The organism is Parapedobacter sp. 2B3, assembly GCF_041925275.1.
In the GTDB taxonomy this organism is placed as follows: domain Bacteria; phylum Bacteroidota; class Bacteroidia; order Sphingobacteriales; family Sphingobacteriaceae; genus Parapedobacter; species Parapedobacter pyrenivorans_A.
The window spans coordinates 461,371-576,439 of record NZ_JBHEUZ010000001.1 but is presented as its reverse complement, the minus strand read 5'-3'; the positions used below and the strand labels follow the sequence as shown (position 1 = coordinate 576,439).

Here is a 115,069-nt window from a genome sequence, read left to right as displayed (position 1 = left end):
ATTAAAGCTAATTTTATGGCGCCTCTAAAAGCAATCGCCTTGTTCGAATACTAGACCTTGCGGTCGAATACGAGTATGCCAGCCTTTTCCCAATAGTGTATGTGATCCGAAATGAGACCTATCATCGGTAAGCTTAATAAATAGCTTTTCACGAACAGTTCCACGTAGAGTTCTAACTTGATTGGTAGCAAAGAGCGGTAAAAAGTCAATTTTTTTGCTGCAATGGTAGCGTTCCGGATGGCGAGGTCAGAATTATTGCTTTTTACATTTCCGGTTTCCCGTAATGCCCTCACCATTCCGTCGGTTACCTTTGGGTAATCAAAATTTGTAATTCTCAATCCGATGTTTTACCTTGCAGGTTATAACGACCACTATAAATCAATAGGCCTAATTAAAACAAACGGAAAACAGAAAGAAACAGCTGTCATCATTAAACCCATTATTATGCGTACGCGTATCCTTTATCTTTTTCTCGTCTTCGGGTTACTGCTGCCTGCGGCTTACCAATACGTGGTCCGCTAGCTGAAATAGTATCATGGCACACAGCAATATGACAATTAAATCTTTAATTTTTAGTGCGTTATCCTTGGTCATGTCGTTCTCTTATGGGCAGACAGGCAATTTTCAAAATGCACAAGCAATAGCACAGGAGCAAATAACTTTTTATGATGCGGAGGGTTATACTATATTTCAACAGGATTTTCAGTATAATTTTGATGAAAAGGGAATAGGTAAGGTCAAGAAAAAATTATCAATACCAAAGGAGTTACAACCGACAGAAGACCATGATTTTTCCGGCGCCAAAATTTTTACAACTATCGACACGAAAGGTGAAAGTAAAACCCAGTCTGTTTATTATGTATTACAAACCGAACAAGGTAAGATAAAGGTTATTGGTTTTTCTACCCTTTGCGACAGAGCTAAAGCCATTGAACAAGATTATTTCAATGCGATACTAGCTAACACGCTTCCAAAAGAGATTTTTACGCCAATGGAAGTTGACAACGTGAAATTTTCAGGTAGAGAAATAGCATTGGGACCTGCTTGTCATTGGATGGGTGTCCGTAATTTACAATGCCCAAACATGGGACAAATGAACTGGTCTGAATTTAGCAATTTTGAGAGAGCTAAACAAATGACTGAGGGTCAAAAAGCGTTGAACTCCAGTTTGAAAATGGGAGACGTGCTTGAGGACACAGAAATAGCTATCATATTTGAAGGACAGCCTACAATAGCCTTAAAAAGAAAACTGAAAATTAAAATTCCTAAACTAATAATGGGTGGTAGTAATATCCTTATAATTTACTACGTGACAACGGAAGTAAAAGGAAGATATATTTCATGTGTTTTGAGCCATTATACGGACGACATTGGTGCGAATGATTTACCGCCATTGTTGAAAGAAGTAATGCAATTAAAAGAATAAATTGCTGCTACACCCTAGCGACCATCAAAAACCGGTCATAAACCTCTTAGCAAGCCCATCCGCTCACCCTTCATCCTCTTTCGCATCAAACCGATACTTCTTACCATTGTAATGCACGTGGATATATAAGTCGGTATTATGATCATATAACCGGGTAAAGTCGTCCAACCCTCGAGAGGGATAAGGCAGCCGTTTGTTTATGAAATCCAGGTCTACCAAGTGATGGCACACCTCATCCAAAACACCATCCAATTGCAGGCTCTTTTCGATGGTGGGGTGGATTTTCGCCATATGTTTGACATACAGCTCTTGCCTCAGCGCCTGCAGGTCCACGACTTTCGTTTTCTTCCTCTTTTCATGCTCTTTTTGCAAAATAGAAATAATTAACACGCAAAGTATGAACAGCGAGGTATTCAAACAGCCGCTAATAAATACCTTCAATCCTGTTTTCTACGATGGCAGGATGGGCTTTGTTTGATTCAGGCCGATACCGAACTCCGGATCAAAAAATTGTAGGGAAAGGCGACGGATTGATCATACACTTATAAACAGCTTTTCATCAAAACCGTTGAAAGGTTCGTGGATGTAGCCATATGGATTACAGATTATTTCTGTTGAGCCGATCGCGTAACGAGTGGGCGTATGGATATGTCCGTGTATCCAATACATAGGTTGATACCGCAAGATCAATGTTTCGAGGTCGGATGCATATGCGGAGCTTATTGGATCGTTTTGATGCCCATAAGGAATAGATCGGGGGCTGGGGGCGTGATGCGTTACGACGATATTATTCTGATCCATAGAGTTCTCCAGACTCTGTGTCAGCCAAGCCCTGGCTCGTTGGTGCATTTGAAACGTATCAACACTCCGTAGTTTGGAATAGGAGGGATCTTTCCGTATGCACCGGTAGTCATTCATTTTTTCTTGGCACATAGCGCCGTACGTCCTCGGATCCCCAAATAATGAGAAATCGGTCCATAGTGTGGTTCCATGAAAGCGGATGTTATTGATATCGATAAACTCATTTTCCAGTACGTGGATGTTTGAATCCCCCGCTTCCTTCTTAATCTTAAACAAAGTTTTTGGATAGGAACCCCGGTAGTATTCGTGATTCCCTAACACATAAATTATTGGTATCGATAACTGGCATGACTTTATCCAAGATATTCCCTTGGTGCCAACGTCTGTGTCGCCCGCCAGTATCAAAATATCGGCCGCCCCGAAGTTTATATCCGTAAAACCGAATTCCCGATGTAGGTCGCTTATTACCTGGATACGCATACCTGAAATTTAAAAACGCTTGATTTTTTCACCGAGTCCAAGATAACGATTTACGAATTATGTTTCCCCAATCGCTCCAAAATCTTCAAATCCCGGGTATCCATCTTTGAAAAGGCAAACCATTTTTTGCCAAGATCCTTGAGCGAAGCACCTATGTGGTATACGGTGGATTCATCCAAAATAAGAAACCTATCATGGGACGCTTCGAATTTCCGGACTGCTATACGCGCATACTGTGCGTTACCGAAACACCCTTTTTCCGCTTTGTGAATAGGCTGAGTACAGTGTCATCCACATAATTATCTATCAATATGATGGAAGTCGAAGCCTTGCGGATGATGTCAGCATTTGCCATCTGTTTCTAACTGTTTTCTTTCCAGTGTATCCAAACGCCGGAAGATACCGGCATTTTCATGCAGAAACCTGCGCATGGCAACGAAGCTATCAATGATTTGAATACTGATTTTTACAGCCATTTTGCTTTTGAGAACAGTGGAGAGCATGGCAACTCTCTGTTCAGAAAATGCATAGGGCAACCGATAAGAAAATCTTAAGTTCGAGAGGTGGTCGCAATTTGCGACCACCTCATCCGCTAAATCTCGGTCAATCATTACCTGAACACCCCTAATCGTGAATATTTTGCTTTGGATGACTTCGGGCTCCAGTACTCCGACGTCAGTCTTATCCATAGGTTATTGGTTTTACGGTTATATGTTTGCTAACTGGCGCTTCCGTGCATTTGCATATCTCAATTGATTGTCGTATTTTTGCGTTCATAAAGTGTCGTATTTTTGTAATTGAAAGTAACTGTAAAACAATGGGAAACAGGCGTTCTATAACCGACCGGATTCTGGCTCGGATTTCCCGAAAGAGAACCAAGGTACTGCTTCGGGAAGACTTCCGGGATTTAGGAGGGTATGACCAGGTGGGAAGGGCGCTCAGGCAGCTGATGGCGCAGGGTAAGATTGTGAAGATCGGCTATGGGCTCTATGCGAAAGCCCGGGTGTCGGCATTGACAGGGGATATCCTTCCCGTAAGCCCGATACCGGTACTAGCCAAAGAGGCACTCGATCGGTTGGGAGAGGAAGTTGTTCCCACCCGGGCTGAGCTCGACTATGAATCAGGCCGCTCCACCCAGGTGCCCACCGGGCGGTTGATCGGCGTAACCGGCCGGGTCAACCGAAAGATCGGTTTTAGAGATGTATCCATCCGATATGAGCGCACAGCCCGATAAGGATGTATTTGAAGAGATTGCCGTCATCAAAGGAATCCGTCCGGCATTCATTGAAAAGGATTGGTATGTTACCCAGGTTATCCATCGGCTCACATCGGTTGCGTACCGCGATTTCCAACTGATATTTTCCGGCGGCACGGCACTTTCCAAAGCCCATCGGCTGCTCCAGCGATTCAGCGAAGACGTTGACTATCGGGTGGTATCGGCAAGCCTCGCGGCTGAAAAGCCGTCACGCCAACGTAGGCTGCTTTCCGGTTTCAAGGCGACGGTTATCGAATGTCTGGACGGGTTTTTAAAAGTGGACTTGGATAAAGTGACAGCCCGGAACGGGAATCGGTTTTTCGGGATAGAGCTCGCTTATCCAACACTTTTCGACAAGCAGGACGCGCTGAGACCCCACCTCAAAGTAGAGTTTACCATCGCGGACCTGGTACTGCCGGCTGTATACCTTCCCGTAGGTTCGTTGTTCCATGAAGTTGCGGATTGGAGCCCCGAGGTGGGCAATATCGCTTGTCTCGACCCCGTTGAAAATGCCTGTGACAAGCTCAGCGCCATGGTATGGCGGATCCCCATCAGAGTGCGTGGCGAAAACGATGAGAATCCCGATATCGTACGTCACATCCATGATTTAGCCATCTTAAGCGATCGCACCAGTGCGCACCCGTCATTCGAACCGCTGTTGCTCAAGACACTCGATGCGGACGATGCCCGTTCCAATATCATTAGCGGCCTTCCGATCCAAGAAAAGTTTAGCCGGATGCTGGATATTTTGGAGAACGATCAGGAGTATCGGTCGGAGTACGACCGTTTTGTCGGTGGTATGTCTTACGCACCGGACGGTGCGACACTTTCCTACGCGGAAGCATTGGAGAAAATACGCGGACTCATCGCCTCGATAAATCGGAATAGTTAATAGGGGGGCGACAGTGGGTATTTCACCGCCCTAAGCACAATGGCTTCTTGGATTTTACTCTAGGTTTCCGGTTTCCCGTAATGCCCTCACCATTCCTACGGTTACCTTTGGGTAATCAAAATTTGTTATTCTCAATCCGATGTTTTACCTTGCATGTTATAACGACCATTATAAGCCAATAGGCCTAAGAAAAACAAGTAATAAATCAATAATATCGTATAATCAATAACCGAATTCACTAACCGCTAACCGTTAATAAAGAAACCAACACCAACCATCATGCGTACGCGTATCCTTTACCTTTTTCTCGTCTTCGGGCTATTGCTGCCTGCGGCTTCGGATGTGCAGGGTAGGGCAGCCGCTTATACGGTCGCCGAGCAGAAGGATGTCACGGTATACATCACCAAAACAGGGGAGAAGTACCACAAGGCAGGGTGCCGGTATCTGAGTAAAAGCCAGATCAAGACGACAAAGAAAGAGGCTGTTAAGAACGGTTATGGGGCGTGTAAGGTGTGTAAGCCTTAGTAGGTACGAGCTGTGAGAGTTCGAGTCTCTCCCTGAGTACATCAAGAAAACCCCGGCTCGCCGCTGCGCGGGATATTGTATCTGTCACGGATGTGCTGGACGAAGTTGAAAACGGTTTTCTGGTTGACGTGTGGAAAATCTCGATGGTGTTCCTTCAGCCAGTCGTGCAGCTGCGCGGCCGGGGTCTCCGGATACAGCGACAGCTTCTCACGGACGAACCCCTCATAGGGATCCAGCACCTTCCCCCGTGTGCGGCCTCCCTCCAGCTCTTCGGTGAACGTACGCTCATCCATGGATAGATAACGCTTCACCGTACGCCAGTTCAGCCCGAAGTGCTCCGATATCCACCTGGTGGAATGCCCTTCCCGGGACAGCTGGTGGATCAGATGGTACAACATAGTTTTTTGCAGATAATGATTCATGATAACCTTCGCTTTTTTTCGCAAAGGTGCTTTATTCACCCGGGGCATGCCCCGGGTGAATAACACCGAAGCAGCCTGCAATCATTCTGCACTGTTTGTTGCCGAAGTTGTGTAGGTATTGTTGCCGATTATTGTGTACTCTTATTTGCCAAAAGTTGTGTATTCTTATTTACCGATTACAACAGGCTTGTTTTGGGCCGAATCTAAAGTGACAGGGACGGTTCATACTGTACCATGTTACGTGTATCAAATAGGACGTGGCCTAAAGTCGCTGCAGGGAATGGAAAGACCTGATAAATCACTAATGGAGTGGGTAGGAAATTTAGATGAACGGTGTCATCCTAGATCCAAAATTCCTTTAAATTACTATTTTATCACACAATCTCTGAACCGAGAACCCCAAAGAACGCCTAAAAAGTAAAATAATCCTTGTTTGTTTGGTAGTATTTTTACTACCTTTGTCTCTCTGATGGTACAAGGAGTGGCGCAAATTATTGAGGCTAAATATTTGTCCACACTTAAATTTGATTCCTTATGAAATCGAGCGAGTTCCATCGGTTTCTGCGGAAGAATGGCTGGATTCATATCCGTACCAGTGGTAGTCATTACATTTATGGGAGGACTTATCCCGTTCCGTATCATGGTAACAAGGAAATGGGAGAAGGTCTCCGTAGAAAAATCATTAAGGATTTGGGGCTGAAATAATCCCCATATCCTTATTCGTGACACATCGTATTTTTATAATATGAAAACACTGAAAATTATCATTGAGCGGAGTGCTGATATGTTTAGTGCTTATGCGGAGAATGTTCCGGGCATTTATGGGGGTGGGGATACTGTGGAAGAAGCAAAGCAATCCATATTGGATAGCATCGCATTATTGAAAGAATATAACACCCCAGATAATATCCCCTCACTTCTTAAAGGGGATTACAGTATCGTTTATCATTTTGATGCTGAAAGCTTTTTAAATTATTATAAGGGTATATTTACTAATGCCGCTTTAGAGAAAATAACGGGTATCAATCAGCGTCAGTTGCAGCATTATTCTACTGGTTTGAAAAAACCTCGACAACCACAGTTAAGAAAAATTGAAGATGGTCTTCATAAGCTGGCGGTGGAATTGCAATCCGTAGAGCTGGTTTAGCTGGAGGAAATTACAGAGTGGATAGAAGAGCCTAGTGGCGGACAAACCGCTGTCTGTCCAAAATGTGGTATTGATTCCGTTTTAGGTGAGGAATTGCCCATTAATGACAAAGCGTTCTTGGGCGAAATGAACATCTTTTGGTTCGGATGAACAAATGGAAACGGATATGACGTTAGCTAACCTGCACACTCGCTTAAAAGAAAAAGGCATTCCGGCTGATCGATATTACCTTCATGGGCTTTATGGTTCGACAGATGATAATGACAAAATTGCGCTAACCATGTATGCAGGGCGATACACCGTCCAATACGAGACATACTTCAGGGAGCGTGGCGAAAAGCATTCGGTGCGTATATTTGCGACTGAAAATGATGCCTGTGAATATGTGTACGACAAACTGATGGAGGAACAGGCTTTTTTCCGTATCCAACAAATCGAAGGCCTCTCAGGAATGACCGTTAACGAACGGCTTTGGGCAAGCGGACTAATGGACGAATTCGACGAGGCGATAAAAACGGACAAACCCACCGCAAAGAAAATATTAAGATGGCTGAAAGTGGACGAGGCCTCAATTGAAAAGATTGTAAAATAGCAAATCAAGACCCCGATATTTGGATAGCGAAGTCACTCACCCCGCAGCTTCTTTCTGATCAAACCGATATTTCTTACCGAATATGAGGAGACGGGCGCCACGTATTCCTATATCAGTGACTATGACGTTCTAGTCGTACTCTCCGATGGTGATAAGGAAAAAGAGCACGATGTTGCGAGCAACTACGGCACCAAAAACTCCAAATCACCTTTCATTTCGTTTACAGACCACGTCGATTTGGATACCAAAGTAATTCTACGCTTTCTATATATCCAGCGATTTTATAATCTTGATAACATCTTCCTTTTTGATGGACGCTTCCTCAGATTTGTCGAAGATGGTAATGAGATAAATATCGGTGCCATCTTCCGACTCTTTCACCAAGTAGGTGATTACCCTAAACCCACCGCTTTTTCCAGTTCCTTTCGATGCGTCGGCTATCCGCACCTTGTAGATGTTGGCACCATAGCTGTTCCCAATCTGCGGGTTTTCAAGCAAATCGCCTTCCAGGGCAGCAAGGCTTTCGCCAAGTGTCTTGTATTTTTTCAGCAGCCGTTTTGCTTTTTTGTAAAAATAGGGGGTTAGGTGTATTTTATTGTTCTTCACGTAACAGGTCAGCCATGGTGTAGGATTTGGTTTTTCCCGCACGTATCTGCTTTACCTCGCTTAAACCTTGTTCTATTTCCTTCAACAGCACTTCTTTCTTGGCATCTGATGACTCCCGTTTCACGGAAATAATCTCGCCGCCAAGTTCCTTCACAAACTCGGTGATGCGGGATTTGGCGTTTTGCGGAACTTTGATGGTTAATAAAGCCATAATACAAAGTTATGGAATATTATCGTAACAACCAATGGATTTACGCATTCGGATCATACGCCGGGTTTCGCTGGAAACGGATAAGCTTGTTGAATACAGCGGACAAGGTTTACTTCTCTTATCATCGTGTTTATTTTTAGCCACCATTTGCAAAATTGAAAGCGATGTTGTAATTTGCAGCATCACGACCGTTATACGCTAAAAAGGCCCAAGCTGAGACAAACAGAAATACAATAATAAAATTCGTCTCGATAACCTTCTCTGAGAATGGCATAGGTTGTTTATTTGGTAATGATATTTCTCGCAAAAAAACCACCTATTTTCAATTGATCCGTATGAATAAAAACAAAAAAAGTTGGTATTACGATGATGTAATAATACTCGCATTAGTATTTATAGTGTTAATGATAGTGTATGCGGTAGGTGTATCGGTATTTATTGCGAAAGCTGATGATAAAGCGATAGGAGCGTTTGAGGTAGTTACTGGGATTAGCGGCTTAGTATTGTCTTTAGGAACAGTTTTTTATGTTATTCAAGCTTATAAGGCTCAGAGAGAACAAATAAGAATCCAAAATATTCAAATCGAATTCCAACAAAGGGAAATAGAGCAAAACAACAAAGATGTTCAGTTTAATAGGTCGGTAGATATAATATACAGGCAAGTATCACTCTCAAAAGATAAACTTAAAGCTACCAAAGAAGATTTTATAAAATATTGCTCGAACATCATTTCTGTCAATCGCTTATTTAAGTCATATGATGCGATATTAAGGTTTTTGGTACTGCTGGATTATGAGAATGAATTTTATAAAAAATTGCTTTCTAACATGCTATTAGAAGATAATGAGAAGGAATATCTGTTTAAAATCCACACTTCAAACTTGAGCTACGAGTATAAGCAGATAGTTAATAGAACGATTTCTATTATTAGGAAATATCCTAACATTTATGAACTATATGAAGAGTATCTTTATAAGGAGTACGACCAAAGACTTATGCAAAATACGCTAGTGTCTGACTACCATATGGAAGAAAATGATGAAAAGAAGAAAGAGATAATAATAAGGGAATATGGAGATGAAATGAAATCCGTTTTGCATAATTTCAAGCTTCTTATGGAGGCTGCTAAAAATATAGACACAACATTTCATAAATTTAATGTGTGGATTAAGTGAATTGACGACAGCTGCTAAACCGGAGCCGCCCAGGTTGACCAGTGGATAAATTGATAAATATCGCACTTGAAGATCAAATGGACGAGCAAAATAATTGATTGAATATTTTATTTTTATAATGAGGGTAATTACCCTCTATTTTTTATTTATAAATCATTATTGCCTATATTTGACGGGTAAATTCTTTTTTATATGAAGAATATCGATGTCGATAAGTTATTAAAGGAACTGTTTGATGAAGATGCGTCTTTTGATATCCGGGGGCTTTTTGAAGAAAAAATATCAGAATACGGCATTACCAAGACCAAGGCGCTGAAGCTCCTTAATATTGATAAAGACGTATTTGAAGATATCATGGAAGGGTCGGCTAAGCAGCCAAACCTTATCCACGTCGTTAAGATCGCCGAATTTTTGGATGTCGATGTGGACGAGTTTATCAAAATGGTGCTGCGGAATCAGAACCCCGAAAATATCGGAGCCATTGACAGGGCCAGAAAGCTGAAATTCTTAATGAAGAATTTCGATGTGAAGGCATTGACGAAGATTGGTTTTTTTGACAACGACGACGATGTGAGCCAACTTGTCAATAAAGCACTGGCTTACTTTGGCTACGAATCAATTCGCGAGTTTGAAGAGCACTCAACAGAACCACTGTATAGCCGGTCCAAGCGCCAGTTTTCAGACAAGATGAAAGATTTTTGGGTTCGGTCGGCTTATCGGACTTTCGAGTTGGTCAGCAACCCCAACGCTTACAATCGCGAGCGTTTAAAGGATACCATTGCCAATATGAAACCCTACAGCCAGGATGTAAATAATGGATTGTACACCGTTTGTAGAGCACTTTATAACATCGGCGTAACGGTTATCTTTCAGGACTACCTCTCCACTACCCATGTACGCGGAGCCACATTTATCGTTAATGATAAGCCATGTATTGTGATTACCGATTACTTAAAGCGGTATCCCACGCTCTGGTTCACGCTGTTGCACGAGTTGCACCACGTATTGTTCGATTATGACACGGTAAAATCAAACACCTACCACCTGTCGGATGATGAGGATTTGTTCCTGATTGAGGAGAAAGCCAATGGTTTTGCACGGGATTATTTTATGCCGATAGAAAGCTTTCACTACATCAAGAATTATATTAAAAACCCTTATGTCGTGGAGCGGTTCGCCAAGGAAAATGAAATCCATGCCTCGTTGGTTTATTCTTTCTATTCCTGGTACCAAGACCATCTCTACGGCAAAAATTTCTTTGCCGCTTTTAAAGAACATTATCCCGATTGCAGGGCCGCCGTGAATAAACTCAATCCCGTGTCGTGGAATGAAGAGAACATCAAGGTCGCGAGCGACCGGATAAAAGCCGTATTTGAAATCGTATAACCTATCATTATGGAAGAAATTAATAAGAAAACCAAACAGGAACAGCAGCTTACCGATGCAGATGTCGAACGGCTGGAGTTATTGCGGCGTGCCCACGAAAAGAAAGGCAAGCAACTAACCATTTCTGATGAAACCGGAACGCTCAAGGAAATTGACGAGTTACGCGAACTTGTTGGTAAACAACTCGATAATCCCGAAGAGAAGTACAACATCTATTACAAGGGAATCCGCAAGCTACTGATGGACCACCTGCCGAAGGGTGAGGATTACAAGGAGATGCGCGGCATCATCTATGATGAAAAGAACATTTTCCTGAATCTGGGAAAACGTAAGTCCGACGGGGGTGGCGTACGCGGGTCGGATGGCCGGATGACGTTTCAACCGATAATGAATGAGATTCTTGAGATTGTGATAACGTGGGTCGGTGGTTCACAGAATCCATTTGAATTGTACAAGGCGTTTTATATGCTGAACGAGAAGCATGGCTATGGTCATGAAGAGTATGACGATAGCGTAAGGGGTGTAGCGAATGCGATGTTGAAATTGGCGGAGAATTAGTCTTCATAGGCAGGGGTACAAATATCTCATTCACATGGCTCGTAGGAATAGAAGTAAAAAAGAGACACTTGAAATCGCGTGGGACATTGCAATGAATTCGATGACCCGAAAGATTAATTTTAATAGTACTGAGTCCGTGGTCTTTATAGAAACGGCTAACCGCGAGTTTAGGGATATTGACCGAGAAGATTGGTGGCGGGAAGCCGAAAGGATTTTCTCAACTAGACCTTCAATTAGCTACCAAAACTTAGCGGAGGAAGCGGCAGCCCTAGTCATCAATAAAAAAATGAATGTTGATTATTTGACGGTGTATTTGGGTGGAGATACATAACTAAGTTTATTCCTGATCTGAATGAAAATAAAGAGCGCTATTATCATTTTAAATATAGCGGGGCTAATTGGTTCCCTAATTTGGCTAATGGTCGACAAAGGTTGGGAACCATTGGTAACTTCTATTGGTTTGATTGGAAGTTTAATAGCACAAATCTATAACCGTAGCGGAACGGGTGCCTCTATGACACAAAAAGGAGGCAAAGGCTCAAAGAATTACCAGTCAGGCGGAGATATCAACATAAATAGATAATGTAATATGCTAAACGATAAAATTCAGAAGCAAGAAGGTGGAGACAGTTCAACAAATCTTCAAGGACAGGTTGTTAACGTTTATCAAGGTATAAGCTACGCCGATGCAAAAGAGATTGCGTTAGATGTTTTTAGCTCGAATTTTATTCAGTTAAAGAATGAAGCTGCTGAAATTGCAAAACATCGGGCGGAAGAAATAACTGAAGCATTACTTGAAAAACTAATTGAAAGAGCGCCAGATGCAATACAAGAATTTAAGCAACCCGGGATGCAAGATTCCTTATTCACCGCTCAAAAAGAATATGCCAAATCTGGAGATAGGGAGCTGGGAGATTTATTGGTTGACATTTTAGTTGACAGGGCAAACTCTCCCAAGAGAAATATGATGCAGATTATTTTAGATGAAGCATTGAGAATCGCACCAAAATTGACAATTGAACAGCTTGATACCATCACTTTATCATTTCTTTTAACTCGTACCGTACGCCGTGACGTTAATAATCTTGAAAGATTCGGTTTATATATTACGAAATACATATTACCCTTCGTCGACAGTTTAACAGCAGAAAGAAGCGATTATAACTACATTGAATACTTAGGGTGTGGGCAAATACGAGCGGGTAATTATGGTCAATTGGAGAACAAATTTCTCCATACCTACAAGGCAGTTTTTCAAGAAGGATTTAGTAAAGAGGATTTTGAAATGGAAGTGGGTCAAATTGATAGTTTCCGAGATTTTATCATCTCTTGCTTCCATAATCCTACTCTTTTCCAGTTAAATGCGCTGAATGATAGTGTTTTAGAAGAGATAATGACGGCAGCCGGAGTTGATGAAGACATCAAAAAGAAGCTTCAGGGGATTTTTAATAAATCAACAATGAAACCTAGTCAGGTTAAAGAGTATATTGTCGGAATCGATAGTAATCTGAATAAGATTTTTGAGGTGTGGGAGAATACACCTATGATTAATCTAGAGTTGACGAGTGTCGGGATTGCAATCGCGCACTCAAACTATAGACGTAGAATAGGTGACGCAATGAATTTGTCGAAATGGATAAAATAAGAATAAGAAGAAACTGAACACGGTTATTGTGATACTCCTTATTGATATTCATTTCTTACCTTTATCCCATGAACCCCTTATCCCATTTACCCGAAGACAAGCAAAAAGAAATCTTAGCGGCTGTTGAAATCATTAAGGAGGAAGCCAGACCGGAGAAGATTATCCTGTTCGGTAGTCACGCTACTGGTAAATGGGTGGATTCGTCGTATGTGGAGGATGGAATCAAATTAAGTTACATCAGTGATTACGATCTTTTGATAGTGCTATCTGATGACAATAAGCAGGAGGAAGGACAGATAGTAAGCCATATTGAAAATCGGTGTAATGATTTCCATGGCATTGTTAGTCCAATTGCACACACCATCAGCTATATTAATCACGGGCTTTCTTTTGGACAATTCTTTTTCATGCGGATTATCGATGAGGGTATCCTGTTATATGATAGTGGCAATGTCGAGTTTGTCAAACCCAAAATTTTGACATCTGAAGAACAGAAAAAGAAAGCGCAAGACTATTTTGATTTATGGTTTCCGAATGGGGATGATTTTCTATTGGGGGCAAACTTTTATTTGAGTAGAAATAAATATCGTCTATGTGCGTTTTCGTTGCATCAGGCGGCTGAAAACTTTTATGCAACAGCATTATTGGTTTTTGAAGGATACAAGCCTAGTATGCATGGTCTTCAGAAAATGCGCAACTATTCTAAGCATTTGAGCGATGAATTGTACGGGCTGTTTCTAACACCGCCAGAAGATAACCACGAATATTACCTGTTTGATCTACTGAAAAGGGGATATATCGAAGCCCGTTATAAACCCAACTATAATATTACCCGTGAGGAATGCGAAGAATTGATTGCCAAGCTCACCCGGATGAAAGAAATCGTGGAGCGGATTTGTAGGGAGAAAATAGACTCTTTAAATTGATTGTTTTATGGAGCTCGCCAGCCAACGGGAATACCAAGCATTAGTCAACCAAATATCCGTTGCCTATGAAGAAGGTAGGCAACGCGCTATCCAGACGGTAAATACACAATTGGTACAGACCTATTGGGAGATTGGTCAATATATTGTGGAATTTGAACAGGCTGGGGAGGCTCGTGCTAAATACGGAAAGGCTTTAATCAACACCTTGGCTGTCGATTTGAGTAAATTACATGGTAGGGGGTTCAGTAGGAGCAACTTGATATATATGAGGTTGCTCTATCTCGAGTATCCAATAAGTGAGAAGCCTTCTCACTTATTGAGTTGGTCTCATTATGTGGAACTGTTAAAAATCGATGACAAACTTGAACGTAGTTTTTACGAGAAACAGGCAATCATTGAGAAATGGTCGATACCTGAATTAAAGCGACAGAAAAAATCCTCGCTATATCTCCGTCTGGCTGCTTCCAAAGATAAGGATGGTATCTTGCTGCTGGCCAAGCAGGGACAAGTCGTCAGTAAACCTGATGATATTGTCCGGGATCCCTACATCTTGGATTTCTTGAAGATACCCGAACCGCACCACTACACCGAATCGGAATTGGAAAGCCGCATTATTGAACACTTGCAGCATTTTCTATTGGAGTTGGGCAAAGGTTTTGCTTTCATTGGGCGACAGTATCGAATCACGTTGGGCAACCGTCATCATTATGTTGATTTGGTGTTTTACCATCGTATCCTGAAATGCTTTGTACTGATCGATTTGAAACGGGAAGAAGCTGGATATGAAGACGTAGGCCAGATGAATATGTACCTGGGGTATTTTGAGAATGAGGAAAATACCGAAGGCGACAATCCCCCTATCGGCATCGTGTTGGCCAAGGAGAAAGACGAATTGCTCATTCAATATGCCATGCACAACGTATCATCCCAATTGTTCGTTAGCAAATACCAACTATATCTGCCTAAGAAAGAGGAATTAAGAAGCATCATTGAAGCACAGCTTGACAGGGATTCAGGAGACTGAAATACTAAAGGGCTTTCTTTGGCAAGAAGTCTTGGGGTGAGAGCCCAAAATGATCGGCCAGTTTGTTGATATGGTTCAAGTTGTATTTGGACCTGTTTTTTGGATTTTCGATATTGGCTATAAAGGTTTGCTTCACATCGATTATCGTTCCGATATCTTCCTGCGTTAGGTTATTCTCTGTCCGAAGTTTATAGACAAAATCGACCACGTGTTGCTCAATCGGTGTTAAAATGCTTTCAGCCATAGCAACATCGAAATAAGATAAAAATATATTTGGAATTATAATACATGTATGATATATTTGCATTGAACATCCTCATTACTGGCCTGAGAAACCTAAAAAATGACAAGGATGTTAAGCCTAAAAGCATATACCGACAACGGCGTACGAGCGGCCTTTTTTATTCGCTGCTTGGGTGATTTCTCAGACCTCAGTAATGAGTTAAGGAGGCCTGCTCGTATTGCTGTTTTATTCATATTCAATATTTATCTCTCCAATGGCATTTTTACAAGTCTCACTGCCTATGAAATGCTCTACCCGCTAAAACCCAAAAATCCCATTTAGTTTTTTGATATGGCAGATACTCCGAACTGAACGATCGGATTTAATTAATCAATTGATTACCTAACCATATCAATTAACCAATGAAGCAAATAATACGCTTAATGGGACTGCTATGTCCCAAAAATAGCCATTATAACATACAACTGCCAATACTATTATTGGCCTTTAGTCCCTTTATCATGTGTTTGTATGCCCGCGCGCAGCAGCAGGAGACGTTTACCGTAGCAGGTAAGGTGATCTCCGCTGCCAGCGGCGTGGCAATCGAAGGCGCGACCATTACCAACAAACGTACGCGTATCCACGCATTCACCGACCGAAGCGGCGACTACCGTATCCCTGCTCGGCCGGATGATATCCTCGTTTATTCTTTTGTTGGCTATGTAACATCCGAGCAAGAAATAGGGGGGAGGGAAAAAATCATCGTCGCGTTGGATTCCGCAGAGAATACGCTGGAGGAAGTGGAGATCAATGCGGGGTATTATACAACCACACGGCGCACGAGTACCGGTAATATTTCGCGCGTTACCGCCGAAGAGATCGAGCGGCAGCCGGTAAATAGCCCTTTAGCGGCTATGGCAGGACGTTTGCCTGGCGTACAAGTTATTCAGGAAAGTGGTTACGCTGGGAGTTCCTACACCGTACAGGTACGCGGGCAAAACAGCCTGAGAGATGATGGTAATGACCCGCTGTATGTGGTGAACGGAGTCCCTTTTCCATCAGTCCCACTGACCCAACTGAATGGTGTAGTTCGCTTTTCGAGTCCGTTGAATAATATCAGCACTGCCGATATTGCCAGCATTGACGTATTGAAAGACGCTGACGCCACGGCGATCTACGGCAGCCGTGGAGCCAATGGGGTTATTCTGATCACTACTAAACAAGGTAAGCAACAGGCAGGTGCCATCAGCATTGTGGCAAATAGTGGATGGAGCACTGTACCTCGGAAAATAGAATTGCTCAGCCGAGAGCAATACTTGACTATGCGAAGAGAGGCCTTCGCTAATGACCAGGTAAATCCAACGATAAGCAACGCACCCGATCTCATGCTTTGGGACACCACGCGGTATACCGACTGGCAGGAAGTATTATTAGGAGGGACTGCTCATCAATCGAGTGTTTCAACTTCCCTGTCAGGCTCAGCTGCGTCCATCCGATATTATATTGGTTCATCCTATTTCAGAGAAACCTCCGTGATCCCTGGAGACCTTGCCTATAATAAGGGGTCTGCTAGTTCGTCATTAAGTTACCAAGGCCCTGACCGACGCTTTAATATACAGGCCGGATTTACATATAGTCTAAGCAACAATCAGCTTCCCCGTGAAAACATGGCGGTCATGGCTACAAGGCTGCCTCCCGTTGCGCCAGAACCTTACATAGGCAGTCAGCTGAACTGGGCTAATGGCACTTGGGACAATCCGTTTGTGTATCTGGAGCGTAGCCATGAGCTGAAAACCAGCAATATCTTGGCGAATGCTCTATTAGACTATGAACTGTTTCCTCGTTTATCTCTCAGACTAGCGGTGAGTTATTCCCATATGGGCACGGATGAAATACAGCTTAATCCGGCCAATACATATAACCCTTCCGCGGGTGTGCCGCCAAAGAACAGTTCATTTTTTGCCGATAATACAGAATATGGGATAAACGCAGAACCTCAGATACTTTACCACCATTCCATAGGTAAAGGAAACATGCAGTATCTGCTGGGCACCTCTTTTCAGGAAAACCGCCGGCAGGGACATCAACTAAATGCCATTGGCTTTTCTGCAAGTGCATTAATGGAACAATTAAGCAGTGCTGAGGAACTGACTGGTTCGACCAGCTACTCGCAGTATCGATATAATGCGGTTTTTGGACGGGTGGCCTATAACCTTAAAGACACCTATCTGCTCAACCTTACTTTCCGTAGGGATGGTAGCAGCAGGTTCGGACCTGGAAAACAATGGGGAAATTTCGGAGCTATTGGCGGTGCTTGGTTGTTTTCAGAAGAGCCCTATCTAAAAAACAGGCTACCCTTTCTTAGCTTAGGGAAGATCAGGGCTAGTTACGGAATTACCGGCAGCGACCAGATAGGTAATTACGGATATCTAGACACCTACCGTCCGGCATATTCTTATATGAATCCGGGCTTGGTTACTTCTAGGTTAGCCAACGCCGCGTACGGCTGGGAGGAAAATCGTAAAGCCGAGATCGCTTTGGAAACCGGATTTCTTCAAAACCGTTTACAATTCTCCATAAGTTATTTCCGGAACCGATCTTCCAATCAGCTCATTGAATATCAATTGCCGACGATGACTGGGTTCGCTTCCGTGCAATCCAACTTTGATGCTACTGTACAGAACACGGGGGCCGAACTGGAAATCCGCAGCCTGAACATCAAGATCGGTCAATTCAGCTGGTCCTCTTACGCGCAACTGACCCTACCACGAAACAAGCTAATCGCTTTTCCGAATATCGAAAATACCTCCTATACACAGCTTGTGGTTGGGCAGCCCATTCAATTCAGCAGGGGATACCTGCTAACAGGCGTAAATCCTGAAACAGGAGCATACCTCATCACAGACATTGATGAAAATGGCAGCATTTCAGCAACGGCCGATCGTGTGGTACTCAAACGGCCAATACAGCTGTTTGGCGGGATCGAAAATACGCTAAGCTTAGGTTCCATTTCCTTGAATTTCTTTCTTCAGGTTACTCGTAAAACAGGTTTTGAACCGTGGGCAAGTTTTGGGATGCCGGGAATATTGCGGAATCAGCCGGTGGAAGTCATGGCGCGCTGGCAACAACGGGGAGACCATGGCACAGTGGCAAAATTTTCAAGAGGAAGTACCACCGACTTCACCAGATATGCCAGCAGCAATGCCGTATTTAACAATAACGCATCCTTTATTGGCTTACGCAATGCCTCATTGGTTTGGCAGCTATCGGATAAATGGTTGAAACCGATCAAAATCCGGCAGGCCGCTATTCAGTTACAGGGCCAGAATCTCTCTAGATTCACGAAGTATATCGGGTTGGATCCCGAAGCGAGTACCTCACCTATTCTGAGGACTATTGTATTGGGCATCAATTTAACTATCTGAAAATGATGATAAAGACTAAAAATATAGCGACTATGCTGTTGATGGTATTTACTATGCCGTCCTGCACCGATTACCTACATATTGATCCCCCGAAAACAGAACTGGTCCGCGAATCGGTGTTTTCGGATGACGCTTCGGCCCTAACTGCGATGGAAGCAGTTTACGGCATGCTGCAAAGTGGACACTACTTGACGGATTATGGTCGGAATGCGGGCAATATTACCGGTGCCAGTGCTGATGAATTCAACTTCGTATATAATACAAACGGCTTCGTTGAAAACATGCTCGATCCGGCAGACGAGATCATTCAGCAGATTTGGACAACCTCATACCGTTCCATCTATTCCTGCAATGCCGTTTTGGAGGGGATCCAGGAAAATAGCCGGCTTTCTGAAGCAGTTAAACGGCAATTAGAGGGAGAATCGCTTTTCCTGAGAGCGCTGAATTACTTTTATCTGGTCAACCTATTCGGTGATGTGCCGCTGCTGATGGCGACAGCGTACCAGCAGAATGCCTTGGCTGACCGCGACCCCGAAGAAGTGGTTTACGATCAAATTATACTCGATCTGACGAAGGCTAAGGATTTGTTGCCAGTTGATTTCACGTCTGGAAATGGGCAGCGGACAAGGGCTACCACATGGGCCGCAAGCGCCTTGCTGGCCCGGGTATATGCCTATAACGAACTATGGGGACAAACCGAAGTGGAAGCAAGCCGGGTGATTGGTCAGAACGGGTTGTTTAAATGGGGAATGCTTGATGAATTGTTCCTGGCAAACAACGTCGAAGCCATATGGCAGATATATCCGTCTCTCGATCTGAAACAGGCTAACGAAGCACTCCTGACGTACAACAACACCTACTCTAGGGCTTTTACCACTGTAACACCCGATTTTCTACTCCAAATAGAAGTAGACGACCCGAGAAAAAAAGCATGGTTTGCCAGACGGGAGGACTATACTTATTCGGTCAAATACAAGGCCTTTATAAACAATGAATCGCCTTACAGTGAATATTCGACGATACTTCGGCTATCAGAACAATATCTATTGCGAGCGGAAGCTTGCGTTTGGTTAAACAACATTGCTGGAGGGCTGAACGATTTAAACAGTGTACGTGCACGTGCGGGAGTGCCCCAAAAAAACACCAATGATAAAGAAGAGCTGCTCCATGCTATAAGGGATGAGCGGAGGATAGAACTTTTTGGAGAATACGCACACCGGTGGTTCGACCTGAAACGCTGGGGCCTAGCCAATAAGGTGCTGGGCGCACTTAAACCAACCTGGACGCCTGAAGCCGCATTATATCCCATTCCTGAAAAAGAATTGCTAAAAAATCCAAACCTTACGCAAAATGAAGGCTATTAACACATTTTCGAAGCTTATAGGGATGATCTGTATCTCCCTGTTTGCAAATGCCCAGGATAAAGGACTCATGCCAGGCGACCCCGCTCCAGGGTTGAGTACATATGCCTGGCTTCTTGGTGATTCGGTTAGCCAATGTGAAAAAGGAACCATCCATGTGATTGAATTTTCGGCGACCTGGTGTAATCCGTGTATCAAAGCCATTCCTCATATGCAGCAATTAGCCCAGCGTTATCAAGATCGCGTACAATTTAAGTCACTCTTCACCTTTAACAACCGGCAGCCTGATGACCACGGCTTGCGGTATGCGGCGGATGTAAAACAGGTGTTCCATCATCGCCTGGATACCGTGGCTTTTGCTGTAGCGATTGATTCCACAGACAATGCGACAGCCAAGAAATGGGCCGTCACCGGTGTACCCCTAGTGTTCGTAGTGGATGCGAAAGGCCATATAACCTGGAAAGGCCATCCATTGCTTGGGCTGGATCAGGCCATTGAACAGGTGCTGTCCGGTTCATTTGACCCGCCACAAGCCACAAAGGAGGTTTTGGATATGCAGAGAACCATAGAGAATGTACGTGCCCTGCTGAAAAGAAACGAGCCTTTAGCGTTGAAAATGATCGACAGCCTGTTGACAGTATTTCCGGAAGATGGTGTCTTATACTTTATGAAGTACCAATATCTGCTCAAAAATGACGAGAAGGCAGCCAGAGAGTTGTTGCAATGGATGCTGGTTCATTCGCCAGCATATCAGAAATGGGATGATGTCGCTATGGAAGCGGCTTATCATGCTCAAAACCCGGATTATAGGTTGGCTCTGCAGGCCGCTTACCGCTACTTGGACGAGTCCCCAGCTTTTCTAAAAGCGGGACGATACCAGACGGTGTTAAATGTATACATACATAAAGTATTGAACTCGAGCAGTACTTGTGAAAAAGCAATTGCCCGGGACGAAGCGATGCAGGCTTGCCTCGGAGCAATTGCTTATTGTGAGGAAATAAATGAGCATTACTTTAAAACCAGGTATGAGCAGTTATATGAAAGGCTCCTATCAGGTAGTATGTAATGCTCAAACGGAACCTGACCGCGTCTTACTACAATGCGTGTTTGTACAAAGCCTGACAAGGCTCTGCCGCGTTCTGATCGGATTTGGCATCCTGGCCGTCATCACAAGTACATCGCTCGATAGCATTGGTTGGATCGGTCGTACATTCAAATTGCGTTAGATCCAGGGGATCCGGTACACATGTCTGGCAAGTACTGATCAATCCTTCATACCTCGTGGGTGAAACATGTGCAAGGGCTGCTTTTTTATTGTACGCAAACGTACCCACTGTAAACCCTATAGCCATGACTAACGTCATTGCGAGGGCGATAACTTTTGATCTCTTTTTCATAATGTGATCAATTTTGTTAAATGATTAATATAATGTTGCCTACTTCTTTTTAGACAGGTGTTCGGCTTCCTTTTTCCTGTGTCATTGCGCAATGATATCTTATTGAACGGGTACATCACCAGCTCCCTCCCTTGGAGGACAGCGATGTGCCCGTTTTTCGTAATGGTTAAGGCCCTTACTGTATGCCCCCTCCTGTCCGGCAGATAGAGGCTGTGGAGGTAGGCTTGCTTATCCAGGTCGTAGACGTCTAGCACCGTATGGCGATCGTACATGCCTTCGTCCTCGTTTCCAGCTAACAGCATACTTTTGACATATAGTTTGTTGTCGCTAACGGCAGCCAGTTGGTTGACCATTAATGACTCCTGTAACACGTATTGGCCGTCCGACCGGTTGTGGCCTATCTTTAGTTTGGCGCGAGTGATGGTGTCTATGGTATGGCCCGTATGTTGCACGTTCATCTGACTATCCAATACCAGGTACTCGTTGCGGTAGTGGTATACGAAGACGAACCGCCCATGTCGTTTGTCGTACACCAGTCTGCCATCGGTACTGAACATACCCTCGCCACCCTGCTCAATGAGTTGGCCGTCGCGATAGTTAATCGCGGTATCGGCTGATGTGTAATAGCCCAATGCATTTTTCATGCCCTGCATGCCGTAAAAGCCCACGATGCTTCCGCTCGTTGGTACGGCATGGACAAACCGCGAACCGTTTAAATAGGGTAGTGCCATCCGGTCACGGAGCAGCCCGCGGTAAACCCACCCACTATTACCGTCCGACAGATAAAAATAAGGAGGTTGCACGCTCGTAGTAACCGATATATACGTAAGTGGTGGCAGTGAAAGCGGAATATATGTGGAGTCCAAGAGGTCGTTGCGAATTTGGAGCAGCTGACCAATGGCGCTGGGATGGGCGAGGTAAAGATGGTCGTCATCTGTGCCGGCAAGGTAATAACTGTTACTGTTAAGTTCCATGATGGCCACTGCCTCATGCAGATTGATGGGCAATTTCCGCTCGAATCCGGCAAAGCGGTGACCAGGCTTCCGGTCAACCCGCAGGGCCAGGTATCCAACGGTGAAGAAAGGGATAAGTGCCACTGCGGTGATTGCGTATAGCTTCCCCAACACGGGTATGGGGGCAGCGGCTTCCTGTGCCAAAAGCACATAAGCCGAACTGCCTACAAATATCAGATTGAATGCCAAATGCCCCCACCAACCGCCTATTTCGCCAATCACGCCGCCGCAAGAGCAAGGTATGGATGGGCTGATAAACAGGATGGCGAGAATGTAAAAGGTGAAAAGGGTCATCAGTGCGAGAAACGCCAGCAAACTCCAGCGAAACAACCGTGCCGAATGGAGCATACCTACACTCATTGTGACTGAAATAATTAATTCTACGGTGGGTATAAACCACGCGATGAAGCCCGTGAGACCTTTCAACATCGGTGATTGGTCCAGCTGTACGATAAATTTCTGATACTCCAATAATTTGATGCCACCGGCATATAGGAAAAGCAGGATGCAAAGCAGTGAAATCATATCCAGCCAGAACGCTTTTGTTTGGAAAGCCTCCCAGATAGACACTGCTTTGCGGGCGAACCAGTAATATATCGTGATTGTGAGCGTCTTGATGATTGTATCAACTAGCCGGCGTGTTGCTTCCTTCATGAAAGCAAAGGTAGGGCAAGATTTCCCCTTCGATTGGGGGAAATCGGAACCTAAAGCCTTAGAAAAATCGGAATCGTCTATTGATGGTGAGTCTAAAGGTAGTTTATTCCTTTCCAAAGAGCAAGTCGTTCGTCTCGTGCGGCAAATACGTGTACAGCTTTTTGTATTGCTTGTTCAGGTCCTGAACACAAGTGAATCCCACCATGTAGGCAATCTGTGTATACGTGTAGCGTTTCGACTCCCTGTCGCCGACAATCAATTCGTGCGCTTTGCGCAACCGGAGGCCCATGATGAAGTCTTGCGGCGATCCATGGTAATATTTCCGGTGCACGCGCCTAAGATAGGAGTCGGACACACCGTGGTCTGCAGCCAGCTCCAGTATTTTCGGAACGACACCCTCCCGGATCAGTTTGATGGCTTTTGCCCGTACGGCATGCACCAGCGCAAGCGGCCGGTTGCTGTCTTTCCGGCTTTCGTGCAGCATATCTACGCAGCAATAGATCAATTCCGTAATGGTTTCGCGCAGGCGGTTATCCATGGTAAGCGGCCGGAGGTGGGGCAGGGCGGCAAGCCTGTCCCACGTGGCACGGCAGGGTTTATCAAAGGGTATCACGCGGCTGTGGTAGCACCGCGGGGCCCTGGCTGCCCACTGCCGGAGGAGGTTGGCCAAGGGGGTGAGTTGCGCCCGGGTGTGCTCGCGCATGAGCGTGCGGTCGTTGGTGCTCCAGAGCCGCACCACGGTTACGCCCCTGGCCACGGACACCGTGTATTCGGCTTCGGGTGCGTATACGAGCGCATATTGCCCGGTTTGCAGTGCGAGCCTGCGCCCATTCGGTTCGGCCACGGCGAGGGTTCCCGTTTCCACATAGCATCCATGCAGGTCAAAGTGGGAGCACGAGATGGGGAACCGGAGGTCTTCGCGTGCATGGATTTCCATGGAGGCGAAAAACGTATCTGCACCGTCGTGGAAGCAATGGGCCAGGTCGAAGGCATCACAGGTGTAGTACTGCTGCCCGTCGGCACACCGCAGCTCGGCCTGCGGCCGAAAGGGCGGCCTGGCTACCGGGGCGGCGGCCGGATAGGCCCGCCGGAACTGGTAAATGACCGGGTCATACATGCAGGCGGGATGGACGGTGCGCCGCGGCATTGCCGCGCGAGGGTGTGGCGCGGGGCGGCCGCAGGCGGAGGGTAAACAATCTATGCATGGGGGTACCTTGTAGTCGCTGCCCCGGCTGCCGGTAGGGCAGGGCAAATGCGGCGATGTTGAGCAGGATCATCAGGGCCGAGAAGGCGTAAAGGCCCATCACCAGGGCGATGCTTCCGTGCAGGCCTATGGTAAGCCAGCACCATGGCCGCCGCGTGCGGCGAAACCATATGGCAACGGGATAAAGCGCTTCGATGGCGATGACGGCCCAGCCGCCGACCACCCACAGCAGACGCAAGCCACCGAGCCGGTGCACCAAGGGTGCAAGCGGCCCTTCGAAGCCGGGCAGCGTAGCGGCTTTCCAAAGGGCTTCGCCCGTCCACCATGTGGGGCCGATGGCCTTGGCCACTCCCGCCGAGGTGTAGATGATGCAAAGCGATACCTGCACCATGCGCAGGGGCCAGCGCGTGTTGGGCCGCGGCGGGATGGTGGCGCAGTAAAACAAGGCCATGATGGCGACGTGGTCAAACCCGTAGGTAAACTGGCCCGGCTGGATGAAGGCCATGTGGTGCAGCACCAACAGCAGTGCGGCGGCTAAGCGCGGTGCATACCCCAGCAACAGCGGTAGGCAAAGCAGGGTATACGCCACCGGCAGCGTGGCCGCAAAGGGAGCCCCGATGGGCTGCCGGAGCCAGGGCGCGTTGTACAGCTGCGCATAGTCTGCCCATACGGCAACGAAGGCCGCCAGCAGTACGATGGCGGTGCCACGCCGGAGCAGTGAAAGCCACGGCGGTATACAGCCTGTTTGAGTGTATTGGTTCATGGTTTACGGATAGCGGTGGTGCACTGATCATAAGCGACGGCCAGCGTGGGCTTGGCGGCGCCATGGGGCGTACCCAACGGTACGTGCCGCACGGCGTACACAACGCAGCGGGTAGGGTAGGCCGTGGGAGGCAGCTCGTGGCGGGCCATCCGGTGGAGGGTGGCTTCCACTACGCGCTTCCGCGCCGGATTGCCCTTGCCCTCGCCTGCGCTTGGCAGCAGGTGCTGGCATTGGTTGAGGAACACCACGTAGCGGGTCTTTCCTCCGCCTGTACGTAGCACGGGTCCGTTCCAGCGGATCGTGTCGCCGGGCGTTTCGCGCAGCAACTGAACCATGAACATGCTGGCTACCTGAGGCGCAAAGAAGCCGTGGCCGGTACGGCTGCCGGAAAGCTGGCCGTACGTACGGATCGGAGCGCTACTGAGCAATTTGCCCAGCAGCGGGGCCTTTGCCGCTGGGAGGAGACCGTAGGCATTGTGCAGGGCCAGGCTGCTGCAATGTATGATGCACAACACTGGCGGCACGAGCCGCAGGATGGCCGCCATCATGGTTGTTCGGTGGGATCATCCGGATTGGCAATAAAGCAAATCTCGGTCTTGACGGCCCAATGGCCGGACACGTCCATGCTGTCCAAATGCAACGCCCGATCAGGATGGGCTTCTTCGGAAAGCGTGGTCAGCAGTTCTTCCTTACCGCATGAGGTGGCTAGCCAAGCGCCGGCAACGAGGGCCAGCGAAATGTAGATGATTGGTTTTCTTTTCATCGTGTAAGCATTTTGGTCAATGAATCTATTTACGGCAAATGTTCTTTTTTTAGCTTTTTATTTAAAAAAACCGGTGAAATCCGTCGATTTACAGTGAAATCCGGTATATTTTTGTGATATTCGCTATAAATGACAATTTGACGCTAAATCATGGAGACAACCTTTTCTGCCATTGTGATAGACGATAACCGCCGTGTGCACACGGATATCCTGGCCATGGTACGGGAGCACGCGCGCCTGCGCGACCTGGCCATCGTCCGTTGTTTTACTACGTGCAGTGCGGCGCTTCGATTCCTTGAGCGGCACGGGCCGGTTGATGTGGTGCTGTGCGACATCGAACTGCGCGACGAAAATGGACTGCACGAAGCGCACCGTTTTTTCCGGCACACGGCCTTTTTCCTGTTGATTACCGTTTACCCGGACTACAAGGCCGCGGCCATGGACAAAGGGGTGCATGGTTATATCGTTAAACCGGTCGATCCGCTCCAGGTGCGCAGTAAACTGGATGAGCTGGACCGCATCCGGCGGTCGGGGCGGATCATGGGCGATGCCGACCAAACGCTATTTATCAAGGACGTGGATGATCCGGTGCCGGTGAAGGTGCTGCTGCGGGATGTCCGTGCCATCACCGTAGATCCCCGCCGGCCCAATATCCTGCGCGTGGATACCGTGGGGCGGGTAATCAGCCACCGCAACAGCCTGTCGAAATACAAGAAGCGGTTCTTGGAGTGGGGTTTGTTCGTGCAGTTGGATCAAAGCGTACTGGTGGCCCAACGCTATGTAGACCGCTTAGAAAACGGCATGGTATGGTTGGATAGCGGATATGCCTATCCCGTGAGCCGTAGGTATGCCCGTGCACTTACGATTTTACGTGATTACCTGAGCCGTAGGGACGAGAGCCCGCCGATGGATGATGAGCAGATGGAGGCGTAAATACAAGGGAATGGTCCGGCGGCTGCGCAAGCGGCATCCGTTGCCGTTAGGGGTGCATGTCTTATGGCTCTCGGTTTTCGGTATCATGGTGTGGTACTATTACCGGCTGTTTGGACTGGTAAGCAGTTTCGAGGCGATGGTCTATTTCATCGGCTTGCAGGTGCTTTATTTATACCTGATGGTGTTCGTGCTGCTGCCGCTGGGATACCATGCCAAGCGGGTGTGGCTGTCGGTGGCTGTGCAGGTACTGATGTTTACCTTGGCCTTCCTGATCTTCGCGGCAGTGATGATTGCGGTGAGCATCGTCCGTGGCAAGCTGATGCTCAGCCTCGACTTCGGTGAACCATTTTTTGCTGATATCGTCAATTTCGGCGAGATGACATTTGTATACATGGCGTTGTCGCCGATCAATGCGTTGGCATTTTTCTATGTGGAGCGGTTTGTCGTCAAAAAGCACAAAAATCGGCGCCTTTGGCTATGGCACCACGATGCACACGACCGTATCGGCCAGTTGGCCCAGGCATGGCGGGCGTGTCAGCTAGATCCACATCTGCTGGGCAACCTGATGACCGTGCTGCGCGATGCCGCACGCTCCCAATCGCGGGAGAAATTGGTGAAGGCCACCACCTATGTGGGCAACCTCATGCGGTTCTATACGCAGCAGGCCGGTTCGTCCAGGCCGCTGCGGTTGCGGGAGGAGCTGCGGCAGGTGCGCCTGTTGCTGGCCATCCACCGGCTTGCCCATACGCGTGGCGGCGCAACCCGGTACATCAAGCTCGTCATCGAAAAGGATGTTCATGACGTAGCTGTACTGCCCATGACCGTATTGGTGCTGGTGGAAAACATCCTGCATCACGCCTCGTGCGTAGACCGTAGGCATCCGGCGGCGGTCGAGGTGTTCACTGTGCATGGGGGTGTGCGCATCGTTGCCTGCAATGCATGGGATGGGCATACGCGCCGACAGGCCCCCGGCCGTGGCAATGGCATCGCTGTTGCCAACATCCGCCAACGGCTGCGCACGGCACACCCCCGGGCCTCGTTGGAGACCGGCTGGCGCGAAGGCCGGTTCACCGCCGCGGTATTTATTCCAAATGATTTCGTACCTTCGGCTTAAACCATTATACACTATTCATCAGCCATTGACTGATTGCGGTGCGCGGCAATGGGGGTACAGCTGCCGTGCAAGGGTGACGTTCATGACGATGGTGCTTAATTGCATTTGACCTATGACACGACACTTATCGTTGTTTGTGCGGCTTTTCCGCCGTTTCCCCCTCGAAAAATTGGAGTACGCGCTCGACCTGTATATCCAGTCGACCGAGCAGCATCTACTAAAGCCGGCTGGCACCGCGCCCGAGACCGAGACCTTGGCAGCAGCCGAACAGGCAGCTGAAAGCCTGCCCGATGAACCCATCGAAAAAAAAATCTACGAAGAGTGCGAACTGATGACCGTCAAAGAGGCTATGGATTTCATTCCCGCCGGCCGCACCAAAATTTACGAATGGCGCATACAGGGCATACTGCACACCATCGAACGCAGTAGCCGCAGCAAGCGGCTCATCCGCGCCGAGGTGGAGCATATGCGAACATGGGCCCGAAACAAAGGGAAGCGGTAGCGGATTGCCCTTGCTTTGCGGTAAGTAACCGCGCGGTTGACATAGACTGCCAGACCTTTGCCGTATGGCAGCGGGTCGTTGCCGGGTAGCAAGGCCGTTGCGACATGTGGCATGCCACCGATGACACACAACATGGGGCTACGGTATCGCGGCATGGGCGCTGTGAAGTATATCGGATCGCTCATGATAGATAACAGGGGGCTCATGGTATGTATCATGGTACACATGACGCACTGCCGAGGCTACGTGACATATTCCGTGGTGCCTAGGATGTATTGTATGGGGCTACCGATATATGGGCATAATTCGCCTGGCATAGTGCATGAGGCTTACGATATACTACATCGGGCTTATCACGTATCGCATGGCGTACGTGGCATGCGCCATCGTGCTTATGGCGTACTGCATGGTACTAGTGATAGGTAGCATATCCTCCATCGCATATGTCATGGCACTTATGGTGTATTGCATGGTGCGCTTGATATATGGCATAGCTCCCCTGGCACATGTGACGGGGCTGGTGGTGCACTGCACCGGGTTCCTGACATAGGGCACGGGCCCCGGGGTATGTGGTATGCGGCCGATGGTGTACTGCACGGTGCGTATCACATACTGCATAACGCTATGTATATATGGCAAACGGTGGTAGGTTGTTCGCCGTTGTTCGCAAGAAATGGCCAAATACGGCCATTGTTGTTCGTTGTTGTTCGCCGTTGTTCGGAAATTTTCCTGCCCCCCTCAATCTCCCCAATTTGGTGAAGCAAAACAACGAATTGGCTATGGAGAGAAGTACAAATCCGGTAAGGGCGGGACCTTTTTACAGCGTGAATTGGTGAACGAACAAAAACAACAAAACAACAAAGAACAAAAAAATGAGACAAGAACGTATTTATACCGATTACCACCGTTGGTCTGACGACGCGCTGGCGGCATTGGCCGGTCGTACGGTGGAATTCATGACAGACAATGCTGCTTTTGCGGCGCCGCAGCCCGATCTGGCCACCTACACGGCTTTGGTGTCGGACTTCCGGCAGAAGCACGAGATTGCCCGCAACCGGGGCAGCCTCGTGGAAGTGACGGCCAAGAACAAGGCGCGAAAGGCCTTGCTGCGGGCCATGAAGCAATTAGCCTTCTACATCAACTTCACGGCCGACGGCGATGCACACCTATTGGCCGGCTCGGGCTTCGTGCTGACCGACCAGCCGCAGGCGCTGCGCAAACCCCATGCGCCGTTGATCGGTACGCTGGAAGACGGGGAGATCAGTGGCGAATTGAACTTCCGCTTCGAGGCGATAGCCAATGCCTGGGAGTACGAGTACCAGGTAGCATCGACCGTAGGTACCGATGGCCAGCCCGAATGGGGCGAGATTGCCCGCACCACCAACTCCCTGAAAAACCTGCTTGCGCCCGTGGTGCCGGGAACCCGGTATTATGCACGGGTGCGCGCCCGCAACGGAAAGGGCGAGAGCGACTGGAGCGCTACCTTCGCGCAGTTCGCACGGTAAAGGAAGCCAGCATAGCCATGAATACAACGGTTCAACTGACCGGTGCCCGCCGTAGCGGCGGGCCCGGCATGCTGGCGCTTTGCCTGCATCGTACATACCTGGATGGTGGGACAAACGGGTCAATCAGCATCGGTGGGCGTGTAATCTGCCATACAATCGAACTGCCGTGGCGCGATAATCGCCGCAACGTGAGCTGTATTCCGGAAGGGCGCTACCGCCTGGAATTGTACTGCTCGCGCAAATTCGGCGACTGCCTGGCGGTGAAAGGTGTGCCGCGCCGCCATGGGATCCTCATCCACCCGGCGAATGATGCGGCTACCGAGCTGTGGGGCTGCATTGCTCCGGTTACGAAAATCACCGGCGAAGGGAAAGGGATATATAGCCGCATCGCGCTGGAAAGACTGGAGCGTGAGGTGATGGGGGTATTGGAAGAAGGTGAAGAAGTTTGGTTGGAGGTTTCCGGTTGCCGCACGGCGTCTGCATACTGCGTACGCTAGGCCGTCTTTGCGGCAACACGCAAACGTGGGGGGTGTATGGATTGGGAGGGTTGGAGGTTTCCGGTTGCCGCACGGCGTCTGCATACTGCGTACGCTAGGCCGCTTGTGCGACAGTGAAAAATACGAAATGGGAGATATAGGAAAAGCAAATAGCAATGAAAACAAAACAATCAATTTACGACCGGGTCAAGGAAACGCTGGCGGTGGCCAGCCAATTGGTGATCGCCTCACCGGTGAAGCTGCCGCCCAAGTTGGTGATTGTAGCCAAATACGTAGCGCTGGCGCTCGGCGTGCTGGAAGCAGTGGAGGGTGCGGCAAAGGAGAGGGGAGGTGAGGATGATGAAGGCGAGTAACCTGCAACTAAGCATCGGTACGGGCGGCGGTACACTGCTGAGCGTGCTGGGCTCTATTGGCATGCACGACGTGCTGAAAACAGCCGTGCTGGCCGCCATCGGTGCGGCGGTAAGTTTTGCGGCGAGCTGGGCGCTGCAGAAAATGTGGGGACGAAAACGATAGCGTTCTCGAGGTGGTAGCGAACAAGCCACGGGGTACCCTGCTACTCCGTGGCTTGTTATTTGGAGGGGGTGTATCTGGCTTGAGGATCTTGATCTGGGGAGCGCCATCGGTGCCTCGCTTAATGGCAAGTCGATACTGCGGGGCCGTATTAAGCGATGATTTTAATTACATTGCCAGATGATTTCAGCTGTTCGGAGCGGTACTCCAATGGCGTAATACCCATGATATGTTTGAATTGCCTGTTGAAATAGGAGACATTTTTATATCCGCATTCGAAGCAGATACTGGCGATGTTCCAGTTTTCCTTGATAAGTAGTTCGGTAGCGTGCGTAACGCGCACATAGTTTACAAATTGCGAGAACGTTTTTTCGGTGCGGCGTTTGAAGTACCTGCAGAACGCAGCCTCGTTCATGCAGGCGATGGAGGCTGCAACCTTACTGTCGGGCTCATCTTTATAGTGGTCTACAATATAACGAATCACCTTTTCCAAACGATTGGCGTCTTCCTGATTGCTCTTGACACGGGGAGTCATACTGCCTATCGTCAGCAATTGTTCTTTATAGCTGGTAAGCCGATGAAGGATTTGAAGCAATAGGAGCAGTGCATCCATGCTCTTGCTTTGTGCGATTTGGTGAAATTGATCTGCCAGGGTGTGGTCATACGTGGGCAATTTAAGGCCCTGTTTACAGGAGATAAGTAGATCTCGGATTCCTATGAGCTCGGCTTTCCCGAAGAAATCGTTGCCCAGGAAGTCCTTTTTGAAGAATATGACGATGGCATGTGCGGTTTCGCCGGTATCTTTAAACGAGCGGTCATTTAGAAAACAGTGGGGTAAGCCCGGGCCGAATAAGTAAACCTCGCCGGCCGAAAAGTTAACGATTCGATTGTCTACGTAGAGCTTGCCGTAACTGTTGGGTATCATGATTAGTTCGTACGTATCGTGGAAATGAAATGGTGAATCGAAGTACGGTTGTAGGTATTCTCTTACCACGAAACTCATGTCTGCTGCACCACTTTGATGCTGAAATACACTCTTTTTGGGATGGTATAGCATGTCGTATGGTATTAATTGGTAGTACATAATTAGCAAAAAAGAATGGTAAGTCCAAATTTTCTGACGCATCATGTAAATAGTGTACCATACATTGCAAAACAAGTGCATGGCTATCCTCACATTGGCATCTATTTTAGCAATAACAAAGAGCGTAGGCTTACCAAATTTTCAACTCGTAGGATGATTTGTTGTAGGTATTTGAAATTCAAACAATTATGTATGTGAGGTTGGGGGTGCGAGCGAGCAATAAGTCTAAAAACAAATGTATTGATATGAAAAGAAGAAGAAGCGTGAAGTTACGTCATACGCTAATTTCAATTGCAGCATTGGCTTTTATAACGGCATGTCCGGCAACTGCACAGATAAACCACCATCCGGAAGAACGAATGATACATGTAGTCACCGAAGATACTCGCCTCGCTTTGCAAATTGATTATTCGCAAGGCTGCAAGGTGAGCGAACTGCAAGTCAATGGCAAAAACGTGATGGCATCATTAGGCGCATTTACCGCTGTACATCTGGCAGATCGGCAGTTTTCGTCACAGACGGGTGGCCAACCGATCGAGGTGACAGCACAGGGCAATGAAATCTGCTTAGAAGGTATTGCCCTTGGCGATATTTCAGAATCGTGGCGATTCAAAGTAGATGGAGATAAGGTCTACTGGACCATCAGTCGGACCTATGCCCGTGATGCCGTTTTGGAAAACATGGCGATGCCGGTTTGGCACTTTGCAGACATGAAGACTTGGAAAGGCGGTATCTTGGACAACGGCGGGATGGTGTGGAGCAAGTACCTGTCTTCGCCGCGCGATACGTACGGCGTACATACGGGCGGCGTGACGTTTTGGAATGAAGACCAGGCACATGGACTGAAGCTTACGGTACACGATGGCGATGGCAATCACATGGCGGCTACCTACTCGCAAAGCGAGGAAGGGACTTTTGCATGTACACATATGGTGACCCATGAGGAACTGGCCCAACGCTATCAGCTTAGTCGTTTCGTGCGGGGGAAGGACGATGTATTTGCTCCTTTTGAAGTGAAACGCGGGAAGACGCAGGTGACTTATGAATTGGCCTGTGTCGATTACCTGACTACCTACGACCGGGGAAGTTTGCCGGGGATTGATGCGGCAGCCGTGCGCGAATTGCTGAATACGACGGCGCGTTATGGTGTGGTAGACAACCGGATTGTAGGTGCCAACGGTTGGATTACCAACTGGAAATGCCTCCATGAACCTTTTTTTGCATTGATTGGGCTGGCATTGAATGATCCGAACTATACAGACAACCTCTCGGCTACGCTGGACCAAGAGCGTGACCTGGCCATGCTTGAAGATGGCCGCGTGCTTTCGCGATGGCATGACGCTGTAGGCGATGAGATACCGGGCACATATGATGCTAAAACCGGGTATTATGAAGCTATGTGGGGATATACGGTTGATTCACAGACGGGCTATGTAATAAACACGGCGGAGCAGTTCCAGCAAACCGCCGACATTACTTGGCTCCGTGCCCACAAAAGTTCATGCGAACGTGCACTCGATTGGCTGATCCGGCGCGATAGTAACGGTAACGGGATTTTTGAGATGGTAAACAGGAACGTTGCTGAACAACAGGCCAGCGATTGGATAGACATCGTGTGGGCAAGTTTTGAGAACGCATTTGTTAATGCGCAACTGTATGAGGCGCTGAATCAGTGGGCGGAATGCGAAGATGTGTTGGGCGATTCGGAAAAGTCAGATTATTACCGGGGTGTTGCTTTTCGGCTTAAGGAGGCATTTAACAGGCCGGTCGATTCGGGCGGTTTTTGGTCGCCCGATAAGAAACAGTACGTGTATTGGCGTGACGATGACGGCACGGTACGTGGCGACAATCTGGTGACCCCGGTTAATTTTGCTGCCATCGCGTTTGGCTTGTGCGACGATAGCGAGCGCGTTGCGTCCATCCTGGAGAACATTGAACGGCGTATGCGACAAGAAAATCTTTTCCACTGGCCGTTATGCTTCGATTCGTTCAAACGTGAAGAAGTGCATGACAATAACTGGCCATTCCCCACGTATGAAAACGGCGACATTTTCCCTACTTGGGGATACTTGGGAATCCGATCATATATTCAATTTGACAAAGAGCTTGCCGTGAAATACATCAAAAATATCTTGTCGCAATACCGGAAAGATGGACTTTCCTCACAGCGGTACAGCCGGACAACCCAGAAGGGGCTAGGAACAGACATCCTATCCGGAATAAGTACAACCATTGCCGCGCTATATAGCGATGTATACGGTGTGCGGCCGAAGTGGAATCGCATGGGTTTGGAGCCCAACATGGTGCCGGCACTAAACGGAACGCGGTTTTCCTACACGCTGCGGGATACCGTCTATGAATGCTTATTGCAGGTGGGTGACTATCAGTTGAAAACTGCTGACTTTCACGTGCGTAGTACCGATGCTTTTGGCGCTTCCGGATCTAACGGTGATTTGGCTTATTACCCGAAAAACAAGGATGACGTGAAGCTGGTGATTCAAGCTGAAACCGGTGCTTTTATCGACCTAACCGTTGATCAATGGAACAACCGCCATGTTAGCTGGTCGGTGGAAGGGGTAAAAAGCGGCCGGTGGAGCATCATTGGGTTTACCCCGGGCAGCCGGTATGAATTGAGCGTGAACGGAACGACTCATGAACTGGTCGTACCGCCAGACGGTAGCTTGGATTTTACGGGGAACTTTTCGCCGTCTGCTGTATTTGATTTGAGATTGAAATAGCAGTTGAGCCGATGGTTAAAACTAGCTGGCTTTCTTTATGATACAAAGATGTAGTTGGTGTAGAAAGCAGTACCCGGAACGATGTAAATAGCGTGCAATAGGATGCAAATGAAGTACTTCTTTTGCGCAGCGGGATGCGCTAATTTAGCAATATCAAAAGGAGACAAATGATAACGATCGACTTGGAAAAAAACAAGTCTTATTGATTAGAAATAGATGAATATGAATAAGCGGTTTGACAAACAGGTAGCCATCGTTACGGGAGCGGCTAATGGATTAGGGAAAGGGATTGCGCTTCGGTTGGCGGAAGAGGGATGCCAAGTGGTGCTGCTGGATATCAATAAGGAACAGTTAGCAAACACCGTCAGCGAGTTTAGCCATAGGGGTTTGTTGGTTGAAGGCCAGCAGCTTGATGTTTCGGATGAGCCCAGCGTAGTGGATGTGATAGATGCCGTAGCGGATAGGTACGGCAAGATTGATATTTTGGTACACTCAGCAGCGATTGTGGGTCCGACAAGTATTTCGACATCGGTTTACCCGACGCCGGATTTTGATAGACTTTACCAAGTTAATCTTCGAAGTGCATTTTTATTGGCAAAACATACGATACCAGTCATGGAAGCGGGTAAGTATGGCCGAATCCTCTTGCTCGCTTCGATGGCGGGCAAAGAAGGAAACCCGTATATGATTGGTTATTCAGCGATGAAGGCCGGCATCATCGGAATGGTCAAAGCATTGGGAAAGGAGTATGCTGAAAAAGGAATAACGATCAATGGGTTAGCTCCTGCAGTAATAAAAACACCTATGAACGATGATACAGACGCGCGGCAACTGGATTATATGATCGGTAAAATTCCGATGAAGCGGTTGGGAACGGTGGAGGAAGTAGCTGCGATAAGCGCTTGGATCGTATCGAAGGAAGCTAGCTTCACGACAGGTTTTACGTTTGACGTGTCGGGAGGGAGAGCGACATATTAGTATACCCAATTAATTCGCATATGTCAATGATTTCACAATCAACGTACAAAGACAAGGATAGCATCGTACTTGAGAACGGCGTAATCAGGGCCGAGTTTCTGCCTCATCCTGGAGGAAAGATGGTATCATTCCAGTCAAAGGAATCGGGCTTTGAATTTTTGGTTCAACGCCCTGGAGAAATCTACAAGGACCAACCGTTTGATGGCGATTACGTGGCGGGCGAATGCAGTGGTTTCGATGACATGTTTCCAACAATTGATGTATGCGAATATCAGGAAGAGCCCTGGAAGGGGGCTAAGATGGCGGACCACGGAGAGGTTTGGAGCTTGCCTTGGGAATCTGAACTGACGACTGATGCGGTAGAATTGAAAGTGGAGGGTGTACGATTTCCTTATGAGCTAACGAAGCGGATCTACTTTCTTGACGAGCGGACGTTGCGGTTTGACTATTCCCTGAAAAACCGAAGTGCATTTGATTTCGAATTTCTTTGGGCCGGGCATTTTATGTTCAACATGGATGTTGGAACCGAAGTGGTGGTTCCCAATGACTGTAAGCGGGCAGTATCTGTGTTTACGAACGCCAATAGACCATACGGCGAGATCTTGAACTGGCCGCTATTCGAGAATGCACAGGGCGACACTTATGCGGCTAACATAAGCCGACCGGCGACGGTGAAAGCATTTGAAAAATACTATTTCGAAAATAAACTTGAATCGGGCTGGTGTGAACTGGTTTATAAGGACCTGCCGCACAGGTTGCGTTTGGATTTTACGGCAGAGACGGTTCCGTACCTAGGCATCTTGATGAATGAAGGTGGGTGGGGCGGTTTGTATAATATCTTTATAGAACCCTGTACGGTTTGCTATGATCGACCGGATGTAGCCAAGCAGCGTGGACAGGTGAGCAAGGTGCCGCCTCACAGCACCTATTTGTGGGGACTAAACCTGCAAATTAAAAGATGAGAAAATTTAAAACAATATAGCTCAATTTAAATGAAAGGTAAGAAAGTATTAGTTACTGGTGCGGGTACGGGAATAGGAAGAGAGATTGCATTGGAATTTGCGCGGCGTGGAGCCGATGTGGTGGCGCATTATGCGCATAGCGGAGAGGGAGCCGAAAGCGCCGTACAGGAGATGGCTACTTTGGGAGTGAAAGCCAAGGCTATTGGGGCAGACCTGAGTGATATCACCAAGGCCATTCAACTGGTTAATGATTCCGTGGAATTTCTTGGGGGGTTGGACGTGTTGGTAAACAACGCCGGGATTACCTTGACGCTGGAATTTGAAAAAGTAACGCCACAACAATACGATAAGGTTTACGATGTGAACGTAAAAGCCCAGTTTTTTATCATACAAGCAGCGCTTTCTCACCTTCGGAAGAGCGAAGGAAGTATTTTGAACCTTTCTTCAGTTCATGGACTTCGAGGTAGTAAAGGACATGCGGTATATGCAGGTACAAAGGGTGCGATCATCGCGCACACCCGCGAATTGGCTATTGAGTTGGCAGCAAAAAAGATTCGCGTAAACGCGATTGCACCAGGGCTAATTCCGGTTCAAAACCATTATAAGGCATCGGGGGAGGAGTGTTTTGAAGGCTTTGACAAATTTATACCCGCCGGATTCGTCGGTACACCGCTGGATATCGCCAAAGCGGCTGTGTTCCTGTCGTCTGAAGAGGCCCGATATATTGTAGGGCAGACGATTGTGATCGATGGTGGAACGACTTCGTGGATGTCGTTCAGTAACGGTTTTGAAGAGATCGGATTGCGGTTGGGTAAGGGTTATGTTCCTGATTTGTAAATAAATAAAGTTAACATCATGTTGTTTAACGTAGTTATAACAGATAGCGGCTTCGCCAATCATGATCCGGAAAGGGAATTGCTGAAAGGACACGCGGAATTGAAGAAGATTGACTGGAAAGACGAAGAAGAACTGAGATTCAAGACACGAGACGCAGATGTGCTCCTTGTGCAGTGGGCATCTATCTCTCAGTATGTTATTGAGGGCTTGGAACGATGCAAGGCAATTATTAGGTACGGAATTGGGGTTGATAACATTGATTTGAAGGCTGCGAAGGAAAAGGGCATTCGGGTTTGTAATGTGCCTGACTATTGTATCAACGAGGTGGCCGACCACACGATTGCGCTTGCACTTGCCGCCTTACGTCAAATACCGGCAGTAGATACCAACGTAAGGCAGGGTGATTGGAGCATTGTGCTGCCGAAGGAGGTTGCACCTTTTGACGAAATGGTCTATGGTTTGGCGGGTTTTGGCCGTATCGCCCAAGCGGTAGCCAAGCGGGCACTGGGCTTGGGATTCGCAGTAAAAGCGTATGATCCTTTTGTTGCACCTGAAAGCATGAGACTGCTTCACGTCGAACCGGTTGATCGGGACACATTGATGCAGCAGTCGGATATATTGAGCTTACATCTGCCATTGAAGCCCGATACCGTCCATTTTTTGAATGGTCGCTCGATAGCGCGCATGAAACCAAATGCGCTCGTTGTGAATACATCGCGTGGAGGACTAATTGATACCGCTGCACTGACGGAAGCCATTTCGAAGAGGCAAATATGGGGAGCAGCGCTCGACGTTTTCGAGGAGGAGCCGCTGCCCCTTAGCCACAAATTGATGGAGATGCCGGAGGTTGTATTGTCTTCTCATGTGGCGTGGTATAGCCGGCGGAGTATTCCGTTGCTTCAACGGAAGGTTGCTGAAGAGGCGCTGAGAGCGATAAGCGGGGTGCCACCATTGCACAGTGTTATTCCGTTTTCTTAACTATTACATCGATGAGCGAGCTTTCACTTGGTTTGTTATTGGTTGTTGGTGCGGGACTTGGCACTGGTACCATCGCGTGGCCGTTGGCAAAAATCAAAACACTTCGTTTTGAGTATTTTCTCTTCACGTATATGCTGGTTGGCATTGTGCTGATTCCTTGGGTAATTATGCTATGCGGCGTACGAAGCGTCTCGGAGCTCATCAATGTGGTAGGTGTGCGTACACTGCTTATTGCCAACCTTTTGTCGGTTAGTTGGGGTGTTGCGAATGTAATTTATTTGGTTTGCGTAATCAGAATAGGGGCCGCTATAACTGGCGCCGTTCTCACCTCATTGGGAATGTCGGTTGGCGTAATTATGCCGCTACTAGTAAGGGGAGATGGCCGTTTTGCCGATGCGCCTACATTGTTCAGCAATCAAGGGGTTGTAATTTTGATTGGATTATTGGTTTTGCTGGTGGGTGTAGTGCTTACAAGCAGGGCGGGTTTGTACAGGGAGAAGCTGTTGCATCGTAAAACCAATTATAGCCGAAGCCATCAAATCGTCAGTGCTTTTCGGAAAAACATACTGCTGGTTGTATTGGCAGGTGTTCTTTCTGCAGGAATTTCATTGACATTCGTATACAGCCAAGATGCGATTCTCGGTGCCGTGCTGCAACAAGGCGCTTCTGAGACGGTTGGGAACTTCAGTGTGTGGGCGTTGGCGATGCTTGGTGGAGCGGTGGTAAACGTTGGTTACGGTGTGTACCTTATGGTTAAACGCAAATCGTTGAAATCCTTTTCCTTGAGTGGTATTGAAGTGTTGGTGGGCTATGTTGCCGGTGCGCAATTCATCCTATCCATTGTATTGATGGGTAAAGGGATGGTGTTGCTGGGCGCGTTGGGTGCTTCGGTTGGCTTTGCTATTCAGCAGTCTACACAGATTTTGGGGAATCAAATAGTGGGTTTCGTCAACGGTGAGTGGAAAGAGGTTCGCGGCTCACCAAGGAAAACTATGTATTGGTCTATTGCTGTAATCATCTTAGGGGTGATTCTACTGGCTGGCAGCAATTCGATGTATTGATTATTAATTTGTTATTGGTTGTTTTTTGAATTTCGTATACCCGACGATTCGGGTTTTTCATGCCAAATTATTAATTTTTTAGATTATGATAAAGTTGTTTTTTTATGCGGGTAAACTATACCCGGACAAAAGCGGTGTTCTAATGGCGTGCTTGTTGCTCGCTGGAGTATTCCTATTCGCTCCTCCGCTATTGGGGCATGCAAGTGCCACTATGGCAACCGATCGCTTGGGCAATGGGTTGGGGGAGGTGCCTGTGCAGGATACGACGGTTGTTAGCGGAAAGGTAACCGATACACTGGGCAACCCGATTGCCGGCGTTAGTGTAGCTGTGCAGGGAAGACCGAATTCGGGCACGCAGACGGGCGATAACGGGATGTACGCCATTAGTGGTTTAAGAGGAGACGTTATCGATTTTAGCTACGTGGGTTACGTAAAGCAGTCTGTCGAATTAGGCACTCAGACCACATTGGATGTGACATTGGAGGTAGATGGAACCGAATTGGATGAGGTAATTGTGGTTGGTTTTGGTACGCAAAAGAAAATCACATCGGTAGGTGCGCAGGCTTCGGTATCACCAAAGGAACTGAAAACTCCCGTTAGGAATTTGGCCACGGTTTTAGCGGGTCGAATTTCGGGTGTGATAGGGCTGCAGCGTACCGGTGAGAATGGTTTCGAAAATCACGGAATTTGGGTTCGGGGGATATCCAGCATTTCGGGCGGTAGCAGCCCGTTGGTATTGGTAGATGGCGTGGAACGGCCGCTGCAGGATGTGCCGCCAGAAGACATCGAAAGTTTTTCGATTTTAAAGGATGCTTCAGCTACAGCGGTATACGGTGTTCGCGGAGCTAATGGCGTCATTTTGGTAAATACCCGCAAAGGCTCGGTGGGCGATGTGAAAATCAACGCTTACTTTACCCAAGGCATATCGGACTTTACGAAAATACCGGACCTGGCAGATGGTATAACGTTTATGCGCATGACAAATGAAGCCAACCTAACGCGAGGTCGTGAGCCCCTATATACCGAAGAGGATATCCAAAAGACAATTGACGGCGTCGACACGGATCTATATCCCAATACCAATTGGTTTGATGAGATTCTCGACGACTACGGGAAAACAAGTCAATTCAATGTGAATATGAGGGGAGGTAGTGAACGGGCTAATTTCTACGTTTCCGGATCATTTATCAATGAGATTGCCCAGTTCAAAACCGACGAGCTTCAAAAGTATGATTCGAGGCTGGGATTGGACCGGTACAATTTTACGTCTAATCTGTCTTTGAAGGCTACACCTACCACGACGGTGGATATGGGAGTGCAAGGCTATATCATCGACGGGAATTACCCGGGAGTCAATTTCCCGCAATTGTTTGGCTTGGTAATGGAAGTGCCATCTGTCGTCTATCCTGCAAGGTATTCGGATGGTACGATCCCTTCCGAACGTACAGGCGATTCCAGGCCATTCAATCCGTATGCCGCCCTTACCCAGACCGGCTACCGAACGGTGACTCGAAGCCAGATGAATACCAATGTGAAGGCTACGCAGCGGTTGGATTTTCTTACGGAGGGATTGTCCGCGTACTCGCTGTTTGCTTTTGATACATTCAATGAGGTATTTGTTTTCCGTGAGAAATCACCGGATACGTACTTGGCAACCATGCGGGATAGCGATGGTAACCTGGTATTGGAACCTACGCGGATTGGGACACCTTACCTGGGTTTTGCCAGGCCCCAGAATCTCACCACACGGCGGTTTTATTCGGAGTCTGCCGTCAACTACCAACGCTCATTTGGCGACCATGAGGTGACGGGCATGATGCTCTATAATTGGAGCGATGCCATCAACAACTCGGCGTCCGATGTGATCGGCTCACTGCCTTCGCGTTTCATGGGGGTGGCGGGAAGGGCTACGTATGCATTTAAGCAACGCTACCTGTTTGAAGTAAACGCAGGCTACAACGGGTCAGAGAATTTTGCACCATCGCGGAGGTACGGTTTTTTCCCCTCCTTTGGTCTGGGGTGGGTGTTTTCGGAGGAAGCAATCTTTGCCGGCATAAAGGATGTGGTAAACGTGGGCAAAATCAGGTTTACCAGAGGACTTTCCGGGAATGCTGACATCGGCGGTAGGCGTTTTGCATACATCGGTACCGTTGGTTCGGGGCAGGGCGGATATGTTTTTGGCAAAGAATGGGGCAATACCTATACCGGTAAGGATATCGAGGAATACGCCGTTGACGTAAGTTGGGAAAAATCGATGAAAACCAATATCGGGATAGATTTGACCCTGTTGAAAAACAACCTGAATATACAAATGGACTTTTTTGATGAACGGCGTGAGGGTTCGTTTCTGAGACGTTCTTCGCTCCCTTCGTATATTGGCCTACGAAACAATCCATACGGTAACCTCGGAATTAGCAGTAACCGCGGGATAGATGGTTCGATTTCGTTCCGACGTGCACTTTCTGAAGACCTGCACATTAATCTGACCGGTACGGTTACCTATGCAAGGAGTGAAGTGATTGACGATGATATGCCTGCTTGGAACTACCCTTGGCGTGAGCGTAAAGGCCAGAAAATCGGGCAGCCGTTTGGACTTATCGCAGAGGGATTGTTTACTTCGGACCAGGAGATTGCCAACAGTGCCAGTCAAACGGGTGATGTGCGTGTAGGTGATATCAAATATAGGGACCTGAATGAAGACGGGGTGATCGATTTAAACGATGAGGCACCCATCGGGTACGGTGCTTTCCCGGAATTGGTTTACGGTGCGCGCCTCGGTGTTGCGTACAAAAGATTTGCTGTTAATGCATTCTTTCAAGGGGTTGGAAATGTAAGCATTTTTGCCAATGGAAACGGATTTGTGCCGTTCCAACAGGGCTCCACACGTGGCAACCTCCTTTCTGTCGTTGAAGACCGGTGGACGGTTGATGATCCCAACCCCAACGCATTCTTTCCCCGACTGACATTCGGAGATGAAAACATGAACTACCGGCGCAGTTCGTGGTGGGTGAAAAATGGTGCTTTTTTAAGGCTGAAGACACTGGATGTGACCTATAGTTTTGGAAAGTCGATTGCAAATCGGCTGAAGGTTGACGACGTCACATTGTTTTTCCAGGGATTCAACCTGTTAACCTTTTCCAAATTCAACCTATGGGATGTGGAAATGGGGGATGGAAGAGGTGCGGGTGTCCCGCAGTCTAAAGTTTATAGTCTAGGTTTGCATGTCGCATTTTAGTTTTTCGAAAGATGAAGTATTTGAAGTCAATAGTACCAGCATTGTTTTTTTTGGTGATTCTTGGTTCTTGCAAGAAGGATTTTCTAAGTCAAGTACCTAATGACCGGATTACCATAGATGAAGTTTTTCAACGTCGACTGGAGTCTGAACAATATTTGGCGAATGTATATGCCTATATAAAAGATGAGCATAACCAGTGGTCTGATAATCCATGGTTTGGAATGTCTGATGAAGGAGACGTGTCTTGGGCCCGGGATTATATGTTTACCTACGCGATAAATCTTGGTTCGTGGGATCCCAACGTTGCTTACGGGCAGACGTGGGAACATTACTATCGGGGTATCCGATCTGCGACCTATTTTATTGAGAATATTGGTGGTAATGCCGAAATTTTGGCGCTAGGACAGCAAGGATTAGATTTAATCGAACAGTATAAAGCCGAAGCGCAATTCTTGCGGGCATGGTTTTACTTTTGCCTGGTAAGACAATATGGCCCTGTCATTATTATTAATGAAATTATACCGCCAGATATGCCACTTTCCGAATTGCAGATACCTAGGAATACATATGACGATTGCATTCAGCATATTGTATCCGAGTTGGATGCCGCTGCTCGGGTTTTGCCGGTTCAACATGTTAGCGACCGGGATGCCGGTCGGGCTACTCGTGCAACTTGCATGGCTGTGAAGTCTCGTGTACTGCTGTACGCCGCTAGCCCGATGAATAACGGGAATACAGACTATGCGTCTTTCGTGAATCCAGATGGCACGCCATTATACGCGCAGCAATACGATGCTGAAAAATGGAAAGCAGCGGCGGATGCGGCGAAGGCGGTGATCGACTTAAATGCGTTTAGCCTATATAAGGTTTACGACAATACAGGTCAGCTTGATCCGTTGCTTTCTTACCGGGATGTATTTCTGGAACCATGGAACAATGAAATGATTTTTGTAAGGTCAGACTGGGTTAGCCTGGAATGGGAACGGTTTTGCACCCCTCGTTTCGGCGGTGGTTGGAGCGGTATGGCTGCCACGCAACAACAGGTCGATGCGTATTTTATGGCAAACGGAAAGGCAATCGATGACAATGGCTCGGGCTATACCGAGTCGGGTTTTACGAATACCGACGGAAAGTATACGAACGCAGGTACGTTTAGCATGTACGCCAATCGAGAACCACGGTTTTATGCATCCATTGTCTATAATGGGTCCGAATGGATAAATACCGAAGAAGGTGTACAGATAATTGGACTGCATCGAAACGGTAATTCCGGATCTCAAGGGTCAGTTGACTATTCGCGGACAGGCTATCTTGTAAAAAAGAATATTCACCCTAATGCAAACCCAAGATTGAATAAAGGCGTTCGAAGGCCTTATCCATTGATCCGTTTGGCTGAGATTTATTTGAACTACGCGGAAGCACTCAATGAATACTCACCTGGCCACGCAGATATCTTAAACTATATCAATCTAGTTAGGGAACGCGCAGGTATTCCGCAGTACGGTACGCCGGGGTTGCCGGCACCTGGGGGACAGGACGCGGTAAGGACGTTGATTAGAAAGGAACGACGGGTGGAGCTAGCATTCGAAACCCATCGATTCTTCGATGTGAGACGGTGGAAGATTGCTCAACAGACAGAAGGTGGAGATTTTTACGGGATGGATGTATTAAAGGGGGAGAGTATTTCCGATCCTGAGTTTTACAAAAGAACAGTATTCGAAAAAAGGGTGTCTCACCCAGAATATGCGCTATGGCCTATTTTGCAAGCCGAGATTGACAGGAACAATAGCATCGTTCAGAATCACGATTGGTAAATAGGTGCAGAATGGTTAATTTGAGATTTGTTATGAAGAAGTCGATTGTATTATTAGTTTTCCTAGCCAACTTATCCTTCGCTTGGGCGCAGGGGGACAGCCCTTTTTCAATAAACAGCACTGATTTTAATCGGTGGGGACCTCAGTTGGTGAACGATGATATCATGCCTACATCGGATGCCGTAGCCCGGTTTAAGGATGCGGTGGATGCACTATTCTCCGGTCGGCCGTTGACCAACCGGTTGGATGTGATGGAGCTGCAGTTGATTGAACAGGGCTGGGGTACCATGCATTACAATCAATCTTGCTTGGGGACACCGCTCAAGATTGGCGACAAGGTATTTAAAAAGGGCCTTGGTACGCATGCCAGCAGCCGGATAAAGGTCACTTTTCCGGAGCCGGTAGTCAAATTTTCGGCCGCAGTGGGTATTGATAATAACCACCAAACAGAGGGAAAGCTTGGCTCTGTTCAGTTCCTGCTCCGCCACGGCGAGCAGGAAGTGGGTCGGACATCGGTATTACGAGGTTCGGATGCAGCATTTGATCTTTCGGTTGGACTCCCTGATGGTACACAGGAGCTCACGCTGGTTGTAGACCCAACAGCAGATGGTCACGATTACGATCAGGCTAATTGGTGTAACCCAATAGCGATTGGGAAATCGGGTAAAATTTACGACTTGACGGCCACTACAGAACTGGCTGTTGCTCGTGAAAGCATACCTTTCTCATTCGAGTATAATGGAAAATCATCCCGCGAGTTCCTTTCTTCATGGGCGTTTGAAAAGCGGGTGTCGCATCCGTTGGAAACGGTTTATTCGTGGACAGATTCTGGAACAGGATTGAAGGTAGAGGCGGTGGTGAAGTGGTTCGAAAGTTTTGCCGCCGCCGATTGGGTGTTGAATTTTACGAATACAGGTAAAACAAATACCCCATTGATTGAACGTGTAAGTGTACTCGATCTATCGGTGAAAGCTGGAAATCGCGGAAGTGTTATCAATACGTTGAACGGAGACGAGTGCAACGAAAGATCTTGGGTGCCGCTATCATACCCGTTGGGTAAGGGAGAAACCCGTCACTTTACCCCCATTGGCGGACGTTCGTCCAATCATGTGTTCCCTTTCTGGAACCTGCAACACGTTGCGGCGAATGACCATGCTCCCAGCGAAGGTGTTTTCGTGGCGGTCGGTTGGTCGGGACAGTGGGGGGCCGACTTCAAAAACGAAGATGGGAAGGCGATTTCAATTGCTGCTGGTATGCAAACCATTTCGACCGTACTGCTTCCGGGAGAATCCATCCGGCAGCCTCGGGTATTAATCATGCCGTGGCATACCGATCGCCTTAGTGCACAAGTGTTGTTCCGTCGTTTGCTCATGTTTGAGTACACCCCTAAAATGGAAAATAAACTTCCGGTGCAGCAACTGATCAGCAACATGGGCTGGGGGCGCTATGCGGAAAGACAATACCCCGATTTCGGTAAATTTGAAACGCAATTGGCTTACGTAAAAAAGGTGAATGAAGTCGGTGGTAATGCACATTGGGTAGATGCGGTTTGGTTTCCCGGTAAATTTCCGGATGCCGTAGGAAATTGGAATCCAGACAAAGCTCGATATCCGAATGGTATCGAAGCCTTGTCAGACGCTATTCACGAACGAGACATGAAGTTTGTCCTCTGGTTCGAGCCAGAACGTGTGGGTAAGAATTCTGAGATAGCAACGAAGTACCCGCAATATGTGTTTGGTGGGCAGGATGGCGGACTTTTTAAACTACATGACCGCGATGCGAGGAAATTCCTTACCAATTATTTGGACGAGCGTATCAAAAAATTTGGTGTGGATGTGTACCGTCATGACTTCAATATCAATCCACTCCCATTTTGGCAGAAAAACGATGCAGCGGACCGAAAGGGGATAACCGAGATCAGGTACGTGGAGGGGCACTATGAAATGTGGAACGAATTGCGGAAAAATAACCCCGGTCTGTGGATTGACAATTGCGCGTCAGGCGGTCGGCGGATCGATCTTGAAACAACGGCGATATCGGTTCCCTTGTGGCGGTCGGATACGAATTGTTGGCCAGCAGATCCCAATTGGGACCAAGTGCAAACCATGGGGCTTGCACAATATATTCCGATGTTTTCTGCTGCTGCGTGGGAGCCTGATCCGTATACATTTCGTAGCAACGCAAACTTGGGCGCAATAGGCGAATTTGATTACTTGGCGGATAATTTTGACGCTACATTGGCTAAAGCTGCTTTTGACGAAGCCAAGGTTTACCAGAAGTTCTGGTATGGCGATTTTTATCCGCTTACACCGGCTAGGTTGGGAAGCGATAACCTCCACGCTTGGCAATTGCACCGTTCGGACTTGGGTGCCGGGGTGATCTATGTGTTCAGACAAGCAGATTGCCCCTTTACGGGTTTTGAGTTGTCGCCCAGGGCGATAGCACCCGACGCTAAGTATAGGCTTAATTTGAAGGAGGATTACAACACCAGCAAGACCGTGGTACTCGACGGCTCGGAATTGCTAGGTTACATCGTGGACATGCCGCAAAAGAAATCAACGATGATTGTTGAGTATCAGAAAATCAGCGATTGATGAATGGCGTAGGTTATTGCGAAGTCATTGTATCGCCGGGTTGTACGCTAGCGGAAAGTCCCGTGTGGGATAGTTGCAATCGTCGTGTGCTTTGGGTAGATATTCTTCAAGGCAACATCCATGAGTGGAGTGTGGAAACGAATAAGCATACTATCTTTCCCTTTGGTGTTAAAATCGGGGCAATAGCGTTGGATGCCGAAGGAGGGATAATTGCAGCTACGAAAAGCGGGTTTGCACGTCTCCGATTGGAAGATAGGGTGGTTGATTATGTGGCAGATCCAGAAAGATGCTTGCCGGATAATCGATTCAATGACGGGAAATGTGACGTGACGGGCCGGTTTTGGGCTGGCACGATGGACGAAATGACAGGTATACCCGGAGCAGGTAAACTCTACGCGCTCGAATTGGATGGCTCGGTGACTCTTAAGATTTCTGATGTTTCGTGTTCGAACGGGCTGGGTTGGAACTTAGCCAACGATACGTTTTATTTTATCGATACGCCTACGCGCGAAGTGGTAGCTTATGACTTTGTAGCAAACGATGGTAACATCACAAACAGACGTACGGTAATTGAAGTGCCCGAAGAAGACGGTTTTCCGGACGGGATGGCCGTAGACACGCAAGGTATGTTGTGGATAGCGTGTTGGGGTGGGGGAAAAGTTGCTTGCTGGAATCCGAATACGAGCAGAAAGTTGGGCGAAATACGCCTCCCGGTCTCATTGGTGACCTCCTGTGCTTTTGGCGGCGAAAACCTCAGCGACTTGTTTGTGACAACGGCACGGCTGGGATTGACTCCCGACGAACTTAAAGAGCAGCCACTGGCTGGAGCATTGTTCCGGATTAGTGGAATTGGCATTGAATGATTGGCGTAGTGTGTATATGAAAAGGTTATTCTTTTTTTTATCAATATTATTGATTGGCTGTACAGGTGGGGAGCGGAATGATGGCCCGCGAAGACTGGAAATATTTTTTCTTGGCGACAATCGTAAACAGCACGATGCGGAACAGATGGCGGAAATTTTATCTCAGGAATTTTTTCCTGATGCAATTAACATCACCTATTCGGCAGATCCGGAAGACTTGGCCCGGGAAGAATTAGGACAGTATGATGGATTGATTCTTTACGCGAATCACGATACCATCAGTGATTCGCAAGCCAAGGGGTTGCTGGACTTCGTAGCATCTGGAAAGGGATTTGTACCGCTTCATTCCGGATCGTTTTGCTTTCGCAATAATCCGGAAGTGGTGTCGCTCATTGGTGGGATGTTTAAAAGCCATGGCGAAGGCTCTTTTTCTGCAGAAATCCTCGAGTCAGAGCATCCAGCAATGCAGGGTGTTTGGCCATTTACAACGGAATGGGATGAGACCTATGTGCACGAGCGGTTGGCCGACGATATCGTCGTACTCATGGAGCGGGTGGATAGCACGGGCCGCGAGCCCTATGCCTGGGTGAAAGAGTATGGTCGAGGCCGGGTTTTCTATACGGCGTTCGGTCATGATGCCAGAACATTCAAAAATCCCGGATTTATCCAATTGGTCAAAAGTGGTTTGCTATGGGCCGTTGGCGACGAAGCGGTAGCGAGGAAAACAGGGTTTACCGTGGCCGAACCGAAGTATGAAAGCGCCAAAATGCCAAATTACGAACGTAGAGACCCGCCGCCGCGCTATCAGTTGCCGTTATCCCCAGAAGAATCACAGACATTGATACAAGTACCCGTCGGGTTTAGGCTTGAATTGTTCGCCAGCGAGCCGGATATTAAAAACCCTATCGCGATGGAATGGGACGAAAAAGGGCGTCTTTGGATTGTCGAAACCGTAGATTACCCAAATTCCGTTCGCAACGACAAAAGCCAAGGGGATGATCGGATAGTCATCTGTGAAGACACGGATGAGGATGGTAAAGCGGATAAATTTACGGTCTTTGCCGAACACCTAAACATCCCTACGGGATTTGTGTTCGCAAATGGTGGCGTTATCGTTGCACAGGCACCACATTTCCTATTTATCAAAGATGAAGATGGCGATGATAAGGCCGATGTGCAAGAAGTATTGATGGAAGGATGGGGAACTTCCGATACGCATGCAGGCCCTTCTAGCCTACACTACGCAATGGACAATAAAATATGGGGTACAGTGGGATATGCTGGTTTCGACGGCAATGTTGGAGGACACACTCATCGGTTTGGAAATGCGGTGTTCCGTTTCGATCCGCAGGGCAAGCAGATGGAGCTTTTAGGAGGTACGTCAAACAATACATGGGGATTGGGATTCTCGGAAGAGTTCGATGTTTTCGCCTCGACCGCTAATAACGAACATAGCGATTTTTTTGCCATACCAGCGCGATATTACGAAAGAGCAGGTTTAGCCGAGCGTGGTATCGAGAAAATAGATAGCCATTACGGTATACACGTATTGACTAAAGATTTGCGGCAGGTAGATGTACATGGCGGTTTTACAGCTGCCGCCGGTCATAGCCTGTACACCGCGCGTGCGTTTCCAAAAACCTATTGGAATCGGGTGGCTTTCATTGCGGAGCCAACAGGCCGGTTGGTTCATCGGCACATATTGGAACAGGTCGGATCTGGCTTTCGGGAAAAAGGGGATGGATGGAATATGGTGGCCAGTTCGGACAATTGGTTCGGACCTGTAGTTGCCAAGGTGGGGCCAGATGGCGCGTTGTGGATTTCGGATTGGTATAATTTCATTATTCAGCATAATCCCACGCCTCATGGGTTTGAAAATGGTGCGGGTAACGCCTATATCGACCCATTAAGGGATAATCAGCGAGGGCGGATATATCGGCTTGTTCATAAAGACGCTAAGCCCGGTAAGGCGATGGCGTTGGCCGCCGACAAACCGAAGACATTGATCAATGGGCTAAAAAGTGATAATCTGTTTTGGCGGACCACGGCGCAACGTTTGCTGGTAGAACGGGGCGATATTAACGTAGCGAAGGAGCTGCATCGGTTGATTCGTAACCAAGCGGTCGATGAAATCAATATTGATGGTGCGGCCATGCACGCGATCTGGACGTTGCACGGACTCGGCTTATTGGATGGGCAGGCAAACGAAAGTCTTCGTGTAGTGATTGGCGCATTGAAACATCCTGCTCCAGGCGTGCGTAAAGCGGCTATACAGACCTTACCTATGCAATTGCCGGAAGTCGTTGACAGTTTGATGAGTGCCGGTGTTATTGATGATGCAGATTTACGGGTCCGATTGGCGGCTTTGCTCGCCTTGTCAGAAGCTGCACCTTCGGAACGGGTGGGCAAGGCTGTCTTTGATGCTTTAGAAAAACGTGAGAATGTGGATGATAAATGGGTAGCCCATGGCTTACTAATTGCTGGATCGATACATCGTGACGGATTTTTGAAATCCTATTTGGCAAAGTACGGATCGCCTAGTCTCTCCAATACAGACGGTACATTGGCAGATCGGTTATTTGCTGGCTCACGGATGAAATTAATCCCATTGGTTTTCGATAGCATGTTGGAAGGGCGCCAAGTTCCCGATTTGGGCGATCGGGAATTTACTTTTTTTGCAGATGTAAAGGAAGTTGGCGGGTCTGGGGCGTTGAAGGAAGGAGTGATGATTGCCCAAGGAGATGATAAGGAAGGTTATGTGGTTTATGTGAGGGATGGTAGGGTATACTTCCAGATTAACCAGCGAGGCCGGGCTGCAATCATCCATAGTACTGCAGTTTTACCCGCATCATTCTCCGTCAAGGCGTCACTGCTGGCCAATGGCAGGATGGTGCTGAGCATCGATGGTAACGAAGTCGCCACGGGTAAGGCTATAGGTTTATTTAAGCAGACGCCGGGCAATTTTATACGCATAGGACACAATCGTAAATTACATTGGTGGGATCCTGCGACCCCCCAAACTACCAATGTTGGCAATTATCTGGATGATTTCCACTTTAGTGGAAAATTTGAAAATGCAAGATTAATCGTTATCAATCCAGTGGGGGATACTACCGTTCAGCACGTACCAGTAGATGAGGAAATTATCATAAAGGCTGTAGTTGGCGAAATGAAATATGATGTAACAAGTTTTGAAGTGAAGCCGGGAAAGAAACTGAAGATTGTCTTTCAGAATCCGGATCATATGCAGCATAATTTTTTAATACTAAATCCCGGTACATTGGCTACTGTCGGTTTGGCCGCCGACCAATTAGCCAAGCAATCCAATGCGATTGATATGCAGTATGTGCCTACATCTGCAGATGTGTTGTTCAGTACACCATTAGTAAACCCAAATGAGACGACTGAACTGGTGATAACCGTTCCTCATGCCGTAGGAGATTATCCGTATGTTTGTACATTTCCGGGTCACTGGCGTATGATGAATGGGATTATGATGGTGAGAAAGTAGGTAAGGTCTTGACCATTGATTGATGACGGTTGCTTCGCTATTTTGATAGCAAGGGGGGTAAGGGCATTATCCAATCTTATCAAAATTACTATATATTTTACCGGCTTGGAGGTCATCCGACAGACGTTTGTCACCTAGGGGGAAAAGTTTGTCGGTGATTTCTGAAATTTGAAATTGGCAAATATCAGAGTGTCAAAATAATAGTTTACAATCATCATGAAATTAATACGTTTCGGTAATCCTGGCGCTGAGCGCCCGGGTATTTTGGATGAACACAATGTAAGAAGGGACCTTTCTGACAGGTTTAGCGATTGGGACCGGGAGTTTTTTAATAAGGGTGGGCTGGAAGAGATTGAAGCGTACCTCTCTATCAATCCGCGGCCAACGGCAGTTGCCGACGATGAACGATGGGCAGCACCCATCGCCCGACCGGGTAAGGTGATCTGCATCGGCCTGAACTATTCCGACCATGCCAAGGAATCCAACATGGAAATCCCCAAGGAACCTATAATCTTTCAAAAAGGAGCCAACACCGTAGTGGGTCCCTATGATCCGATCATCATTCCGCGGGATAGCGAGAAGACCGACTGGGAGGTGGAATTGGGTGTGGTTATCGGTAAAAATGCACGTTACCTACAAACGCGGGAAGAGGCAGCCAGTTACATTGCGGGTTATACCGTGGTGAACGACGTATCGGAACGGGCATTCCAGTTGGAACGCGGTGGCCAATGGACCAAAGGGAAATCATGCGATAACTTCAGCCCGATGGGCCCCTGGCTGCTCACGGCAGATAAGGTGGACGATGTGCATAACCTCCGGCTGCAGCTCCGCGTGAACGGCCAGACAATGCAGGACGGCAATACCAGAAATCTCATCTTCGACGTGTACTACATCGTTCATTACCTTTCCCAGTTCATGACATTGGAAGCGGGAGACCTAATCCTGACGGGTACACCGGCAGGGGTGGGGCTGGGAATGAAACCGCCCCTGTACCTTAAAGCAGGCGATACGGTAGAGCTGATTATCGATGGCTTGGGCGAGCAAAAGCAAGTGTGTGAGCCAGCATAGGAAAGGAATACGCCTATTGAAAGTATACAATTACCGAAGTTAATGATATCTTTAACAGCAGAAAACTAAGTAAGAAAATCATGTGCTCAAGTAGTTTGTTTTTATCGGTATTGTTTGCGCTGTTCGGCGCAGGCACGAATGCGGACCTGCCCAAGCAGGTAGCTGACGAAGGGTGGATTTCCCTTTTTGACGGAAAGACCCTGGATGGGTGGAAAGTGAATGAAAATCCGGAAACCTTTCGGGTAGAAGACGGTGCCATCGTGGTGAATGGGGAGCGGTCGCACCTTTTTTATGCGGGTGATGTAAGCGCCCATGATTTCAAGAATTTTGAATTGAAGCTGGAGGTGATGACCTTCCCCCGTTCCAATTCGGGCATCTATTTCCATACGCAGTTTCAGGAGGAAGGGTTCCCGCGTATCGGCCACGAGGTGCAGGTAAATATATCGCACACGGACTGGCGGCGGTCGGGCAGTATCTACGGCGTGGTGCATGTAGACACGGTGCCGGTGGTCGATAACCAATGGTACACGCAGCATATCATCGTGAAAGGTAACCAGGTGAGGATACTGATCGATGGAAAACTCATTCTGGAATACAACGAGCCCAAAACGGTTGCCGCCCCCCATACAGGTCGTGCCATTTCAAGCGGAACGTTTGCTCTGCAGGGGCATGACCCCGGCAGCAAAGTGCTTTTTCGCAACATCCGTGTAAAGGTACTCCCGGATTAACTTGGCCATGGGGAGGTGACTATCCAATCTTATCAAAATGGCTGCTTATCTTATCATTGTATGGATAGAGGATGCCGGATAACGGGTCAATATGTATCTTCGCCGGGTGGATAGAAAGGAAAATAGTACGATGCAGGGCTTGGAGCAATTGGCAAGCCGGTTGGAAGGCCCGCTTTACTACAACGAAACGGCCGAGCACCGGGCGTTGCGCCGCGCGTACGCTACGGATGCATCGGTATACCAGGAACTTCCGCTGGCTGTGGCCATGCCATGCAACAAAGCGGACTTGGAGGAGCTGATTGCCTTTGCGGCTATCTATGGCGTAACGCTGATTCCGCGCACGGCCGGTACCTCCCTGGCAGGCCAGGTGGTGGGCCGGGGCATCGTGGTGGATGTATCCAAACACTTTGATGGTATATTGGAGTTAAACACCGAAGAACGGTGGGTGCGCGTGCAGCCGGGCGTCATCCGCGATGACCTCAACGCTTACCTGCGGCCCTATGGCTTGATGTTTGGCCCGGAGACCTCTACGGCGAGCAGGGCCATGGTGGGCGGCATGGTGGGCAATAATTCGTGCGGTCTGCATTCCATTGTCTGGGGCGATACGCGGAGCCACCTCCTTGGGGCAACGGTGCTCCTCGATGATGGGTCGGAAGTGGTATTCGGGGCATTGGACGACGCAGCCTTGTTTGGCAAACTGACCTTGCCAACCCGCGAGGGCGATATCTACCGCCGGATGAATGATTTATTGGCGGATGCCGACAACCGCGAAGCCATCAAGCAGGGATACCCCAAGCCTTCACTTACGCGACGCAACACCGGCTACGCGCTGGATAGGATGCTCGATACCGCGCAACCATTTAATTTCTGCAAGCTGCTTGCTGGATCGGAAGGTACCTTGGGTATCCTCACCGAAGCGAAGCTGAACCTGCTGCCGTTGCCACCCAGCGAAGTGGGATTGCTCTGTATCCATTGCAACACGCTTATCGAGTCGCTACATGCCAACATCGTGGCACTGCGCCACCACCCCGAGGCCTCCGAACTGGTGGATAAATACATCATGGACTTTACCAAAGGCCACCCGACCTACCAGTACAACCGATTTTTCATCGAGGGCGATCCGGCGGCATTGCTGATGGTAGAGTTTAGGGGCGACACACCCGGGGAGGTGCAACACAAAGCCGCAGCGTTGAAGGCGGAATTGCTGGCCGAGGGGTTGGGCTATGCCCATCCGCTGATTACGGGACCGGAAACCGACCGGGTGTGGGACGTGCGCAAGGCAGGCCTCGGCTTGATACGGAACCTACCGGGCGATACGCAGCCGGTGAACCTGATAGAAGACTGTGCCGTGCCGCCGGAAGACCTGCCGGCCTATATCGAAGACCTGCAGCACATACTGAACCACCATGGGCTGGATGCATCGTACTATGCCCATGCCGGTGCCGGCGAGCTGCATGTGGAACCGCTGATCAATTTGAAAACCGACGAGGGACGGCATGCTTTCCGTGCCGTACTGGCAGATACCGCCCAACTGGTGAAGAAGTATAACGGCTCCCTCAGCGGAGAACATGGCGACGGGCGCCTTCGCGGTGAATTTATCGGTGCGGTGCTGGGCGAAAAAGTGTATGGGCTACTGCGGGAGGTGAAAGCGATCTTTGATCCCAAGGGGGTGTTCAATGCCAATAAAATCGTAGACACGCCGCCGATGGATAAATTCCTGCGCTATGAGCAGGATACGAGCACCATAAAAATAGATACCGTTTTCGATTTCAGGAAGCAAGAGAGTATCTTGCGGCTCTCGGAAAAATGCTCGGGCTCGGGCGACTGCCGCAAAACGCACATCACCGGCGGTACCATGTGCCCTTCGTATATGGCCACCCGCGAAGAAAAGGATACCACGCGGGCACGGGCCAATCTGTTGCGGCAGTTTCTTACCACCTCCACAAAAATGAACCGGTTTGACCATCCCGAAATAAAGGCGGTGATGGACCTGTGCCTAAGCTGCAAGGCGTGTAAAACGGAATGCCCCTCTGGCGTGGACGTAACGAAGATGAAGGCGGAGTTCCTGCAGCATTACTACGATGCGGATGGTACGCCATTCCGCGCCTGGGTGATTGCCAATTTCACCAAATCACAACGGCTGGCGGCGTATGTGCCGGGGTTGTATAATTGGATCATCAAGAGCAACACGTTGTCGCCGTTAGTGAAACGCATTTTGGGATTCGCCCAAGACAGGTCGCTGCCGGAAGTGGGAAAGACCACCTTGCGCAGGTGGGTCCGCCGCCAGGCACGTAGCCAGCGACGGCCCGCGACAGGGCGTACGGTCTACCTCTTTTGTGATGAGTTTACCGAATATAACGATGTAGGGATCGGCCAAACTGCCTATCGGCTGCTCACGGCGTTGGGTTACGACGTGCGGCTAACAAAACACCTGGAAAGCGGCCGCACCTACCTGTCGAAAGGGTTGGTGCGGAAGGCCAAAGCCATCGCCAACCGCAACATCCGGTATCTGAAAGAGGTGATAACCGAGGAAACCCCGTTGATCGGTATTGAACCGTCGGCCATCCTCACGTTCCGGGATGAATACCTTGATTTGGCCGATGAACCGTTACTGACGGACGCCCATAAGCTTGCCAAACACGCGCTGCTGATTGATGAGTTCCTAGTGCGAGAAATGGATGCCGGAAACATCAGCACCGCCGCGTTTTCGGAAACGCCGCGCCAGATCAAGCTCCACGGGCATTGCTACCAGAAGGCGTTCCATCTGGTGGAGTACACTTCGAAAATGCTGGCTTTCCCGAAAGGGCACGAGGTAACGGTAATCCCTTCGGGTTGCTGTGGCATGGCCGGGTCGTTCGGTTATGAAAAAGAGCATTATGATGTATCGATGAAAGTGGCCGAATTGGTGCTGTTGCCCACGGTGAGAGACACGCCACCAGAGGTGGTGATTGCGGCGCCGGGTACCAGCTGCCGCCACCAGATCAAAGACGGAGCGGCGCGTGTGGCCTACCATCCCGTCGAAATACTGTGGCAGGCCCTGCAATAGCCCGCAACTAGCCCCGGCGGAAAAAAGCTGCTAATTTTCGGTGCTTTTTAAGTGTTAATAGCTTCTCCCGCTGCAACGGTTTGATCATGTAGTCGATTACCTGGGCAAACTCCCATGCCCTGCGCTCGTCAGCACGATCGATCGAGGAGGTAACGATGACTACGTGGATGCGTTGCTGGTTGGGCAACGCTTGCAGGCATTCCAACACTTCCCATCCCGACATCGTTGGCATGTTGATGTCGAGAAAAAGGAGGTAGGTTGTGTCCGTTGCGCCCTGCCGGCTGAGATACGCCAACGCTTCCTGTCCGCTGGTGAAACACTGTGGCCGCGTGGTGATGCCGAGATTGCGGAGCAGGATATCGGCCATTAAGTTGAAAATCTCGTCGTCATCAATAACCAAAACACGTAGCTTCATAGGTTTATTGCTCAGTGAGGTTGATTTGTTCTGCTTTTTCGGTGATGTCTCCCAGTACGCTGTCCAGTTCGATGGCAGACTCATGGATGGCTCGGAGCAGCTTATCGAGGTCGACACCGGGGGAGGGGCCGTGCTGGATGAGGTCGGCCAACCCCATGATCCGCGCGAGCGGGGCCCGGAACAGGTGCGACTGCATCCAGGCAATCTCTTGCAGCTTTTTGTTCTGTGCCTCGATGGCCTCGATGTGGTATAGTTTTTCCGTGATGTCATTTGCCAAAATAAGCTCGGCTTTTCGCCCATGAAATTGGATGATATTACTCTGTATATCTACGTTGATAATTTCACCGTTTTTTTTGCGGTGCTTGAACGTACCCTTAAAGAACAGTTTGTTATATCGCCTCGATAGCGCAACGGCCTCTTCCAACTTGGGTATTTCTTCTGGCGGCCGGATGTCGAGGATGGTCATGGAGAGGAACTCCTCGCGCGTGTATCCGTAATGGGTAACGGCCGCAGCGTTGACATCGAGGAAATAATAGGTTTCCAGGTCATACACCCACATGGGCTGTGGGCTGAGGTGGAAGAGGTCGCTGTATTTTTGTTCGGATTGCGCTACTTCCGCCAGATGTTTCTCCAGTTGGGTGTGCAGTTGCTTCAACTTCAGTTCGGCTTGCTTGGTCTCGGTAACATCCAGGCAGGCACCGATTATCTTTGTCGGTTTCCGCTCATCGTTCAGCACCAGCCGGGCCCAAGACCGAAGATGGCGGGTCTCCCCGTCGGGCCGGATAATCCGCTCCTCAAATACGGTGTCTTCGTAGGTTTGGAAGATCCGCTGCACTAGCTGTTCAACCCGTGCCCGGTCATCCGGATGGACAAGGGCCAGGTAGTTATCATAACTGGGCGCATATACCAGGGGGTCAATGCCATAGATATCGCATAATGCCGGCGACCAAGTGTGCCGATGGTTCTCCAAATCGAGTTGCCAGTTGCCAAAGCGGGCCAGCTCCTGCCCTTGTGCCATCATCGTGGCCGATTCGCGCACACGGTCGGCATTCTGGCGGTTTTCGATGAGGATGTTGAGCAGCGCGCTCATGCGGTCAATGATGAGGAGCTCTTCGGGATTGGGGAATTTTGCCTGTTTATAATAGATGCCGAGCACGGCAATCACATTACCGTGGGAATCGATGATGGGATGCGACCAACAGGCCCTCAAGTCGTGCTTGAGCGCCAGCTCCCTGGCGTTTGCCCATTTTGGATCGGTGGCGATATCGCTAACGATAACACGCTCTCGCCGGTATGCGGCGGAGCCGCACGAACCCCCGTTGTCGTCAATGGGAAGATTGTGGACAGCGGCAATGTATGACTCGGGTAATGACGGAGCAATCCAGCTGACCAGCCGATTGTTCTGAACGCCCAATATGGAGCAATACATGCCGCCATATAGCGCTTCGATGCCAAGCACGTAATGCGATAAGATAGCCGAGAGCGGCGTATCCCGCTGGGCACTCATCTCCAAGATGGTTTTTTCCAAATCGTCTAGATCCGTGAGGCGTTTGCTATCCGTGATATCTTGCGTAATGCCATATACGCGGATGCAAGCGCCGCTTACAAGATCTGACTTGCCCACGATAGACACCCACCGTTCATTGCGTTTGGCCGTAACCATGGGCAGTGTAAGGCGGAAGACCGTTCCGTCCTTCGTAGCTTTCACAAACGCATCCTCGAACGCCCGATGGGCATGCGGATCGGGGTAAAACTCTTCAAGCACCCTGAAGGTAGGCTTGAAGTCTGGCGTCACCTCATAAATGTCGCGCAGCCCTTCCGACCACATGACCGTTTGATGTGCCATGTTAACTTCCCAACTGCCAATATGGGCGGTGCGTTGCGTTTCTTCATAGAATTTTTCGTGGTGGACGGTGTGGGTCACATCCGTCATTGAACGGATGATAAACTGGATGTCTTCCTGATTATCAAGGACAGGCGTGTTGACGACTTCAAGGTATTTCACGTCCAGTCGTGCGGGTACGTCTGCCGTTGGGAAGGCATATTTCTGTGGCGGTACTTTGCAGGTTTTTTTTTTACGGATGACTTCGTCGAAAATGTTCCGCCATATGGTGTTGTTTTGGTAAGGGTTGGTTGGGAAAACCTCGAAGAAACCTTTCCCTACCATATCTTCCCGTTGGATGTTGGTAATCTCGAGGTAAGCGTCGCTCACGTTTATTACCGTAAAATGGGGGGCATTGGGGAGCAGCATCACGCACGGGGTGGGCAGTGCTTGGAATACATCCGAGTAATGTTGTTCGCCGATCATGGCTTGTGTGTTTCAGTTAAGTCTTCTCCAAATCTCCAAAGACATAAAATTAAATGCTTTCTTCTAAAAATCCTAAAATTATTTTATTCAACACGAAGCACAAACAGGTAAAACAACTGCCCCTGTATTCCGGACAGGAAATAGAGGGGCAGTTGACGGAAGGTATTGCCGGCCAATGCTAAGGCCAGATACCCAGATTTTGGTAAGAAACGGCTATCTTGTTGATGGCACCCACCAACGCCGCTGTCCGGAGCGTATCGATGGCCTTGTTGGAATTGCGGATCTCCCGGATTTCGTGGTAGGCCCTTATCATGGTATCTTCCAAACCGGAATTGACCAGTTCGAGCTCATCGGCCCCTTTTACGATGGTCATGCGCTCAGCTGGGGTAAGTGACTTGCCCGTCATGGTTTCGACCGTGTTGATCAAGTTCTGGTTGGCCATCTCCTCGTACCGTTTGTCCATGCGGCCGAAAGAAACGTGCGATAGGTTTTTCAGCCATTCGAAATAAGACACGGTTACCCCGCCGGCATTGCAATACATATCGGGAATGATGATGCCTCCTTTTTTGACAAAGGCCGTGGCCGCAGCGGGCGTGGTGGGGCCGTTTGCGCCTTCCGCAATGATTTTTGCTTGGATACGGCCGATGTTTTCCGCTGTCAGCTGGTTTTCCAATGCGGCGGGCACGAGGATATCACACGGCTGTTCCAGTCCCTCCGAGGGTGCTTTAAACGATTTCGTGGCCTTTTTGTAACCGAGTATCGAGCCGGTGTTTTTGCGGTGCTCGAGGATGGCATCGGGGTCCAGTCCATCGGGATTGTACAGCGCGCCGTCGTATTCGCACACCCCCACAATGATGGCGCCGAATTCGAGGAGTACTTTAGCGGTGTTATAACCCACGTTGCCCAGTCCCTGCACGATGACACGCTTCCCGGCGATGCCGGGTGCGAGGCCGATGGCCTTCATGTCTTCGGCTACATCCACGCACTCGCGGATGGCGATGGCAACGCCGCGTCCGGTGGCGGCTTTCCGGCCACTGATGCCGTGCAGCGATAGGGGTTTGCCAGTTACGCAGCCGAAGGCATCCAGCTGGCCGGGATTCATGGTCGTATACGTATCGGCAATCCAGCTCATCTCGCGCTCGCCGGTGCCGTAATCTGGTGCCGGTACGTCAATAGCCGGGCCGATAAAGTTCTTCTTGATGAGCTCAACGGTGTACCGCCGGGTGATATTCTCCAACTCGCCAACGGAATAGTTCTTTGGGTTGATGGCGATGCCACCCTTGGCGCCGCCGAACGGTACATTGACGATGGCACATTTGTAGGTCATCAGTGCGGCGAGGGCCATCACCTCATCCTCGTTTACCATGTCGCTGTAACGGATACCGCCCTTGGTGGGCGACATGTGCTGCGAGTGCTCTACCCGCCAGGCATTGATCACCTCCAGGCTATCACCCCGTCTGAAGGGGAAGCTGAATCGGTAGATGCTATTGCATACCTTGATCTGGTTCAATAATCCTTGGGGGTGCTTGGTGAATTGCGCTGCATGGTCAAAGAACGCGGATACATCATCGAAAAAATGGGGCTCTTGCGCTTTTTCTGCTATTGACTTAGCCATAACAATGTTTGTTTATTGATACTTTTTTTGGTGACTTTATTCATTTCCATGGTGCGTGCCCGGCGATCTACCATCGTCGGCATCGGCCTTGCGGGTTGGCACTGTCGGGTTAAGTCACGCAGCGGGCGCAGTACCTATCGGTCCATTACCGCTCTTGTTGCTTTTCAACACGCGAGACCTTCCTGTCAATGGTAAATAGGTAAACGGCTAGCCCTGCGAAAAGCACCACCAATACGGCTACCACCACATAAATTTTGCCCGAACTGCGCAAACCCATGGCCATCTCGACCCCGGCACTTGATTGGGCAAAACTACACATTAACCCATTGATAACTAATAGCAAAGAAAGAATTGTCTTTTTCATATCGTTTTGTGATAAACGTTGTTAAATTTTATCGTTTAATCGATTTATGATTGAGATTATACCAATGTTTACGGCGTTGCTGTAAGGTTTTGATATTCCATTTTCCGGATGCGGTAGCGCAGGGTCATCAGCCACACGCCAATGAGTATCCAACCGATGGCTCCGGGGTATAACACGGCCTTCATCGAACCATCGAGGTCGAACTCGCCGAACCCGGAATTTCCACCCGCACCGGGATGGAGGGAGTCGGTGGTTTTCGGCAGGATATACATGAATACGATCAGGATCGGGAATGCGAAGATGTTGTATATGGCCGATATGCGGGCCCGCTTTTGCTCCTCCTCCAGTGCGTTGCGTAGCACCAAGTAGGCGAGGTACATCAGTGTGCCGATGGCGGCGCCGTTTAGTTGGGGGTCGTTGGTCCAGAACGTGCCCCACGTGAAATTGGCCCATAGCATGCCCGTGAGCAGGCCGAAGATACAGAAGACAATGCCTACATTCACGCTTTCAACAGCCACCAGGTCGTGGTGGGGCTTGGCAGACGATAAGTACTTGATACTATAGACCACCGATACGATGTAAAGCGTAAACATGGTGAACCACATGGGCACATGGAAATACACGTTGCGGATGGTTTCATTTACAATGGGCAAGGCGGGTACATGCCCCAGCAGGCCCATGATAATACTATATAACACCAATAAAACGGCAAGGACTTTCCACCAGTATTTTTTCATTTTTGCTTTAGATATTAGACATGAGACGCTCGACAAAAGACACCAAGGGATACGATGATGCATGACAAGCCGGAGAAATCAGTATACATTTGCCCAATCTGTGTCATCCGCATGTTCAATCGAAATCTTAAATTATCAGTCCCTCCAAAGGTAAGGAAATAACAGCAAAGAAATGGCAACCGTGATGACGTTGATGGCACCGAGGACGAACAGCTCGTCGTAGCTAGCACTGCGTTCCAATCCGTCGAGTGCGTTTTTGGAGACTTTTATCAACACAAGGAGCATGGGTATGATGATGGGGAAACTGAGGATGGCCATGAGGGTACTGTTGTTGCCGGCTTTGGCACTGATGGCCGCCACCATGGTAAACACGGCCGCGAAGCCGACGGCACCGAGGGCTACCACCGCCAAGTAAAGCACCGGGTCCCCGAGGGGGTTGTTGAAGATGATGGAATAGACCAGGTAGGCGATGGCAGCGAGCAACAGCATGATGAGCATGTTGTAGCTGATCTTGGAAAGGATGACCGCCTTGGCGCTGGCAAGGGTGTAATAATAGAGTTGGCGGCCGTGGCTTTCCTGTACAAAACTTTTGTTGATGGCGTTGATGGACGCGAACAACAAAATGATCCAGAACAATGCGTTCCACGTAGTGGGGTCTACGGATTTAAATGCTTGGTAGCAGACAAAAACCGTAGACACCACATAGAGGACGATACCGTTGATGGCGTACTTGGACCGCCATTCCAGCACGATGTCTTTCCGGATAAGAGATTGGACCGCTTTAAATAACCGCATTGCCGCAAAGATACGACCTCGGGGGGAATTGCGGCTACGGTGCGGCTATTTTATATTTCTTCTTCTATCTGCTGCTTAGCGGCTTTGACGGTACGCCGCGCTTTGTCCACGCCGCTTTTTGCCACACGGTCGGCCTTTTGGATGGCAGATTGGCCCTTGCGCTTGGCCTGCGCGCGGAGGTCATCGATCTCTGCCGTTGCCCGATTGGCCATTTCCGAAGCCTTACGGATACCCTCTTTGGTTGTTTTCCGGATGGTTTTGCTGAGTTCCCGTATGCCGTCGCTTGCGCGGTCCATCTGTCTGCGTCCCTCTTTGGTGCCCAATAACAACCATGCTGCCGTGCCGGCGGCAAGGCCTACCAATGCATACGTTACGATACTGTTTTTCGTGTTCATCTTCTTGTCCTTTCTGTTGAGCTTTTCTTCCTTTGTTGTCATAAGCTAAGAACAACGGAAGCCATAAAATGTTTGATGGCGGCCATTTTCGTTTTTTGTTTTTTTTCCTGCATGTGAAAGCATAACTTTGGGAGCGAAATGGAAAATAATATGCAAGAAAAATCAGATATAGGCGTTATCGGGATCGCCGTGATGGGCGAAAACCTTATCCTTAACATGGAAAGCAAAGGATTCCACGTAACCGCATACAACCGGACGGTGGATAAAGTGGAACGCTTTGTCAACGGACGTGCCGAAGGCAAGAACATCTACGGAGCCACTTCTATCGAAGACCTGATCGGTTCGCTGAAGAGACCCCGTAAAATCATGTTGATGGTGAAGGCCGGCAAGCCTGTGGACGATTTCATTGAGCTGCTGATACCGCACCTGGAGCCGGGCGACATCATTATTGATGGCGGGAACTCCCATTTTCCGGATACCGAGCGCCGGGTGAGGTATGTGGAAAGCAAAGGACTGCTGTATGTGGGCACAGGGGTGTCTGGTGGTGAAGAAGGTGCCTTGCTGGGGCCTTCCATCATGCCGGGGGGATCCAAAGCAGCCTGGCCGGCCATACAGCCCATTTTTCAGTCGATAGCTGCCAAGGTGGCAGATGGGACGCCCTGCTGCGATTGGGTGGGCGACGGTGGTGCTGGCCATTTCGTGAAAATGGTGCATAACGGTATCGAATATGGCGATATGCAACTCATCAACGAGACCTACCAAATCATGAAGGATGTGCTCGGCATGACCCCCGATGAGATGCACGAGGTTTTTAAAGAGTGGAACGAAGGTGAGCTGGATAGCTACTTGATAGAGATTACACGCGATATACTGGCATTCAAGGACGAGGATGGGCTGCCCCTGGTAGACAAGATCCTTGACACCGCCGGGCAGAAAGGTACCGGCAAATGGACGGGTACGGTAGCCCTCGATTTGGGCGTACCCCTTACGCTGATTGCCGAGTCGGTATTTGCACGTTGCCTGTCGGCACTGAAAGACGAACGGGTGGCGGCATCAAAGGTGCTGAACGGGCCGACCCCATCATTTGAGGGCGATCGGCAAGCGTTTATCAACGACCTGCGCGATGCGTTGTACGCGGCTAAGGTGATTTCGTATGCCCAAGGCTACCAAATGATGGCGGTGGCTGCCAAAGAGTATGGGTGGAAGTTGAATTATGGAAGCATTGCCCTGATGTGGCGCGAGGGCTGCATTATCCGGTCGGCGTTTTTAGGGAAGATCAAAGAGGCGTTCGACAAAAACCCGGCACTGCAGAACTTGATTTTGGATGATTTCTTCAGGGATAAAATACAGGCGGCACAAGGCGGCTGGCGCAAGGTGGTGGCCACGGCCATTACGAATGGCATACCGGTGCCTTGCCTGAGCGCAGGGTTGATTTATTACGATGGGTACCGCTGCGAACGCCTGCCCGCCAACCTATTGCAGGCGCAACGCGATTATTTCGGAGCCCATACCTACGAGCGGCTTGATAGACCCCGGGGTGAGTTTTTCCACACGAACTGGACGGGTAGGGGAGGTGAAACATCCTCCACGACGTACGATGTATAGTTACAAAAAAAGCGGCGAAAGCCGCTTTTTTTATGTCTTTTCCTATGCGAGTTAATCCTCGATTATTTCGCTATTGTAGCTTTCGGGTTCCACCAGTTCTTCCTTGAAATAGCGTTTCTGGTAGATGAGGATAAGCGCGACACCGACCGTGATGGCAGAATCGGCGATGTTGAATACCGGCCTGAAAAACAGGAAGTCTTCACCGCCCCAAATGGGGAACCATGCGGGAAAGTTCCCCTGGATGATCGGGAAATACAGCATATCCACCACTTTGCCATGCAGCAAGCTGGAATAGCCGCCCCCGGCAGGGAACAGGCTCGCTTTCTCGAACCACGTGCTCTCGCTGAAAATGAGGCCATAAAACGTGGAATCAATGATATTGCCCATGGCACCTGCAAAAATCAACGCCACATTGAGGATGAAGCCGCGGTGGTATTTTTTCTTGACCATGTAATGCAGGCCGTAGGCGATGCCAATTACCGCCGCGATGCGGAACAGCGAAAGCGCCAGTTTGCCCGCCTCACCGCCAAACTCCAGGCCGAAGGCCATGCCGTTGTTTTCGGTAAAATGGATAATGAACCAATCGCCAAGAATCTTGTATTCCTGTCCGAGCGTCATGTTCATCTTGATCCAGAATTTGGAAAGCTGATCCACGAAGAGCACCGCGGCAATCAGTATGAGGGGTTTGGTATAGCCTTTCATGGTGTGTGCTGAAAGCTGGGAAGCGGTTTTTAATACTGTTTCAATTTGGCTTCCATGCTCAAGGTGGTGTGCGGCACGGCACGCAGGCGTTCTTTCTGGATGAGCTTGCCGGTTTCGCGGCAGATACCGTAGGTTTTGTTTTCTATACGGACCAAGGCAGCTTCGAGGTTGTCAATAAACTTCTTTTGGCGCGCCGCCAATTGGTTGGTCTGCTCTTTCTCTAGGGTTGCCGACCCGTCTTCCAGGGTTTTGAACGTTCCTGCCGTATCGTCAGTTCCATTGCCATTACTGCTGTTCAACGTCTTGGTCAGGGCTGAAAGCTCTTCCTTGGCAACCCGGAGTTTTTCGAGGATGATTTCCTTGAACTCCTGCAATTCCGCATCACTATAACGTGTTTTTTCGCTGCTATTTGCCATAATTTTACACTTTTTCAATTAATACATTCAATTCCTTTTCTGCAATCTCTATCGTGTCGCCCGTAGCGAGGCTACCCTCGAATATCAAAGAGTCTGCCAATATCTCGGTGCGAATATAAGATAAATTACCCGTTGCGGCTTCCGTAATTTCGGGGATGTCGCTCAGGCTTACCCGTATCCTGTCGGTCACTTCCAATCCGCGTTCCTTGCGGAGGTTCTGGATACGGTTTACCAGTTCGCGCGAGATGCCTTCTTTTTTCAAAGCGGGCGTGATGCTGACATCCAGCGCCACGGTAAGCCTGCCGAGGTTGGCTACCTGCCACCCCGAAACATCTTCGGCAATGATTTCCACATCGGCCAGCTGGACGGTGTAGGGGGTGCCGGCGATAGCAATGGATCCTTGTGTTTCGAGCGCCGCGATTTCATTGGCGGTGAGCGCCTGGATGGCTGCGGCGACCGTTTTCATGTCTTTGCCTACCTTGGGACCCAGTGCTTTGAAGTTGGGCTTTATTTTCTTTTTGACCAAGCCCGACGTATCGGCGATAAATTCGATTTCCTTGATGTTCGTTTCGGAAAGGATGAGGGCCGCCACCTGCTCCACTTGCTGGTGGAAGGTGGCGTTCAGCACGGGTAGCAGGATTTTCTGGAGTGGCTGGCGCACGTTGATGCCCGTTTTTTTCCGTAGGGACAAGGTGAGCGACGAAATGTCTTGCGCCAACGCCATCCGTTCTTCCAATCCGCTGTCTACCAATTCGGCTTGGTACGCCGGGAAGTCGGCCAGATGCACCGAGGCGGCCTGCTCTTTCTGTGTGGCACCGTTCAGGTCGAGATAGAGCCTGTCGCTGAAAAACGGGGCAATCGGCGACATGAGCTTGGCGACGGTATTGAGGCAGGTATATAGGGTTTGGTAAGCCGATACCTTATCGGCGGTATAATCGCCTTTCCAAAAGCGCCTGCGGCACAACCGTACATACCAATTACTCAAGTGCTCGTCTACAAATGCTTGGATGGCGCGTGCCGCCTTCGTCGGTTCGAAATCAGCATAATTGCCGTCTACTTCGCGTGTCAACGTGTTGAGGAGCGAAATGATCCAGCGGTCTATTTCCGGGCGCTGCTCAAGGGGCAGGTCGGCTTCTGTATAGTCGAACTTGTCGATGTTGGCATACAGTGCAAAAAACGCATAGGTATTGTATAAGGTGCCGAAAAATTTCCGGCGTACCTCGTCCAGCCCTTCCTCGTTGAATTTAAGGTTATCCCAAGGGGCGGCGTTGCTGATCATGTACCAGCGGGTAGCATCGGCACTGTAGGTTTCAATGGTGCTGAAAGGATCGACGGCGTTGCCGAGCCGCTTGGACATCTTATTGCCGTTTTTGTCGAGTACGAGCCCGTTGGATACCACATTTTTGAAGGCGATGGAATGCCGCAGCATGGTGGATATGGCATGGAGCGTAAAGAACCATCCACGGGTTTGGTCTACCCCCTCGGCAATGAAGTCGGCGGGGTAGGCACCCTCGAAATCGGCCTTGAACGGTGTCTTGTCGCCCGTGGCCAATTTTTCCTGATCCAACCCCCATTGTGCATAAGGCATGGCACCGCTATCAAACCATACATCGATCAGGTCTGGCTCGCGGTAGAGTTTTTGGCCCCCGTCAGACACCAGCACCACATCGTCTACGTATGGGCGGTGCAGGTCCAATTGGTCGGTGCCGAACTTCGTTAGGTATTCCTGTAAGATGCTCTTTTCGCGGGCATCCAGTACGTCGGATGCGAGGCTTTGTTCGATCCGTGTTTTCAGCTCGGCAATGGAGCCGATGCATAGTTCTTCGTTTTCGTCTTCGCTGCGCCAGATCGGCAAAGGGGTGCCCCAATAGCGGGAGCGCGAAAGGTTCCAGTCGACCAGGTTTTCCAGCCAGTTGCCGAAGCGGCCGGTCCCTGTCGATTCGGGTTTCCAATTGATGGTCTTGTTGAGCGCCACCAGCTCGTCTTTCACCGCGGTGGTGCGGATGAACCAACTATCCAGCGGGTAGTAAAGCACCGGCTTGTCCGTACGCCAGCAGTGCGGATAGCTGTGTTCGTATTTCTTTACCTCGAATGCTTTGTTTTCTTCTTTCAGTTTGATGGCGATAAGCACATCAGTGGGCTTGAACCCGTCTGCTGCCCGCTCTTCGTCGCTGTAGAACTCCTCTTTTACGAAGCGGCCGCCGAACTCGCCGATTGCCGCTACGAATCGGCCCTGCTTATCGACAATGGGCACGTCCTTGCCGTTTTCGTCTTTTACGAATACACCCGGCACGTTGTTTTCCTTGCTCACGCGGAAGTCGTCTGCACCGAATGTCGCCGAGGAGTGTACGATGCCCGTACCATCTTCGGTGGTAACGAAATCGCCGGCGATGACGCGGAAGGCATGTTGCTCCAAGTCTTCGTTGGTAACGTAGGGCAGCAACTGGTGGTATTTGAGGTTGACGAGTTCCGCCCCGGAGAACTCCGCCCGGACTTCCCACGGGATGGTCTTGTCGTTGCGGTGGTATTCTTTCAGCGGAATCTGTTGCCCTTCGGGCTTGAAAAAGCGTGCTACGAGGTCTTTGGCCAACACCACGCTAACCGGTTCGAACGTATACGGATTGAACGTGCGGATTTTCACGTAGCGGATGTCGTTGCCTACCACCAGTGCACTGTTGGCGGGCAATGTCCAGGGCGTGGTGGTCCATGCCAGGAAAGCCGTATCTTCGCTTTCCTCTTCAAAGAGTATCGCCAGCGAAGGATGCACCTGGTCCTTTTTTATCCGGAATTCGGCCACGATGGTCGTATCCTTGATGGGTTTGTACGTGCCCGGTTGGTTGAGCTCGTGCGAGCTCAGCCCCGTACCGGCAGCCGGCGAATAGGGTTGGATGGTATACCCTTTGTACAGCAGGCCCTCGTTATATAGTTCTTTCAGTATCCACCACAGGGTTTCTATATAGCCATTTTCATAGGTGATGTACGGGTTTTGGAGGTCGACCCAATAGCCCATTTTCTCGGTGAGGTCGTTCCACACGTCCGTGTACTTCATCACTTCCCTGCGGCATGCGGCATTATAATCGGCCACGGAGATGGTTTTGCCGATGTCTTCTTTGGTGATGCCAAGCGTTTTCTCAACAGCGAGCTCGATGGGCAGGCCATGCGTATCCCAGCCGCCTTTGCGTTTTACCTGGTAGCCCTTCAACGTTTTATACCGGCAGAATATATCCTTGATGGCGCGTGCCATCACGTGGTGGATGCCAGGCATGCCGTTGGCGGAAGGGGGGCCCTCGTAGAATGTATAGGGCTTGCTTGCCGGACGGGAAGCGACACTTTTTTCAAAGATGTTTTCCCGCTGCCAATAGGTAAGTATTTCTTTGCCGATTTCCGATAAATTCAGCTGCTTGTATTCGTTGTACATCAATCGTTTGTGTTCAAAAATGAGGATGCAAAGATAGGGAATTAGTACGAAAGGAAAAAGGAAAGGTAGGATTATACGTACGGCTCCTGCACCGAATTACCGCTACTTAAGAATAACGGCGCTCAATAAAGATATACCGGAAGGTTAAGCCGAAAAAGACGTTCCACAGCCACAGGTGCTGCTGGCATTGGGGTTGTTGAATACGAAGCCGCGTGCATCCAGCCCATTCTTGAAATCGATCTCCATCCCGGCTAAGTATAAGCCATGCGCTTTGTTCATGAAAATACGGATACCTTCGATATCATATTCCGAATCGCCGTCTTTTCTTTGATCAAATCCGAGGATATAATTCATGCCCGCGCATCCGCCACCCTCAACGCCCACGCGTAACCCGAAATCGTCCGATATCTCCTGCTGTTCCCGTAGCTTTTTGAGTTCTTCGATGGCGCCCGGGGTCAATGTCAATGGCGCTGCAGCTAATGGTGTCGCTATGCTCATCTTCGTACTATTTAATTCGTCCAAACGCTGCAAAAATAGATAAAAAATCGCCACTTTTGCAGGGTTACGCGGATTTTTACGTTCCATAAACAAACGGAATAGATGGATATTGCTTCATTTTCTCTTGATCTTTTCAAGTATATATTGGCGGGATGTGCCGTGGCCGGTATCGCCAATTGGATGTTTTGGACGAAATATAATAACCATGTTTTCCGTCTCAAAATGTTGGAGGCACGGCATGCGGCAAAGAAAGAAGTGTTGCCGCTGCGGTTGCAGGCCTATGAGCGGCTGGTGTTGTTGATTGAACGCATAAACCCTGCCCATGCGGCCGTGCGGCTGCATCAGCCCGGTTTGGGGGCAAGCGAATTTGAGCAGCTGCTCATCGAAGAGATCCGTGCGGAATACCAGCACAACATTACGCAGCAGTTGTATGTGAGTGATGTGGCGTGGTCAGTCACCGAGCGGGTAAAGGATAATACGGTGGCGCTCATCCGGAATGCCGCAACCGGCCTGTCGGCCGGCGCTACCGCCAAGGAGCTCAGCACGGTATTGCTGGCGCATATCGCCGCATTGGATGCGAATCCATATGATATGGCATTAAAAACCATCAAAAGTGAGTTGGTGGGTTGAATATTGCGCCCAAGTTTATATCTTTGCGCAACTTTTTAACATTCAATTCTTTGTACCACAATGAGAAGGGACGAAACCGTATTTAAGTTAATAAACCAAGAGCTCAAGCGCCAGGAAGAAGGCATCGAACTCATTGCATCGGAAAACTTCGTGAGCAGGCAAGTGATGGAAGCCGCGGGGTCGGTATTGACCAATAAGTATGCCGAAGGCTTGCCCGGTAAGCGCTATTATGGCGGTTGCGAAGTCGTTGACGAGGTGGAAACGATTGCCATTGAAAGGGCCAAGCAGCTCTTCAATGCCGAGTGGGTGAATGTGCAACCGCACTCAGGCGCACAAGCCAATGCTGCTGTGTTTTTGGCATTGCTGCAGCCCGGCGATAAGATTTTAGGTTTCGACCTCTCCCATGGAGGGCACCTTACCCACGGTTCACCGGTCAACTTTTCGGGGAAACTTTACCAGCCGCTGTTTTACGGTGTGGATAGGGAAACCGGCTTGATCGATTACAAGCAATTGGAAGAGGTGGCGCTGCAGGAAAAGCCGAAAGTGATCATTTGCGGTGCGTCGGCCTATTCACGCGATTGGGATTATGCCTTTGTACGTAGGGTGGCCGATGAAATCGGCGCGCTGGTGGTGGCCGATATTTCACATCCGGCGGGCCTCATTGCCCGTGGGCTGCTCAGCGATCCGCTGCCGCATTGCCACGTGGTGACGACCACCACGCACAAAACGCTCCGCGGACCACGCGGCGGCCTCATCATGGTGGGCAAGGATTTTGAGAACCCGTGGGGTATCAAAACCCCGAAAGGGGAAATCCGCAGCATCACGTCGTTGCTGGACCTGGCGGTTTTCCCGGGTACGCAGGGCGGACCACTGGAGCATATCATTGCGGCCAAAGCAATCGCATTCGGTGAAGCGCTGAGCGAAGACTATATGGAATACATCGTCCAAGTGAAGAAAAACGCTGCAACGCTGGCACAGGCATTCGTGAATAAAGAGTATAACATCATATCGGGTGGAACGGACAACCATTTGATGCTTATCGACCTGCGCAACAAAGGGATCAGCGGCAAAGCTGCTGAGGCGGCGTTGGGCAAGGCCGGCATTACCATCAACAAGAACATGGTGCCGTTTGATGACAGGTCGCCATTTGTAACTTCGGGTATCCGGCTGGGCACGGCGGCAATCACGACCCGCGGCCTCAAAGAAGATCAGATGCTGGAGATTGCTGAGATGATCGACGTAGCGTTGCTGAAACATGATGACGACGCGGCATTGGATAAAATCCACAACAAGGTAAAGACCTTGATGTCGGCGTATCCGTTGTACAAATAACCAACGGGTTTAGGATTGAAGGAGGCCTTGTTCCGCATTTGTGGAACAAGGCTTTTTTTGTTACGTGGTGTGACATAGGAAGCCTAAAAAAAGTGAAATTCTAACAAAAGCTTTGAAATACTGAAAATTTTCCTTTTTTTTGACCTAGTTACACTATCATTGAGAGGAGAGCTATTATAGGAAATACGACTACAAGAAAGAGATTACTTATTTGTTGAAAATAGTAAAAGCGGGAGTAGCGTATTATGAAGCTTGAACAACGAACGGACCAGGAGCTCATTCGTCTTTACGTGGCTGGTGAAGAGACAGGGCTCGAGATTTTGATAGACCGATATAAGACCAAACTATATACATCCATCTATTTGCTGGTAAAGGATGAAAGTTTAGCGGAGGATATTTTCCAGGATACCTTTATTAAGGTAATCAATACGCTGAGGAGCGGTCGTTATAACGAAGAGGGCAAGTTCCTTCCGTGGGTAATGCGTATTGCGCATAACCTGGTGATTGACCACTACAGGAGGGAGCGGCGCACGCCCGTGGTGGTAAACAGCGATGGTTTTGATATTTTCGATGTGCTCCAGTTTGCCGACGAAAGTGCGGAAACAAAGATGGTGCGCGAGCAGACCCACCGCGACCTAAGGCGCATGATACAGCGCCTCCCTGACGACCAGAAAGAAGTACTTATCATGCGCCACTATGGCGATATGAGCTTCAAGGAGATTGCTGTGGTCACGGAGGTCAGTATCAATACCGCACTGGGTAGGATGCGTTATGCCCTCAATAACCTACGCAAGATGATGTATGGCGACGAAGCCGCACTGCGGGCCGGTTAGCGGTGCTTTGTGTGGTTTCAGGCAAATAGTTTTCCCTGCGTAAAGGCGGGTGATATGCCCAAGAACTCAAATTTCTGAACGGTAGCGTAGGAGTGTGTACCCACGCGCCGCCGTAACAGCGTCATGTTCCGTGCGCGGAATTGGCCGCTATAATCCGTGCGGTTCCAAACAGGCCATATCGCTGCGTTTTGCGGCGGTGTCAGTTTCCTGGCAATCGTGATATGGGGTTTGGTTACGAACCGTGCGGTATGTCCTTTCACGCCGTTTACCAGTGGCCGCAGGGTGCGCCGATGCGTAGCGACCAGCTGGAGGATGGGGACGGCGGACTTGACATCCACGAACAAGGTGTGCCCGAAACTGCCGAACCCCTCCAGTTCCACCTCAAACGGGTTGACCGTGGATGCAATCCGTTGGAGTTCCCTGACAATGTGCTTTTCGTAGCTATCGTATTGGATAAACCGTATCAATGTAAGATGGCTTTTCGAAACAATCGCATTTGAGTAGCGATGGCTGTTAATGAAATACTGCTTGAAAGCCCGCAATTGTTTCTGGACAAGACCGTTGGGCTCGATGATGAGCAGGTACTCGTACAGATAAAGGCCATACGGCTGGAAATGTACTGTATCCATAATTTCTAATATTTTTAGTAAAAATACAAATAATTTTAGATATCCCAAATACATGCATATTATTTTGCTAAAAAACTTAACAATTTTTAGGAGGTAGGGCGATGTCTCACCAATTGGAAAACACGTGTTTTCGTGGATTGCTTTTTCTGTTGGATGCGATTACCTTTGGAAGGTTGAAGATGGTGTATGAAACGGTTTATTGTTTTTTTGACCGCGGGGGCCTGGTTTGTACAGGCAATGGCCCAGCAAGGCGAATACACAGGTAGGAGTGCTTACGCGGATAGCTTGAAGCAACTCATGGAGCGGTCGCCGAATGACAGCGTGAGAATAGAGCGCTTGCTCGAGCTAAGTTTCTATTGGAGCGACCGCGATACGTCCCAGGCGTTCGGTTACATCGAGGAGGCGGAGAAAGTGATGGGCACGAATCCTACCGATTATTACCGGGGTTTGCTATGGCACCACCGGGCAAATGTGATCTATGCCCATGATATGGAGCAGGCCAAGCACTACTACCTGCAGGCTGCACACTTACTGAACAGGTATTCGTTTCGGCAAGCCTATGTATACCAGGCCCGTGCGTGGAACAATTACGGCACATTGCTACAGGCGCAGGATAGTGCCGCACAATACTTGGACGTTATCATCGATAAGGCACTCCCTCTTTCCCGTATGGCAGGCGATAGTAGTGCGGTAAGCCAGCATCTCCAGAATATCGGACTGATACTTGCCAACCTGCATGACTTTGAATCGGCATCTCCTTATTATAGACAGGCCATGCATACGCTCTCGAAATTTGCGCAGGCATATGAAAATAAGCTGACGGTATTTGTGAACGCCGCAAAAAATGAGATGAATATCGGCGATATAAACCAGGCTAAAATTTATCTGGATAGCGCAGAAATACAATTGAGGGCCGTACCCCATTCGACGTATGCACCCTATTACTACCGCACAGCCGGTGTGTACCTCCGGAAGATAAAAGACAAGGACGGGGCATTGGCCAATTTCTACCGCGGGATAGCGATCGCAGAAGATCTGTTGGACGATCACTCGCAACGCGATCTTTATTTTGAAATATATGCCACTTACAGGGATTGGAAGGACTATGTGAATGCCAAGAAGTATTTAAACATCGCGAATACCCACGGGCTCAACACCATCGCACATAACCAACTGTTGCATACCCGCGAAATGGCTTATACCGAATATCACCTTGGTAATTATAAGGCAGCATTTGAGCGGATGAGAGACTACGCGTTGGCGACCGATTCATTGCAGGAGAGCGAAACAGCGTTGAAAATACTCGATCTTGAAAAGAAATTCCAGTCGGTAGAACAGGAAAATGAAATCCTGAAATTGCAGGATGCCAACCGCAGGCAGCAATCGGCAATCGACAGAAACCGGCTGTGGATCATGCTACTCGTGGCAAGCCTGACCATTGCGCTGACCATCGCTTATTTTTCTTGGAAGCTGGCAAGCGGCAACCGCCGGGCGCTGGGCCAACAGGAAAGGCTGCACGTGGAAGAACTGCGCAACCTTAAACAGCAGGAGCAGCTCCGGCAATTCGACTCCATCCTCCAAGGGCAGGAGGAGGAGAGAAGCCGGATTTCGCGCGACCTCCATGATGGCCTCGGCGGTTTGTTGGCGGGCGTGAAGTTGCGCCTCTCGGCCGTGGCCACAAAAGGGGGCGGGCAGGCGTCGGTAACAAGCCAGGAGATGCAAGCGGTGATGCTCGAGCTGGACCGTTCGGTAGACGAACTACGGCGGGTGGCCCGGAACTTGATGCCCGAGTCACTGCTGTATATGGGATTGACCCCGGCGTTGGCTGATTTATGCGAATACATGGATACCCCAACCACGTCGGTCAAATTCCATGGGTTCTACTTGCGTAGCACTTACCCACAGCCCATCCTTATCGGTGTGTACCGGATTGTGCAGGAACTGCTCAATAACGCCATTAAACACGCGGATGCCGACCAAATTATCGTACAGTGCAGTGAAAATGAACATTCCCTTTCGCTGACCGTTGAAGATGACGGCTGCGGATTTGGTCTGCAGGAAGCGGGCAAGAAGGGGTTGGGGCTGAAGAATGTGGAAAATAGAGTGGCGTTGCTGTACGGCACGGTGGAGATGGATAGCCATCCCGGCAGGGGAACCACCGTAAACATTGAAATACCGATTTAATATGGATAGTAAGGTGTTGGATATCATCGTTATTGACGATCACCCGGTAGTGCTGCAGGGGTTTTCATTCATGTTGCAAGGTATTCCGGGAATCCGGCTGGTGGGAACCTTTACGGATGCAGATGCCGGGTTGGCCTACATCGGGCAGGAAGCGGTGGATATTGTGCTGCTGGATATCAATATGCCCGGAAAAAACGGGATCGATGCCTGTTCGGAAATACAACGGCGAAACCCGGCGTGCAGGGTAATCGCTATCAGCAATATCAATGAACATAGCATTATCCAGCGCATGCTACAGGCCGGGGCATCGGGGTATCTCCTGAAAAATGCTGACAGGGACGAAGTGGTGGATGCCATCCACCAGGTAGTATCGGGTGGGACAGGGCTTAGCAAGAACGTACGGGAGATCATAGATAGTGTAAGATCGGGAGACTTCCCGGTGATTACGCGCCGCGAAAAGGAGGTGCTGCATTGGCTGGCGCAGGGGTTGAGCTCCGCAGAAATCGGTGAGAAAATTTTCATTAGCCCGCTCACGGTGGAGAGCCACAGACGCAACCTCCTTCAAAAGTTCAAGGCAACCAATGTGGCTGCACTCATCCACGACGCGATGGAGATGAAGTATATATAAGGCAAAACTCCTCCCTTCAAATCCATCCTTGGCGTATGGCTTTGCCTACCAGTTCGCTGGTATTGGCAAGCCCTTTCTTATGCAACATGTTTTTTCGGTGCCGATCGACCGTTTCTTTGCTGATGCCCAGTGTCGAAGCGATTTCTTTGCTCAACATGCCTTCCGCAAGCAATTTCAACACTTGGCGTTCTCTGTATGTGATATTGTCCTTTTTAGGCAGCAGGTTTCTGTTTTTCAGTGGTACATCGATGTAGGACGGCATCCCGTTCATCCCGATAAAGGAAAGTGTGGGCGCACCACCCTCTTTCAGGTAGTTGATGTCGGTATAGGTGCCGAAGGTCCTTAAAATGCGTCCAAGGCCGTCGTGCTCTATAATGATGGCCTGGTACAAAATCCGGCAGTAACTTCCATCCTTTTTCTGGTACCGGATGTCATACCTCATTTTGAAATCCAGGAATTTCTCAAAGGTCATTTCAGCGATGAAATTGTATAGCGTTTCCCCAATCCTCAAAAAAAAGGCCGGTCCTCCGGGTGTATGATGCTAATGGCAAAAGGGATGGTAAACTCGTCAGGTTCGTAGCCCAACACACTACGCACCTCCTTGCTTACAAATTCGAAGTCCATCGTATGATGGTTCATGGTGAAGTAAAACGACTCGCCGGCAAGAAAGAAATCGGTTAGCTTTTTGAATGCATCCGCCTCCAATATCCATGCGTCCGGTGCATGCGGGCTGTCGAACTTTTTTAACAGACCGGCCATCTCGTTTTTAAAGGAACGCAATTCCATGGTGTTGACTATTATGCTTCTAACGTGCAGTAGGGGTAATGGGTGGTGCTCCGTTACCGTAAAATAAAGTTACGACAAAATGCGGGAATGTATAACGCCTGCGATACATTTTTTGTAACCATAAATGGGTATTTTTTAACGAGTACAGAGTACATAATTTAGTTTGGTATTTACGCTAACTCAAACGATGAAACGATTATTGGGTGTGTACTGTCGTCATTAACGTTTTAAAACATGGAAAAGATAGTAGTTGTTCTCGCATTCATTTTTCTCTGCCAGCTACCAGCAGAAGCACAGGTCTTGGATCCCAAAGAGAAAGCCAAACGGGCGGCCGAAGACCGGGTAAACGGCCGGGTGGATCAGGGGATTAACAAAGGATTGGATAAAATTGAAGAAGGCATTGGTGGGCTGTTTAAAAAGAAAGATAAACAGAAAAAGAAGGAGGGCAATGAGCAGGAGATGGGGCCCCGCAATGCTCAAACTGCCGGTTTTTCTGACTTTATACCCGGCAACAACACCATTTTTGCTGACGATTTCAGCCAAGATGAACTGATGGATTTCCCGGCAAAATGGAACAGCACCGGTAGCGGGCGTGTGGTAGAATTGGATGGCGTACCGGGCCGGTGGTTGGAAATAAAGCACAATACCTATGTAAACCCGGTAATGGATGGCACGCTTCCCGAAAACTGCACCATTGAATTTGATCTGTTTTTAAAGGAGGAGGGTGAAAGGCGGATTCCTCAACTGTTTTTCGGACTTACGGAAGTGCGGGATATCGTAAGGGAGGACATTTACTACAAAGAAAAATTCTACACCAAGATAGATGGATACAATGCTGCAAATAGTAAAGCGGTAGAGTACGGGATAAATTTCCCACCCTTAGGGAACAAAAATGATTTTCCACTTACCAGATACAGCAACCGGGTGCTGAGGGTTAGCATAGCCTGCAACAAAACAAGGATCCGCGTATATCTCGACCAAACAAAAATCGTGGACCTCCCCCGCATAGTGACCCCCAATATGCGAAACAACGTGTACTTCCAAAATGGAGAGCTGGTTCCTGCTTCAGAAGTGGGGATGTATATTGGCAATATCCGCATAGCTTCGGGCGATGTGGATGCGCGCAGCCTTTTGGTAAAGCAGTTGATGGACGACGGGAAGGCCGTGACCAATGATATTTTGTTTGATGTAGGCAGGGATGTGATCAAGCCGGCATCTTTTGATATTCTGAAACAGATAGGCGATGCATTGGTAGCTAACCCTTCTTTGAAAATTAAGATTATAGGGCATACGGATAGCGATGGCGGCGACGCAGATAACCTGAAATTATCACAGGACAGGGCAGCTTCTGTAAAATTATACATCACCGAGAACTTTCCCGTGGTTGGTTCGCGGATGCAAACTGACGGCATGGGCGAAGGTAAGCCCGTAGCGGCAAACGACAGTCCGGCAGGCAAAGCCAAAAACAGAAGGGTTGAGTTTCTACGGCTATAGTGCCTAATCAGGCGAATGGGGCATAAACGAAAAAAGGGTACCGATGAGTACCCTTTTTCTTTAAAACTGGCGGTCCGGACGGGACTCGAACCCGCGACCCCATGCGTGACAGGCATGTATTCTAACCAGCTGAACTACCGAACCAGATTTTCATTATTTCAAAGTATCCGTTTAAAGTCCGGACGGGACTCGAACCCGTCTCGCCTAAAGCGAGATGACAGGCATGTATTCTAACTAGTTGGCTCGTTTGAAATAAGACCGAACCTGTTTCCCTTTCGGGAATGCAAATATAGCGTGTTTTCTCTATTTGCAAACAAAAATTTTAAAATAATTATGCGGTTGCACCCTCTTTCATTTTCTCTGCGTTTTCGGCAAACTGGAGGGCATCGATAATCTCTTGAATATCACCATCCATCACCGCTGGCAGGTTGTACATGGTAAGCCCGATGCGGTGCTCGGTAACGCGGCCCTGCGGGTAATTGTACGTCCGTATTTTGGCCGATCGGTCGCCCGTGGAGACCATAGTTTTCCGTTTTGCGGCGATATCGCCGTGTTTTTTCTGTACTTCCAACTCGTAAAGCTTGGATCGCAGCATCTCCATGGCCAACTCGCGGTTGGCCAGTTGGGAGCGTTCTACTTGGCATACCACCACGATGCCGGTCGGCTTATGGGTGAGTTGTACCTTGGTTTCCACTTTGTTTACGTTCTGACCACCGGCCCCGCCAGAGCGGGACGTTTGCATCTCGATATCACCGGGATTTATTTCCACGTCTACTTCTTCCGCCTCGGGCAGCACGGCTACGGATGCTGCCGATGTGTGTACCCTGCCTTGGGTTTCGGTGTCAGGAACGCGCTGTACCCGGTGCACACCCGATTCGTACTTCAGCTGGCCGTAGACATCTTCTCCGGTTACCTTCAGGATGACCTCCTTATAACCGCCCGCAGTACCTTCCGTTACATCCATCACTTCGGCACGCCAGCCTTTCTCTTCGAAGAAGCGGCTGTACATCCGGTACAGGTCGCCTGCAAAAAGAGCGGCTTCATCACCGCCGGTGCCGCCACGTATTTCGAGGATGGCATTCTTGGAGTCTTCCGGGTCCTTAGGAATGAGCATCAGGCGTATTTCTTCTTCCTTGGCTTCCTTCTGTTCCAATAGGATATCCAGCTCTTCTTTGGCCATCTCGCGCAGCTCCTGGTCTTTTTCGTTGGCTAGAATCCCCTTGTTGGTGTCTATATTGCTCACCATATTCTTGTAAATATGGTACTGTTCCACGATTTTACCCAGCTCTTTGTATTCTCTGTTGAGCTGGGCGTAACGCTTCATGTCATTGATCGCTTCGGGACTGCTCAATTCACCTTCTACCTCTTCCCAACGATCTTTTATGGCTTTTAATTTCTCTAACATAACAATCTATCTGTGATTTTGCCGATCTGTTTTTCGCGCAGCAACACAAGTCAGTAAACTGAGGGCAAAAGTACGTTTTTTTATGGTGTTACGGTCGGTAAATTGAACGACGTTCCTCAATGGGTTGCGACAACCTTGAGGCCGATGATGGAACCGATAAGCGTGGTGATGAAGACCAATCGCCATAGGGTAGCGGGCTCATTGAAGAAAATAATGCCCATCAACACGGTCCCTACCGCTCCGATGCCGGTCCATACGGCATAGGCGGTTCCCAACGGCAGCGTTTGCGTAGCCTTAATCAGCAAGATCATGCTTACCGTTAAACACACCGCAAAACTACCGTACCATAGGTATGAGGTCATGCCCGTGGTTTCTTTTGCTTTGCCCAAGCTTGTGGTAAAGCCAACCTCAAAGAGACCGGCGATGATTAAAATAACCCAATTCATATTATTCCGCTCCTTGTTATAATATCAATGGTGCAAATATCCGTATTTAATGGGACTATCTTTTTTACAAATGATAAAAACTACCTGACTTCCGCGCGGATGCGGCTTAGGGTTACCTGGCTAATGCCAAGGTACGACGCAATGTGGCCTAGTTGTACACGTTGGAGCAATTGTGGTTGTGTTTGTATAAGCTCGCGGTAACGTTCCGATGCCGTATTGAAAAGCTTGGACATTAAGCGCTCTTCGGTCTTGATCAACTCGAGTTCGGCTAATCGGCGACCCCAGTTGGCGATGTGGATATCAGACGCATACAGCTTATTGATGTCATTGGTCCTTAGCTGGAGCAGCCTGCTGGGTTCCAGCAACTCGATGTTTTCATAACCGGGCTGATTTTCGATATAACTTTTTAGCGAAATCAATACGTCTCCTTCACTGTTAAAGCAAAGCGTAGCCGCATTGCCGTCGCGGTAGTAATAAACACGAGCGATACCCTGGACCATGAAATAGATATCGCGTTCGAGTTTACCAGCGCCGAGCACTAAATGACCTTTTGGCAAATCAATGATCCGCACGATACCAGTGAGTTTCGCAAGCGAATCTCGGGGGATAGCAAGCGAGCGGGCGAGGATGGCCTCCATCGTTGCTGGTGCCACCGATCCGTTTGAAATTACACCGGCCATGTCTTTAACTCCAGCTTTTCACCATCAAACACGGCGTAGGTGTTGTAATTTATCCATTCGCCCAGATTGATATACCTACTTTCCATGGGGAGCTCGAGATCGATCGGGAGGTGGCGGTGGCCAAAGATGAAATAATCGTAATGGCGCTGTGTAAGGAGCTCCTTGGCGTATACCACCAACCATTCCTTGGCTTCGCCTTGAAACTTTTCCTGCCCCCCCGAGGCAATGCGGCTACTGGCCGACCATCGTTGGGCAATGCCGATCCCCAGGTTGGGATGCAACCGCGCAAACAGCCACTGGCAGAACCGGCTACGGAATATCTTTTTCAGCACTTTATACGTACGATCGCCCGGGCCCAGCCCGTCGCCATGGTGCAGATAGAACGTTTTGCCGTTGCGCTCTATCACCAACTCGTTGTCGATGATGGTTGCGCCGAGTTCGCTTTGCAAGTAACCGAACATCCACATATCGTGGTTGCCCTTGAAAAGGGTGATCTTCACCCCCCCGTCGGCCAATTCAGCCAACTTACCCAAAAAACGGAGATAACCCTTCGGTACCACCGTGGCGTATTCAAACCAGAAGTCGAAGACATCGCCCATCAGGTAAAGCTCGGCTGCGTCGGCTTTGATATGGTCGAGCCAACCGACGATACGTGCTTCCCGCTCCCGCGTGGCGGAGCGGGGATGTGCCCCTAGGTGGAAATCGGAAGCAAAATAAACCTTATCACGTATCGCCATGCGGGCAAACTTAGATAAAATTCCTTTAATTTGTGGCAATTTTCGCCGCTGTTGGAAACTGTTCAGCTGCGAAAAATCAAGAAATTCTTACTAGCTTTGCATTGGTCAAAACCCAAAGACCATTGCACCATGAATAGAAATTTTAAACTGATTGTATTGGCTACATTCGTTACCGCTTGTCAAAACCAGAAGGTTATCCAACCTGCAGAAGAAATCTCCCTGCTGCCCTACCCGGCAACAGAAAAAGGAGACATAACCGACGACTACTTCGGTACTTTGGTGCCCGATCCGTACCGTTGGCTTGAAAACGATACGGCGGCCGACACCAAAGCATGGGTAGACGAGGAAAACAAGGTGACCAACGCCTACCTGGAACAGATCCCTTTCCGTGATGCGATTTATAAGCGATTGGAGAAGCTATGGGATTATGAAAAGTTCTCGGCACCGTTTGAAGAAGGCGATTATACGTATTTCTATAAGAACGATGGTTTGCAGAACCAGAGCGTGCTATACCGCCAAAAAGGAGCGGATGGCGATGTGGAGGTTTTCCTCGATCCCAATAGTTTTTCGGAAGATGGCACCACTTCCTTGGCCGGCATCGCGTTTTCACGCGATGGAAGCCTGGTCGCGTACCAGCTATCGGAAGGCGGTTCGGATTGGCGTAAGGTGGTGGTAATCCGTGCCGAAGACAAATCCGCGGTGGGAGACACCCTGGTAGACGTGAAATTCAGCGGATTGGCATGGCGTGGTAATGAAGGTTTTTATTACAGCAGCTATGATAAGCCCGTAGAAGGTAGTACGCTTTCAGGCATCACTGACCAACATAAGCTCTTTTTCCATCAACTCGATACCCCCCAAAGCGAAGACACGCTCGTCTTCGGCGGTCCAAGCACCCCCCGCAGGTATATCGGCGGATACCTCACCGAAGACGAACGGTTTCTCGTCATCACGGCGGCCAATGCCACCAGCGGCGGTGAGCTGTACATCCAGGATTTATCCAAGTCAGGCAGCCCGATTATAAATGTGGTCGATAACTTTGAGAAGGATCACAGTATCATCGACAACGACGGTGGCAAACTGTTTATATATACCAACCTGGATGCACCAAACGGAAAAATCGTCACGGTCGACGCCAGTAGCCCAACGCCCGAAAATTGGACTGACCTGATCCCTGAGACCGAAAATGTGCTTAACCCCGGTACCGGTGGCGGTAAGATTTTTGCCAATTACCTCAAAGATGCTACTTCTTTGGTACAGCAATTTGACCGTAATGGGAAGTTGGAACGCACGGTCGAACTGCCCGATGTGGGTTCGGCAGGGGGCTTTGGCGCGAAAGCGGAGGACAAGGAATTGTATTATTCGTTTACATCCTATGTATACCCACCTACTATTTTCAAATACGATATAGTCACCGGAAAATCTGACCTGTATAAGGCGTCGGGTGTGGATTTCGATCCGAGGAAATATGAATCTAAGCAAGTGTTTTATACTTCCAAAGATGGTACGAAGGTACCGATGATCATCACCCATAAAAAGGGGCTGGTACTTGATGGAAGCAATCCGACGCTACTTTACGGCTATGGTGGGTTCAACATCAGCCTTACGCCTTCATTCAGTACGTCCAATATCGTCCTGCTTGAGCAAGGGGGGGTATATGCCGTGGCGAACCTCCGGGGAGGAGGGGAGTACGGCGAGAAGTGGCACCTGGCAGGCACCAAGCTCCACAAACAAAATGTATTTGATGATTTCATTGCCGCTGCCGAGTACCTCATTGAGGAGGGGTATACAGCTCCTGAAAAATTGGGTATTGCGGGTGGCTCCAACGGTGGCCTGCTGGTGGGCGCAGCTATGACACAGCGGCCCGAGTTATTCAAAGTGGCGCTACCCGCCGTTGGCGTATTGGACATGCTGCGATACCATAAGTTTACGGCCGGCGCAGGTTGGGCTTATGACTACGGTACCGCAGCCGATGATCCCGAGATGTTCAACTACCTGCACACGTACTCGCCCTATCATGCCTTGGAGGCTGGCACGGCATACCCGGCCACGATGGTTACCACGGCCGACCATGATGACCGTGTTGTACCCGCGCACTCGTTTAAGTTTGCAGCGCGTTTGCAGGAATACCATACCGGACCCAACCCGGTACTCATCCGTATTGAAACCAAGGCCGGTCACGGCGCAGGCAAGCCCACCGCCATGGTCATCGCCGAGCAGGCTGATAAATGGGCGTTCCTTTTCCAGAATACCGGGACGGCCTATACCGAATGACGATCGTTAACACTAAATGCAATTGACATGGAAATCAAACGGGACGACAACGGCAAAAAGGGACAATTCAGTGCTTGGGTAAACGAAGAAGAAGCCGGCCTGATGACATATACCTGGGCAGGTGACCATAAGTTTATCATTGACCATACCGAGGTAAACCCCGAATTTTCGGGTCAGGGCGTCGGAAAAAAACTGGTGATGGCTGCCGTGGAATTTGCCCGCGAAAGGGGCCTTAAGATTTTGCCGCTGTGCCCGTACGCGAAAAGTGTTTTCGAGCGCACGCCAGCTATACGGGACGTGTTGTTTTAGTGGTGTACGGTCGTTAGTCCCAGCGCCAGTCGCCACCGATGCGTAGCGCCTCTTCAAGGTTATTGTCCACCATCTGTTGCTTGACTTCGCTGTCGGGCAGCCGTTGTACAGGGATTTCGTGGGCATTGGCGAGTCCGTATACCAGCATGCTGCCAAAGCGCACGGTGTTCTTCATCTCTTGCTCATCTACCAGCTCGAAGACGTCGCAGTCTGCGTGGTAGCAATTGAGTGCGGAACGACTCAAGGTGCCGTCGCTGGCACCGCCGATCGGGATGCCCTGCAGCATAAACGGCTGGTGGTCGCTATACAGTCCGACCCGCGCGGAAAAGCTATTTCTGAACGCGGTATCTACCAAAGCAGCCGCGTGGCCGATATCTTCAAATAACGGCCTACAGCCTTCCAAACTCGCGTAGAAACTCTTCGGGTCGTTGGTCATGTCGAAATTGAGCATGAAACGGATCCGATCGGCCGTCCCGTTGGCAATAGCTTGTTGCAAGTACGCCTTGGAGCCGAGCAGGCCCTGTTCTTCGCCCATGAATAATACAAATTCGATGGTACGCTTGGGTTTAATGCCCAGGGCAATAAACGTACGCGCCATATCCATTACCGAGAAAGCGCCCAAGCCATTGTCTACCGCTCCCTGGGCAAGATCCCAGCTATCCAAATGGCCGCCCACCACGATCTTTTCGCCGGGTAGCTCGGTTCCCTCCATCCGCGCGATGACATTCCTCGCCTGCATCGATCCGGTGGTATTCTTCATGTCTATGATTACCTGTTGGTAGCCCGAAGTAATTGCTCCTTTCAGCCGCAGACCATCTTCAAGCCCGATGCAAATAGCGGGAATAGACAACAGCTCGCCGGTAATGGATGCCGTGCCTGTGAGTAGCGTGCCGCCGTCAACGCTGTTGAATAGGATAATCCCTTTGGCACCATACTGTATGGCCAATGCCGCCTTGGCCGACCGATGGAGGTTTTTGGTGCCTTCAGGCGAGTTGGGTAACAAATTCAACGCCGCCAGCACGATTTTCCCCCTGGCTTTTTCAGGGTCGGCAGCATAATCGTCCGCCAGTCCGTTGCCCATGTCTACCAGCGAGCCCTGTACATGGGCCGTTGCTGGTGTGCTGGCTAGGGCTACGGCTTTCACCGCTTCTGGTGGTTTACCTGCGGTATTTACCTGAAGCGTGAGATGTTCGCGCGCCCAGCCATTTACCGCAAACGGCTGAAAGGACACCTCCTTGAAACCATACGATTTTAACAAATCAAAAGCATACTGCTCGGCACGGCGGCCATTGGCAGAGCCCGTGAGGCGGTGTCCGATTATTCCGATGGATTCGCCGAGCCGATCATAAGCTTCCGAGTGGGCCTGTACCTCTGCGTTGATTCGTTCAAACATAGCTGTCCATCGCGGCGTTTCCTGGGCATAAAGCTCGACGCCGCCCAGCAAGAAAAAAAGGATGGATAGTTTGTAACGTTCCATGGCTGTGTGTTATGGTTGAGGCGCTTCTCTCTTCGGGAAAATAAGCGATGCGACCACACTGATAAACAATATCGATATAATGATAATCAGCGAGTGCGAGGTTGTAAAGCCAATACTTGATAACCAATCGTGCAGCAGCATCTTTGCGCCGATGAATACCAACAGGAATGAAAGTCCGGTTTTGAGGTAATGGAATTTATGGATGATGTTTACCAATAAGAAAAACATGGAGCGCAAGCCCAGGATGGCGAAGATATTGGAGAAGAATACGATGTAGGGGTCTTTGGTTACCGCAAAGATAGCAGGAATGGAATCCACTGCAAAGATAAGGTCGGTAAATTCAATGACCAATAATACCAAAAACAGGGGGGTAACGTATCTTTTAGCGTTCTCCGTGTGGAAGAACTTTCCGTTTACGAACGTGGGGTAAACCGAGAAGTACTTTGAGGCAAATTTAACCACCGTATGGTTCTGTGGATCGATCTCTTCTTCCTGGTTACGGTGGATAAACATCATGATGCCTGTGTATACCAGGAAGATTCCGAATATATAAAGTATCCACCCGAATTGGCTGATCAGTGCTGCGCCCAAAAAGATAAAGAGGAAGCGGAGCACGATGGCACCGATAATGCCCCAAACCAGCACCTTGTGGTAGTACTGTGTAGGTACGCCAAATGAGCTGAAAACGAGCACCATGACAAATATGTTGTCCACCGAGAGGGCGTATTCTACCACATAACCCGTGATGTATTCGAGCGCGAGGTTACGTCGGTATAGTTCGAGACTGGCAATGAAATCATCGGGTATTAAGCGGATATTATGCAGGTGTTTTTCGGTAACTTCCGCGAGATGGGCGAAATCTTCGATGTTGTGTAGTTCGTGGCCCCAGATACGTAAAACCACATAGAAGCCAAGGGCAAAGCTTACCCACACCGCGCTCATAATAGCCGCCTGCTTAAAGCTTACCGCCGAGTTGCTTTTGCTGAACAGGCCCAAATCAATGGCCAGCATGAGGATAATGAAAAGTAAAAAGCCGCCAAAAAATAGAAGTTCGTTGCTCATATTATTTATTTCTTTCAGTGGTATATCGTACAAGTTGCTCCAGGCCGTGCCGATAGGCATTTTCAGGCAGGTGGGTGAGGATGTCGAAAGCCTCCTGCTGGTAAGCCAGCATTTGCGCCGTGGCGTACTCCATGCCGCCGTTGGCCTTTACGAACGCGATTACCTCGGCTACTTTCTGCGTATCTTCGTTGTGGTTTTTAACCAAGTTGATGATCCGTCTTTTTTCAGGTTTGCCCACCTGTTTCAGTGCATGGATCAACGGCAGCGTGAGCTTCTTCTCCTTGATGTCGTTGCCCAGGGGTTTTCCGACGTCGTCGATACCGAAATCAAACAGGTCATCCTTGATTTGGAATGCAATGCCGACTTTTTCGCCAAATCGGTGCATCTGCGCTACCGTTGCTTCGTCCGCACCTGCCGATGCCGCCCCGCATGCGCAGCACGAGGCAATGAGCGATGCCGTTTTCTGGCGGATCACTTCAAAATAGACGGCCTCTTCAATATCCATACGCCTGGCTTTTTCAATCTGAAGCAATTCACCCTCGCTCATCTGCTCCACGGCATGGGTCACGATTTCGAGTAGGCGGAAATCGGCGTTGCGGATAGAAAGCGAAAGACCTTTGGCCAGCAGGAAATCGCCTACCAGTACGGCAACCTTATTTTTCCACAGGGCATTGACCGAAAAGAAACCGCGCCGCACGTTTGCATTGTCCACTACATCATCGTGCACCAGTGTGGCGGTATGCAAAAGCTCAACCAACGCCGCGCCACGGTGCGTAGCATCATTGATTTCTCCACATGATCCTGCAGAAAAAAAGACAAACATTGGTCGCATTTGTTTGCCCTTGCGTTTTACGATATAGTGTGTAATACGGTCGAGTAACGGAACCGAGCTCCGCATCGATTCTTTGAATTTATCTTCAAAAATGGCCAGTTCCCCTTCAATGGGCCTTTGTATTTCGCTTAGTTTGAGCATGTAAAACGGTCGGCAGCCATGAATTTAACTTGTCTGTTTCAAAACGGCGCAAGATACTAAGAAATCCACAATAACCTATAGCAGCGCAACCGATTCTTCCAATTCATCGTACCACTGCTGGCCGTATTTCCGGACAAGCGGTTCCTTTAGAAATGCGTATACCGGTACCTGTAGTTCGCGGCCCAGCGCACAGGCGGCATGGCAGATATGCCAACGGTCGTAGTGCAGTACGTCAAATTCGGGGTAGGCGGTGGTACGGATGGGGTAGAGATGGCAGGAAAGTGGTTTTTTCCAGTTGATTTCGCCGTTTTCATAGGCCTTTTCAATGGCGCATTTGGTGATGCCATTTTCCCAGGTCACGTAGGCGCATTCCTTATGGCCATCCACGCAGGGGGTGGTCAGGTCGCCATCGCCATCGACCACGTGCGTACCGTACTCCTCCACCGTAGCAATCCCCTTTTCGGTCATGTAGGGCCGTACCTTTGGGTAAATAGCAGCCAGTACCTCGAGCTCATCCCGCTGCAGGGGTGCCCCTGCGTCGCCTTCCACGCAGCAAGCTCCCCGGCATTTGCTGAGGTTACATACAAATTCTTCCTTTATCAATTCTTCGCTCACCAGTACGGTGCCTACTTCGATCATCATGGTCGGCTGTATTATGTTTATTTCCCCTCACGCGAGACTGATTTGCCTAGCGGATATTTCAAACCTTTCGCGTCGGTCAGTTCCAGCGTTACCGACCCCACCAGTATTTCCACCTGGGCCTTTACGGGTATGCGGTTGCCATCGTTGGTTACCCAAAGGTACAGACGGCTGTCTTTACGGAAAATGCGCCCGGGTTTTATCTCCGGACTGAATTTCAGGCATTCAAGTGTGCCCAGCGAAGTCTTGATGGTTTCCACACCGATGTATTCGATGCCGAGTGTAGCGATTTCGTCGTTGAGGAAATAGGTGAGCTTGAACGACTGCCCTTTCTTTACGTCGGATAAGTCTAGATTACGGGCAAAATAGTAAGCCGATAGCAGATCGAATGTTTGGGCGGACTCGCTTTTGAACGTGCCCTTGTTGCCCTTAACGGTTTGTTTCCGATGGTCGAAACTCACCACATCCGTACGGCGGTAGCTACCTTCCCTGATATTTTCTGTGTAATAGTGGGGGAGGAAGGTGCGCGTGTCGATATAGGAGTCATATCGGTTGTCTACCGTGAAGAAAATGCTGAATGCGCTGGACGTCTGCCCACGGGCCGAAAGGTGGAAACTATTCGGACTGCTGAATTTTATTTTCGAGTCTTCCACCTTTAAGACACCCGTAGCCGCAGATATTACCCCGTAGCGTAGGCGGTAGCTGAGCTCCTCGCCGGCTTGGAATGCAGGTTCTTTGAGGTAAGGGAGCGACTGCCCATGGGCCAGCAGGGCTGTGGCAAGGATGGTCCATGCGAGGGTAAGCGTTTTCTTCATATCCTACGGTGTACAAATAAAATGCCGCTTTTACCCATTCGTTGGCGGGGCTTTCCGTTTGAAAACCGGTACGGTTGAGCACGGTTCGCCATACATGATGCTTTGGGCCACCTTGCTGGCCATGGTGGTGAATTTGACAAATGCCGACTCGGGTATTTCGGTATCGCCGCACCCTTTAACCACTACCCGCTGGTTGCGGTACCGTTCCATGTCCAACTTTTCCAATGCCCGCTCAAAAAGTACGGTCTCCAGGGTGGCAAGGCCGCCGAATACGACGGCGGCCGCATACGGCTCCAGTCTGTTGGCGAGCAGCATATAGGCCCACGTAGGCACGATCGCATCTGCTGAGCAGGTAATCGCTACATATTTATCGCGGTACTGTTGCCAATCGTGTACCTTTACAAATTCCCTGAAATCTTTCTCCCGGAGTATAAGGCCTTGAAATAGGTTGTCTTTGATATCATAGACCACGCGCTCGCCCCGTGGGGCGAAATCGGCGAGATCAACGGTCAGCAGCCCGCTTTGGGCCACTTTGTTAACGATGGTTTCCTGTATGTTCATCTAACTACCTCTCGTTTCCCTAATAAAAAAATCCGGATAACGGCGACCGTTATCCGGATACAAAGGTACGAAATAAAGTTTAGTGCCTGTTGTTAAAAGAACCGCGCACGGTTGTCTACCACGTCGGCTTTGTCTTGCAGTGCCTGGAATGCCAACGACCAAATGCGCTGCGATAGTGATTGCGAAAGCTGCTGCTTCTGGGTACTCAGGTCGGCCGGGGCCTCTGGGTTTACAAAGCCGGTCACTTCAACCACATATACACCCTGAGAGCCTCTTATCGGCTTGGATGGTTGCTTGGGTTGCAGCCCGAAGATGGTGCCCACAACCGCGTTTTCTTGGGCCACTCCCGGTATAACGGGGTTGGCAAATACGATGTTTTCTGCCTGTGCCGGGGTTTTGCCCAATTTTTGGCCGATCTGGGCGAGGCTGGTGGCACCGTTGGCGGCCTCTTCGGCCTGTGCGATCAGCTTCTTTGCCTTCGCCCGGTTACGTACCACCTCTTCCATTTCGCCTTTCACGGCTTCCAGCGGCAATTGGCCTGCCTTGCGTATGCCGGTAACCCGCGCTACGATATAGTGGTTTTCAGACTCATGTATCTTGTCGGTTACGTCGCCCTTGTCGGCGTCGAAAGCCCACCGTACGAGTTCACGCGGTACTTCGGTTCCCGTTAGCATGGTCTCCATGGCCGTTACTTGGTCGGCCTTGAGTACGGATAGCCCCTGCTTGGTTGCTGCTTCCTGGAAATCGGCGTTGCCCACTTCGCCGAAAAATTGGGTAGCTTGCCGATAGGCGGCTTCGAGGGTTTCCCGGCCGCTGTTTATCTGCTTATCGATGATGGCCGCTTTTACATACCGTGAAGAACCGATCTGGTCTTCCACGTTGATGATGTGGATGCCGAATTGGGAAGAAGTAACGACCACGTCGCCTTTTTTCGCCCCAAAAACAGCGTCTTCAAAAGGAGCCATGCTGCCACGTGCGAATGTGCCCAGCTCACCGCCGTTTATTTTACTGTTCTCGTCCGTACTGAATTGGATGGCCAACGCGGCAAAACTTTCGCCTTTTTCAATCAACCCTTTGATGGAATCGGCTTTGGCATTTGCCTTGTCCATACCGCCTTCGATGGCCGGGTTGAGCAGGATGTGGCTGGCTTTGACCGAATCGGGACCAACCAATGATTCCACCACTTTGGCAATCTCGAACCGTCCATTGTCCAGTACCGGGCCTACCGTGTTGCCTACGGGCGCACCAAACACCAGCGTGTCTAACGCGGGGCTGAGTTGACCCTGCTTGTAAAAAATATAGGGGTATTTCGTGTCGGAATTGACAGCGGCAAACAACGAATCTGTTTTCGTTTCGGCCAGCTGTGTTTTCAGTTCCTCAACAGTGGTCCGTATCCGTGCCGTATCTTGGGCGTTCGGGCTGGCATCGAATACCACATATTCCAGACTACGGGTTTCTTCGGGGTTTTTGAAGACCCCTTTATTTTCATTGTAATAATCCTTGTAGTCTTGCTCGGTGATGGTAACCGCGCTATCGGGCACCGATTGGTAATCGAGCAGTACGTATTCGAAATTAGCCAGCTTGTTGCGTTGGCTGTATGCAGCATTCGCCTCAAGCGTGGTGACGTAGATGCTGTTGCTGACAAGGTTATTGTATTTGGTGCTCAGGCGTTCGTCGATGACGTTCTGCAAGAGTGCTTCCCACTGTCCGTGGGCCTCATGGCCCTGGGGCAAGGTATTTACCTGCGAAATGAAGGTGCTGAGTTGGCTGCGGTCAAACTGGCCCGTTTGCGGATTTCGGAAAGCCTGTTGGATCTGCGCGGAGGGATTATCGCCCTGCACCAGGTCGTTCAGCTCTGTTTTCCCAACGGAGAGGCCGATGCGTTCTACTTCACTTTTCAACAATTCACGGTTAAGGTATTGGCCCCACACTTGCTGCACCGCCCACGACTTCATCTGCGGGCTCAGGTTGCCGCCACCCATCTGCTGCCGGAACATTTCCGAGGTTTGGTCTACCTGCACGTTGAACGTATTGATATCGATCGCCTCGCCGTTGATGCTCCCTACCTGATTCTGGTGGCGTGCCCAAAACGGCGTGCCGTAGTTGATTATGTCCCCCAATAAAAACGCAACTATCGCAAAACCAATAAAGACAACAATGATCGTCCCCGCCCGGTTGCGTAAATAATTCATCAATCCCATAGCCTGTGTAAAACTGTTTTTAAGCTGTTATCTGTTGTGTCAAATTCTTGTTTTCAGGTGGTTGTATCCACATTTTCAAAACGAGGCGCAAGATACGACTTTTATCAAAAAAAGCGTAAAAACTTAAATAAATTGCTGGCCGCTACCGGAAAGTGGGGGCCTGGCCATCTTCGAGCCTGCGCAATCCGGTCATGTTCTGCACCACAATGTCTTCGAAGCTGGCATCCGATGTGAAAGAAGTGCCCATCAGGTTGCCACGCTCATCTTTGAAATACGCTTCGATTGGCACGTGGTTATAAAAGGTGTTGGCTTTCTGGTCATGGATGAGCTCTTCCGTTTTGATAATGGACCCGTCGGCGAGTGTAATGACCACATTGCCCTTGAATTCGATCAACTCTTGCGTTTCTTTCTGGATGGCATAATCGGAGGTAATCCGTTGCGCTTCTGCCCCGTTCTCATCATAGAAAACGATGGTTACGCCCTTTTGGAATTCGTAATAGGGTTCTTCTATGTTATAATGGCGCATTTCGGGGGCGGTCATCTGTGCCTTCACCACCGCCGAGTCGCTGTATACCACGGTAATGCCCAACGAGATGTCTACGGGTTCTTCCGCTTGGATGGCCGCAATCCGGTCTACCTCCTTCAGGTCGGTTTCGCAGGCCGTAATCAGCAAGGCTCCTAGCAGGGCATACCCTCTTACAAACTGCGTATTTCTGCCAAGCTTACCCATTTCCCGTCGATTGCTACAACGACCCGCTAGTCATTGTACCTGCGTCTGAACCAGCTATCGTTGAGCGTAAACCCTAAGTTGAAGTTAATATAACGTTCGCGCACCAAGTTGTTGGATAGCGTGCCCATTTGGCCAAATTCGGTGGCGAAGTTAATTTTATAGAATGAGGTACCAAACAGGGAAGGCAGCGGAAACCCGAAGCCCACGGTCAGTGCCATTCGGTTAATGTCTTGGTTGTCTATATTGATGTACGATTTGTCGTACTTGAAGCCCAGCCGGTAGTCTACCACGCCGAGATAATTCACCGAAGTCACATCGGGTGTGATTTGGCCGCCCACGGCGAAACCATAGCTGTCTGTCAATTGCGGATTGCCATTGCCCACCCGGTAGTCGCTCCACTTGGCGTAGTTGAAATCAGCGCCAACCAGCCAGTTATTCCCTTTGGCTATACTGAATCCCACACTATGTTTCATGGGCATGGTGATCCGTTGCTTCATGCCTTCGTCTACAGACACGGTATCCACGGGTAGGTTCTCCTGGTCGTCTTCCACACTGGTAGGGGTCCTGGTTATTACCCGTGAGGTGCTGGTATTAAGCGGCGAGCCCACGGTTCCGCCGTAGCCGATGGTCAGATTGACGTTGTTGCCCAACGGTTGGAAATATTGAGCCCCGTAGTCGAAGCTGAATCCCTTCACATATTGGCTGCTGTCGGTACGCACATTCAGCGCCCCCACGTCGTTGGGAAATTCAATGGAGTTGATACGTTCCAGCGTACCGAAAACATACGAAGCATTTACACCCACACTGAAGTTCTTGTTGATTTGCACACCATAGCCAAGGTAGGCTTTGGTGGTACCGCCAGCGCCCGCATACACGGTGCGGATATCGGTGGTGTCAATGGTGCCCGGAATGGCATAACTGAAGCCCACGTCAGAAAAGGGCATGATTCCAAAACTGATGCCGCCCGGCCGCCCCAAAGGGATGCCGAAGTTGATGTGGCTAAGGGAAAAATTGTACGAATTTTCAGTGAGGTTGTTTTTGCCCAATTGGGTAATGTTGCCAAAGAGGCCCACGTCAATGGTGGTGAGGCCCAATGCCGAGTAAGAAGCCGGGTTGCCCACGTTGATGTTGCCATACCCATTTTGATAGCGTACGCCTGTGGCAATACCACCCATGGCACGCGTCTGTGGCAGTGCGTCGCCCCGCATTTCCCCAAGTCCGTAGCGCGAATACGGTGAGCTGGTGGTAGCGCGTTGCGCCTGTGCCGCCGTTGAGAGCAGCAGGAATATGGATAGTACGAAAACGCCAGGGGTAAAGTGCATGTTAGTGTAAAGGGACTTCGATATGCGGTGCTGCATGGGTTAACTTAAAAAACGGAATGATGATGTCTATAAAATACCTATTAATTGACAATCAGTAAATTCAATGATCAAAAAATGTATGCAAAGCTATTTAAATTTTAGTTGCCGCAAGCCATCCTTTTTGTTAAAAAAGGTTAAAACACTGCTTATAAATCAGTTAGAAAAACTGGAAATAAATGATCGTGAGCAGTAATAATGCAAAGATGCTTTCATAAAACCATCTTTTGGTGGCGTAACTGAAATAGTACGTCAGGTAGATGGCAATGGGTGGTGCCGCCAGCAGGAAGTGGTTGATGGACCAATCGGCGTTGAGGTAAAAAGAGACAGCTGCTAGCGCAAACATGCAAAACAGCAGCTGGAATGATTTGCGTATGTGCACTACGCTTTTTAGTAGGTTTTTCCGGAGGGTGATGACAAAAAGCACGAGAATGGCCACCAAGGGAAGCAATACCAGGTAATCGTAAATATCGATATGTATGGACGTCGGAAACGGATAGGTGAACGGCCGCCAGATTTCGTAAAAGGCATCCATTCGGTCAAACCATAGGTAGATGACACCGAGCAAGAAGTAAACCGTAGCGAAACCGATAGGTATGGCTACCCACTCGCGCCAGTTCAACGGACGGAAAATCATCAAGCTGCACCACAGCAGCAGCAGCATCACGATAAACGGGAAGTAAACCAGGCTGCCCAGTGCCACGATCATGCCCAGGTCAAACATCAATGGCTTGATTTCAGCCCGCCGGTAAATGCTGAGTAGCTTGTCTAGCATCCAGATGGTCAGGAAATTGCATATCAGTATCGGCGACAATACCAGGAAGGGCAACATAAGGCTGGCCAGCGTCATGTACATCAGCGCAGGCAGGAAACTTGACCGCCCCACGAGGCCGAAGCGGTTTACGATCGTGTTGATGAGCAACGCCTGGATAATGGTGAGTACCAGCGTAATGATTACGTTCGCTTCGGGCGATATGTTTTCGGGCGAGAGCTTGCCGGTGAAGTTGCTGATCGCTGGCTCGAAAAATACCGGCATCAGGTCATCGGGTAAGTGCAAAAACACACCCAGGCAGAGCACGAGCCCCACCACAGATAAAAGCAGGATGTTTAATGGTGTGTATTTACGGAACTGATTAATCATTTGTCTACGCTCAACGGCCCTACAATTATAGGGGTTAATTGACAATTGATTGTTTAAAATTGAAAATTAATTATCAACGATAGGCTCCGATTGCAGCAGACCGAGCAGTTGTTTGATGTCGAGTTTATCGCTTAGGCTATCGTTTTCAGAAAGGTCCGCATCGGGCAGCACATCGGCGTAATCCGCTGCTTCATACCGGTATATCCGCCAGCTGCCTTTGTGGTATTCCAGTGCGGTGAGGTTTTCCACCCAATCGCCCGAGTTGAGGTAGGTTACGTGGCCTTTTTCGGTTTCTATCACGCGGATTTCGGGCTGGTGTATGTGGCCACAGATGACGTATTGGTAGCCTTTTTCAATGGCCAGCGTTGCAGCCGTCACCTCAAAGTCATTGATGAACTTCACAGCATTCTTGATGCTGTTTTTGATGCGTTTGGAGAGGCTCATCTTCTCGCGTCCCAGTTTTACGAGCATCCAGTTAACCACGCTGTTCAGTAAGATGAGGCTGTCGTAACCGATGGCACCCAACCGCGCCAGCCATTTGGCGTGTTGCATGGATATGTCGAATACGTCGCCATGGAATACCCATGCCCGCTTTTTACCCACACGTAGGGAGAGTTTGTTGGTCAGTGTCAACGACCCTAGCCGGAAGTCGGCGAACTTGCGGAGCATCTCATCGTGGTTGCCGGTGAGGTAGGTCACCGGTACGCCATCGGCCACGAATTTGAGTATTTTCCGTACCACCTTCATGTGCGATTCCGGCCAGTACCGTTTGCTGAATTGCCAGATGTCTACAATATCACCGTTGAGGAGGATTTGTTTCGGCTTAATGCTTTTGAGGTAATGCAAGAGCTCTTTGGCGTGGCAGCCGTAGGTGCCCAAGTGCACATCTGATATGACCACCAAATCTACATTCCGTTTATTCATAGGCATTGTTAGTAGTCGTCACCATCTTCGAAGCGTACGTCAATGTATTTCGGGAATAAATACCCGAGCGCAAGTAAGCCGAGGATAATCACAAGAATGGTTATTTCCAATAGGTATGTCATATCACGTGCAAATATGGCCTATGCAGGTTTCGTGGATGTTACGCTGATATTAAGTTTAGGTGTTGATTTTGGAGGGGCAGCGGACATGCCCAAAGTTCGAGAACGCGCCAAAAGAAAAAGGGGCATCCGCCAACCGGCGGAGCCCCTTTTCCAATTTCTCAATCCGGTTAGTTAGTTTACCAACGAATCCAGTGAGTCGATAGCGGCATCACCGATAGAATCGATAGAATCGATGGTAGCGTCAACTTGTGCTTCGATTTCAGTTGCCAACGAATCAGCAGTTTCTTCACTTTCAGAAGTGGTGGTGTTGCAAGCAGCGAAAGCTACGGTAGCCAACAAACCTAAAAAGCCGAATTTGAATGCATTTTTCATGTTAATTTCTTTTTTGGTGTTTAAAACAAACTTGTTTAATTACGTTTTAATACCCGGGTAAGGGAAAGGTAACCCAAAAAAAGAAAAAAAGATAAAAAAGAATGACGTATCTTGTGGACCATGATAAACCTTGAATTTAACCAAAATGAAGATCTGAATAAACAAGCCTTATCGGCCCTGAACAAGCGATTGAAGGCTGTGTATGCCGGCGGCGGTGCCAAAGCGGCCGAAAAACAGAAAGCCAAAGGTAAAATGCTGGCCCGCGAGCGGATAAACCACCTGCTGGATGCCGACAGGCCCTGGCTGGAAATCGGTGCAACTGCCGCCGAGGGGATGTATGCCGAGCACGGTGGCTGCCCGTCGGCGGGTGTGGTAGCGGGTATCGGCTATGTAGCCGGCCGCCAGTGTGTGGTGGTGGCCAACGACGCCACCGTAAAGGCTGGGGCGTGGTTCCCGATGACGGCCAAGAAAAACCTGCGCGCACAGGAAATTGCCATCGAAAACCGCCTTCCCATTATTTACCTAGTAGATTCCGCAGGTGTGTACCTGCCCATGCAAGACGAGATTTTTCCGGATAAGGAACATTTCGGGCGTATCTTCCGCAACAATGCACGCATGAGCAGTGAAGGGATCGTGCAATTGGCGGCCATCATGGGAGCATGCGTGGCCGGGGGGGCATACCTGCCCATCATGAGCGATGAGGCGATGATCGTAGACGGTACCGGCTCGGTATTCCTCGCCGGGTCTTACTTGGTCAAATCGGCCATCGGTGAATCGGTGGATAACGAAACGCTGGGCGGCGCAACCACGCATTGCGAAATATCGGGCGTAACCGACTACAAGCAACCGGATGATAGAACCTGCTTGGATGCCATCCGCCGCATCGTGGGCATGCTGGGGAAACCCAAGGAAGCCGGTTTCGACCGGATAAAACCTGTGCCCCCGAGGCTCGACGAGCAGGAGATTTACGGTATTCTACCCGCCTCGCGCGAGAAACCGTATGATATGGGCGAAATCATACGCCGATTGGCAGATAACTCCGATTTTGAGGAGTACAAAGCTGGTTATGGCCAAAGCATCATCTGCGGGTTGGGACGTGTGGAAGGATGGGCGGTGGGTTTTGTGGCCAACCAGCGCAAGGTGGTGAAAAGCAAGAAAGGGGAGATGCAGTTTGGGGGCGTGATCTACTCGGACGCGGCCGACAAGGCGACCCGTTTCATCATGAATTGCAACCAGAAGAAAATACCGTTGGTCTTTTTGCAGGATGTAACGGGCTTTATGGTGGGTAGCCGGGCCGAGCAGGGTGGCATTATCAAGGATGGCGCCAAGATGGTCAATGCAGTAGCCAATTCCGTGGTGCCCAAATTTACCATTGTAGTGGGCAACTCCTATGGTGCGGGAAACTATGCAATGTGCGGGAAGGCATATGATCCGCGACTTATTTTCGCGTGGCCGTCGGCAAAGATAGCCGTGATGGGAGGCAGCCAAGCAGCTAAGACGCTGCTCCAGATCCAAACGGCATCGTTGAAGAAAGCGGGTACGGAAATTGATGCGGAACAGCAGGATGCCCTCTTGAAGGAAATAACCGAGCGGTACGACCAACAAACAACGCCCTACTACGCGGCGGCACGCCTGTGGGTAGACGGGATCATCGATCCGTTGGACACCCGGAAAGTCATTTCGATGGGAATCGAAGCAGCCAATCAGGCACCGATAGAAAAGCCGTTCAACGTAGGGGTGATACAGACGTGAGATATGAGACGATAGACAAGAGACATAGATTTAAGCAAACAGCAGAAAAACAAAAATTATGTTTTCAAAAGTAAAAAAAGCGTACCAGCTGTTCAAAAGCATCGATTTTGAGCAATTGGATAAACTTTCGAGAAAAGTGGACCTGCCAAAGGTGATGGATGCGTTTTCCAAATTGGACGAAAAGCAACTCAATGGGCTGATGAAAATGCTCGGGGGGAGCCAGCCGAAACGGGAATTGCCGCCGATCAACGGCGACTTCTACGAGCTGCACATGCGCTTGAACGACGAAGATCGCGCACTGCAACTGAAGGTACGCGACTTTATGGAACGCGAAATACGGCCGTTGGTAAACCACTACTGGCTACGGGACGAGTTTCCTTTCGAGATCATCCCCAAGTTGGCCCAGTTGGACATCTGCGGTCTTACCTACGAAGGGTACGGCTGTGCCGGTAAATCATCGCTGATGGAAGGAATCATTGCTATGGAGATTGCCCGCGTGGATGCGTCGGTGGCCACCTTCTTCGGTGTGCAGAGCGGCCTGGCAATGGGATCGATATACCTCTGCGGCTCCGATGCCCAGAAGCGGGAATGGCTGCCGGCTATGCAGCAGATGAAACTGATCGGCGCTTTCGGCCTCACCGAGCCCGAGGTAGGGTCGGGTGCCGCGGGTGGACTTACCGTAACGGCCCGCAAAACAGCGGAAGGATGGCTGCTAAATGGCCAGAAGAAATGGATTGGGAATGCCACATTTGCCGATGTAACCGTCATCTGGGCCAAGGATGTGGCGGATGGCGAGGTGAAAGGGTTTCTGGTGCGTAAAGGTACCCCCGGTTTTGAAGTGGAGAAGATAAAAGGAAAGATGGCCCTGCGGATTGTGCAGAACGGATTGATTACGATGACGGATTGTTTAGTGGAAGAAAACGACCGATTGCAACATGCCCATTCATTCAAAGACACGGCCAAGGTGCTGCAACTTACCCGGGCGGGGGTGGCCTGGATGGCCGTGGGCTGCGCACGGGGCGCTTATGAGAATGCCCTCGATTATACCCGCAAGCGCAAGCAGTTTGGCAAGCCGATCGCATCATTCCAACTGATACAGAACCATCTCGTTGAAATGCTATCCAACCTCACGGCCATGCAGACATTGGTGTACCGCCTGTCGGAACTACAGGATGCCGGCATGCTGCGCGATGAGCATGCATCGTTGGCCAAAGTATTCTGCACGCTCCGTACACGCGATATCGTAAGCCAGGCCCGGGAGGTGATGGGGGGCAACGGTATCTTGCTTGAATATGACGTAGCCCGTTTCCTGGCCGATGCGGAGGCCATTTACTCCTACGAAGGAACCAAGGAAATCAATTCGCTGATCGTGGGTAGATCCATTACCGGATTCAGTGCGTTTGTCTAAACAGCGCCCGGTAAAAAAATATGAAAAAGAGTTTTTTGTCTTTTATTTATTGTTTCGTATATTTGCTCCGCAATAGCGTGATAGATGTTTTCAAAAACGTGTGAATATGCAATCCGGGCGATGATTTTCATTGCCAAGCGGTCTAAGGCTGGCGAAAAAGCCGGCATCAAGGAAATCAGTAAAGAGATTGATTCGCCCGAATCGTTTATCGCCAAGATATTGCAGGAGTTGAGCCGCAAAGGATTGGTGCTGTCTACCAAAGGGCCCAATGGCGGGTTTTTCCTAGACGAAAAGTTACTCGAAGGCTCCTTGGCCAGCATTGTGAAATCAGTGGATGGCGACAAGATATTTTCGGGTTGCGGGCTGGGACTCAAGCAATGCTCCGAGGCCAAGCCGTGCCCCATCCATTACCAGTTCAAGATCATCCGCGAAGAAATGCGCCATATGCTCGAAGGGGCAAAGCTCAGCTCATTTACGGAAGAGTTGGAGAATAGATTGACGTTCCTCAAGCGCGACTAGTCAGCAGTTGTTTTTTTGTACCTATAAAGGACAAAAAGGTATTAATATATTTTAAGTTGGGTATGATAAAGACCTCATCATTGTTTACGGGTATTGCGCTATTGGTATTATCTCCGGTGCTGCTTTTCGCCCAAGGGGAGATGCGTCCCTTCTTGTTCACATTCGACCGTACGGAAGTGATTGTCCTGCTCTCGCTGTTGTTATTGATTGCCATGCTACTCTTTGCCATTTGGCTGCTGCACCGTATCGAAACCATCAAACAGGTAGCGGACCGCAGGCGCACAGCCAGCAGGACCGGATACCGCAAGTACATCCAGCAATTGGATACCCATCAACTTGGACGGCTCATCACGATGATCCGCAAACGGAAAACGTTGCTCACCTTATGTTTGTCCTCTTGCGGCTTGGCCTCATGGGCTCAGCCCACCGGTGAGGGGGAGCCGCTGCTGGGGCAAGCAGGTATCATCATCACGGTCGTACTGCTGCTCATCCCCATCCTGGTAGGATTCGCAATCATGGTGGGCAAGGCATCGCGCATGCTGAAACGGTACCGGCGGAAGATGGATATGGCCGAGGCCGACGAGTTTGCGGCATACCTGCGCAACGTGGATGGAGAGGAAGCCGAGCGTGCGTTGGTGGAACGTAAACAGGCGCTGGACTACCGGCTGACCGATACGGAGCTTTCCGGGCCGGAAGTGCCCGCCGACCGGTTGGGCATCATCAGCATCCGCGAAAACTCAGGGCTCCCTTTCGTTGCCGTGAAAAAAAAGGCCCAACGGCGACCCAACATCGATCCGCAGCTCCGCAAACTGATTGTATGGTACCTGGTAGCCGCCACGTGCTGGCTACTTTTCGGAACCACCGTGGGCCAATACTTGGGCATTAAGTTTGTGGCCCCGGATGCTGACCAGTTGAGCTGGCTGAGTTTTGGTCGCTTGAGGCCGGTGCATACCAACGCCGTCTTTTGGGGCTGGGCTTCCCTGGCCATGATCGGCCTGGGGTACTACGTAGTACCCCGTGTAAGCAACGTGGCCATTGCCAGCCTCAAAATGGGATGGTATTCGTTTTACCTCATCAACGCGGCGGTTATACTGGGGTCGTTGTCGCTCATGGCCGGCATCAACAACGGCGGTGGTGAATACCGTGAGTATATATGGCCTATTATGCTGCTTTTCGGTGTCGGGTTGGTGCTCACTTTGATCAATTACTTGAAAACGGTGGCCAAGAGGACCACCCGCGAGATTTATATTTCCAATTGGTACATCATCTCCGCCGTAATTTTTGCGTTGGTCATTTCCATCGTGGCCTACATCCCTTGGTGGCAAAACGGCCTGGGCGAAACCATCATCCAGGGGTATTACATGCACCAGGGGGTAGGGATGTGGTTTATGCTGTTCATGCTGGGGGTAGTGTACTATTTCCTGCCCCAGCAATTGAATAGGCCCATCTATTCCTATAGCTTGGGCATCCTGGCGTTCTGGACACAGATTCTCTTTTATACGCTCATCGGTACCCACCACTTCGTGTTCAGTGCTATCCCTTGGTGGTTACAAACGGTGGCCATTGTGGGTAGCATGGGCATGGTTATCCCGGTGGTGGCCGGCACAGCCAACTTCCTGCTCACCTTTAAGGGCGGCTGGTATAAGATCAAAGACAGTTATACCCTTCCGTTCTTCCTCATTGGTATTATCTTTTACTTTACCGGATCGTTGCAAGGCACGGCCGAGGCCTTCCGGTACACCAACCTGTTATGGCATTTCACCGATTTTACCGTGGCACACTCACACCTCACCATGTATGGCATCATCAGTTTCTTCCTGTGGGCGGCTATATACGCGCTGGTGCCGCGGCTTACCGGCCGGGAGGCACCGCAACCTACTGTGGGTGCCCATTTCTGGATGGCGCTGATCGGGCTCCTCTTCTATACCGTTCCGTTGATGTACGGCAGCACTCTCAAAGGGCTGATGTGGATGGATGGCAAGCCGTTTATAGAAAGCGTTGCGTTTATGATGCCCTACTGGCTCTGGCGTGCCATCGGGGGGAGCCTCATGTGGCTGGCACACCTGTTTTTTGCCTACAACATGTATAAGATGCTATCGGTGGACAGGGAAGCGCTCGACATCGGGGAAACGGCCATCCAGCATGCCAGCCAGGATTCACTCAGCGAATAGACGACATACCCCTTAATACTTCAATAGGAGATGGAATTTTTTAACGACCATAGAAAGCTATTTACCACCGCATTTTTGCTGTTCTTCGTGCTCACGCTGTTTGTGGCTATCCTGCCAGCGCTTCATAACCAGCGTCAAAATGCGCCTTTACCGGGACATGAGCCGCTCAGCGAAGCAGCCGGAAAAGGGAAATCGGTCTTCATTGCCAATGGCTGCGTAGCCTGCCATACCCAGCAGGTGCGCAACGTAGCTATGGATAGGCCGTGGGGCAAGCGGCCAAGTGTGGCGGCCGACTATGCCGGGATCGTACGTACGGATGCTTGGCGCAACACAGCCACACTGATGGGCACGGAACGTACCGGACCCGACCTTACCGACGTGGGCAACCGCCAGCCCAGCTTGGAATGGAATTTAGTGCACCTCTTTAATCCGCGTATCGTGGTAGAAGCCTCGATCATGCCGGCATACCCTTGGTTATTTGAATACAAGGCGTATCCTGCCGACGGCGATGTGGTGGTCAATGTGCCCGAGGCATATCTCAAGAACGGCAAAGGGAAAGTGGTGGCAACGGAAGAGGCCTTGCAGTTGGTGGCCTACCTGCAATCCCTCAGGCAGGTACCGCTGCCCGATGGCAGGCCGTCGCCCGAGTTCCTCTATGCCCGGGCGGCTGCCCAAGCAGCGGCAGCCGACGAGGGTGGCGGTCTGGATGGCGCGTTGCTGTATGCTACCCATTGCCAAAGCTGCCACCAAGCCAATGGCGAGGGGCTGCCGGGCGCGTTCCCCTCGCTCAAAGGGAGCAACGTGGTGGGTGGGGATGACCTGGAACTTTATGTAGACATTATCATGAACGGGTATGATGCGCGGCCCGAATTTGCGGCGATGCCCGGTATTGGCACCATGATGGAACTTACCCCGGCCGAAGTGGCGGCTATCATTAACCATGAGCGCACAAGCTGGGGGAATGCAGGCACAACGGTGACCGAGGCCGAAATTAAGGAGATGATGGACTTTTTGGCGCAGGGCGCCGATGAATAACACGGAGAACGATGGAAACGACGAGACGAGACAACGCCAAGGCCACGATACTCACCTTGCTGCTGCTATGCATCGCAGCCGTAGGCTGGGCCTGCCCGGTCTGCGAAAAGCAGCAACCGAAAGTACTGCGGGGGGTAACGCATGGCGCCGGGCCGGATAGCAACTGGGATTACCTCATTGTGGGCGTGATAACGATCATCGTAGCGATTACATTGTACTATTCCATGAAATGGCTGTTGCGTCCCGGTGAGGATACACCCAACCACATCAAACGGAGTATATTAGACCTTGATTGATTATGGAAAGTAAGAGCAAGATACGTATTTTTATGGACGACCATCCGCAACCGATAGCGGAAGTGATGTCACCCATCAATTTCGAACTGGATACCAAGAAACTGGTGGATGGTCCACACACGTTGAAGATAGTAGGCAAAGATCCTACGGGCAAAGAGGGCATCCGCATCATTCCGTTCGTTGTGCGCAATGGCCCCGCCATTGACGTGGAAGGAATAACAGAAGATGCGGTGGTGGATGGGGTCGTCCCAATCATGGTCAACGCATATGGCAAAGGTGACCAGCGGTCGTTCCTTATCGAAGGCAGCGAGACACCGCAGAGTATCCCCTCGTGGGTGTGGGTGCTTATCATTGCCTTCGTGGGTTGGGCGCTCTATTACCTCTTCCGCTACTTCGGCATGCCTTAAAAAGTATGCCGAAGGCCTTGTGCCGAGCTTATTTCTTGCCCTTTGGCTTATTATTCTGCTGCTGGCGCATGTAGTCTTCCATGCGCTGCTGGAATTTCGATTTCTTTTTTGCCTCCGGCTTTTTCTTGTTTGCCTCGATGATGGCCAGGATTTTATCGTCATTCACCATTTGGCGGATAACGAGCTGCTGCCCGAAGGTAAAGACCGTCGAGAGGAAATAGTAATAGTTCAACCCGGCCGGGAAGCTGTTCAGCACGAAGAGGAAGATCAACGGCATGAAATAGCCGATGTATTTCATCTGCGCATTGGCGGCGCCCGAAATGGAGTTGTTGTACCACGTAGAAAGCAAGGTGGCACCGGTCATCAAGATACACATTAAACTGATGTGGTCGATGCCAATGATTGGAAGCGGCGAAAAGTTGATCACCGAGTCGTACGTGGAAAGATCTTTTACCCACAAGAAACTCTCACCCCGCAGTTCGAACAGGTTGGGGAAGAAGAAGAAAAACGCAATGGTAAAAGGCATCTGCAAGAGCATGGGGATACAACCGCCCAATGGGTTTACGCCCGCCTGCTTATACAGTTTGAGGTATTCCTGCTGAAGCAGCGTGGGGTTGTCTTGCCCCACCTTTTCCTTGATCTGGTCCATCTCTGGCTTGAGTACCCGCATTTTGGCCATGGATACGTACGACCGGTAGGTAAGCGGCGAGAGTACCGATTTCAACAATAGGGTAAGGATGAGGATGACCAATCCGTAGCTCCAATTGAAACTATCCAAGAAATTGAAAACCGGCACCGTGATGAATCGGTTGATCCATTTCATAGGCCCCCAGCCCATATCGATTTGCTTTTCCAATCCATACCCGTGTGCCTTTAAGACCTTGTACTGGTTGGGTCCGAAGAAGAAGTGCATGGGATACGTGTTGATGTCCTGGCGGCTGAAGTCCAGGTGCAGATTGGCGGCAAACAGCTTCACTATTGCTGCATCGGCGCTGGTATACACATTCACCTTACCTCCATCGAAGCCATTTTGAGAAACCAAGACATTGGAAAAAAAATGCTGCTTGAAGGAAACCCACTCAATCCGCTCGGCAAGGTCCTCCTCGTCGTCTTTGGTCGTGCTCAGATGGTCTATGTTTTTGTCGGCATGGGCATAATACAACGTAGAGCGCTGGCGCTCGCTGTCCATGTCTTTTTCCTTTTGCGTAAGCGCTGCTTCCCAGTTGAGTACCAATTGCTTTTCGGCGGGGGCTACCACATCCTGCAGGCCCTTGGTTACGATGGTAAAACCAACGTTGTGGTCGCCTCCGCGTATGGAATAGATATAGTCGATGTATTTGTCGGCAGCATACGCCAGCCGGAATGTCACCGATGCCGAGTCCTGACCGGACACATGTACGTTATTGCCATCCGTGGTAAAGTACAGGTCGTTGGTAATGATGTTTTTCCCGGCAGCCGAGAAGAAGAGGCCGAATTTGTTGTGCTCGCCCTCAAACAGCATCAGCGGTTGCCCGTCGTATGTTTTCTCATCCTTCACCTCCACCGACTTGATCCGGCCGCCCTTCGTGCTTATGGTGGTTTTGATATGCTCGTTTTCGAGTGTGATGGTCCGTTCTTCGCCGGCAACGGCTTGGCCGAAGGGGCCGCTCAGCAAGGCGGAGTCAATGGTGGAAGCGGCCGTTGCCGTTCCGGAGGTGTCGGTAGGGGTTGGCGTTACATTTTCGATGCCCGCCCGGGCACGGGCAAGCGAATCCTGCAACTGGCGTTCGCGTTTTATTTCCTCGTCAGAAGGTTGCAATAGGTAAAAGGAACCGGCAATGATGACAAAGATTAAAACCAGACCTGTCAGTGTATTTCTATCCATTTCTTTAATCTGCGCTATTCGCTATTTCTGTTTTGCCGCTTTGCTGTAGGTCAAAGAAGCGGCTACAAAGCTAACAAAAAGTGGGTGAGGATTTGCAACCGTTGATTTTAATTCCGGGTGGAACTGGCCTGCCACGAAAAACGGGTGGTTTTTGAGCTCCACGATTTCCACTAGGTTGTTGTGCGGATTGATGCCCGAAGCCACCATGCCAGCTTCTTCGTATTTTTCGAGGTAGTCGTTGTTGAACTCGTAGCGATGGCGGTGGCGCTCCGATATTTTACCCTTGCCATAGATGGCTGCCGCCTTAGTGCCTTTTTTGATTTCGCAATCGTACGCGCCCAAGCGCATGGTGCCACCCATGTTCTTTACCTTTTTCTGCTCTTCCATCAAATGGATCACCGGATGCTTGGTTTTCGGGTCCATCTCTATGCTGTTGGCATTTTTGAGTTTCAGTACGTTGCGTCCAAACTCAACCACGGCACATTGCATACCCAGGCAGATGCCGAAAAAAGGGACGTCATTTTCCCTGACGTATTTGATGGCCGTTAGCTTACCCTCCAGCCCGCGCTCGCCAAAGCCGGGCGCCACGAGTACCCCCGAAGCTTTCCGGAGCTTTTCTTGCACGTTGTCGTCGTTGATGCTTTCGGCGGCGATGTATTTCACGCGTACTTTGCATTCATTCATCGCACCGGCATGGATAAACGCTTCGTTGATGGATTTGTAGGCATCCGGTAGTTCCACGTATTTCCCTACCACGGCCACGGTGATCTCGGCCGTGGGGTTTTTGAGTTTACCCAAGAATACCTTCCAAGTGGCCAGGTCGGGCTCGTTTTTAGTAGACAGTTTGAGTTTGGTCAAGGCGGTTTTGTCCAACTGCTCTTTGAGCATCAGCAGGGGCACGTCATAGATCGATGGCGCATCGATCGATTCGACTACCGCGTTGATGTTCACGTTGCAAAACAACGCGAGTTTCTTGCGGATTTCCGAGTTGAGGTGATGTTCCGTACGGCAAACCAGGATGTCCGGCTGGATACCGTATTCCAGCAGCGTTTTTACCGAGTGCTGCGTAGGCTTTGTCTTCAGTTCGCCTGCCGCAGCGAGGAAGGGCACCAACGTGAGGTGGATAACCAGCGAGTTACTGCTCCCTAGTTCCCAACGCAATTGCCGCACGGCCTCGATGAAGGGCAACGACTCGATATCACCCACGGTGCCGCCCAGCTCGGTCACAACGATGTCGTAGTCGCCATCTTTACCGAGCAGGCACATCCGGCGTTTTATCTCGTCGGTAATGTGGGGTACCACCTGCACCGTCTTGCCCAAGTAGGCCCCCTCGCGTTCCTTGTCGATCACGTGCTGGTAAATGCGGCCGGTGGTCACGTTGTTGGCCTGTGAGGTGGCTGTATTGAGGAACCGTTCGTAGTGGCCTAGGTCCAGGTCCGTCTCAGCACCATCTTCGGTAACATAGCATTCGCCGTGTTCATACGGGTTGAGTGTGCCCGGATCGATGTTGATGTAGGGGTCGAATTTCTGGATGGTTACTCTGTAACCCCGCGCTTGGAGGAGTTTGGCCAAGGAGGCCGAAATAATACCTTTCCCTAACGACGAGGTGACGCCGCCCGTAACAAAAATGTATTTAGTCATGACAAATTTTGGGTGTATGCTATACGCTGTGTAAGCCAAAAAAAGCTTCAAACATCACGTTTGAGTACGGGATACAAAGGTAGACTTTTTTCCGGGATTATCGCCAAAAGATTTTTGGGTAACTTTCCTATTACTTGGTATGCTTTTTTGCCCTATTTTTGAAATAAGCGTTTACATTTGGAATAAGCTGTGTCCCCTTATCATGCAGGGCCATATTATATACACATGATATTCCTAAGTAAAAATGAAGAGAACCTTACTGTTATGCTGTTCTGTGCTGTTGTTTGGCATGGTGGCGGCACAAGAGACCTACCCGGTGAACGGCTCGCACGATGAACAGCCACGGCTGTTTGCCTTCACAAATGCCAACATCGTCGTAAAGGCAGGCGAGCTGATCAGCGGTGGTACGTTACTGGTTGACGGCAAGCACATCGCGGCATTGGGCAAAAGCCAATCCGTGCCGAAGGGCTACGTTACCGTCGATTTGCAGGGTAAGTTTATTTACCCATCGTTCATCGATGCCTTCAGCGACTACGGCCAAGCCAAGGAAAGCCAAAGCAACCAACAAGCTGCTGGCCGCCGGTCGCAACTTTTCGAATCGACCAAGAAAGGTGCTTACGGCTGGAACGAAGCCATACGCCCCGAGGTGGCTGCCAAGGAATCATTCTCGGTAGATGGGAAGCAGAGCGAGGAGCTGCGTAAAATCGGTTTCGGTGCGGTGCAGTCTATCGTGCGCGATGGCATTGCCCGTGGTAGCTCCGTAGTCGCTACCTTGGCCAATGCCCGCGAAAACGAGGTGGTGATACTCCCCGATGCCGGGGCGCACTACTCATTCAGCAAGGGCACGGCCCAAACCAGCTACCCCTCTTCGCTTATGGGCACCATCGCGTTGCTGCGGCAGACCTATTACGATAGCCAATGGTATACCACCCAGCACGACGAATACAATATTTCGCTGGAAGCTTTCGGTAAGTTGCAGGCGCTGCCCCAATTTTTCGAAGCGGACGATGTGCTCGACGTGCTCCGGGCAACTGAAATAGCCGAGGAATTTGGGAAGAACTACATCATTAAAACCGGGGGCAATGAATACCAACGGTTGGCTGCGATTAAGGCCACGGGTGCCAGCCTGATTGTGCCGCTTGTTTTTCCCAAAGTATATGACGTGGAAGACCCTGCCGATGCGCGCAACGTTACCGTAGCCCAGCTCAAGCATTGGGAAATGGCCCCTGCCAATGCAGCGCTGCTTGAGGAGGCAGGGATCCGCTTCGCCATCTCGCCGATCGGGCTCGGCAACTTGCTCGATTTCTGGACCAACCTGCGGCTCGCATTGGATAACGGGCTCTCGCCGGCCTATGCGCTGCGCGCCCTTACCGAGATACCGGCCGAGATGCTGGGGGTGTCTGACAAGTTGGGTACGTTGGAACGGGGCAAGTTGGCCAACTTCATCATAGCCAGCGATACACTGTTTAAAGAAGGCGCCATCATCTACGAAAACTGGGTGCAAGGCGAGAAGTTTGTGGCCACAAGGGTCTACGTGCAGGATATCACGGGCGAATACACGACCACCGTACCAGGCCTGGGTGCCGCACGCCTGTTCATCGGCGACAGCAAAGGGAAGCTCTCGGCCCACCTGAAAATAGGCAGTGATACCACGGAAACCACTGTTACTGCTACCCGTACGGGCGATTTGCTGTCGCTCAGTTTCAATCCGAAAGGGCAGGAAGGCAGCATGCGGATCAGTGGCTACATTGCCGATGGCGACCCCCTGGCGCTGAAAGGCGAAGCCGTGCAGCCCGATGGTACTTCCTCGGCATGGACCGCTACCTACGCCGCCGTGTACACCCCGAAGGCAACGGACCGGCCGGGTAAAAAGAAAGCGGTGGCCGAGGGGATGGTAACCTACCCATTTGTGGCCTACGGCAATGCCAGCTTGCCCAAGGCAGCGACGGTGTTGATAAAGAATGCCACCGTATGGACCAATGAGGATGCCGGCATCCTCGAGAATGCCGATGTGCTACTGGTCGACGGGAAGATCAAGGCCGTGGGGCAGGGGCTCTCGGTCGCGGGCGCTACGGTCATCGACGGCGCCGGCAAGCATGTAACCCCCGGCATCATCGATGAGCATTCGCACATCGCCATCAGTCGTGGGGTCAATGAAGGATCGCATTCGGTCACGGCCGAAGTACGGATCGGCGACGTGGTCAATTCAGAAGATATCAATATTTACCGCCAGCTGGCGGGCGGGGTCACCACGTCGCACCTGCTGCACGGCTCGGCCAATTCCATCGGTGGCCAATCGCAGCTCATCAAACTCCGCTGGGGTGAAACCCCCGAGGGGCTGAAGTTCGGCGGCAACGATGGGTTTATCAAATTTGCCTTGGGCGAGAACGTGAAACAAAGCAACTGGGGCATTACCGGTATCCGTTTCCCGCAAACCCGTATGGGCGTGGAGCAGGTCTACTACGATGCGTTCACCCGCGCCAAGGAATACAAGGCGCGGATGGCCGCCAAAGACCCGACGTTGCGGCGCGACCTTACGTTGGACGCCTTGGTAGAGATTCTAGACAGGAAGCGGTTCATCACCTGCCATTCCTACGTGCAATCCGAAATCAACATGCTGATGCATGTGGGTGATAGCATGGGCTTCCAGGTAAATACGTTTACCCACATCCTGGAGGGCTACAAGGTGGCCGACAAGATGGCCAGCAGGCAAATCGCGGGTGCCTCTTTTGCCGACTGGTGGGCGTACAAAATGGAAGTGCAGGAAGCTATCCCGTATAATGCCTATCTGATGCATAAGCAGAACGTATTGACGGCCATCAACTCGGACGATGCCGAGATGGCCCGACGGCTTAACCAGGAGGCGGCAAAGGCCGTGAAGTACGGTGGGGTGAGCGAGGAGGAAGCCCTCAAAATGGTTACGCTCAACGTGGCTGAGATCCTGCATGTAGACGACCGCGTGGGCAGCCTCGCGCCGGGCAAGGATGCTGACGTGGTAGTTTGGAGCGATAAGCCGCTTTCCATCTACGCCAAAGCGGAGAAAACGTTTGTGGACGGCATCAAATACTGGGATATCGATGAGGATGCCGCCAAGCAGCAGGCGCTCGCCGCCGAGCGTGCAAGGCTTATCCGGAAATCGCTGCAGGCCAAAAGCGGCGGTGGCGTGACCCAGCGGCCCACGGCGCAGCCCAATAGGGAGTACCACTGCGATACCATCGGCGAGATCGGTGAATTTGACGACCACATGGATTAACATCTTTTGAACGACAATGATGAACGCAATCAAAACATATTTATTGGCAAGTACCGCGGCAGCCGGTCTGTTATTCGCAGGCACGCTGTGCGCCCAGCCAACCATTTATCCGGCCAAAGCGCAGGCGCAAACCGTGGCCATTACGGGTGCTACCATCCATGTGGGCAACGGTACAGTGATCGAGCAAGGCACGCTCATATTCGAACAGGGTAAAATCACCTATGTGGGTGGTGCCACGAATATATCTGTGGGGGCGGCGATTGTCGATGCCAGCGGCAAACAGGTATACCCCGGCTTCATCGCACCCAATACTAATTTGGGGTTGGTAGAGGTCGAGGCGGTGCGGGCAACGGTAGACGATGCGGAAGTGGGTGAAAACAACGCCCACGTACGTTCGCTGATTGCCTACAATACGGATTCGAAGGTAATCAATACGCTGCGGTCCAACGGTATTCTGCTTGCCCAGGTTACGCCGCAGGGCGGTCTGGTGTCGGGGCAGTCGTCTGTAGTGCAGCTCGACGCATGGAATTGGGAAGACGCCGCTTATAAGGTAGATGAGGGCCTCCATATCCGTTGGCCCACGGCACGCTTTTCACGTAGCGCTGGTGGATCGGCTGCCAATGCCGACAGCCAGAAAGAACAGGTGCAAGCGGAAATTGCCCAGGTGGAAGATTTCCTGCACCAGGCGAAGGCCTATGCCGAACTCGGCAGCGCGCGCGTTACCAATGCCCGGTTTGAGGCCTTCAGGGCTGTATTTGCCGGTGGCAGGAAGGTGTATGTACATGCCAATAAGGCTACGGATATCATCGCAGCTATCTCGGCCCTTAAGCGGCATGGTATCGCCCCCGTGTTGGTGGGTGGGGCAGAGGCCCACTTGGTTGCCGATCTGCTGGTAGATAATAACGTGCCGGTCATCATGCAGCAGGCACATGCGCTGCCGTATGCCGCGGACGTAGATGTATACTTGCCTTACCGGCAGGCAAAAATACTCACCGACGCCGGCATACTCGTAGCCTATAGCATCGATGGGTTTTGGCAGCAACGCAACCTGCCCTTCATGGCCGGCACAGCCGCAGCCTATGGTCTAAGCAAAGAGCAGGCGTTGGCCACCATCACAAGCAATACCGCCAAGATACTGGGTATCGATGATCGTACCGGCACGCTGGAGGTGGGCAAGGATGCCAATGTGGTCATATCCGGCGGCGATGCGCTGGATATGCTGGGCAATGATATACAGCGGGCCTTTATCCAAGGACGCGATATCGACCTAGACGACCTGCACAAACAACTGTTTGAACGGTACGAGTTTAAATACGGTCTATCGAAATAAATTAGATTCGTTTTAAATAAGCAGGAAATTAGCTAAGTTTGCCGTATGGAAACACGATATGGTAGGGACATGGCAATGGCAGTATTCGCATTGCTATGTTCGGTAACACTTTATGCACAAGAGGTAAAAACCATCGAAAATATCGATGCATCGGTAGCAACGGCCTATTTCAGTCTGGCCGTGGGCAAGCAGGTGCCCTCCGCATCAGATGCATGGGATATCGCGTTCAACCGCACAACGGTGCTGATCAACGGTGGCAGCAGCGGAAACGGAAACGCGCAGGCTGTTTTATTGAAGGAGACCCCGTTTGAGCAGGTGAAGCAGCGGCCGGTGGAGGGCTTCAAGACCGATACAGAGAGTGAGAAAGCCATTCCGGCAGGTAGCGGCAATGGTTGGTATGAATACAATATGGCCGATCATAGCATCAATCCCATTCCCAGCCGCGTGTTGGTGATCAAGACCACAGCTGGTAAGTATGTGAAATTGGAAATCTTGGGTTATTACCATAAGACGAGCCATAATCCGGCTAATTATTCGTTCCGGTACAGCTTTCTGTAATGTAATATACCCGGTCATGTCAAATAAAAAAGAAGCTGCCTTGAAAAAGACAGCTTCTTTTTTATGCTTAACAACGCAGGACTCCGCTAGAAACGCTTTGATTTGATACGTGCTGCTTTGCCCGTGAGGCCCCGCAGGTAGTATAACTTAGAGCGGCGCACTTTGCCGTGGCTGTTTATTTCCACTTTCTCGATGTTGGGCGAGTTTACCGGGAAGATACGCTCTACGCCGACACCGTTTGATATCTTGCGTACCGTAAAAGTTTGGTTGGTACCGATGCTATTCCGCTGGATGACAACCCCTTGGTATACCTGGATACGCTCCTTGTTTCCTTCGCGGATTTTATAATGAACGCTAACAGTATCCCCTGCTTTAAATGCGGGAACCTCATTTTTTGTTACCGCCTGATCTTCTACAAACTTTACTAAATCCATGATTTTGAGTAATTAATGACGATTATTATCCCGTAAAAATCGAGCTGCAATATTAGCGATATTTTTTGGAATACGAAAGGTGTTTTTTAAAAAAGAATTGTGATGTATTTTTTGGAAATTGGATTTAATTTTTACCTTTGCAGACCTTCAAGGTTCGGGGTGTAGCGTAGCCCGGTATCGCGCCTGCTTTGGGAGCAGGAGGTCGTAGGTTCGAATCCTGCCACCCCGACACATAAAAATGGAAGTCCCTCGTCATTCGACCGGGGACTTTTGTTGTTTTTAGGCAAATAGTATCTGTTTTAACGCAATAGTTTTGGTTCCTCAAAATTACGTCCGTATCATCAGACTAGCGTTCCCCATCATCTTGGCAAATGCGTCCATTCCATTATTGGGGCTGGCCGATACGGCCACTATCGGACAAACAGGCACGGCGGCCGACCTCGGCGCTATCGCGTTGGCTTCCCTCATTTTCAATTTCGTGTATTGGGGCTTTGGCTTTTTACGCATGGGCACCACCGGCTTTGTATCACAGGCCATTGGTGCGGGCGATACGGAAGAAGCCCATGCCCTGTTGTTCCGTTCCGTGCTGCTGGGCGGTACCATCGGCCTGGCCCTCATCCTACTGCAACCATTGATCGGTACCGGGGCTATCGCGCTGTTAAAAGCTGGCGACGAAATCAAAAGCCTTGTAGGTACGTATTTCTATATCCGCATTTGGGGTGCCCCCGCTACCCTAATCACTTTCGCACTGCTGGGTACATTCATCGGGGCGGGGTGGACTAAGTCACTATTGGCCGTGCAATTGTTCCTCAACGGACTCAACATCCTGCTCAACGTCCTTTTCGTTGTAGGCTATGGTCTCGGGGTGGCGGGTATTGCGCTCGGTACCGTACTGGCCGAGTGGTGCACGTTTTTCTTTGCCGCCTATTTGCTCATCACGAAGTTGCAGTTCGGCCATCTTGGCCAGCGTTTTCGGCAACTCCGGGCACGTGTCTTCAACAAGGCGAAGCTCGTTGCCCTCGTAGAGGTAAACGGTAATATCATGATCCGCACCCTGGCCCTGCTCACGGGGTTCGCCTGGTTTGCCAACCAAGGGGCTGGTTTCGGCGACGATGTGTTGGCGGCCAACCATGTGCTGCTCCAGTTTGTGTCGCTTTCGGCCTTTTTCCTCGACGGGTATGCGCACGTTGCGGAGATGCTGGCTGGCACTGCCTATGGTGCACGAGACAAAGTGTCGTTCGACGTGCAGGTGCGGCATTCCACGGTGCTGGCCGGCGTTACGGCATTGGTGCTGGCTGGTCTTGTTTACCTCTTCAGCGGCCAGCTGGTTCCGCTGCTCACCAAAGATGTCCAGGTACAGGCCGTTGCATTGGCCCATCGTGCGTACGCGGTCATCTACATTGCCGTGTCTTTCGCCGCATTCCAGCTTGATGGGGTGTTTATTGGCGTCACGAAAACCCTTGAAATGCGTAATGCGACGGTGGCGGCGCTTTTGGTATTCATCGGTGTAGCCTTACTCATCGCGTCCGCTTATGGCAATGCCGGACTTTGGGTGAGCTTTATCATCTATGTGATTGCCCGGGCGGTGATGTTAGGGGTATATTACCCGAGGATAATGCGGGCTCTCTAATCGTAGATGCCTTTCCCGTCTGGATTTTATCGTAGTATCTTTATCTTTCGATCCGTGCATCGTGGGTCGTGGCTCGCTTGGCTTACGAAAAACAGAAAAGATAGCCCTTTTGAATTTAAAGTTGTAGAAATGTTTTGTAAAGGGCGAAACATGTCTTTCGGGGCTACCTCATATCTCGGATATTATTTGCAGATTTGTGTTCCTTACGAAGAAAGGCGTTTAGAAAGGGAGGGAACATGACATTTCAAGAGACAATTAATCAAGATAAGCCTGTATTAGTCGATTTTTTTGCGGAGTGGTGCGGTCCTTGCAAAACCCAGGCTCCCATA

Annotated in this window: 107 protein-coding genes and 2 tRNA genes (1 of these 109 cut by a window edge); 60 read left to right on the top strand and 49 right to left on the bottom strand. The window is 49.9% G+C overall.

The annotated features are described in order from the left end of the window. Nucleotides 1–535 precede the first annotated feature (535 nt). Nucleotides 536–1,426 (top strand): hypothetical protein, encoded by an 891-nt coding sequence (locus ACEVG1_RS02380; RefSeq protein ID WP_374741951.1) that lies wholly within the window; start codon nt 536–538, stop codon nt 1,424–1,426. Nucleotides 1,427–1,489: 63 nt separating this feature from the next. Here the strand turns inward: ACEVG1_RS02380 and ACEVG1_RS02375 are convergent, their stop codons facing one another. The 4 genes from ACEVG1_RS02375 to ACEVG1_RS02360 all read right to left on the bottom strand — a co-directional run bounded on the left by ACEVG1_RS02375 (nt 1,490) and on the right by ACEVG1_RS02360 (nt 3,396). Beyond that, the gene (locus ACEVG1_RS02375) at nt 1,490–1,798 is read right to left on the bottom strand and encodes a hypothetical protein (protein WP_374741950.1); all 309 of its coding nucleotides are present in this window, start codon (nt 1,796–1,798) and stop codon (nt 1,490–1,492) included. 162 nt (nt 1,799–1,960) lie between these two features. Further along, a complete protein-coding gene (locus ACEVG1_RS02370; protein ID WP_374741949.1) occupies nt 1,961–2,707 on the bottom strand; it encodes a metallophosphoesterase in 747 nt (248 codons plus the stop codon). Nucleotides 2,708–2,927: 220 nt separating this feature from the next. Then, complete coding sequence (locus ACEVG1_RS02365; protein ID WP_374741948.1) at nt 2,928–3,062, bottom strand: hypothetical protein; 135 nt, start codon at nt 3,060–3,062, stop codon at nt 2,928–2,930. After that, nucleotides 3,049–3,396, bottom strand: coding sequence for a hypothetical protein (locus tag ACEVG1_RS02360; RefSeq protein WP_374741947.1), 348 nt, complete (start codon nt 3,394–3,396; stop codon nt 3,049–3,051). The genes ACEVG1_RS02365 and ACEVG1_RS02360 overlap by 14 nt, the downstream gene beginning before the upstream one ends. Before the next feature lie 128 nt (nt 3,397–3,524). On the opposite strand from ACEVG1_RS02360, the gene ACEVG1_RS02355 reads away from it, so the two are divergent. From ACEVG1_RS02355 to ACEVG1_RS02345, 3 genes are all read left to right on the top strand, one after another. After that, nucleotides 3,525–3,941 (top strand): DUF6088 family protein, encoded by a 417-nt coding sequence (locus ACEVG1_RS02355; RefSeq protein ID WP_374741946.1) that lies wholly within the window; start codon nt 3,525–3,527, stop codon nt 3,939–3,941. Next, entirely contained in the window at nt 3,922–4,854 is a 933-nt protein-coding gene (locus ACEVG1_RS02350) for a nucleotidyl transferase AbiEii/AbiGii toxin family protein (RefSeq protein WP_374741945.1), read from the top strand. The genes ACEVG1_RS02355 and ACEVG1_RS02350 overlap by 20 nt, the downstream gene beginning before the upstream one ends. A gap of 279 nt (nt 4,855–5,133) precedes the next feature. Continuing rightward, nucleotides 5,134–5,379 carry a hypothetical protein gene (locus ACEVG1_RS02345; RefSeq protein ID WP_374741944.1) on the top strand — a complete coding sequence of 82 codons (246 nt, stop codon included), beginning with the start codon at nt 5,134–5,136 and terminating at the stop codon, nt 5,377–5,379. A gap of 41 nt (nt 5,380–5,420) precedes the next feature. Here the strand turns inward: ACEVG1_RS02345 and ACEVG1_RS02340 are convergent, their stop codons facing one another. Continuing rightward, the gene (locus tag ACEVG1_RS02340; protein WP_374741943.1) at nt 5,421–5,777 is read right to left on the bottom strand and encodes a hypothetical protein; all 357 of its coding nucleotides are present in this window, start codon (nt 5,775–5,777) and stop codon (nt 5,421–5,423) included. 558 nt (nt 5,778–6,335) lie between these two features. On the opposite strand from ACEVG1_RS02340, the gene ACEVG1_RS02335 reads away from it, so the two are divergent. From ACEVG1_RS02335 to ACEVG1_RS02325, 3 genes are all read left to right on the top strand, one after another. Continuing rightward, nucleotides 6,336–6,506: a type II toxin-antitoxin system HicA family toxin gene (locus tag ACEVG1_RS02335; protein ID WP_374741942.1), complete on the top strand. Its 171-nt coding sequence runs from the start codon at nt 6,336–6,338 to the stop codon at nt 6,504–6,506. A 40-nt stretch (nt 6,507–6,546) separates the two neighbouring features. Beyond that, the gene (locus ACEVG1_RS02330; protein WP_374741941.1) at nt 6,547–6,948 is read left to right on the top strand and encodes a type II toxin-antitoxin system HicB family antitoxin; all 402 of its coding nucleotides are present in this window, start codon (nt 6,547–6,549) and stop codon (nt 6,946–6,948) included. Nucleotides 6,949–7,102: 154 nt separating this feature from the next. Continuing rightward, nucleotides 7,103–7,540: a hypothetical protein gene (locus ACEVG1_RS02325; protein ID WP_374741940.1), complete on the top strand. Its 438-nt coding sequence runs from the start codon at nt 7,103–7,105 to the stop codon at nt 7,538–7,540. 264 nt (nt 7,541–7,804) lie between these two features. Here the strand turns inward: ACEVG1_RS02325 and ACEVG1_RS02320 are convergent, their stop codons facing one another. Together ACEVG1_RS02320 and ACEVG1_RS02315 are read right to left on the bottom strand one after the other, a co-directional pair. Next, a complete protein-coding gene (locus tag ACEVG1_RS02320; RefSeq protein WP_374741939.1) occupies nt 7,805–8,146 on the bottom strand; it encodes a type II toxin-antitoxin system RelE/ParE family toxin in 342 nt (113 codons plus the stop codon). Then, nucleotides 8,133–8,357, bottom strand: coding sequence for a hypothetical protein (locus tag ACEVG1_RS02315; protein ID WP_374741938.1), 225 nt, complete (start codon nt 8,355–8,357; stop codon nt 8,133–8,135). The genes ACEVG1_RS02320 and ACEVG1_RS02315 overlap by 14 nt, the downstream gene beginning before the upstream one ends. Nucleotides 8,358–8,692: 335 nt before the next feature. Between ACEVG1_RS02315 and ACEVG1_RS02310 the strand changes: the two genes are divergently transcribed. The 7 genes from ACEVG1_RS02310 (at nt 8,693) to ACEVG1_RS02280 (ending at nt 15,071) form a co-directional block, all read left to right on the top strand. Continuing rightward, entirely contained in the window at nt 8,693–9,532 is an 840-nt protein-coding gene (locus tag ACEVG1_RS02310) for a hypothetical protein (RefSeq protein WP_374741937.1), read from the top strand. Between the two features lie 192 nt (nt 9,533–9,724). After that, a complete protein-coding gene (locus ACEVG1_RS02305) occupies nt 9,725–10,918 on the top strand; it encodes an ImmA/IrrE family metallo-endopeptidase (RefSeq protein WP_374741936.1) in 1,194 nt (397 codons plus the stop codon). 9 nt (nt 10,919–10,927) lie between these two features. Further along, nucleotides 10,928–11,476 carry a hypothetical protein gene (locus ACEVG1_RS02300; RefSeq protein WP_374741935.1) on the top strand — a complete coding sequence of 183 codons (549 nt, stop codon included), beginning with the start codon at nt 10,928–10,930 and terminating at the stop codon, nt 11,474–11,476. A 34-nt stretch (nt 11,477–11,510) separates the two neighbouring features. Then, nucleotides 11,511–11,807: a hypothetical protein gene (locus ACEVG1_RS02295; protein WP_374741934.1), complete on the top strand. Its 297-nt coding sequence runs from the start codon at nt 11,511–11,513 to the stop codon at nt 11,805–11,807. A 258-nt stretch (nt 11,808–12,065) separates the two neighbouring features. Then, nucleotides 12,066–13,121, top strand: a complete 1,056-nt coding sequence (locus ACEVG1_RS02290) for an LPO_1073/Vpar_1526 family protein (protein ID WP_374741933.1) — start codon at nt 12,066–12,068, stop codon at nt 13,119–13,121. Between the two features lie 68 nt (nt 13,122–13,189). Beyond that, on the top strand, nt 13,190–14,047 hold the full coding sequence (locus ACEVG1_RS02285; RefSeq protein ID WP_374741932.1) for a HEPN domain-containing protein: 858 nt from the start codon (nt 13,190–13,192) through the stop codon (nt 14,045–14,047). 7 nt (nt 14,048–14,054) lie between these two features. Further along, complete coding sequence (locus tag ACEVG1_RS02280; protein WP_374741931.1) at nt 14,055–15,071, top strand: YhcG family protein; 1,017 nt, start codon at nt 14,055–14,057, stop codon at nt 15,069–15,071. A 4-nt stretch (nt 15,072–15,075) separates the two neighbouring features. Here the strand turns inward: ACEVG1_RS02280 and ACEVG1_RS02275 are convergent, their stop codons facing one another. Next, nucleotides 15,076–15,315, bottom strand: a complete 240-nt coding sequence (locus ACEVG1_RS02275; RefSeq protein ID WP_374741930.1) for a helix-turn-helix domain-containing protein — start codon at nt 15,313–15,315, stop codon at nt 15,076–15,078. Nucleotides 15,316–15,815: 500 nt separating this feature from the next. Here ACEVG1_RS02275 and ACEVG1_RS02270 point away from each other — a divergent pair, with 500 nt between their 5' ends. From ACEVG1_RS02270 to ACEVG1_RS02260, 3 genes are read left to right on the top strand one after another with little or no spacing between them, the layout of a single operon-like run. Next, complete coding sequence (locus tag ACEVG1_RS02270; protein WP_374741929.1) at nt 15,816–18,719, top strand: SusC/RagA family TonB-linked outer membrane protein; 2,904 nt, start codon at nt 15,816–15,818, stop codon at nt 18,717–18,719. A 2-nt stretch (nt 18,720–18,721) separates the two neighbouring features. Then, complete coding sequence (locus ACEVG1_RS02265; protein ID WP_374741928.1) at nt 18,722–20,083, top strand: RagB/SusD family nutrient uptake outer membrane protein; 1,362 nt, start codon at nt 18,722–18,724, stop codon at nt 20,081–20,083. Next, a complete protein-coding gene (locus tag ACEVG1_RS02260) occupies nt 20,070–21,146 on the top strand; it encodes a TlpA family protein disulfide reductase (protein ID WP_374741927.1) in 1,077 nt (358 codons plus the stop codon). Before ACEVG1_RS02265 ends, ACEVG1_RS02260 begins: the two co-directional genes overlap by 14 nt. Before the next feature lie 327 nt (nt 21,147–21,473). Here ACEVG1_RS02260 and ACEVG1_RS02255 read toward each other — a convergent pair whose 3' ends face one another. The 5 genes from ACEVG1_RS02255 to ACEVG1_RS02235 form a co-directional block, all read right to left on the bottom strand. Next, nucleotides 21,474–23,144, bottom strand: coding sequence for a MauE/DoxX family redox-associated membrane protein (locus ACEVG1_RS02255; RefSeq protein ID WP_374741926.1), 1,671 nt, complete (start codon nt 23,142–23,144; stop codon nt 21,474–21,476). A gap of 103 nt (nt 23,145–23,247) precedes the next feature. After that, the gene (locus ACEVG1_RS02250) at nt 23,248–24,291 is read right to left on the bottom strand and encodes a helix-turn-helix domain-containing protein (RefSeq protein ID WP_374741925.1); all 1,044 of its coding nucleotides are present in this window, start codon (nt 24,289–24,291) and stop codon (nt 23,248–23,250) included. Next, nucleotides 24,254–25,111 carry a hypothetical protein gene (locus ACEVG1_RS02245; protein WP_374741924.1) on the bottom strand — a complete coding sequence of 286 codons (858 nt, stop codon included), beginning with the start codon at nt 25,109–25,111 and terminating at the stop codon, nt 24,254–24,256. Before ACEVG1_RS02245 ends, ACEVG1_RS02250 begins: the two co-directional genes overlap by 38 nt. Further along, a complete protein-coding gene (locus ACEVG1_RS02240) occupies nt 25,108–25,635 on the bottom strand; it encodes a hypothetical protein (protein WP_374741923.1) in 528 nt (175 codons plus the stop codon). The genes ACEVG1_RS02245 and ACEVG1_RS02240 overlap by 4 nt, the downstream gene beginning before the upstream one ends. Nucleotides 25,636–25,655: 20 nt before the next feature. Further along, the gene (locus ACEVG1_RS02235) at nt 25,656–25,874 is read right to left on the bottom strand and encodes a hypothetical protein (RefSeq protein ID WP_374741922.1); all 219 of its coding nucleotides are present in this window, start codon (nt 25,872–25,874) and stop codon (nt 25,656–25,658) included. Between the two features lie 150 nt (nt 25,875–26,024). On the opposite strand from ACEVG1_RS02235, the gene ACEVG1_RS02230 reads away from it, so the two are divergent. The 3 genes from ACEVG1_RS02230 (at nt 26,025) to ACEVG1_RS02220 (ending at nt 28,423) form a co-directional block, all read left to right on the top strand. Next, entirely contained in the window at nt 26,025–26,807 is a 783-nt protein-coding gene (locus tag ACEVG1_RS02230) for a LytR/AlgR family response regulator transcription factor (protein WP_374741921.1), read from the top strand. Further along, nucleotides 26,785–27,921, top strand: a complete 1,137-nt coding sequence (locus tag ACEVG1_RS02225; RefSeq protein ID WP_374741920.1) for a hypothetical protein — start codon at nt 26,785–26,787, stop codon at nt 27,919–27,921. The genes ACEVG1_RS02230 and ACEVG1_RS02225 overlap by 23 nt, the downstream gene beginning before the upstream one ends. A gap of 112 nt (nt 27,922–28,033) precedes the next feature. Continuing rightward, nucleotides 28,034–28,423, top strand: coding sequence for a hypothetical protein (locus ACEVG1_RS02220; RefSeq protein ID WP_374741919.1), 390 nt, complete (start codon nt 28,034–28,036; stop codon nt 28,421–28,423). 339 nt (nt 28,424–28,762) lie between these two features. Here ACEVG1_RS02220 and ACEVG1_RS02215 read toward each other — a convergent pair whose 3' ends face one another. Next, nucleotides 28,763–29,041: a hypothetical protein gene (locus ACEVG1_RS02215; RefSeq protein WP_374741918.1), complete on the bottom strand. Its 279-nt coding sequence runs from the start codon at nt 29,039–29,041 to the stop codon at nt 28,763–28,765. A gap of 254 nt (nt 29,042–29,295) precedes the next feature. Here ACEVG1_RS02215 and ACEVG1_RS02210 point away from each other — a divergent pair, with 254 nt between their 5' ends. From ACEVG1_RS02210 to ACEVG1_RS02195, 4 genes are all read left to right on the top strand, one after another. Continuing rightward, complete coding sequence (locus tag ACEVG1_RS02210) at nt 29,296–29,928, top strand: fibronectin type III domain-containing protein (RefSeq protein ID WP_374741917.1); 633 nt, start codon at nt 29,296–29,298, stop codon at nt 29,926–29,928. A 17-nt stretch (nt 29,929–29,945) separates the two neighbouring features. Beyond that, entirely contained in the window at nt 29,946–30,425 is a 480-nt protein-coding gene (locus ACEVG1_RS02205; protein WP_374741916.1) for a DUF5675 family protein, read from the top strand. A gap of 155 nt (nt 30,426–30,580) precedes the next feature. Then, nucleotides 30,581–30,778, top strand: a complete 198-nt coding sequence (locus ACEVG1_RS02200; RefSeq protein WP_374741915.1) for a hypothetical protein — start codon at nt 30,581–30,583, stop codon at nt 30,776–30,778. After that, entirely contained in the window at nt 30,762–30,941 is a 180-nt protein-coding gene (locus ACEVG1_RS02195; protein ID WP_374741914.1) for a hypothetical protein, read from the top strand. The genes ACEVG1_RS02200 and ACEVG1_RS02195 overlap by 17 nt, the downstream gene beginning before the upstream one ends. A gap of 148 nt (nt 30,942–31,089) precedes the next feature. On the opposite strand, the gene ACEVG1_RS02190 is transcribed toward ACEVG1_RS02195, so the two are convergent. Then, nucleotides 31,090–31,995 (bottom strand): AraC family transcriptional regulator, encoded by a 906-nt coding sequence (locus ACEVG1_RS02190; RefSeq protein WP_374741913.1) that lies wholly within the window; start codon nt 31,993–31,995, stop codon nt 31,090–31,092. Between the two features lie 272 nt (nt 31,996–32,267). Here ACEVG1_RS02190 and ACEVG1_RS02185 point away from each other — a divergent pair, with 272 nt between their 5' ends. The 14 genes from ACEVG1_RS02185 to ACEVG1_RS02120 all read left to right on the top strand — a co-directional run bounded on the left by ACEVG1_RS02185 (nt 32,268) and on the right by ACEVG1_RS02120 (nt 56,435). Next, entirely contained in the window at nt 32,268–34,760 is a 2,493-nt protein-coding gene (locus ACEVG1_RS02185) for a hypothetical protein (protein ID WP_374741912.1), read from the top strand. A gap of 216 nt (nt 34,761–34,976) precedes the next feature. Further along, the gene (locus ACEVG1_RS02180) at nt 34,977–35,738 is read left to right on the top strand and encodes an SDR family NAD(P)-dependent oxidoreductase (RefSeq protein ID WP_374741911.1); all 762 of its coding nucleotides are present in this window, start codon (nt 34,977–34,979) and stop codon (nt 35,736–35,738) included. A gap of 26 nt (nt 35,739–35,764) precedes the next feature. Then, complete coding sequence (locus ACEVG1_RS02175; protein WP_374741910.1) at nt 35,765–36,700, top strand: hypothetical protein; 936 nt, start codon at nt 35,765–35,767, stop codon at nt 36,698–36,700. A gap of 30 nt (nt 36,701–36,730) precedes the next feature. Next, on the top strand, nt 36,731–37,537 hold the full coding sequence (locus tag ACEVG1_RS02170) for an SDR family NAD(P)-dependent oxidoreductase (protein WP_374741909.1): 807 nt from the start codon (nt 36,731–36,733) through the stop codon (nt 37,535–37,537). A gap of 18 nt (nt 37,538–37,555) precedes the next feature. After that, complete coding sequence (locus tag ACEVG1_RS02165) at nt 37,556–38,515, top strand: C-terminal binding protein (RefSeq protein ID WP_374741908.1); 960 nt, start codon at nt 37,556–37,558, stop codon at nt 38,513–38,515. Between the two features lie 11 nt (nt 38,516–38,526). Next, on the top strand, nt 38,527–39,576 hold the full coding sequence (locus ACEVG1_RS02160; RefSeq protein ID WP_374741907.1) for an L-rhamnose/proton symporter RhaT: 1,050 nt from the start codon (nt 38,527–38,529) through the stop codon (nt 39,574–39,576). An 85-nt stretch (nt 39,577–39,661) separates the two neighbouring features. After that, complete coding sequence (locus ACEVG1_RS02155; RefSeq protein WP_374741906.1) at nt 39,662–42,811, top strand: SusC/RagA family TonB-linked outer membrane protein; 3,150 nt, start codon at nt 39,662–39,664, stop codon at nt 42,809–42,811. An 11-nt stretch (nt 42,812–42,822) separates the two neighbouring features. Then, on the top strand, nt 42,823–44,625 hold the full coding sequence (locus ACEVG1_RS02150; protein WP_374741905.1) for a RagB/SusD family nutrient uptake outer membrane protein: 1,803 nt from the start codon (nt 42,823–42,825) through the stop codon (nt 44,623–44,625). A 32-nt stretch (nt 44,626–44,657) separates the two neighbouring features. Next, the gene (locus ACEVG1_RS02145) at nt 44,658–47,219 is read left to right on the top strand and encodes an NPCBM/NEW2 domain-containing protein (RefSeq protein ID WP_374741904.1); all 2,562 of its coding nucleotides are present in this window, start codon (nt 44,658–44,660) and stop codon (nt 47,217–47,219) included. Next, nucleotides 47,219–48,082: an SMP-30/gluconolactonase/LRE family protein gene (locus ACEVG1_RS02140; protein WP_374741903.1), complete on the top strand. Its 864-nt coding sequence runs from the start codon at nt 47,219–47,221 to the stop codon at nt 48,080–48,082. Before ACEVG1_RS02145 ends, ACEVG1_RS02140 begins: the two co-directional genes overlap by 1 nt. A 16-nt stretch (nt 48,083–48,098) precedes the next feature. Next, nucleotides 48,099–51,593 (top strand): PVC-type heme-binding CxxCH protein, encoded by a 3,495-nt coding sequence (locus ACEVG1_RS02135; RefSeq protein ID WP_374741902.1) that lies wholly within the window; start codon nt 48,099–48,101, stop codon nt 51,591–51,593. A 216-nt stretch (nt 51,594–51,809) separates the two neighbouring features. Next, nucleotides 51,810–52,661, top strand: coding sequence for a fumarylacetoacetate hydrolase family protein (locus ACEVG1_RS02130; RefSeq protein WP_374741901.1), 852 nt, complete (start codon nt 51,810–51,812; stop codon nt 52,659–52,661). Between the two features lie 80 nt (nt 52,662–52,741). Next, entirely contained in the window at nt 52,742–53,389 is a 648-nt protein-coding gene (locus ACEVG1_RS02125) for a DUF1080 domain-containing protein (protein ID WP_374741900.1), read from the top strand. A 106-nt stretch (nt 53,390–53,495) separates the two neighbouring features. Then, nucleotides 53,496–56,435: an FAD-binding and (Fe-S)-binding domain-containing protein gene (locus ACEVG1_RS02120; protein WP_374741899.1), complete on the top strand. Its 2,940-nt coding sequence runs from the start codon at nt 53,496–53,498 to the stop codon at nt 56,433–56,435. Between the two features lie 7 nt (nt 56,436–56,442). Here ACEVG1_RS02120 and ACEVG1_RS02115 read toward each other — a convergent pair whose 3' ends face one another. The 7 genes from ACEVG1_RS02115 to ACEVG1_RS02085 all read right to left on the bottom strand — a co-directional run bounded on the left by ACEVG1_RS02115 (nt 56,443) and on the right by ACEVG1_RS02085 (nt 63,106). Further along, entirely contained in the window at nt 56,443–56,850 is a 408-nt protein-coding gene (locus tag ACEVG1_RS02115; RefSeq protein ID WP_374741898.1) for a response regulator, read from the bottom strand. A 4-nt stretch (nt 56,851–56,854) separates the two neighbouring features. Further along, nucleotides 56,855–59,158, bottom strand: coding sequence for a PAS domain S-box protein (locus tag ACEVG1_RS02110; protein WP_374741897.1), 2,304 nt, complete (start codon nt 59,156–59,158; stop codon nt 56,855–56,857). Between the two features lie 178 nt (nt 59,159–59,336). Then, complete coding sequence (locus ACEVG1_RS02105) at nt 59,337–60,773, bottom strand: Glu/Leu/Phe/Val dehydrogenase (RefSeq protein ID WP_374741896.1); 1,437 nt, start codon at nt 60,771–60,773, stop codon at nt 59,337–59,339. A 145-nt stretch (nt 60,774–60,918) separates the two neighbouring features. Further along, nucleotides 60,919–61,137 (bottom strand): CcmD family protein, encoded by a 219-nt coding sequence (locus ACEVG1_RS02100; protein ID WP_374741895.1) that lies wholly within the window; start codon nt 61,135–61,137, stop codon nt 60,919–60,921. 68 nt (nt 61,138–61,205) lie between these two features. Beyond that, nucleotides 61,206–61,937 carry a cytochrome c biogenesis protein CcsA gene (gene ccsA, locus ACEVG1_RS02095; RefSeq protein WP_374741894.1) on the bottom strand — a complete coding sequence of 244 codons (732 nt, stop codon included), beginning with the start codon at nt 61,935–61,937 and terminating at the stop codon, nt 61,206–61,208. Nucleotides 61,938–62,009: 72 nt separating this feature from the next. Next, nucleotides 62,010–62,669: a heme exporter protein CcmB gene (locus tag ACEVG1_RS02090; RefSeq protein ID WP_374741893.1), complete on the bottom strand. Its 660-nt coding sequence runs from the start codon at nt 62,667–62,669 to the stop codon at nt 62,010–62,012. Between the two features lie 50 nt (nt 62,670–62,719). Continuing rightward, nucleotides 62,720–63,106 carry a hypothetical protein gene (locus ACEVG1_RS02085; RefSeq protein WP_374741892.1) on the bottom strand — a complete coding sequence of 129 codons (387 nt, stop codon included), beginning with the start codon at nt 63,104–63,106 and terminating at the stop codon, nt 62,720–62,722. A gap of 108 nt (nt 63,107–63,214) precedes the next feature. Here ACEVG1_RS02085 and gnd point away from each other — a divergent pair, with 108 nt between their 5' ends. Beyond that, nucleotides 63,215–64,669, top strand: a complete 1,455-nt coding sequence (gene gnd / locus ACEVG1_RS02080; protein WP_374741891.1) for a decarboxylating NADP(+)-dependent phosphogluconate dehydrogenase — start codon at nt 63,215–63,217, stop codon at nt 64,667–64,669. Between the two features lie 51 nt (nt 64,670–64,720). On the opposite strand, the gene ACEVG1_RS02075 is transcribed toward gnd, so the two are convergent. From ACEVG1_RS02075 to ACEVG1_RS02060, 4 genes are all read right to left on the bottom strand, one after another. Continuing rightward, nucleotides 64,721–65,371 (bottom strand): lipoprotein signal peptidase, encoded by a 651-nt coding sequence (locus ACEVG1_RS02075; RefSeq protein ID WP_374741889.1) that lies wholly within the window; start codon nt 65,369–65,371, stop codon nt 64,721–64,723. A gap of 29 nt (nt 65,372–65,400) precedes the next feature. Beyond that, the gene (locus ACEVG1_RS02070; RefSeq protein ID WP_374741888.1) at nt 65,401–65,787 is read right to left on the bottom strand and encodes a TraR/DksA family transcriptional regulator; all 387 of its coding nucleotides are present in this window, start codon (nt 65,785–65,787) and stop codon (nt 65,401–65,403) included. 4 nt (nt 65,788–65,791) lie between these two features. Then, nucleotides 65,792–69,205, bottom strand: coding sequence for an isoleucine--tRNA ligase (gene ileS, locus ACEVG1_RS02065; protein WP_374741887.1), 3,414 nt, complete (start codon nt 69,203–69,205; stop codon nt 65,792–65,794). A gap of 144 nt (nt 69,206–69,349) precedes the next feature. Beyond that, nucleotides 69,350–69,703 (bottom strand): HesB/IscA family protein, encoded by a 354-nt coding sequence (locus tag ACEVG1_RS02060; RefSeq protein ID WP_374741886.1) that lies wholly within the window; start codon nt 69,701–69,703, stop codon nt 69,350–69,352. Nucleotides 69,704–69,805: 102 nt separating this feature from the next. Here ACEVG1_RS02060 and ACEVG1_RS02055 point away from each other — a divergent pair, with 102 nt between their 5' ends. From ACEVG1_RS02055 to ACEVG1_RS02045, 3 genes are all read left to right on the top strand, one after another. Further along, on the top strand, nt 69,806–70,333 hold the full coding sequence (locus ACEVG1_RS02055; protein WP_374741885.1) for a hypothetical protein: 528 nt from the start codon (nt 69,806–69,808) through the stop codon (nt 70,331–70,333). A 60-nt stretch (nt 70,334–70,393) separates the two neighbouring features. After that, the gene (gene glyA / locus ACEVG1_RS02050) at nt 70,394–71,665 is read left to right on the top strand and encodes a serine hydroxymethyltransferase (protein ID WP_374741884.1); all 1,272 of its coding nucleotides are present in this window, start codon (nt 70,394–70,396) and stop codon (nt 71,663–71,665) included. Nucleotides 71,666–71,910: 245 nt separating this feature from the next. Beyond that, nucleotides 71,911–72,498 carry an RNA polymerase sigma factor gene (locus ACEVG1_RS02045; protein ID WP_374741883.1) on the top strand — a complete coding sequence of 196 codons (588 nt, stop codon included), beginning with the start codon at nt 71,911–71,913 and terminating at the stop codon, nt 72,496–72,498. 17 nt (nt 72,499–72,515) lie between these two features. Here ACEVG1_RS02045 and ACEVG1_RS02040 read toward each other — a convergent pair whose 3' ends face one another. Next, on the bottom strand, nt 72,516–73,127 hold the full coding sequence (locus tag ACEVG1_RS02040) for a 2'-5' RNA ligase family protein (protein ID WP_374741882.1): 612 nt from the start codon (nt 73,125–73,127) through the stop codon (nt 72,516–72,518). A 186-nt stretch (nt 73,128–73,313) separates the two neighbouring features. Here ACEVG1_RS02040 and ACEVG1_RS02035 point away from each other — a divergent pair, with 186 nt between their 5' ends. Together ACEVG1_RS02035 and ACEVG1_RS02030 are read left to right on the top strand one after the other, a co-directional pair. Next, nucleotides 73,314–75,311, top strand: a complete 1,998-nt coding sequence (locus ACEVG1_RS02035) for an ATP-binding protein (RefSeq protein ID WP_374741881.1) — start codon at nt 73,314–73,316, stop codon at nt 75,309–75,311. 1 nt (nt 75,312) lies between these two features. Beyond that, nucleotides 75,313–75,939, top strand: a complete 627-nt coding sequence (locus ACEVG1_RS02030) for a response regulator (RefSeq protein ID WP_374741880.1) — start codon at nt 75,313–75,315, stop codon at nt 75,937–75,939. Nucleotides 75,940–75,955: 16 nt separating this feature from the next. Here the strand turns inward: ACEVG1_RS02030 and ACEVG1_RS02025 are convergent, their stop codons facing one another. After that, complete coding sequence (locus ACEVG1_RS02025) at nt 75,956–76,411, bottom strand: LuxR C-terminal-related transcriptional regulator (protein WP_374741879.1); 456 nt, start codon at nt 76,409–76,411, stop codon at nt 75,956–75,958. A gap of 35 nt (nt 76,412–76,446) precedes the next feature. Beyond that, on the bottom strand, nt 76,447–76,725 hold the full coding sequence (locus ACEVG1_RS02020) for a hypothetical protein (RefSeq protein WP_374741878.1): 279 nt from the start codon (nt 76,723–76,725) through the stop codon (nt 76,447–76,449). Nucleotides 76,726–76,959: 234 nt separating this feature from the next. Here ACEVG1_RS02020 and ACEVG1_RS02015 point away from each other — a divergent pair, with 234 nt between their 5' ends. Continuing rightward, nucleotides 76,960–78,219, top strand: coding sequence for an OmpA family protein (locus ACEVG1_RS02015; protein ID WP_374741877.1), 1,260 nt, complete (start codon nt 76,960–76,962; stop codon nt 78,217–78,219). 67 nt (nt 78,220–78,286) lie between these two features. Here ACEVG1_RS02015 and ACEVG1_RS02010 read toward each other — a convergent pair. From ACEVG1_RS02010 to ACEVG1_RS01990, 5 genes are all read right to left on the bottom strand, one after another. Then, nucleotides 78,287–78,363, bottom strand: a tRNA-Asp gene (locus ACEVG1_RS02010). 187 nt (nt 78,364–78,550) lie between these two features. After that, nucleotides 78,551–79,624, bottom strand: a complete 1,074-nt coding sequence (gene prfA / locus ACEVG1_RS02005) for a peptide chain release factor 1 (RefSeq protein WP_374741876.1) — start codon at nt 79,622–79,624, stop codon at nt 78,551–78,553. 116 nt (nt 79,625–79,740) lie between these two features. Further along, nucleotides 79,741–80,070, bottom strand: a complete 330-nt coding sequence (locus ACEVG1_RS02000) for a multidrug efflux SMR transporter (RefSeq protein ID WP_374741875.1) — start codon at nt 80,068–80,070, stop codon at nt 79,741–79,743. An 80-nt stretch (nt 80,071–80,150) separates the two neighbouring features. Then, entirely contained in the window at nt 80,151–80,750 is a 600-nt protein-coding gene (locus ACEVG1_RS01995; RefSeq protein ID WP_374741874.1) for a Crp/Fnr family transcriptional regulator, read from the bottom strand. Next, nucleotides 80,738–81,487: a UDP-2,3-diacylglucosamine diphosphatase gene (locus tag ACEVG1_RS01990; protein ID WP_374741873.1), complete on the bottom strand. Its 750-nt coding sequence runs from the start codon at nt 81,485–81,487 to the stop codon at nt 80,738–80,740. Before ACEVG1_RS01990 ends, ACEVG1_RS01995 begins: the two co-directional genes overlap by 13 nt. Nucleotides 81,488–81,616: 129 nt before the next feature. On the opposite strand from ACEVG1_RS01990, the gene ACEVG1_RS01985 reads away from it, so the two are divergent. Both ACEVG1_RS01985 and ACEVG1_RS01980 read left to right on the top strand, forming a co-directional pair. Beyond that, entirely contained in the window at nt 81,617–83,758 is a 2,142-nt protein-coding gene (locus ACEVG1_RS01985; protein ID WP_374741872.1) for a prolyl oligopeptidase family protein, read from the top strand. Nucleotides 83,759–83,785: 27 nt separating this feature from the next. After that, nucleotides 83,786–84,067, top strand: coding sequence for a GNAT family N-acetyltransferase (locus ACEVG1_RS01980; RefSeq protein ID WP_374741871.1), 282 nt, complete (start codon nt 83,786–83,788; stop codon nt 84,065–84,067). Between the two features lie 13 nt (nt 84,068–84,080). Here ACEVG1_RS01980 and ACEVG1_RS01975 read toward each other — a convergent pair whose 3' ends face one another. The 12 genes from ACEVG1_RS01975 to ACEVG1_RS01920 all read right to left on the bottom strand — a co-directional run bounded on the left by ACEVG1_RS01975 (nt 84,081) and on the right by ACEVG1_RS01920 (nt 96,442). Continuing rightward, complete coding sequence (locus ACEVG1_RS01975; RefSeq protein WP_374741870.1) at nt 84,081–85,544, bottom strand: M28 family peptidase; 1,464 nt, start codon at nt 85,542–85,544, stop codon at nt 84,081–84,083. Between the two features lie 9 nt (nt 85,545–85,553). Next, on the bottom strand, nt 85,554–86,606 hold the full coding sequence (locus ACEVG1_RS01970; protein ID WP_374741869.1) for a TerC/Alx family metal homeostasis membrane protein: 1,053 nt from the start codon (nt 86,604–86,606) through the stop codon (nt 85,554–85,556). 1 nt (nt 86,607) lies between these two features. Then, nucleotides 86,608–87,579: a polyprenyl synthetase family protein gene (locus ACEVG1_RS01965; RefSeq protein WP_374741867.1), complete on the bottom strand. Its 972-nt coding sequence runs from the start codon at nt 87,577–87,579 to the stop codon at nt 86,608–86,610. 75 nt (nt 87,580–87,654) lie between these two features. Then, nucleotides 87,655–88,218: a DUF3109 family protein gene (locus tag ACEVG1_RS01960; protein WP_374741963.1), complete on the bottom strand. Its 564-nt coding sequence runs from the start codon at nt 88,216–88,218 to the stop codon at nt 87,655–87,657. A gap of 20 nt (nt 88,219–88,238) precedes the next feature. Continuing rightward, nucleotides 88,239–89,033: a DUF3108 domain-containing protein gene (locus ACEVG1_RS01955; protein WP_374741865.1), complete on the bottom strand. Its 795-nt coding sequence runs from the start codon at nt 89,031–89,033 to the stop codon at nt 88,239–88,241. A 30-nt stretch (nt 89,034–89,063) separates the two neighbouring features. Next, nucleotides 89,064–89,594, bottom strand: a complete 531-nt coding sequence (locus ACEVG1_RS01950; protein WP_374741864.1) for a DUF2480 family protein — start codon at nt 89,592–89,594, stop codon at nt 89,064–89,066. Between the two features lie 92 nt (nt 89,595–89,686). Next, nucleotides 89,687–91,786 (bottom strand): SurA N-terminal domain-containing protein, encoded by a 2,100-nt coding sequence (locus tag ACEVG1_RS01945; RefSeq protein WP_374741863.1) that lies wholly within the window; start codon nt 91,784–91,786, stop codon nt 89,687–89,689. A gap of 151 nt (nt 91,787–91,937) precedes the next feature. Beyond that, the gene (gene lptC / locus ACEVG1_RS01940; RefSeq protein ID WP_374741862.1) at nt 91,938–92,525 is read right to left on the bottom strand and encodes an LPS export ABC transporter periplasmic protein LptC; all 588 of its coding nucleotides are present in this window, start codon (nt 92,523–92,525) and stop codon (nt 91,938–91,940) included. A gap of 26 nt (nt 92,526–92,551) precedes the next feature. Then, nucleotides 92,552–93,847 carry a hypothetical protein gene (locus ACEVG1_RS01935; RefSeq protein ID WP_374741861.1) on the bottom strand — a complete coding sequence of 432 codons (1,296 nt, stop codon included), beginning with the start codon at nt 93,845–93,847 and terminating at the stop codon, nt 92,552–92,554. Nucleotides 93,848–94,043: 196 nt separating this feature from the next. After that, complete coding sequence (locus ACEVG1_RS01930; RefSeq protein ID WP_374741860.1) at nt 94,044–95,024, bottom strand: DUF6427 family protein; 981 nt, start codon at nt 95,022–95,024, stop codon at nt 94,044–94,046. Between the two features lie 66 nt (nt 95,025–95,090). After that, nucleotides 95,091–95,948, bottom strand: a complete 858-nt coding sequence (locus tag ACEVG1_RS01925; RefSeq protein ID WP_374741859.1) for a UDP-2,3-diacylglucosamine diphosphatase — start codon at nt 95,946–95,948, stop codon at nt 95,091–95,093. Nucleotides 95,949–96,241: 293 nt separating this feature from the next. After that, nucleotides 96,242–96,442: a hypothetical protein gene (locus tag ACEVG1_RS01920; protein WP_374741858.1), complete on the bottom strand. Its 201-nt coding sequence runs from the start codon at nt 96,440–96,442 to the stop codon at nt 96,242–96,244. 123 nt (nt 96,443–96,565) lie between these two features. Between ACEVG1_RS01920 and ACEVG1_RS01915 the strand changes: the two genes are divergently transcribed. The 7 genes from ACEVG1_RS01915 to ACEVG1_RS01885 all read left to right on the top strand — a co-directional run bounded on the left by ACEVG1_RS01915 (nt 96,566) and on the right by ACEVG1_RS01885 (nt 104,030). Then, the gene (locus ACEVG1_RS01915) at nt 96,566–98,194 is read left to right on the top strand and encodes an acyl-CoA carboxylase subunit beta (RefSeq protein WP_374741962.1); all 1,629 of its coding nucleotides are present in this window, start codon (nt 96,566–96,568) and stop codon (nt 98,192–98,194) included. A gap of 58 nt (nt 98,195–98,252) precedes the next feature. Further along, nucleotides 98,253–99,602: an acyl-CoA dehydrogenase family protein gene (locus ACEVG1_RS01910; protein WP_374741857.1), complete on the top strand. Its 1,350-nt coding sequence runs from the start codon at nt 98,253–98,255 to the stop codon at nt 99,600–99,602. A gap of 84 nt (nt 99,603–99,686) precedes the next feature. Beyond that, on the top strand, nt 99,687–100,121 hold the full coding sequence (locus ACEVG1_RS01905; RefSeq protein ID WP_374741856.1) for an Rrf2 family transcriptional regulator: 435 nt from the start codon (nt 99,687–99,689) through the stop codon (nt 100,119–100,121). A 62-nt stretch (nt 100,122–100,183) separates the two neighbouring features. Then, entirely contained in the window at nt 100,184–102,292 is a 2,109-nt protein-coding gene (locus tag ACEVG1_RS01900; protein ID WP_374741855.1) for a cbb3-type cytochrome c oxidase subunit I, read from the top strand. Between the two features lie 30 nt (nt 102,293–102,322). Continuing rightward, nucleotides 102,323–103,327, top strand: a complete 1,005-nt coding sequence (locus tag ACEVG1_RS01895) for a cytochrome c (RefSeq protein ID WP_374741854.1) — start codon at nt 102,323–102,325, stop codon at nt 103,325–103,327. A gap of 11 nt (nt 103,328–103,338) precedes the next feature. Continuing rightward, a complete protein-coding gene (locus tag ACEVG1_RS01890) occupies nt 103,339–103,623 on the top strand; it encodes a hypothetical protein (protein ID WP_374741853.1) in 285 nt (94 codons plus the stop codon). 2 nt (nt 103,624–103,625) lie between these two features. Next, on the top strand, nt 103,626–104,030 hold the full coding sequence (locus ACEVG1_RS01885; RefSeq protein ID WP_374741852.1) for a cytochrome C: 405 nt from the start codon (nt 103,626–103,628) through the stop codon (nt 104,028–104,030). 28 nt (nt 104,031–104,058) lie between these two features. Here the strand turns inward: ACEVG1_RS01885 and yidC are convergent, their stop codons facing one another. Beyond that, a complete protein-coding gene (yidC, locus tag ACEVG1_RS01880) occupies nt 104,059–105,894 on the bottom strand; it encodes a membrane protein insertase YidC (RefSeq protein WP_374741851.1) in 1,836 nt (611 codons plus the stop codon). Nucleotides 105,895–105,915: 21 nt separating this feature from the next. Beyond that, on the bottom strand, nt 105,916–107,535 hold the full coding sequence (locus ACEVG1_RS01875; RefSeq protein ID WP_374741850.1) for a CTP synthase: 1,620 nt from the start codon (nt 107,533–107,535) through the stop codon (nt 105,916–105,918). A gap of 244 nt (nt 107,536–107,779) precedes the next feature. Between ACEVG1_RS01875 and ACEVG1_RS01870 the strand changes: the two genes are divergently transcribed. From ACEVG1_RS01870 to ACEVG1_RS01860, 3 genes are read left to right on the top strand one after another with little or no spacing between them, the layout of a single operon-like run. Next, nucleotides 107,780–110,788 carry an amidohydrolase family protein gene (locus tag ACEVG1_RS01870; RefSeq protein ID WP_374741849.1) on the top strand — a complete coding sequence of 1,003 codons (3,009 nt, stop codon included), beginning with the start codon at nt 107,780–107,782 and terminating at the stop codon, nt 110,786–110,788. Between the two features lie 16 nt (nt 110,789–110,804). Next, nucleotides 110,805–112,118 (top strand): amidohydrolase family protein, encoded by a 1,314-nt coding sequence (locus tag ACEVG1_RS01865; RefSeq protein WP_374741848.1) that lies wholly within the window; start codon nt 110,805–110,807, stop codon nt 112,116–112,118. A 45-nt stretch (nt 112,119–112,163) separates the two neighbouring features. Then, entirely contained in the window at nt 112,164–112,676 is a 513-nt protein-coding gene (locus ACEVG1_RS01860) for an HmuY family protein (protein WP_374741847.1), read from the top strand. Nucleotides 112,677–112,762: 86 nt separating this feature from the next. Here the strand turns inward: ACEVG1_RS01860 and rplS are convergent, their stop codons facing one another. After that, entirely contained in the window at nt 112,763–113,110 is a 348-nt protein-coding gene (gene rplS / locus ACEVG1_RS01855; RefSeq protein WP_374741845.1) for a 50S ribosomal protein L19, read from the bottom strand. A 155-nt stretch (nt 113,111–113,265) separates the two neighbouring features. Between rplS and ACEVG1_RS01850 the strand changes: the two genes are divergently transcribed. From ACEVG1_RS01850 to trxA, 3 genes are all read left to right on the top strand, one after another. Further along, a tRNA-Pro gene (locus ACEVG1_RS01850) sits at nt 113,266–113,339 on the top strand. A gap of 84 nt (nt 113,340–113,423) precedes the next feature. Then, the gene (locus ACEVG1_RS01845; RefSeq protein ID WP_374741844.1) at nt 113,424–114,740 is read left to right on the top strand and encodes an MATE family efflux transporter; all 1,317 of its coding nucleotides are present in this window, start codon (nt 113,424–113,426) and stop codon (nt 114,738–114,740) included. A gap of 236 nt (nt 114,741–114,976) precedes the next feature. Further along, nucleotides 114,977–115,069: the beginning of a thioredoxin gene (gene trxA, locus ACEVG1_RS01840; RefSeq protein WP_374741843.1), read on the top strand. 201 nt of this gene lie beyond the right edge of the window; the window shows 93 of its 294 coding nt (coding positions 1–93); its start codon is at nt 114,977–114,979; its stop codon lies beyond the right edge, outside the window.

Excerpts from the sequence above, each read along its gene's own strand:
- ACEVG1_RS02380 (WP_374741951.1), top strand. The coding sequence starts at position 536 with ATGGCACACAGCAATATGACAATTAAATCTTTAATTTTTAGTGCGTTA.
- ACEVG1_RS02370 (WP_374741949.1), bottom strand. The coding sequence starts at position 2,707 with ATGCGTATCCAGGTAATAAGCGACCTACATCGGGAATTCGGTTTTACG.
- ACEVG1_RS02365 (WP_374741948.1), bottom strand. The coding sequence starts at position 3,062 with ATGGCAAATGCTGACATCATCCGCAAGGCTTCGACTTCCATCATATTG.
- ACEVG1_RS02360 (WP_374741947.1), bottom strand. The coding sequence starts at position 3,396 with ATGGATAAGACTGACGTCGGAGTACTGGAGCCCGAAGTCATCCAAAGC.
- ACEVG1_RS02355 (WP_374741946.1), top strand. The coding sequence starts at position 3,525 with ATGGGAAACAGGCGTTCTATAACCGACCGGATTCTGGCTCGGATTTCC.
- ACEVG1_RS02350 (WP_374741945.1), top strand. The coding sequence starts at position 3,922 with ATGAGCGCACAGCCCGATAAGGATGTATTTGAAGAGATTGCCGTCATC.
- ACEVG1_RS02345 (WP_374741944.1), top strand. The coding sequence starts at position 5,134 with ATGCGTACGCGTATCCTTTACCTTTTTCTCGTCTTCGGGCTATTGCTG.
- ACEVG1_RS02340 (WP_374741943.1), bottom strand. The coding sequence starts at position 5,777 with ATGTTGTACCATCTGATCCACCAGCTGTCCCGGGAAGGGCATTCCACC.
- ACEVG1_RS02335 (WP_374741942.1), top strand. The coding sequence starts at position 6,336 with ATGAAATCGAGCGAGTTCCATCGGTTTCTGCGGAAGAATGGCTGGATT.
- ACEVG1_RS02330 (WP_374741941.1), top strand. The coding sequence starts at position 6,547 with ATGAAAACACTGAAAATTATCATTGAGCGGAGTGCTGATATGTTTAGT.
- ACEVG1_RS02325 (WP_374741940.1), top strand. The coding sequence starts at position 7,103 with ATGGAAACGGATATGACGTTAGCTAACCTGCACACTCGCTTAAAAGAA.
- ACEVG1_RS02315 (WP_374741938.1), bottom strand. The coding sequence starts at position 8,357 with ATGGCTTTATTAACCATCAAAGTTCCGCAAAACGCCAAATCCCGCATC.
- ACEVG1_RS02310 (WP_374741937.1), top strand. The coding sequence starts at position 8,693 with ATGAATAAAAACAAAAAAAGTTGGTATTACGATGATGTAATAATACTC.
- ACEVG1_RS02305 (WP_374741936.1), top strand. The coding sequence starts at position 9,725 with ATGAAGAATATCGATGTCGATAAGTTATTAAAGGAACTGTTTGATGAA.
- ACEVG1_RS02300 (WP_374741935.1), top strand. The coding sequence starts at position 10,928 with ATGGAAGAAATTAATAAGAAAACCAAACAGGAACAGCAGCTTACCGAT.
- ACEVG1_RS02295 (WP_374741934.1), top strand. The coding sequence starts at position 11,511 with ATGGCTCGTAGGAATAGAAGTAAAAAAGAGACACTTGAAATCGCGTGG.
- ACEVG1_RS02290 (WP_374741933.1), top strand. The coding sequence starts at position 12,066 with ATGCTAAACGATAAAATTCAGAAGCAAGAAGGTGGAGACAGTTCAACA.
- ACEVG1_RS02285 (WP_374741932.1), top strand. The coding sequence starts at position 13,190 with ATGAACCCCTTATCCCATTTACCCGAAGACAAGCAAAAAGAAATCTTA.
- ACEVG1_RS02280 (WP_374741931.1), top strand. The coding sequence starts at position 14,055 with ATGGAGCTCGCCAGCCAACGGGAATACCAAGCATTAGTCAACCAAATA.
- ACEVG1_RS02275 (WP_374741930.1), bottom strand. The coding sequence starts at position 15,315 with ATGGCTGAAAGCATTTTAACACCGATTGAGCAACACGTGGTCGATTTT.
- ACEVG1_RS02270 (WP_374741929.1), top strand. The coding sequence starts at position 15,816 with ATGTGTTTGTATGCCCGCGCGCAGCAGCAGGAGACGTTTACCGTAGCA.
- ACEVG1_RS02265 (WP_374741928.1), top strand. The coding sequence starts at position 18,722 with ATGATGATAAAGACTAAAAATATAGCGACTATGCTGTTGATGGTATTT.
- ACEVG1_RS02260 (WP_374741927.1), top strand. The coding sequence starts at position 20,070 with ATGAAGGCTATTAACACATTTTCGAAGCTTATAGGGATGATCTGTATC.
- ACEVG1_RS02255 (WP_374741926.1), bottom strand. The coding sequence starts at position 23,144 with ATGAAGGAAGCAACACGCCGGCTAGTTGATACAATCATCAAGACGCTC.
- ACEVG1_RS02250 (WP_374741925.1), bottom strand. The coding sequence starts at position 24,291 with ATGCCGCGGCGCACCGTCCATCCCGCCTGCATGTATGACCCGGTCATT.
- ACEVG1_RS02245 (WP_374741924.1), bottom strand. The coding sequence starts at position 25,111 with ATGAACCAATACACTCAAACAGGCTGTATACCGCCGTGGCTTTCACTG.
- ACEVG1_RS02235 (WP_374741922.1), bottom strand. The coding sequence starts at position 25,874 with ATGAAAAGAAAACCAATCATCTACATTTCGCTGGCCCTCGTTGCCGGC.
- ACEVG1_RS02230 (WP_374741921.1), top strand. The coding sequence starts at position 26,025 with ATGGAGACAACCTTTTCTGCCATTGTGATAGACGATAACCGCCGTGTG.
- ACEVG1_RS02225 (WP_374741920.1), top strand. The coding sequence starts at position 26,785 with ATGATGAGCAGATGGAGGCGTAAATACAAGGGAATGGTCCGGCGGCTG.
- ACEVG1_RS02220 (WP_374741919.1), top strand. The coding sequence starts at position 28,034 with ATGACACGACACTTATCGTTGTTTGTGCGGCTTTTCCGCCGTTTCCCC.
- ACEVG1_RS02215 (WP_374741918.1), bottom strand. The coding sequence starts at position 29,041 with ATGCAGTATGTGATACGCACCGTGCAGTACACCATCGGCCGCATACCA.
- ACEVG1_RS02210 (WP_374741917.1), top strand. The coding sequence starts at position 29,296 with ATGAGACAAGAACGTATTTATACCGATTACCACCGTTGGTCTGACGAC.
- ACEVG1_RS02205 (WP_374741916.1), top strand. The coding sequence starts at position 29,946 with ATGAATACAACGGTTCAACTGACCGGTGCCCGCCGTAGCGGCGGGCCC.
- ACEVG1_RS02200 (WP_374741915.1), top strand. The coding sequence starts at position 30,581 with ATGAAAACAAAACAATCAATTTACGACCGGGTCAAGGAAACGCTGGCG.
- ACEVG1_RS02195 (WP_374741914.1), top strand. The coding sequence starts at position 30,762 with ATGATGAAGGCGAGTAACCTGCAACTAAGCATCGGTACGGGCGGCGGT.
- ACEVG1_RS02190 (WP_374741913.1), bottom strand. The coding sequence starts at position 31,995 with ATGCTATACCATCCCAAAAAGAGTGTATTTCAGCATCAAAGTGGTGCA.
- ACEVG1_RS02185 (WP_374741912.1), top strand. The coding sequence starts at position 32,268 with ATGAAAAGAAGAAGAAGCGTGAAGTTACGTCATACGCTAATTTCAATT.
- ACEVG1_RS02180 (WP_374741911.1), top strand. The coding sequence starts at position 34,977 with ATGAATATGAATAAGCGGTTTGACAAACAGGTAGCCATCGTTACGGGA.
- ACEVG1_RS02175 (WP_374741910.1), top strand. The coding sequence starts at position 35,765 with ATGATTTCACAATCAACGTACAAAGACAAGGATAGCATCGTACTTGAG.
- ACEVG1_RS02170 (WP_374741909.1), top strand. The coding sequence starts at position 36,731 with ATGAAAGGTAAGAAAGTATTAGTTACTGGTGCGGGTACGGGAATAGGA.
- ACEVG1_RS02165 (WP_374741908.1), top strand. The coding sequence starts at position 37,556 with ATGTTGTTTAACGTAGTTATAACAGATAGCGGCTTCGCCAATCATGAT.
- ACEVG1_RS02160 (WP_374741907.1), top strand. The coding sequence starts at position 38,527 with ATGAGCGAGCTTTCACTTGGTTTGTTATTGGTTGTTGGTGCGGGACTT.
- ACEVG1_RS02155 (WP_374741906.1), top strand. The coding sequence starts at position 39,662 with ATGATAAAGTTGTTTTTTTATGCGGGTAAACTATACCCGGACAAAAGC.
- ACEVG1_RS02150 (WP_374741905.1), top strand. The coding sequence starts at position 42,823 with ATGAAGTATTTGAAGTCAATAGTACCAGCATTGTTTTTTTTGGTGATT.
- ACEVG1_RS02145 (WP_374741904.1), top strand. The coding sequence starts at position 44,658 with ATGAAGAAGTCGATTGTATTATTAGTTTTCCTAGCCAACTTATCCTTC.
- ACEVG1_RS02140 (WP_374741903.1), top strand. The coding sequence starts at position 47,219 with ATGAATGGCGTAGGTTATTGCGAAGTCATTGTATCGCCGGGTTGTACG.
- ACEVG1_RS02135 (WP_374741902.1), top strand. The coding sequence starts at position 48,099 with ATGAAAAGGTTATTCTTTTTTTTATCAATATTATTGATTGGCTGTACA.
- ACEVG1_RS02130 (WP_374741901.1), top strand. The coding sequence starts at position 51,810 with ATGAAATTAATACGTTTCGGTAATCCTGGCGCTGAGCGCCCGGGTATT.
- ACEVG1_RS02125 (WP_374741900.1), top strand. The coding sequence starts at position 52,742 with ATGTGCTCAAGTAGTTTGTTTTTATCGGTATTGTTTGCGCTGTTCGGC.
- ACEVG1_RS02115 (WP_374741898.1), bottom strand. The coding sequence starts at position 56,850 with ATGAAGCTACGTGTTTTGGTTATTGATGACGACGAGATTTTCAACTTA.
- ACEVG1_RS02110 (WP_374741897.1), bottom strand. The coding sequence starts at position 59,158 with ATGATCGGCGAACAACATTACTCGGATGTATTCCAAGCACTGCCCACC.
- ACEVG1_RS02105 (WP_374741896.1), bottom strand. The coding sequence starts at position 60,773 with ATGGCTAAGTCAATAGCAGAAAAAGCGCAAGAGCCCCATTTTTTCGAT.
- ACEVG1_RS02100 (WP_374741895.1), bottom strand. The coding sequence starts at position 61,137 with ATGAAAAAGACAATTCTTTCTTTGCTATTAGTTATCAATGGGTTAATG.
- ccsA (WP_374741894.1), bottom strand. The coding sequence starts at position 61,937 with ATGCATCATCGTATCCCTTGGTGTCTTTTGTCGAGCGTCTCATGTCTA.
- ACEVG1_RS02090 (WP_374741893.1), bottom strand. The coding sequence starts at position 62,669 with ATGCGGTTATTTAAAGCGGTCCAATCTCTTATCCGGAAAGACATCGTG.
- ACEVG1_RS02085 (WP_374741892.1), bottom strand. The coding sequence starts at position 63,106 with ATGACAACAAAGGAAGAAAAGCTCAACAGAAAGGACAAGAAGATGAAC.
- gnd (WP_374741891.1), top strand. The coding sequence starts at position 63,215 with ATGCAAGAAAAATCAGATATAGGCGTTATCGGGATCGCCGTGATGGGC.
- ACEVG1_RS02075 (WP_374741889.1), bottom strand. The coding sequence starts at position 65,371 with ATGAAAGGCTATACCAAACCCCTCATACTGATTGCCGCGGTGCTCTTC.
- ACEVG1_RS02070 (WP_374741888.1), bottom strand. The coding sequence starts at position 65,787 with ATGGCAAATAGCAGCGAAAAAACACGTTATAGTGATGCGGAATTGCAG.
- ileS (WP_374741887.1), bottom strand. The coding sequence starts at position 69,205 with ATGTACAACGAATACAAGCAGCTGAATTTATCGGAAATCGGCAAAGAA.
- ACEVG1_RS02060 (WP_374741886.1), bottom strand. The coding sequence starts at position 69,703 with ATGAGCATAGCGACACCATTAGCTGCAGCGCCATTGACATTGACCCCG.
- ACEVG1_RS02055 (WP_374741885.1), top strand. The coding sequence starts at position 69,806 with ATGGATATTGCTTCATTTTCTCTTGATCTTTTCAAGTATATATTGGCG.
- glyA (WP_374741884.1), top strand. The coding sequence starts at position 70,394 with ATGAGAAGGGACGAAACCGTATTTAAGTTAATAAACCAAGAGCTCAAG.
- ACEVG1_RS02045 (WP_374741883.1), top strand. The coding sequence starts at position 71,911 with ATGAAGCTTGAACAACGAACGGACCAGGAGCTCATTCGTCTTTACGTG.
- ACEVG1_RS02040 (WP_374741882.1), bottom strand. The coding sequence starts at position 73,127 with ATGGATACAGTACATTTCCAGCCGTATGGCCTTTATCTGTACGAGTAC.
- ACEVG1_RS02035 (WP_374741881.1), top strand. The coding sequence starts at position 73,314 with ATGAAACGGTTTATTGTTTTTTTGACCGCGGGGGCCTGGTTTGTACAG.
- ACEVG1_RS02030 (WP_374741880.1), top strand. The coding sequence starts at position 75,313 with ATGGATAGTAAGGTGTTGGATATCATCGTTATTGACGATCACCCGGTA.
- ACEVG1_RS02025 (WP_374741879.1), bottom strand. The coding sequence starts at position 76,411 with ATGACCTTTGAGAAATTCCTGGATTTCAAAATGAGGTATGACATCCGG.
- ACEVG1_RS02020 (WP_374741878.1), bottom strand. The coding sequence starts at position 76,725 with ATGGAATTGCGTTCCTTTAAAAACGAGATGGCCGGTCTGTTAAAAAAG.
- ACEVG1_RS02015 (WP_374741877.1), top strand. The coding sequence starts at position 76,960 with ATGGAAAAGATAGTAGTTGTTCTCGCATTCATTTTTCTCTGCCAGCTA.
- prfA (WP_374741876.1), bottom strand. The coding sequence starts at position 79,624 with ATGTTAGAGAAATTAAAAGCCATAAAAGATCGTTGGGAAGAGGTAGAA.
- ACEVG1_RS02000 (WP_374741875.1), bottom strand. The coding sequence starts at position 80,070 with ATGAATTGGGTTATTTTAATCATCGCCGGTCTCTTTGAGGTTGGCTTT.
- ACEVG1_RS01995 (WP_374741874.1), bottom strand. The coding sequence starts at position 80,750 with ATGGCCGGTGTAATTTCAAACGGATCGGTGGCACCAGCAACGATGGAG.
- ACEVG1_RS01990 (WP_374741873.1), bottom strand. The coding sequence starts at position 81,487 with ATGGCGATACGTGATAAGGTTTATTTTGCTTCCGATTTCCACCTAGGG.
- ACEVG1_RS01985 (WP_374741872.1), top strand. The coding sequence starts at position 81,617 with ATGAATAGAAATTTTAAACTGATTGTATTGGCTACATTCGTTACCGCT.
- ACEVG1_RS01980 (WP_374741871.1), top strand. The coding sequence starts at position 83,786 with ATGGAAATCAAACGGGACGACAACGGCAAAAAGGGACAATTCAGTGCT.
- ACEVG1_RS01975 (WP_374741870.1), bottom strand. The coding sequence starts at position 85,544 with ATGGAACGTTACAAACTATCCATCCTTTTTTTCTTGCTGGGCGGCGTC.
- ACEVG1_RS01970 (WP_374741869.1), bottom strand. The coding sequence starts at position 86,606 with ATGAGCAACGAACTTCTATTTTTTGGCGGCTTTTTACTTTTCATTATC.
- ACEVG1_RS01965 (WP_374741867.1), bottom strand. The coding sequence starts at position 87,579 with ATGCTCAAACTAAGCGAAATACAAAGGCCCATTGAAGGGGAACTGGCC.
- ACEVG1_RS01960 (WP_374741963.1), bottom strand. The coding sequence starts at position 88,218 with ATGATCGAAGTAGGCACCGTACTGGTGAGCGAAGAATTGATAAAGGAA.
- ACEVG1_RS01955 (WP_374741865.1), bottom strand. The coding sequence starts at position 89,033 with ATGAAGAAAACGCTTACCCTCGCATGGACCATCCTTGCCACAGCCCTG.
- ACEVG1_RS01950 (WP_374741864.1), bottom strand. The coding sequence starts at position 89,594 with ATGAACATACAGGAAACCATCGTTAACAAAGTGGCCCAAAGCGGGCTG.
- ACEVG1_RS01945 (WP_374741863.1), bottom strand. The coding sequence starts at position 91,786 with ATGAATTATTTACGCAACCGGGCGGGGACGATCATTGTTGTCTTTATT.
- lptC (WP_374741862.1), bottom strand. The coding sequence starts at position 92,525 with ATGGGTAAGCTTGGCAGAAATACGCAGTTTGTAAGAGGGTATGCCCTG.
- ACEVG1_RS01935 (WP_374741861.1), bottom strand. The coding sequence starts at position 93,847 with ATGCACTTTACCCCTGGCGTTTTCGTACTATCCATATTCCTGCTGCTC.
- ACEVG1_RS01930 (WP_374741860.1), bottom strand. The coding sequence starts at position 95,024 with ATGATTAATCAGTTCCGTAAATACACACCATTAAACATCCTGCTTTTA.
- ACEVG1_RS01925 (WP_374741859.1), bottom strand. The coding sequence starts at position 95,948 with ATGAATAAACGGAATGTAGATTTGGTGGTCATATCAGATGTGCACTTG.
- ACEVG1_RS01920 (WP_374741858.1), bottom strand. The coding sequence starts at position 96,442 with ATGAAAAATGCATTCAAATTCGGCTTTTTAGGTTTGTTGGCTACCGTA.
- ACEVG1_RS01910 (WP_374741857.1), top strand. The coding sequence starts at position 98,253 with ATGTTTTCAAAAGTAAAAAAAGCGTACCAGCTGTTCAAAAGCATCGAT.
- ACEVG1_RS01905 (WP_374741856.1), top strand. The coding sequence starts at position 99,687 with ATGTTTTCAAAAACGTGTGAATATGCAATCCGGGCGATGATTTTCATT.
- ACEVG1_RS01900 (WP_374741855.1), top strand. The coding sequence starts at position 100,184 with ATGATAAAGACCTCATCATTGTTTACGGGTATTGCGCTATTGGTATTA.
- ACEVG1_RS01895 (WP_374741854.1), top strand. The coding sequence starts at position 102,323 with ATGGAATTTTTTAACGACCATAGAAAGCTATTTACCACCGCATTTTTG.
- ACEVG1_RS01890 (WP_374741853.1), top strand. The coding sequence starts at position 103,339 with ATGGAAACGACGAGACGAGACAACGCCAAGGCCACGATACTCACCTTG.
- ACEVG1_RS01885 (WP_374741852.1), top strand. The coding sequence starts at position 103,626 with ATGGAAAGTAAGAGCAAGATACGTATTTTTATGGACGACCATCCGCAA.
- yidC (WP_374741851.1), bottom strand. The coding sequence starts at position 105,894 with ATGGATAGAAATACACTGACAGGTCTGGTTTTAATCTTTGTCATCATT.
- ACEVG1_RS01875 (WP_374741850.1), bottom strand. The coding sequence starts at position 107,535 with ATGACTAAATACATTTTTGTTACGGGCGGCGTCACCTCGTCGTTAGGG.
- ACEVG1_RS01870 (WP_374741849.1), top strand. The coding sequence starts at position 107,780 with ATGAAGAGAACCTTACTGTTATGCTGTTCTGTGCTGTTGTTTGGCATG.
- ACEVG1_RS01865 (WP_374741848.1), top strand. The coding sequence starts at position 110,805 with ATGATGAACGCAATCAAAACATATTTATTGGCAAGTACCGCGGCAGCC.
- ACEVG1_RS01860 (WP_374741847.1), top strand. The coding sequence starts at position 112,164 with ATGGAAACACGATATGGTAGGGACATGGCAATGGCAGTATTCGCATTG.
- rplS (WP_374741845.1), bottom strand. The coding sequence starts at position 113,110 with ATGGATTTAGTAAAGTTTGTAGAAGATCAGGCGGTAACAAAAAATGAG.